The sequence below is a fragment of the Enhydrobacter aerosaccus genome, from assembly GCF_900167455.1.
GTDB lineage: Bacteria > Pseudomonadota > Alphaproteobacteria > Reyranellales > Reyranellaceae > Reyranella > Reyranella aerosaccus.
Window position 1 is genome coordinate 114,923 of sequence record NZ_FUWJ01000010.1, and the last position, 107,894, is coordinate 222,816.

Here is a 107,894-nt window from a genome sequence, read left to right on the forward strand (position 1 = left end):
GGACCAGCGACTTGGCGATGACGATCTTCTGCTGGTTGCCGCCGGACAGCTCGACCACCTTCACATCCTGGCCGATGGCGCGGACATTGAGCGCCTGCACCCATTGCTTGCCGACCGCTTCGGCCTCCTTGTTGAAGACGAGCGGACGCTTGGCGCCGAGCTTGGCCAGCAGTCCGATGTAGATGTTGCGCGCGATCGACATGGTCTCGAAGAAGCCCTCGACCTTGCGATCCTCGGTGATGTAGGCGATGCCGTCCCGCACCGCCGGCGCTGGCGTCAGATAGCGTACCGGACGGCCGTTGAGGACGATCTCCCCGCCATGGAAGAAATCGCGCTTCAGGATGCCGGACACGATCTTGAAGGTCTCGGTGCGGCCCGAGCCCACCAGCCCGAACACGCCGGTCACCTGCCCGGCGAAGACAGACAGCGAATTGTTCTTCACCATCGGCGCCATGCGCAGGTTCTCGACCGTGAGCACTCGCTCCTTCGGCGGCCGGACGCTCGACTTGCGCTCGGCATAGAGGGTTTTGGAGAGGTCGCGCCCGACCATGGCCTGGATGATGCGGGCGCGATCGAAGTTCTTCGTCTCGTCCGTGACGACATGCTTGCCGTCGCGCAGCACGGTGATGCGATCGGAGATCTGCAGCGCCTCCTCGAGCGCGTGCGAGATGAAGATGATCGACACGCCCCGCCGCTTGAGCTCGCGCATGAGGTCGAAGAAGTATTTCTTCTCCTCCGGCGTCAGCGTCGCCGTCGGCTCGTCGAAGATGATGACCTTGGCCTCGTGCAGGACGGCGCGGGCGATCTCGACCATCTGCTTCTTCGCGGCGCCGAGCTGGGCGACGGTTGCCGTCGGCGTGACGTCGAAGTTGAGCGACTGGAGGAACTGCTGGGCGGCGATATAGATGCCACGCAGGCGATTGTAGAACTTCTCCTGCCCGAGGAAGAGGTTCTGCGCCACCGTCATGGAGGGCACCAGGCTGTTCTCCTGGAACACCATGGCGATACCGAGCTGGCGGGCCTCCAGAGGCGTACGCGGCGATACCTCCTTGCCGTTGACCGACATCGTGCCCGAGGTGAGGGTCACGACCCCCGCCATGACCTTGGTCAGCGTCGATTTGCCGGCGCCGTTCTCGCCCACCAGAGCGTGGATCTCTCCATTCGCCAGGCTGAAATCGACGCCGTCGATCGCCGGCACGCCGCCATAGAGCTTCGTCGCCTGGCGCAGTTCGAGGATCGGTGCGGTCATGCCCGGGCCTCCTTCTCGAGAGCGGCCAGGGGCAGGCGCAGCACACGGCCTGGCCCCTTGGCCAGGAGATAGAGAAAATCACCGACTTCCGTCGCGGCCACGACGCCATGGTTGATGCCGTCGACGCGGCTATGCAGCGAATAGCGCGGCAGCCCCTCGGCCGACAGGCGGATCACCAGACCGTAGGAGCGTGGCGGCGCCCACGGCTTCAGCACGCCCATGGTGCGAAGATGTGCCCCCTGCATCGGCTCGAGATAGCTCTCGCCCGAGCGCAGGCGTGGCGCGATCCAGTGTTCGGGCGCGATCTCCTTCATCATGCGCCTTCGGAAGGTCGTCTCGCGCAGCACGAATTCCACCAGCTGAGTCCGCGCGGCAAAGGCGGTGAGCCAGAAACCTCCTCCCGCCGCCGCCACCACCCGCGACGGATAGACCGGCAGGCGATCGAGGACGACGCGTCGTCTGCCGTCGGGCGCAATCGCAAGAAGGCGATGCCGCCAGCTTTCGGAGACGACGATGTCGGCTCCGGCAGGACAGACGCCAAAGGCATATTCGAGCCGGCGAGCGAGTTCCTGCCCCTGACCTGTGCCGCGGTCGAGGCGGACGACACGGCCGGTCGCTCCCCGATCCATCAGATCGTGTGCCCAGCGTTCCGTGTCGTAGCGTTGCGATCCGTCGGTCACGACAAGGGCGCCATCCGGCGCACAGGCGATCGCATTCACGGCATGAAAGGGAATGCCGGCCGCCCCCGTCCAGTGACCGCCAGCGCTCGTCCCGCCTTCGACGCGAACCTCGACACCGTCCAGGGCCACCGCGACACCACCGTCAGGCAGGGCACAGAGGGCGGTCACGGTACGGTCGAAACGTACCCGTTCCGTGCCATCTCCGTTGCCCGCCAGTGCCACGATCCGCATGCCATCGGCGACAAGCAGCCGCTTGCCGTCGCTCGCCAGATCGTTGGCGCCCTCGATCTGGGCAACGACCTCGGCTTCCTCGAGCAACTGGTTGGGCTTCAGCGCGCCGTCGAAGATCGGCACCGTGATCGCGGCCTCGCCGCGACCGAGGACATGATCGCCAAGTCTCTTCAGGGCGGCGATCATGGCTTCTTGCCCCAGCGGTAGTCGTACTGCACGAAGCCGGGATCGGCGCCTTCGAGCTTCAGACGACCGATGCGGTTGTTCATGATGCCGCCGAGATAGAGATGGCCTCTGTGCTCGCGCATCGAGGTGATCATGGGATGGTTGACCCCGGCCAGATCCCAGTAGGTATCCAGCACCTCGCCCGTCTCGCTGAACTTGATCACGCAGCCCGTATTGATGTTGGGGAACAGCCACTCGTCGAGCGGCACGCGCTTGGCCATGCGCCGCCGGAAGCCGGGCATGCGCCAGGCGAGGTCGAGCGCGGGCGAGCGCATGCCGACCATGGCGAGCCAGTAATTGCCGTCCGACGACAGGTTGATGTTGTCGGGAAAGCCGGGAAGATTATCCATCACCATCTCGACCTGGCCTTTCTTGGGCCCGTCGAACCAGTAACGCTTGACGCAGCAGCCCCAGGTCTCGGCGAAGAGGATCGACTGGCCGTTGCGCGAGACGCAGATCCCGTTGGGGAACTTGAGCCCGCGCAGCACCGTGCGCGTCGTATTGGTGGCCGGGTCGTAGCAGATGATCCGGCCGTTGCCGCGTGCCTCCAGCCCGTCGACCGGCCATTCGTGCATCTCGTAGCGGACCGTCGCCTCGGAAAAGAAGATGCGGCCATCGTCGGTGATGTCGAGATCGTCGGCCAGGCGCAGGCGGCTGTCGTCGTTGACCGAGGAGAAGCTGCGATTGGTCTCGTCGGTCGCCTTTTCGACCTTGCGATCCGGCGTGATGCGATAGAGTCCCATGCCGCCGATGCAGACATAGAGATTGTCGTTGCGGTCGAATGCCATGCCGAGCGGCTGCCCGCCGATATGGGCATAGACTTCCATCTTCTCGTAGTCGGGCGGAAAGAATCGGATGATGTCGCCGTGTCGCGAGCCGGCATAGAGATTGTCGTGGCGATCGAGGATCACATCCTCCGGCGCCTCGATGCGGCCGAGCCCGATCAGCGTTACATCCTTCAGCCTGTCGTTCTGGGCGAAGCGCGTACCTTCGCCGATACGCGCGCCGGGGAGCGCCGGCATGTCATGATAGGTCGGGCTGACATAGACCTTGGCGATGATGCGGGTGCGGTTCTTGAGCCAGCGGATGTCGATGGTGGCCGCGACGAGAAGGATACCGGCCAGCACCATGCGATTGACGCCGCCCTTCACCGACAGCGTGGTGAGGCCGTTGGTGATCAGCAGCACGATCAGCGTGCCGACCAGAGCGCGTGTCACCGAGCCGCGACCGCCGCCCAGGCTGATGCCGCCCAGCACCGCCGCCGTCAGCACCGTCACCTCCAGCCCGACGCCGACATCGCCGCCGACCGTGCCGAGTCGCGCCGCGAAGAACAGCGCCCCCACCGCCGTCAGCGCGCCACTCGCGGCATAGCAGCGGGCGATGGTGCCGCGCACGGCGATGCCGGAATTGTAGGCCGAACGCCGCGACCCGCCGATCGCCGTGATGTGCCAACCCGGCCGCAGGCGGGTCATGAAGATGTGGCCGAAGATGGCGACGGCGGCGTAGAGCAGCGCCACGCTCGGGATGCCGAACACGCCACCGCCGCCCATGAAGTCCCACAGCGCATCGTCGGGAAAGGCGGCCGCGATGGTGTTGGAATAGTCGAACAGCAGAAGATCGTAGGCGGAGCGATAGATGATCAGGGTGATCAGCGTCGTGATGAAAGCGCGCAGGCGCAGATAGCCGATCAGGAAGCCGTTCACCGCGCCCAGCGCCGCCCCGAATGCAACGGTGATCGCCACCACCGCCGGCACCGGCAGGTTCAGCACGTCGAGGCAGAACAGAGCGCAGAAGTCCGTCAGCGCGAACATAGACCCGACCGACAGGTCGATGCCGCCGACCACGATCACCAGCGCCATGCCGAGAACGACGAAGCCGATCTCGGCGGCCTGGCGCGCCGTGTCGGCGAGGCTGTTGGGAGATAGAAAGCCCGGGATGGCCTGCGAGAAGGCGATCGCCACCAGCAACAGGACGATCACCGGAATCGCGGTCTCGGTCCACCGCTTGGACAGGATCTCGCCGAGGAGATGATCCGGCCAGAACCGATAACGCAGACGCAGTACGGCTTCTCTCATCGTACGACCCGCTGACGCAACAACGCCAAATTCCACACCGACGAACGATCGGGACCGACTTCGAGTCGGTCCCGATCTCGGAGGTCCGCTACTGCTTCAGCCGCTCGAGCTTCCAGCAGGTGCCGTCGATGTCGGCGTTGGCCTTGGTGACGGGAATGAGGGTCGTATAGTCCGACCCCTTCACCGAGCCAGGCTTGATGTCGGACGACAGCAGCCACTTGATCAGCGCCGCCATGTCGCTGCCTTGCGTCGGCACGTCGTAGCTGAGGTCGAGGTCGAAGGCGCCGGACTTCACGAGATCGCAGGCGCCCTTCTGCTCGCCGCCGCCCGAGGTGGCGACGAAGACCTTGCCGGTGAGACCGGCCTCCTTCACCGCCGCCGCGGTGCCGATATCCATGCCGTCCCAGAAGCCGACGATGCCGCACAGATCGGGATTCTGCTTCAGCACCGTCTGGGCGATCGCCTTGGCCTTGGCCGCGTCCCAGTCGGCCGCCTGGCTCGAGACCACCTTGATCTCCGGATGCTTGGCCAGCACGTTCTCCACGCCCTTCAGCGTATAGGCACTGGCCGCGGCGGACAGCGCGCCCTGGATGATCGCGATCTTGTTCGACTTGCCCTTGCAGAAGTCGACCACCGCCTCGGTGTCGCGCTCGCCGATCTCGATCCAGTTCGCGCCCACGAAACCGGTCGTCCGGTAGGCCGAACCCATGTTGATCTGGATGACGAAGATGCCTTCCTTCTCCGCCCGCTGCAGGAGCTTGGCGTAGGTCTGCACGTCGGGATTATGCACGACGATCGCCGCCGGCTTCTCCGAGATCAGCGTCGTCACGGCCTGCGCACCGGCATTGGTACTCCAGTTCGGATCGCGCACCACCACCTTCATGCCGTAGGGCTCGAGCTGGCGCTTGAGCACGGCGAACCAGCCCTCGGTGAGATCGAAATTCATCGCCACCGGCACGTAGCCCACGGTCTTGCCCTCAAGCGCCTTCTTGAACGGCGCCTGGAACGGCTCGTCGAGCCCCTTCTGGGCAAAAGCCGGCGCAAGCGAGACGCCCAAGACGGTCGCAGCGGCAGCGGCTCGAGCCAGCCATCGCCTCGCGTTCAACGTGATCATGACTTTGTTTCCTCCAGTTTTATGATTTTCGAGACGAGATTCGGGCAGGTCAGATATCTCCCTGCTGCGCCGTCTCCTCATTGCGCGGATTGAGAAACGAATCGGTGATGACGGCCGCCAGCAGCACGACGCCTTTCACCAGGTTTTGTGCGGAATAAGACATGTTCATGATCGTCATGCCGTTCAGCATGGTTCCGATCAGCAACGTGCCGATGACCACGTTGAGAACACCGCCGCGACCGCCCGCGAGCCCGATGCCGCCCAGCACGACCACCAGGATCACGTCATAGATCATGGTCGAGTTGTAGATGCGGGTCGGCATGCTGTTGACGGAAGCCGCGAGAACCAGCCCGGCCAGCAGGCCGATCAACGACGCCAGCACGTATTGCAGCACGATCAGCGGCCGCGTCGGCAGGCCCGAGGCCCGCGCGGCGAACGGATTATCGCCGATGGCATAGATGAACGCGCCGTAGCGCGTGCGCCGCAGGAAGGCGGCGACCACGAAGCAGGCGCCGGCGAACATCACGATCGGCATCGGGATGCCGAAGAGATTGCCCTGGCCCAGCTTCTCGAAGCCGGCGAGGCCCGGGCTCCATTGCACGACGTCGAGCTTGAACAGCGCGGTCTGGCCCAGACCGGCGAGAAACAGGCCGGTGGCGAGGGTGGCGAAGATCGACGGCACCTCGGCATAGGCGATCAGCCAGCCATTGAAGAGCCCGAAGGCAAGCGTGAGCAGGGCTGCCATCAGCAAGGCATGGGAGAACGAATCGCCGTCCTGGACGAGCTGCAACAGCAGACCGGAGGGAACCGCGAGGGCGGCGATCAGCGATAGATCGATCCCGCGGCCGATGACCACCAGCGCCATGGCCAGCCCCAGGATCCCCAGCACCGCGACGTTCTGCAGGAGCGTCAGCATGTTGTCGGTGGTCGGGAAGCCCGGCAGGAAGATCGAAAAGCCGGCAAACAGCAGAACGAAGATGGCGAAGACGATCCCTTGCTGCGTGAGTCGGACTGTCTTCATGCCGCAAAGCACCTCATGCCCGATTGCGACGTCGCGCAATCATTTTGATGCAATTGATGCTCATCAAGATCACGAGCGGTGTCAATCCACACCGCGCGCACAACCGCTACACGCTGCGGACTCTTCGCACAGCGTTCTGCCAGCCGGTATAGCGGCGATCGCGCGACGCGGCGTCTTCATACGGTCTGAACGCTCGGTCGAGCGCCCAGCTCTTCGAGAGCGCGTCGAGCGATGGCCACAGGCCGGCCTGCAGGCCAGCCAGGAAAGCCGCACCCAGCGCTGTAGTTTCGATCACCTTGGGCCGCTCCACCGGCGTGCCGACCGTATCGGCTAGGCGCTGCATCAGCCCGTCGTTCACGACCATGCCGCCATCGACGCGCAATTCGTCGATCTGCGCGCCGTCGCCGCGCATCGCCTCGATCAGGTCGCGAGTCTGGTAGCAGACCGAGTCGAGCGTGGCGGCCGCGATCTCGGCCGGACCGGTGTCGCGCGTGAGGCCGAGCAGCGCGCCGCGGGCATCGGCATCCCAGTAAGGCGCCCCGAGGCCGACGAAGGCCGGCACCATATAGACACCATGGCCGTCGCGCGCCTGCCGGGCCATCGCCTCGATCTCGGCAGACTCCCGGATGAGCTTGAGGCCGTCACGCAGCCATTGCACGGCGGCGCCGGCGATGAAGATGCTGCCTTCCAGCGCGTAGGTACGACGGCCGTCGAGCTGATAGGCGATGGTGCTGAGCAGCCGATGGCTGGAATGAAGCGCGAGCGTACCGGTATTGAGGAGCGCGAAGCATCCCGTGCCGTAGGTCGCCTTCACCATGCCGGGCTTGGTGCAGGCCTGGCCGACTGTCGCCGCCTGTTGATCGCCGGCCATGCCCAGGATCGGCACCGGTGCACCCAGGATCTCGCGGTCCGCGACCCCGAACTCGCCGGCGCAGTCCACGACCGTCGGCAGCATCGACAACGGCACGCCCAGCAGCCGGGCAAGATCGCTGTCCCACGTTCCCTTGCGAATATCGAGCAGCAGCGTGCGGCTGGCGTTGGTGGCGTCGCTCGCATGCACCTTGCCGCCGGTGAAGCGCCACAGCAGGAAGCTTTCGATCGTACCGGCCGCCAGCGCGCCCTTCTCCGCCGCATTCCGTGCCCCAGGCACGTTGTTCAGGATCCAGGCGATCTTGGTGCCGCAGAAATAGGGATCGAGCAGCAGCCCGGTGCGCCGGGAGACCATCTCCTCATGGCCGGCCTTCTTGAGGGCGGCGCAGAAATCGGCGGTTCGCCGGTCCTGCCAGACGATGGCGTTGTGCACGGGCTTGCCGGTGGCGCGATCCCAGACCACCGTCGTCTCGCGCTGGTTGGTGATGCCGATGCCCGCCAGGTCCCGGGCCTCGAGCTTCGCCCGCTCGATCGCGCCGCGACAGACCTCGACCGTAGCGCGCCAGATCTCCTCGGGATCGTGCTCGACCCAACCCGGCTTGGGAAAGATCTGCGGCAGTTCCTTCTGCGCCGAGGCCACCGGACGGCCGGTCGCGTCGAACACGATCGCGCGGGTACTGGTGGTGCCCTGGTCGATGGCGAGGACGTGCTGCGCGGCCATGTCGGCCGCGATTAGTGCGCCCGGTCGATGGCGAAGTCTACTGCCTCGAGCATGGCCGCCTTGAGCGGCGAATCGACGAACAGCCCCAGCGCATCCCGCGCCATCGCGCCGTAATGGCGAGCCCGTTCGAAGGTATCGGCCACAGCGTTATGCCGCTCGATCAGGCTCTGGGCCTGCTCCAGATCCTCGGGCCGCTGATCGAGCTTCTCGATCGTCCGCTTCCAGAATTCCCGCTCGGTGGCGCGGCCGCGCAGGAAGGCCAGGATCACCGGCAGCGTGATCTTGCCCTCGCGGAAATCGTCGCCGACGGTCTTGCCCAGCTTGGCTTCGCGGCCGGCGTAGTCGAGCGCATCGTCGACGAGCTGGAACGCGATGCCGAGATTCATGCCGAAGCTCTCGAGCGCCACGCGCTCGGCCGGCTTGCAGCCCGCGACCATGGCTCCGACCTCGGCAGCGGCGGCGAACAGGCGCGCGGTCTTGGCCTTGATCACTTCGAGATAGGTCGCTTCGGGCGTGCTGATGTCACGCTGCGTCACCAGCTGCAGCACCTCGCCCTCGGCGATGGTCGAGGAGGCGTTGCACAGGATGCGGAGGATCTCGAGTTCGCCCACATCGACCATCAGCTCGAAGGAACGAGTGAACAGGAAGTCGCCCACCAGCACCGAGGCCTTGTCGCCCCAGACGGAATTTGCCGTCGGCTTGCCGCGACGCAGCGCGCTGACGTCGACCACGTCGTCATGCAGGAGCGTCGCCGAATGGATGAATTCGACACAGGTCGCGAGCTTGACGTGACGATCGTCGTCGACGTCGTAGCCGCACAGCCGCGCCGCCGCGATGGTCAGCAGGGGTCGCATGCGCTTACCGCCGGCCCCGACCAGGTGGTTGGCGAGTTGCGGAATGAGCGCCACGGGAGAGCGCATGCGCACCAGGATCTCGCGATCGACGCGGGCCATATCCTCGGCACAAAGCGAGAGCAAGGGTTCGAGGCTTGGTGCCTTGCGTTTTCCTTCAAGGGAGACGACGGTTGCCATAACGTGAAGATAGTCCTGCCCACTGTGACCAAGTTGCGACACGATGTCGTGAGAGAATGCAATCCCCTCCTGGAAACGTCCACCACAGAAGACTCGCTGCTGGGCGGCCGGGTCCGGCTTCTGCAGCCCCGACGCGGATACCGTGTTGCGGTCGATGCCGTGCTGCTCGCCGCGGCGACGGACGCGAAAGCCGATGAACGGGTGCTGGACCTCGGCGCCGGGGTTGGCGCGGTCGGTCTTTGCGTGGCCGTGCGTGTTCCGGATTGCCGGATCACCTGCCTCGAACTGCAGCCCGGACTCGCGGCGCTGGCCGCGCGCAACATTGCCGCCAACGGCCTGGCCGGGCGCGTGCAAATGCTCGTTCACGATATCGCTGCGCCATTGCCGCCGACGCTCGGTCTGTTCGATCATGTCGCGACCAATCCGCCCTATCTTGCCGCCGCCGTCGCCGATCCCTCGCCCGATCCGAGCAAGGCGCTGGCCACGGTCGAGTCAAGCGCCGATCTGGAACGCTGGCTGCGCGTGGCGACCGGGGCGCTGAAGCCTGGCGGCACGCTCACTCTGGTCCATCGCAGCGACCGGCTCGAAGAGATCGCCGATCGGCTGGCCGAACTTGGTTGGGGCGACGTGACCGTCAAACGCCTGCCGCCGGCGCGGCGCGTGCTGGTGCGGGCCCGTCGGTCGGCCGCACGTTCCCTGCACGAAACGACCCCTCTGCGCTTGCACAAGATGGAGGGTGGTTACACGGATGAAGCCGAGGCCGTGCTGCGCCATGCGGCGGCACTGACCTTCTGAGCGATCGTCCTCAAATTGGCCGACGGTCACCAGATCGCTTGCCATCCCGCTTGCCTTCCCGATCAACCACCGCGAGAGTGCCGGCCATGCTGGAATGGTTCAAAGAGCGTCTGCGCCGCGGACCGGTGGTGCCCGTCGTACGGCTAAGCGGTGTCATCGCGTCGGGCAGCCTGCTGGGCGCACGCGGCCTGTCGATCGAGACAGCGGCGCCTCTGCTGATGCGGGCGTTCAACATGCATGGCGCGAAGGCCGTCGCGCTGGCGATCAACTCACCGGGCGGATCGCCGGTTCAATCGGCCCTGATCGCCCAGCGCATCCGACTGCTGGCACGGGAAAAGAACCTGCCCGTCATCGCCTTCGTCGAGGATGTGGCCGCATCGGGCGGCTATTGGCTGGCCTGCGCCGCCGACGAGATCGTCGTCGATCCGGCGTCGATCGTCGGCTCGATCGGCGTCATCTCTTCCGGCTTCGGCTTCAAGGACCTGATCTCCAGGATCGGCATCGAACGGCGCGTGCATACGTCGGGCGAACGCAAATCCATGCTCGATCCTTTTCGCGAGGAGAAGCCGGAAGACGTCGAACGGCTGAAGCGCCTGCAGGCCGAGATCCATGACGGCTTCAAGGACTGGGTGCGCGAACGGCGTGGCAGCCGTCTGAAGGGCGACGATGCGCTTCTCTTTTCCGGTGAATTCTGGACCGGCCGGCGCGGCCTCGAACTCGGCCTGGCGGATCGTTTCGGCGAGTTGCGCGCCGTCCTGCAGGAGCGCTATGGCGCCAAGGTCCATCTGCCCCTGATCGCGGCCCGCAGGAGCCTGCTGTCGCGCCTGGGCCTCGGTGGCAGCATCGAACAGATTGGCCCAACCGCGCTGGCTGCGATCGAAGAGCGCCTGCACTGGCAACGTTTCGGACTCTAGGAAGGCCTCATGAAGCTCATTCAGCCCGTCGCTCCCGAGGACCTGGCCGCCGTGCGGACCTGGTTCGATACGCTCGCGCGCCATTGCCGCGCAGTCGACTACGAGGGCGCGCGCCCCATCTTCGCCGACGACATGATCGCCTTCGGCACCTTCACCGACTTCATGCATGGCCGCGACCATGCCGAGCAGAAGCAGTGGCGCAATGTCTGGGGCACCATCCGCAACTTCCGCTACGACCTCGAAAAGGTCGAGGCCATCGTCTCCGCCGATCGCCTCACCGCCGTCGGCATGGCGGTGTGGGACTCGGACGGCTTCCATCCCAACGGCGACCGCTTCGATCGCCCCGGCAGGACCACTGTCGTGCTGGGGCGCAAGAAGATCGGCGATCCCTTCGTTGCCACCCACACCCACATGTCCCTGTTCCGCGGCACGCCCGACCGCAGCTACGGCACATTCACGAGCTGAGTTCTTTCCCCGCGGCCGATAAGGCAATCGCACAGGAACTCATCTCGTCACCTCCGAGCGAAGCCGCCTGAAGGGCGGCGCAGTCGAGGGGCCTATTTTCACCGTTCCGTCCAAACGCAACGCCTGAAGATGGGCCCCTCGACTGCGCCTCGCGAAGCTCGGCTTCGCTCGGCGTGACGGAGAATTCTTTGCCTGTACGCGAGTACGCGGTCAGGTCACACCGGATCCAGGGCGCCCTTGCGCTCGACGATCAGGCGGTATTGTTCGGGCTGGCGGTGGACGGCGAAGTTGAAGGTCGTCGTCTTGTAGCTCTTGCCGGCGTCGAGGTCGCAGCGATGCACGATCAGCTCGTCGCCGTCGCCTGCGGCACGAGCCACGACCTTGCCGGATGGCGCCACGATCATGCTGTCGGCGATCGACGGCACGCCTTCCTCGGCCCCGCCCTTGGCGACGCCGACCACCCAGGTCCCGTTCTGGTAGGCGCCAGCCTGCATGGAAAGCTGGTTGTGGAACCAGGAATGCTCGTCGTGATCGGGCGACGGCGCATTGTGGATCGGGGTGTTGTAGCCCAGCATCACCATCTCGACATTCTGCAGGCCCATCACGCGGTAGGTCTCGGGCCAGCGGCGGTCGTTGCAGATGCACATGCCCATGTTGCCGCCGAAGGCCTTGACCACCGGGAAGCCGAGATTGCCGACTTCGAAGTAGCGCTTCTCCAGATGCTGGAACGGCCGTTGCGGCTCGTGCTCGGCATGGCCGGGCAGATGGATCTTGCGGTACTTGCCGACGATGCGCCCGTCGCGCTCGACCAGGATCGAGGTATTGAAGCGCCGCACCCGGCCATCTTCATTGGCCAGCTCAGCATAGCCCAGGGAGAAACCGAGCCCCAGGCGCTTGGCTTCGGTGAAGAGCGGCGCGGTCTCGTTCGAGGGCATCTCCTTCTCGAAGAAGGAGTCGATCTCCGCCTGATCCGTCATCCACCAGCGCGGGAAGAAGGTCGTGAGCGTGAGTTCCGGAAACACCACGAGATCGCAGCCCATACGGCTGCCCTCGCGCAGATGCGCGATCAGGCGCTCCACGACATCGCGCCGCGTGTGGCTACGCTGGATCGGCCCCATCTGCGCGGCTCCGACAGTCAGAAATCTGCTCATGCTCACCCTCCGGCGTCGATTATCGTCGAGCGCCGGCAAACAACAAGCGTGCCACATCGCGATGCCGTTTCGCGACGCGCATCCACAATCCTCAGGGGCCGGCGCGCCTTGCGTCGTTCGTAAACTCAGCCGAGCAGAAGGTCCCACCCTGGAACAGATCGCCGACCGGATCCGGTCCGATTTTGGCCTGTTCCGCTTCGGCATGGGCGCGATGGTCTTCGGCCTTGCCGGTCGGGCGATAGCCGAGCTTGTAGGCGCGCGAATTGTCCCACCAGCTCGCGGCGTTGTCCGATGCGCCATAGAAGATCTCATAGCGGATATCGGGATGCTCGAGGCCGATGCGGATGAGCTGCACGATGTCCTCGGGCGAGATCCAGATCGACAGCCGCCGCACGTCGAGCGGCCGCGGACCGACATTGCCGATGCGCAGGCAGGTCACGGCGATGCCGTGCTTATCGGCATAAAGCGCGCCCAGCGCCTCGCCAAACGCCTTGCTGACGCCATAGCGGCTGTCCGGCCGCACCGTGACGTCGGTGCCGATCTTCTTCTTGCGCCGATAGAAGCCGACAGCGTGATTGGACGAGGCAAAGACGATGCGCTTCACGCCTGCCTGCCGGGCCGCCTCGAACAGATTGTAGCAGCCGACGATATTGGCCTGCAGGATCGAGTCCCACGGGCCTTCGACCGAGTAACCGCCGAAATGGATGATGCTATGAGCGCCCTTCACGGCGGCGGCGACCTGTTCGGCGTCGGTGAGATCGGCGGCGACGAAGGTTTCGCTGGCCTCCAGCCTCGCCGGCGCGACACGATCGCTCAGCACGAGCCCTGGATAGAGTTTGGCCAGCAAGGGACGAGTCATGGTGCCGATGCCACCCGCCGCGCCGGTGAACACAATGCGTCGCGATCGATCCAGGGGCTGGCGCATCGTTCCTCCTCTTGATGTGCGGCTGTGCGTTGTAGCCCGCACCGAGCACACGGACGATGCCGTTCATCGCATGTCTGAGAGTCCTTCTGAACCAGCACAGCACAACAGAGGAGACCGAGACGTCGATAGTTTCGCAGCGACAGAAGATTTGCTGCACCGCTCCATCGTCCCGAAGGAGCAGTGCAGCACGACAGCGATCACGGTTTGATCACCGTGAAGCGGAATGGTCCCGCATTGGCCGCGGCGTGTGTCACCGCCTCGTTCACCGCGTCGAGACCGAACGACGTCACTTGGAAATCCGCCAGATCGATCAGCCCCGCGCGAACGAGTCCGATCATGCGCGTACTGGCTTCACGGGCATACATCCACTGGCCGCGGACTGTGATGCAGTTCCGCATCAGCCACGGATAGGGCAATTCCAGCCCGGCCCCGCCGGCCATGCCGACCCCGCCCATCAGCACCACGCGTCCGTAGGGGCGCACGGCCATCACGGCGGTGCGTACCTGGCTCGGGCTGGCGGCCGGCGGCAGCAGGTCGAGCACGCAGTCGATGGGACCGCTGGCCGCCTCCAGGATCCTGCCGCGATCGCTCTCTTCATTGCCCAGCATGCGCACGGCGCGAACACGTCGCCCGTAGCGGCGTTCCAGATCGGCAAGCGCCGTTTCGTTGCGTCCAGTCGCCACCACGAGCTTCGCCCCCATCGCCATGGCGACGGCAACGCCCGCACTGCCGAAGGCCCCGGTCGCGCCATTGACGACGACGGTCTCTCCCGGCGTCAGATTGGCCGCAGCAAACCCGCCATACGGCACCAACAGCGTGCCCAAGGCGCACCACGCCGCCGCCTCCGCTTCGTCGAGCGCGCCGATACGAACGACGTTCTCGGTCGGCACGCGCATCTGCTCGGCAAACGAGCCATCGTGAAAATACCTCTGCAGGCGCAAAGCCGGCTGGCTACCGGCAACCAAGCCTTGCAGGATGATTTCCGGCATCAGCGCATCGTCCCGCGACCGCACCGTCGGGTCGCAATAGACCCAGTCGCCCACCGACAGATGCGTGGCATCCGGCCCGAGAGCACGAACGCGGCCGACGGCACCCGACCCCGGGATCATCGGCAACTCCATCAGATAATTCCGGGCACCACTGAAGACTTCGTTGGCGTAGGCGAGGACACGTGTTGCCACGACATCGACAATGACTTCGCCCGTGCCCAGGACGGGATCGGGCACCGTCTCCAGCGTGAGCGGTGAACCGAACGCTTTCAGGATGGCTGCTCTCATGATGGTCCCATTGGTTGAGGCACCCAGGATCGCAGTTCCATGGTTGGCTATTCAGGCCTAGTATTATCCTAGGACTGGAACTCCCTCCCTGGAGGAATGGCAATCGCATATGAAGTCGTCTCGTCATCCCGAGCGGAGCCGCCTGCAGGGCGCTGCGCTCGGCTTCGCTCGGGATGACGAAAAATCCTTGCATATGCCCCGGAGGCACCATGGCGGACCAGCGGCACCGTGAACTTGGCAACTTCCTGCGCTCGCGCCGCGAGAGGCTGAGCCCGAAAGCGATCGGCCTGCCGAGCGGCCGGCGCCGGCGCACCGTGGGATTGCGGCGGGAAGAGGTGGCCGAACTCGCCGGGATCGGCGTCGACTGGTATGTGCGGCTCGAGCAGGGCCGCACCGTCAATCCCTCCGTCACCACGATCGACGCCCTCGCTCGGGCGCTCCGTCTCAGCAAGGTCGAGCACGCGCATCTGCGCGCACTGGCCCGCGATGCCGATCGCCGCCCGTTCGTGCGGGAGCAGGTGCCGGAGGCGATGCGCCGCGTGGTCGAGAGCCTGAACCAGCCGGCCTACGTGACCGGCCGACGCTGGGACGTCCTGGCGTGGAACAAGGCAGCCGCGGAGATTTTCGCCTTCGACCGCATGCCGGAGGAGGAGCGCAACATCCTGCTGTGCGTCCTGACGAACCCCTACACCCGACGCCTGTTCGGATCGTCCTGGAAGGCCCAGGCGCGGCGCGTCGTGGCTCAGTTCCGCGCCACACACGATCTGTGGGCCGGCGATCCCGCCTTTCGCGACCTGCTGGAGCGCCTGCGCAACGGCTGTCCTGAGTTCGAGGCCTGGTGGGAAGAGCACGACGTGGGCGACGCCATAGCCGGGCAGAAGCTCCTGAAGCATCCGCGCAAGGGCGCGCTGCGCCTGGAGCATGCGAGTTTCCAGGCCAACGACGATCCGGGCTTGCGGCTGGTGATCTATGCCCCGGCAACAGGGTCAGACGCGCGCTGATCCGCGCACGCCGTTGAGGACCGGAATCGTCGTTGGCGTGGGCCACGCCTTAAGGTGCTGGCTCGATGCAAAGGAACGCCGATGATCTCCTCGACTGCCTCGATATCCGACTATTTGACTCAGTTATTTCGTGGTTCTGCTTTTTCAGCCATTTATTTAATGGAAATCACGGGGGTTCCGGCCTCGGGCGCTATATAGCTGCAGCATGACTGCTGCCGATCCTGCTGTTCACCGTCCCGTACGCTGGGGCCTCGCGACCAAGCTATTCGTCATCCTGATCCTGCTGGGCGCGATTGCGGTGCTGTTCACCAGCATCCTGGGCTATGTCCGGGCGCGCCAGGCACTGGAAGAGACGATCTTCAACCAGCTCACGGCAGCGCGAGAGACCAAGGCGAAGCAGGTTGAAGCCTACTTCCGGACGGTTCGTCACGATCTGCGGCTTCTGGCCAGCTCGAAGATGGTCGTCGAGGCCATGCATCGTTTCCAGGACGGCTTCGAGGAGCTGGATCACAAGACACCCGAGCCTGATCTCCGCGCCGCGGTCGAGCGCTGGTACGAGAAGAACTTCGTTCCGGAGGTCGGCCATCTGCTCGGCAAGGAGGCCAAGCTGGCCGACTACATGCCGATGGGCTGGGCAGCCACCTACCTCCAGTACTATTACATCGTGAACAATCCGCAGCCGATGGCGCGCCGGAAGCTGCTCGACAATCCAGGCGACGGCAGTGCCTACAGCGCCGCGCATGCCATCTATCATCCTCTTCTGCGCAACGCGGCGACCACGGTCGGCTTCTTCGATTTCATGCTGGCCGATCCCAAGTCTGGACGCCTGGTCTATGGCACGGCGAAGGAGGTCGACTTCGCGACCTCGCTACATCTCGGGCCCTACCGCGACACCAATGCCGCCGCCGCCGTCGCGCGCTGTGCCGCCCTCCCCGATCCATCCGCGACATGCCTGGAGGACTTCAAACCCTACCTTCCATCCGATGGCCTGCCCGCTGCCTTCATGGCTGCGCCCGTGATCGACCAGGGCGCCGTGATCGGCGTGCTGATCGCACAACTGTCGATCGACGAGATCGACCGCGTCGTGACCGGCGATCGACGCTGGCGCCAGGAAGGCTTCGGGGCCACGGGCGAGGCCTATCTGGTCGGACCGGACTACCTGATCAGATCGGGCAACCGGCTGTTCTACGAAGATCGCGATCGCTACTTCGAGGAGCTCCGGCAGTCAGGTGCGCCGCCGGAGGAGATCGAGGCCATCCAGCGCTATGGCTCTCCGGTCCTGCATCAGCTGGTCGATACCGTAGCGACGCGTGCCGCCTTGGCCGGCATCGAGGGCACCGGTCAGATCGTCGGCAATCTCGGCAAGGAAACGCTGTCTTCGTGGGGTCCTGTCACAATCCCCGGCGTGAAGTGGGCCCTGATCGCCAAGATCGAGACTGCGGAAGCCTTCGCACCGATCTATCGACTGCAGCGGGAATTGATCGCTGTCGGTATCATTGCCCTGCTCGTGGTGCTGCTCGCCGGAGCCTGGCTGGCCCGTTCGCTGCTCGAGCCCCTGCGGGAGTTGACGGCGGGTGTGAGGCGCTTCGCCGCCGGCGATCACTCCGCCAAGGTTGCCGTGCGGACCAGCGACGAGATCGGGCAGCTTTGTGCTGCCTTCAACGGCATGGTCGACGAACTCAGCGCCAAGAACGCCGTGATCGCAACCAAGAACCGGGAGAACGAGGAGCTGCTGCTCAACGTGCTGCCGGCGCCGATCGCAAACCGCCTGCGCGGCGGCGAGCAGAGCATCGCCGACGGCTTTGCCGAAGTGAGCGTCGCCTTCGCCGACCTTGTCGGCTTCACGGCTCTCAGTTCCGAGATGCCGCCGCAGGAAGTGGTGACGTTGCTGAACGGTCTCTTCACCCGCTTCGACATGGCCGCGCAGGAACTCGGCATCGAGAAGATCAAGACGGTCGGCGATGCCTACATGGCGGTCTGCGGTCTGCCGGTGCCGATGGAGGACCATGCCGAGCGGATCCTGCGCATGGCGATCCGCATGGTCCATATCACCCGCGAGCATGCCCTCGAAAACAAGGTGACGATGAAGGTGCGCGTCGGCGTCAACACCGGCCCGGTGGTGGCCGGCGTGATCGGCCGCAGCAAGTACATCTACGATCTCTGGGGCGACACGGTGAATCTCGCCAGCCGCATGGAGTCCGGCGGCCTTCCCGACACCATCCAGGTCACGCGACCGGTCTACGAGAAATTGAAGGACAAGTTCTCGTTCGAGCCGCGCGGCATGATCGAGGTCAAGGGCAAGGGAAGCGTCGAGGCCTGGCTGCTGCGGCTTTGACCTGGTCCCGATCAGGAACGCTCCGCGAGATCCACCATCAGGTTCAGCAGGAGCTGCGCGCCGGCGACCAGATCGTGCGGCTCGGTATGCTCGCCGACATTGTGGCTGAGCCCGCCAACCGAAGGCACGAAGATCATCGCGGTCGGACAGATCCGCTGCATCATCTGCGCGTCGTGCCCGGCGCCGGACGGCATGCGGCGGGTCGATAGCGACAGCGCCTTGGCGTGATGCTCGACATGATCGACGAGTCCGCTGTCGAAGATCACGGGCTCGAAGCGTGCCAGCACCCGGGTCTCGACGTCGAGGCGCTCCTCGGCCGCCACCTCGGCGACATGCGCCGCGACCTTGGCTTCGGCCTCTTTCAGCCTGGCCTCGTCGGTATTGCGCAGATCGACCGTGAAGACCGCGCGATTGGGCACCACGTTGATCAGATTGGGCCGCAGCGTGAGGGCCCCGACGGTAGCCACCTGATCGCCGCCCATCTCCCGGGCGAGCGCGCGCGCGAAGACATTGACCGAGGCCGCCAGATAGCCCGCGTCACGGCGCAGCCGCATCGGCGTGGTGCCGGCATGGTTGGACACGCCGGTGACCGTGTACTCGGTCCAGGAGATGCCCTGCACGCCCTCGACCACGCCGATCTGCACCTTCTCCTCGTCGAGGATCGGCCCCTGCTCGATATGCAGCTCGAGGAAAGCCTGCGGCCGGATCGCCCCGGGCTTCATCGGGCCGAGATAGCCGATGCGACGCAGCTCGTCGCCAACCGACAGACCGTCCTTGTCGGCGGCGACATAGGCTTCGTTCAGACCGAGACCGCCGGCATAGACCAGGCTGCCCAGCATGTCGGGCTGGAAACGCGCGCCCTCCTCATTGGTGAAGAAGGCAACGACGATGGGTCGTCGGGTCGTGACGTTGGCGGCATTGAGCGCGCGCACCACCTCGAGGCCGGCCAGCACGCCGTAATTGCCGTCATAGCGACCTCCGGTCCGCACCGTATCGATGTGGCTGCCGGTCATGATCGGTGCCAGCCGTTCGCGGCCGGGACGCATGCCGAACACGTTGCCGATGGCATCGACCTGCACCTCGAGCCCGAGCGCTCTCATCCGGGCCACGACGAGGTCGCGACCCGCCTTGTCGTCGTCGCTCAGCGCCAGGCGGGCGCATCCCCCACCCTCGATCGCACCGATTTGCGCCAGTTCATCGAGCGCCCCGAGAAGGCTTCTGCCGTCGACCTTGAGTTCCATGATTTCTCCAGTAGAACCAACAACTTAGACCAAGGGCTGGGCCGGGGCAAAATCTCACGGGCACTTGATCCAGATTGCCTTGCCAGGGCCGTGGTCCGGGCTCACTTAATGTCGACCATGTCGCGCGTTCTCGCCCTGTTGCTGTCGCTTCTCCTCGCCCTGCCGGCCTTCGCGCAGTCCGTGGTGAAGACGGACAATGTGCGCGCCGAACTGATCTCCGATGTCGCCCAGGCGCAACCGGGCCAATCCTTCTGGGTGGCGCTGCGCCAGACCATCCGCCCGCATTGGCATACCTACTGGAAGAATCCGGGTGATGCCGGACAGGCCACCGACATCAGCTGGACGCTGCCCGAAGGTGTTACGGCCGGACCGATCGTCTGGCCGACCCCGAGCAGGATCGATGTCAGCGGCATCATCAATTACGGCTTCGAAGGCGACATCCTGCTGCTGACGAAGATCACGCTGCCGGCGAACTTTGCCGGTTCGACCCTGGCCTTGGCCGCCGATGCGAACTGGCTCGTCTGCGATGACGTCTGCATCCCCGAAGAAGGTAAGTTCAGTCTGACCTTGCCGGTCGGCACAGCGGCAACGGCGGCCAATGCCGCTACGCTGGCGCTGTTCGATCAGGCACGCCGTAAGGTGCCGACCGAAAGCCCATGGCCGGCGCGCTTCGGCGTCGCCGCGTCGGGCGATCCGACCCTGATCGTCGAGGCCAAGGGTCTGAAGCCCGAGACCATCCGCGACGTCTACTTCTTCCCCGCCGAATGGGGCGCCGTCGCCAACATGGCGAAGCAGACCGCCAAGGTCACCGCCGACGGGATCCGCATTCCGCTCAAGAAGGGGGATGCCAAGGCCGCGGCGCCCCAGCAGATCGCGGGCGTTCTGGCCCTGACCGAGAAGACCGCCGACGGCGAGCATCGCCAGGCCTTCGACGTCGTGGCAAAGCTCGATCCTTCCTTCGTGCCGCAGGCGGCGGCGTCGGCAGGGACCGTCGAGGGCGAGACCTTGTCTCTGTGGCAGGCGCTGGCCTTTGCCCTGCTCGGCGGCCTGATCCTCAACCTGATGCCGTGCGTCTTTCCCGTCCTGGCGATGAAGGCCGCCGCCTTCGTCGATCTGGTCGGCCACTCGCGCGGCGAGATCCGGCGCGACGGCGTGGCCTACACGGCGGGCGTTCTCGTCTCCTTCGCCGCAATGGCAACGGTCGTCGTCGCGCTTCGGTCGAGCCTGGGCGACGTGAGCTGGGGCTTCCAGTTCCAGTCGCCGATCTTCTCGCTGCTGATCGCCTATCTCTTCTTCATCGTCGGGCTCAACCTGTCGGGCCTGTTCGAAATCGGCGGACGCTTCGCCGGATTGGGCCAGGAATTGGCCGGCCGCCACGGCATGACGGGCGCCTTCTTCACCGGTGTGCTCGCGGTCGTAGTGGCAACGCCCTGCACGGCGCCCTTCATGGCCGCGGCGCTCGGCTTCGCGCTCAGCCAGCCGGCGCCGCAGACCGTGGCCGTGCTGCTGGCGATGGGCCTCGGCCTGGCGCTGCCCTACCTTGCCCTGGCCATGACGCCGGCGCTGCAACGGCTGCTGCCGAAGCCCGGTTCGTGGATGGTGCGCCTGCGCCAGTTGCTGGCCTTTCCGATGTACGCCTCCGCCGTCTGGATGGTGTGGGTGCTGACGCAGCAGACCGGCGCCGACGGTGTGCTCTATGCGCTGGGCGGCATGATCCTGATCGCCTTCGCCATCTGGCTGTTGCGCATCGGCGCTCCCGCCTCCCCCACGCGATGGGCGCGACGTGCCCTTGCGGCGCTGGCCGTCCTGCTGGCCTTCGCCGCCGCCCTCAAGGTCGAAGAGCGGCCAGCCACTGCGGCGACCACCGCCGGCGGGCCCTCGAGCGCGGTAAGCTTCGACGGCTGGACTCCCTTCTCGCGAGCCCGCGTCGATGAAGCCGTCGCTGCCGGCAAGCCGGTGTTCGTCGATTTCACCGCCGCCTGGTGCATCACCTGTCTGGTCAATGAACGGGTCGCGCTCGAAACCAGTGCGACGCGACGCGCCTTCGACCAGACCGGCACCGTGAAGCTCAAGGGCGACTGGACGAACCGCGATCCCGAGATCACGGCGATGCTGAAGCAAATGGGCCGCGCCGGCGTGCCGCTCTATCTCTACTGGGCGCCGGGCGCCTCTCGCCCCAAGATCCTGCCGCAAATCCTGACCGAGGCATCGGTCGTTTCGGACCTCACGTCTCGATAGCAGCCAAGCGATAGGAGGAGGCAGCATGCCGCAGCTCACTGTTCCTCGTCGTTCGTTCCTGGTTGGCAGTGCGGCCCTGGCATTCGCGCCGCTGGCGGCTCGTGCCGCTGCCGACATCGGCAGTCCTGCCCCGACCTTCGTCGGCACCGACAGCAACGGCAAGAGCTGGGACCTTGCCCAGCTGCGCGGAAAGATCGTCGTCCTCGAGACCACCAATCACGACTGCCCCTATGTCGGAAAGCAATATCGATCCGGCAACATGCAGGCATTGCAGCGCGACGCTGCCGCCAAGGGCGTGGTCTGGCTTACCGTCGCCGCTTCGGCGCCCGGCGAACAGGGCTATGTGACGGCGGCCGAGGCCAACGAAATCGTGCGTCAGAACAAGGCCGCGCCGGCCGCCGTGCTGCTCGATCCGCAGAGCCGGATCGCGCATGCCTACGGCGCCACGGTGACGCCGCACATGTTCATCATCAGCACTGCCGGCATTCTGGTCTACAAGGGCGGCATCGACTCGATCGCCTCGACCAACGTCGATGATGTGCCGCGCGCCAGGCAATATGTGCGCCTGGCCCTCGACGAGGTTCTGGCCGGCAAGCCGGTCAGCGACGCTTCAACCCGGCCTTACGGCTGCAGCCTGAAATACGCACCGAGCTGAGCGACGTTCCTGCGCGCAGAGGCAAGCGCCCGCGATGCAAGTCAGATCACCACGTCATGCGGACGCCGGCGGTAAAGGCGTGGCTGTTGTCCTGCCCGGACACGATACCTTCGTAGCGGGCGTAGAGCGAAGTGGCGTCGGCGATCGCGGTGCCGACGGCGAAGCCCAGCAGCATGCCGTCGCGTTGCGGTGACACGCCGTAGGTCGTGAACGACTGGCCCGCCGCTCCGGCCAAGGTCGCCGACACAGGCAACGACGTGCTGGCATATTCGTGGCTCCAGCCCAACCGGATCTGCAGCCCGAGTTTCTCGCGCCAGCCGAGGTCCACGGCGCCGTTCACCTGCGCGCCCAGCACCGAGCGCAGCGAATTGCTCGTCTGCGACGCCACGCTGAGATTGAGCGACTGCGCGCCCGTCTCGCTGAAGCCGTTCTGCGTGCCCGTATAGGCCTGCAGCCGCGCGAACGGCGCTACCGTGTTCTCGCCCTTGGTGCCGAGCGCAAAGCGGTAGCCGCCCTCGACCTGGCCGAACACCTGGTTGGCGCCCGTCGAGGCCTGCGCCGTCCGCACCGCCAGACCCGGGATGGCGATGGTGCGCCACATCTGGTTGGCGCTGTAGGCGTAGCCCGCCAGGCCGTCGACATAGACTGGCCCGTCCGTGTACTCGCCGTACAAGGCGGCCTGGTACGTGTTCGACATGCCGGTGCCGCTGAAACCGCCCACCCACTGTTGGCCGCTCGTGTAGCCCACCGCCACGCCAGCGAGGAAATTCTCGTTCAGCCGTCGATCGAGACCGGCCGCGAAGCCGCCGAGGTTGTAGGTGACCGTCCCTGTGCCGGCACCGGCGCCGACCGTGCCGAAGCCGCCGACACCGCCGCCCCAGGCGCCCCACTTCGCCGGTTCCGTCACGTCACAGGCAATGTCGCAGGCTTCGGCCAGCGCCACCTTGCCGCCGCCGCGGCTCGAGCCACCGGCCTGTGACTGGAAGTTGTCCATGAACAGCCGCGCGCCCTGCATCATCGAGCTGGAGAAGGCGGCATAGTTCTGGCCGCTGAGCGAGGTCAGCGCTGCCGAGACCTGGGCCGGGCTCAGTGAGGTCAGCACGCCGATCACATTGGCGAAGTCGCCGCTGGCTGTCGCGGCACTGGCATTCAGGACTGCCGCCACCGCCGCCTGGGTCGGTGTCTGCGCTGCAATGCCGAAGTTGCCGGCCTGCAGCGTCAGATAGACGTCGTTGGCATCATAGCTGAGGCTCGGAACCAGGAACGGCGAGCTGCTGAACGCCGAGGAGAAGGCGCCAGTCACGCCGCCGGTGGCCTTCAGGATGGTGTAGGTGGTCCGCGGCGCATAAGAGCCCGGTGTCGCGCCGACCAGCACCGTCCCGCCCTGAAGGTTGGCCGTGCCGCCGACCGCGAGCTGGCTGCTCTGGCCGGCCGCATTCACCACTGTGTAGTACACGCCTCCCGCCGCCTGCGTGTAGCTGCCCTGCACGGTCAGCGGGCTGGAGAGAGTGCCGGGCGAGACGATGCCCGCATTGAACAGATCCCGGCCGATGGTGCCGGTGCCGCTCAGCGCGCCGGCCGTGCCGACGAAGACATCGCGCGCGACGCTGCCGTTCAGCACCAGCTGGCCGCCGCTCACGGTGGTAAGCCCGGTATAGGTGTTGGTGCCGCTCAGCGTCTGCACGCCGCCGGCGATCGTCACACTGCCGCCAGTGCCGGGAAAAGAGCCGAGATCGGGGACATCGCCGAGAGCCGCATTGCCGACGGGAAAGGAGTCGCTGATGGTGCCCGAGAAGGTTCCGTTGGCCGCATTGATCGTCAGGTTCTGGCCGCCCAGCGCGACCCAACCCGCTCCCGACAGGGCCTGGATGCCGACAGGCGCCCAGGCGCGCGAGATGTCGAGGACGCCGTTGTTAACGATGCCGGAGGAACTGCCGATACTGCCAGGCCCGGCAACGTAAAGCAGGCCGGCCGGTGTGCTGCCGCTCTTTCCGGCGATGGTGGTGACGCCCATATAGGTGTTGGTAGCGCTTAGCTGCAGCGCGCCGCCGCTGCCGACCGACACGCCACCGGGTCCGGAGATCACGCCAGCCACGCCGATCGGTATGTTGCTTCCGTCGACGACGAGCGGCCCGCTGGCCGTCGTCGTCAGATTGGTATCGGTGACGAAGAAGGGCGTGTAGCCGACCGCCTGGTTGCCGAGATCGAACAACACCGAGTTCTGCAGGAAGAACGAAATCCCGATCGTGTTCGTCGAGGCAGTCGAGACCGTCGCGTTATAGGTGATCGGAGAAGAGGTATTGAGAACCATCGACGTGGTCGTAAGGCCGGAGACCGCTGTTCCGCTGGTCGTGGCGCCGAGCACGGTAAGCGTGCCGCTGCTGGTATTTCCTCCGTTGAGCGAATTGGCCAGCGTCAGGTCGAGCGTTCCGGTATCGAGCAGCCCGCGCGTCGCCGACGCGGTCTGAGCATTCGTCAGGTTGACGATGTAGTTGGCACCGAACTCCTTCGAGGAATTGTTTCCTGTGGCACCCCCATACGGATTCGGAAAGGCATAGGTCGCGGCGCCGGTGGCCCAGGGAACGAGGCCGGTCGGGTTTGTCGAACTGCCGGGATTGATCGGGGCGAACTGGCCCAGCATCTGCGGCGTCAGGCCGACCGTGACGCAAGGGCTGCAGGTCGTGACCTTCTGCTGGATCCCGGCCAGCATGACGTTCTGGCCATTCGCTTGTTGGGGAGCGTTCCCGCTTCCTGTGACCGGATTGGTCTGCCCGTTGGCCGAGACGACGTAGCCTTGCGTCACGTTATCCACGATCGTCTGCCCGAGTACGCCGCCGGGATGATAGTTCGCGCTTTGCTGGTCGGCGAAGTCGGAGGCGCCGAAAGTTCCATAGAAGGTATCGCGGATCGGTGGAGACGTGGCCCCGGCGACCAACGTGGCGGTGCCACTATCATAATGATTGTAGACAGCGTTGATCTGGTAGCCCGGCGATGCACTGAGGGTTGCCGCCAGGGTTTGCACCGCGCCGAGAGTCGGTGGCGTGTAGAAATTGAGCGTTGTCGCCTGGACGATATTGCCCTGATATCCGGTGCAACTGTTCGGGTTGGCTCCATAGCAATACTTGAACGCGCTGCCGCCGGCGACGGTCGAGGCTGGTGTGTTGCCCGTACTGGGGCTGTTGGTCGGCGTGAAGCCGGGCCACCAGCTCTGGTTGTAGACGGCATTGAACAGTGACGAGCCGGTATCGAACAGATAGAGCTGTGGTGCCCCGCCGTTGATGCCGACATTGATACCGAGCGCCCAATTCGAGTCGGTGTTCTGCTGCAGCAGCTGCAGGGGAATGCTCTGCGGCTGCGATGTCTGACCATGAGCCACAAGAGGAACGCCACAAAACAGCACCAGCGCCGCCACCGCTGGCGCACGCTCGACCCTCGCTCGCAAGCGATCTCCCCATCCGCACTCGAACATGTCGCCCCAATCCCCAACGCTGTTGCGACGTCGACGCCAGAGCCGTTCATTGCGGTCTTGGCGGTGACGACGCAGCTGCCGCGTTCCCATCCCCGTTGCTCGGCGAAAACCACCGTCGACCCGATGCGGGTCAAAAGCGTTTTCATGTCGCCTGCAGTATTTCTTCCGGCAACCGCCCACGGCGAGGGTGTGGGTGCCCATTATGGGCAATCAGCCCCAACCGCGCGTCTGCCGACGAGGCTTGCTGCAACAATAGTCACGCCATAGCGATCGCGTGACGACACTAAAAAAACGCGAGCGCGAGCGCGGTTCGTCAACGACCGCCTGGAGCAGGACGTCATCAGCCTGACAACGGGATAGAATGCCACTCCCAACGCCATCGAGGACAGCCCAATCAAGCTGGCCTTTTCGGCAAGCCGGTACGCTGCTCTTACTTGGTCAGGGCGACCACGCCGCCGGCGAACGCCGCGCTGCGGTACAGGGACGAGAGGACCTTGTCGTACTCGCGCAAGGGCGCGTTCGCTACAAAGACCACATCTCTCGGCTGAACAGGAAATTGCTGGGCCACGAGCACCGACGACGGCTGCATGAAGTCGAGTCGGAAGATGCGGGCGCGGGCACTCGGATTGGTTTCGAGGTCGCCCATCCGGAAGACATAGAGGCCGGTCTTGTTGCTGCGCAGATCGACTAGGCCACCGACGGCGCCGAGGGTCTCGGCCAGGGACATGTTCGGCTTCTTGATCTGGACGTTACCGGCCTTCGCGACGGCCCCCAGGATCGTGACCACTTGCTCATTCGGACGGAGAACGATCTCGTCGCCCTTCTCGATCCCGATATCGCCCCCCTGCATCAACTCGGAAAGCTGCTTGTCCAAGATCAGGCGTCCCTGCCGGCGCACGATGACTTCGAGCTGCCAGGGACCGGTGATCTGAACCTTCGGTTCATCGAAGAGAGGATTGGCGCTGCTGGGCACCGGGCCGCCGCCCGAACTACCGGCAGCAGCGCTCTTGCTGGAGGCCGCCGCAGCATCCTCTTCCTCTTCCATCTGCTTCTTGGTCTTGGCCGGTGGAAGCTTCGGCTCGACGGGGCCGCCAGCGCGATTGATGGCATCCATCACGGTGCGCAGCCCTTCACTGAGGGAGACGCGTCCGGGATTTTTGACGTCGCCGGACACCATCACCGTGTTGGTGCGGTCGGCCACGAAGTCGACCAGCACCTGGGGTTCCTTCGCCTTGTTGGCGATGCGGGCAGTGATCTCGGCTTCGATTTCCCGCGGCCGCAGGCCCGCCACCTTGACCGTACCGACATAGGGCACCTCGATCGTGCCTTCGGGCGTCACGATCTTGTTGCCGAGATCGGACGCGGCGTCGTTCTGGATCGTCGGAAAGGTAGCCCCTTCGTAGCGCTCGAAGATGCGCACGCTCAGTACGTCACCAGGCGCCGCTGTCAGCGCCCTGCCCGCCGATGGCTCGACCGTGGGCGGCCGGGCGGGAGCAGGCGAAGCCTGATAGGCCACGATCGTGGTCGGGGTGAGATCGATCACATCGAACGGCATGGCTTCGGTGCTGCCGGCCTTGGCGCCATTCATCCAGGGACCATCGCCCGGTACCGCCTGGCACCCAGCGACTCCTATTCCCAGGCCAAGGACAAGGGCGAAAGGTCGTCCAATGCCGCCCAGCCAGGCTCGGATCGTCAATTTCAAGCTCCGTACAGACCGGCCTTCAACCCGCTCGCTCCCAGGGCGATCGCCTGCCGGTGATTGCGCCCAACTCTTAGCGCCACCCGACAGGGTCGACGAGTCCTTTATGCGCCGCCAGGGACGGGCTCGCTCAGGCGTCGGGCCCGCTCAGGCGTCGGCGATGCGTCGGCCCGTCTGGGAGTCGAATAGATGCAGGCAGTCCGCATCGATGGCGAACCGGCGATGCTCCCCAGGGGCGGCCCGCACGTGGCCGCTCTGGCGCACCGTCACCAGCTCGCGGGCTGCCCCGAAGCGGCCATGCAGAAGCGTATCCGCGCCCAGCGGCTCGGCCAGCTCGATTTCGAACTCCAGCGGCCCATCGTCGGCCGGTCGCAGATGCTCCGGTCGCAGACCGACAGCCACCGGGGTTCCGGCGGCGGCCGAGGATCGACGCCCCAGCGGCAAGGCCACGCGCCCCGCCCCTGTCGCCGCAAGCTCGACCAGGCGGCCCTCTTCGCCGACCTTGGCGGCGAGAAAATTCATGGCCGGCGAGCCGATGAAGCCTGCCACGAACACCGAGGCCGGCTTGTCGTACACATCCATCGGCGTGCCGATCTGGTCGGCGACACCGGCATTCATCACGATCAAGCGGTCGGCCAGCGTCATCGCCTCGACCTGGTCGTGCGTGACATAGATCGAGGTCACGCCAAGCTCCCGCTGCAGCCGCTTGATCTCGAGCCGCATCTGCACGCGCAGCTTGGCGTCGAGGTTCGACAACGGCTCGTCGAACAGGAAGACCGCCGGCTCACGCACGATGGCGCGGCCCATGGCGACGCGCTGGCGCTGTCCGCCCGAGAGCTGGCGCGGCCGCCGGTCGAGCAGCTTGTCGAGTTCCAGCGTCTTGGCCGCCTTGCGCACCCGTGCGTCGATATCCTCCTTGGACAGCTTCCGGATCTTCAGGCCGTAAGCCATGTTCTCGTACACGCTCATGTGCGGATAGAGCGCATAGTTCTGGAACACCATGGCGATGTCCCGATCCTTTGGCTCGAGCTGGTTGACCACCCGATCGCCGATCGCGACCTCGCCGCCGGTGATCTTCTCCAGTCCCGCGACCATGCGCAGCAAGGTGGACTTGCCGCAGCCCGACGGACCGACGATGACGATGAACTCGCCGTCGGCGATTTCCATGTCGATGCCGTGGATGACCTCGAGCTTCTCGTAGCTCTTCTTCACGCCGCGCAGATGAACTTGCGCCATGACCTATTTCTCCGTCTCGACCAGGCCGCGCACGAACTGTCGCTGCATGAAGATCACCACCAGCACCGGCGGCAGCATGGCGAGCATCGCCATGGCCATCAGCAGGTTCCATTGCGGCGCCGCATCGGCGACGTTGGCCTGCCGGGAGACGTTCATCACGATGGTGTAGAAGCTTTCCTTGGTCGTGATCAGCAGCGGCCAAAGATACTGGTTCCAGCCATAGATGAACTGGATGACGAACAGCGCCGCGATCGAGGTCCGGCTCATGGGCAACAGGATGTCCCAGAAGAACCGCATCGGCGAGGCGCCATCGACGCGCGAGGCTTCGGTCAGCTCGTCCGGCACGCTCAGGAAGAACTGGCGGAACAGGAAGGTCGCCGTGGCCGAAGCGATGATGGGAATGATCAGTCCGGCATAGGAATTGAGCATGCCGAGCGCCGCGACCACACCGTAGGTGGGCACGATGCGCACTTCGACGGGCAGCATCAGCGTCACGAAGATCGCCCAGAAGAACACCATGCGCAGCGGGAAGCGGAAATAGACGACTGCGAAGGCGGCGATGATGGAGATGGCGATCTTTCCGATCGCCACGCCCAGCGCCATGATCAGGCTGTTCATCAGCGTCGTCAGGATCGGGATGCCGCCATTGCCCTGGTTGTAGCCGGCAGTCAGCACCTGCCGGTAGTTTTCGATCAGGTGCGTGCCGGGCAGCAGGGGAATCGGCGCGCGCAGCATGGTCGCCTGATCGTGGGTGGAGGCCACGAACGTCATCCATACCGGGAAGGCCACGATCACCACGCCCAGGATCATGACCAGATGGCTCAGCACCGTCAGGAAGGGCCGGTTCTCCACCATCAGTAATGCACCCGCCGCTCGATGAAGCGGAACTGGACGATGGTGAGCAGGATGACCACGACCATCAGGATGACGGATTGCGCCGACGATCCGCCGAGATCCTGTCCGCGGAAGCCGTCATTGTAGACCTTGAACACCAGGATCTCCGTCGCCTTGGCCGGGCCGCCCTTGGTCAGGGCATCGACCACGCCGAAGGTGCCGAAGAAGGCGTAGATGATGTTCACCACCAGCAGGAAGAAGCCGGTCGGCGACAGCAGCGGGAAGATGATGTCCCAGAAGCGCCGGCTCGGACCGGCCCCGTCAATGGCGGCGGCCTCGATCAGGGAGCGCGGAATGGACTGCAGGCCGGCGAGGAAGAACAGGAAGTTGTAGCTGACCTGGTTCCACACCGCGGCAATCACGATCAGCAGCAGCGCCTGATTGCCGTTCGTCACGTAATTGAAGTCGATGCCGACATTGTGCAGCAGCCAGGCCACGGTGCCGACGGACGGATTGAACAGGAAGCCCCACAGTACGCCAGCCACAGCCGGCGCGACGGCATAGGGCCAAACCAGGAAGGTCTTGTAGATCGTGGCGCCCCGGATCACGCGGTCGGCCATCACGGCCAGCAGAAGCGAGACGGCCAGCCCGATCGCGGCGACCAGGAAGCTGAAGGTGATCGTCAGGCGCGCCGAGGCGAAATAGGCGCTGTCGTTGAACAGGCTGACGAAATTGTCGAACCCAACGAACTTGGTATTGCCGCCGAAGGCATCCTCCAGCAGCGTCGACTGCCAGATCATCTGCGCCGACGGCCAGAAGAAGAAGACCAGCGTGACGACGATCTGCGGCGCCACCAGGAGGTATGGCAGCCAGCGTTCGTTGAAGGTGACCCGTTTTTCCATCGTCGAGAAAGGCCCCCGCGCCGGAGTGCGAGGGCCTGTCCATCAGCCTACTTGTTGGCCGCTTCGAACTTGCGGAGCAGCTCGTTGCCGCGCTTCACGGCATCATCGAGCGCCGTCTTGGCGTCCTTCTTGCCGGTCCACACCGCCTCGAGCTCCTCGTCCTCGGCGTCACGGATCTGCACGAAGTTGCCCAGCCGCAGGCCCTTGGAGTTCTCGGTCGGCGGATTGAGCGTCAGTTCCTTCACGGCAACATCGCGGCCGGGGTTCTTCTTGTAGAAGCCCGACTCCTCGGTGAGCTTGGCCGCCGCGAAGGTGATCGGCACGTAGCCCGTGGTCTGATGCCACTTGGCCGCCACTTCGGGGCTCGAAACGAAGTTCAGGAACTTGGCGACGCCCTTGTATTCCTCCTTCGGATGCCCCTGCAGCACCCACAGCGTGGCGCCGCCGATGATCGAGTTCTGAGGCTCGGCCCTGACCTCGGGCGAATAGGGCATCATGCCGATGCCGAGTTTGTCCGGACCGAGCGACGCCAGTAGCGTCGAGGCCGAACCGGACGAGGTCAGCTCCATGCCGCAATCGCCGCTGGCCATCAACGGCGTCGGCTTGTCCTCACGGCCGCCATAGACGAAGCGCTTGTCCTTGGTCCAGTCGGCCAGCATCGAAATCAGCTTGATGCGCGGTTCATCGTTGAACTTGAGCTCGGTGCCGAGACCACCGAAGCCATTCTGCAGCGTGGCGAAGGGCAGGTTGTGCCAGGCGCCGTAATTCTCGAGCAGCACCCAGGTCTGCCAGGCCGATGTCAGCCCGCACTTGGCGCCCGAGGCGACCAGCTTGGCGGCCGCGTCACCCACTTCCTTCCAGGTCTTGGGCGGCGTGTTGGGATCGAGGCCCGCCTTCTGGAACATTTCCTTGTTCCAGTAGAAGACCGGCGTCGAGGAATTGAACGGCATGGAGAGCAGCTTGCCGTCGGTCGTCGAATAGTAGCCATAGACCGGCCCAAGGAACGCCTTGGGGTCGAACGGCTCCTTGGTGTCGGCCATCAGCTGATAAACTGGATAGACCGCGCCCTTGGCGGCCATCATGTTGGCCGTGCCGACCTCGAACACCTGCACGATGTGCGGGCCCTGCTTGGCGCGGAAGGCCGCGACCGCCGCGGTCAAGGTCTCCGTATAGGTACCCTTGAAGACCGGCACGACCTTGTATTCGCTTTGCGACTTGTTGAACTCGTCGGTCATCGCGTTGACCGCCTCGCCCAGCTTGCCACCCATCGCATGCCACCACTGGATTTCGGTCTGCGCGGCAGCGCCGTGTGCGCTCGCCAGCGCGACAATCGCCGCAACGGACGACAGCAAGGTGCGTGACATGGTGTGAAATACCTCCCCATTGAGACCGGTCCCTATATCGAGGTCCGGCGAGACCGTGATGTGTCAGTATTGTTTCAGTCTCGTTACAGTCCACCAAGACTGCACATCGAAGGCAACCGAAAAATACGCTAATTCAGGGCGCTAAGGATCACGTCCGGCGCATCGCTGATAACGCATTGCACGCCCAATCCCATCAACAGCCGGGCGACCTCGCCGTCGTTGATCGTGTACACGCTCAAGAGATAGCCGGCCTTGCGGATCTCGACAGCGCGCGGGACGGTCAGCCGCTTGCCGTTGGTATTCACCCCGACCGCGCCGACCGCCTCGGCGCGAGCGCGCCAGTCATTGGCGATTTCGTCGATCAGGATCGCACGGGCAAACTCGGGGGCAGCGTCGCGGGCCGCCGAGAGAGACGTGTCCTTGAAGCTCGACAGCAGGGGGGCCGGCAGGGTCGCTGGCCACTGCCGCCGCAAGGTCTCGACAGCGACGCGCGCCGTCTCGACTTCCCGACCTTCACAGGGCTTGATCTCGACATTGCAGCCGAGGCCCAGCTCGCGAAAGCAGTCGATCGCCGCCTCGAAGGTCGGGACTTCCCGGGGCAGGTCGGCGGCCCGGGTTTCGGCCACCAGGCGGTCGATCCCCATCGTCCGCTTGAGCGAGGCATCGTGCATCAGGATCGGCACATTGTCGGCGGTCAGCTTGACGTCGATCTCGACCCAGGTCGCACCTCGCCGCCGGGCCTCGCGAAAGGACTCGAGGGTGTTTTCGAGCGCATAGGCGGCCGCGCCTCGATGACCGATCACTTTGGGCAGTTGCAGCATTTGGCAATCCGACGCTAATTCGGGTGGGGCAATAGACGAAGAATGTGTCCGATGTCGATCTTTCCCGATCAATTCAAGCTCACCGGCCGCACCGCCCTGGTCACGGGCTCCGGCCGTGGCCTGGGATGGCAGATGGCGCGCGGGCTGGCCGAGGCCGGAGCCCGCGTCCTTCTGCACGGCCGCTCGGCCGAGCGCCTGAAGCCGCAGGTGGCGCAACTGCGCGATGCCGGCTTTGCGGCCGACGCCATCGGCTTCGATATGGCCGACCGACAGGCCATGCAGGCCGCCGTCATCGAAGCTGGCCCCATCGATGTGCTGATCCACAATGTCGGCGAACGCGACCGCCGTCCCTTCGCCGACATCAGCCCCGAGGACTTTGCCCGTCTCATCGATGTCGACCTTGCGGCCGCGCACGCGCTGGTGAAGCTGATCGTGCCCGGCATGATCGAGCGCGGCTGGGGCCGCCTCATCCTGGTCTCGTCGATCGTCGCCGACCTCGCCGTGCCCGGCGCGATCTCCTACGTCGCCGCCAAAGGTGGGCTTAGCGCCCTGGCCCGCGGCCTTGCCGCCGAGTTGGGCGCCAAGGGCATCACCACCAACGCCCTCTCGCCTGGCTTCTTCGCCACCGAGACGAACGCCCAGTTGATGGCATCGCCCCAGGGAGAAAAGCAGCGGGACCGGTGTCCGGCCAAACGCTGGGCCGATCCAACCGAGATCGCCGGCGCCGCCATCTTCCTCGCCTCGCCAGCCGCTTCCTACGTCAACGGGCACACGCTGGTCGTCGATGGCGGCGTATCCGCCACCTATCTCGCCTGATGCATGGCTTCGACTCCACACGCGACGCCTTGAGCCAGGGGCTCGTCAGCTTCATTCTCGTCATCGTGTTCGCCGGTCTGGCGGCTGACCGCGTCCACCGCGTGCTGGTGCCGATCGGCGCGGTGGCGCTGGTCTGGACGATCTCCTACTTCACGCCATACCGGCTGATCTCCTTCGACGCCTCGATGCAGGCGATCGATCTCAACGTCATCCTGCTGCTGGCGTCGATGATGGCGCTGGTCGGCGTCCTGAAGACCACCAACGTCTTCCCCTGGGCGGTCGACCGTCTCCTCGAGCGTTCGCGCGGCAATCCAAGCCGTGCCGCCACGCTCATCATCTGGTTCACCGGCATCCTGTCGGCTCTGCTCGACAATGTGACGACCGTGATTTTCGCCTATCCGATGGCCTCGGAGATGGCGCGCCGTTTGCGCATCAACGGCTCGGCCTTCTTCCTGCCCATGGTCATGGCCGCCAATATCGGCGGCACGGCCACGCTGATCGGCGACCCGCCCAACGTGCTGATCGGTGCCGACCCGCGCAGCGGCCTGTCCTTCATGGACTTCATCTACAATCTCGCAGTGCCCTGCACGGTGATGATGCTGCTGCTGGTCCTGTTCAGCCGCCGCTACTACGCAGCAGACATCGGGCCGGCCGCCGACCGCGATCACGATGGCGTCGCCACCCCGACTGGCGCTCGCCTGCAGAACGTCCCGCTGCTTCGCACCACCTGCTGGATCACGGTCGGAATCTTTGCCGGCTTCATGACCCACACGCTGACGGGCATGCCGGTCAGCGTGCCGGCGGTCATCGGTATCGCCGTGATCCTGTTCGCTCAGGATTTCTACTATCTCCGGAAGCACAGACCGACGCCCGAGGAGCGCCAGCACGGCGTGCTGTCGATCCTGGAGAAGGATATCGAGTGGCCGACCCTCGCCTTCTTCCTGTTCCTGTTCGTGCTGGTGGGAGCCGCGGTCTCGACCGGACTGATCGATTCCCTGGCCCAGGGCCTCGGATGGGCGATCGACGGCGTCGGCGCGGCCCTCAGTCTATCGCCACGGGCCACGCTGCTCGTGGCTGCGCTGCTGGTGCTATGGGCCTCCGGCCTTCTGTCGGCAGTGATCGACAATATTCCCTACACCGCTGTCACCATTCCCCTGGTCGCGTCGCTGCTGCATCGGCTCGATGCCGGCCCCGAAGGTCAGGTCCTGTGGTGGGCCCTGGCGCTCGGCGCCTGCCTGGGCGGCAACGGCACGCTGATCGGCGCCTCCGCCAACGTCACCGTGACCGGTCTGGCCGAGAAGGACGGCAAGCGGATCTCCTTCAACGAGTTCACCGCGTTCGGCGCGCGCGTGACGGCGATCACGCTCCTGGTCTCTTCCGTCTATCTCGCGCTGTGGCTCTATGTCGGCTCGGTCACGGTGAATGTCGCCGGAGCGATCGTTCTGGCGGCGCTGCTGGCCACGACGCTTGTGCGTCGGAGGAGCACGCCAAGGGCATGAGCCCCAGCAAGCCATAGAGCGATATACCAGGAACCATGCCGGCCCCTACTTGGGGCGCTCGCACCAGTTCAGCGCATCCACCGGAACCTTGCGCAGATCGGCAATCGCCGATGCCGTCTCTTTGTCGATGCAGCTCGCATCGCCGATCCGATATTGTCCGCTCAGAAGCTCCATATGCGTGGCATGGCGCAGCCCGACCACGTGGCCGAGCTCGACCATCATGACATCCCTGAGGTCGAGAGGATGATCATGGAAGTACTTGATCGCCTCGTCGAAAATGAGCAGCACGCCCCCGCCATGGGGCATGGCCTGGACTGTCCCGAAGCTCATCTCCGCCCGTCCCTGCTCACGAATACCTTCCTTGCTCGGACCTCTCCTGATGATCCAGGCATGGGCATCGCGGCCGTCAGCCGGTGGCAGGGCAGACGCCTCGAGGACGAGCACCCCATTCAGGGCGCGATTCCATTCCTTGATCGCGCTTACGATCTCGGCGTTGTCGGACGTACTGAAGCTGGGATCGATGTAGATCGAGATCGTTTGCGACGGACCGCCATAGGGTGGATGTCTCGTATAGACACTCTCCGCCACGACCTCATTCGCCGTTCCGATGGCGAGGATGACACACAAGAAAGAGAAGAGGCGGTACAGCGGGCGGAGCATAAGTTGATCTTTGATCTGGAGATTAAGAACGCTGCGCCACGCGACGTCTGTCATTATCGAAGTTCATTAGCCTTTGCACAACACGAACGGATTCATCGCTACTGACGCCGGGAAGACGATGGGCCACGCCATGTGCTCGTCCACGACGCCCTGCCGTGCTCTTCCCGAAAGCGGAAGAGCACCGTCCGATGCCGGTGCCTGAGGCGGCTGACTACAGGTGTTTGAGAACGTTCTCGGCAGCGGAGGCCTCGAAGGCGCCCGGCTTCTCGACCAGCAGATCCTTGATCACGCCGTCGTCGACGACCATGGCGTAACGTTGGCTGCGGGTCCCCAGGCCGTTCCTGGAAGCATCCAGGGTGAGACCCATTGCGTGGGTGAATTCGGCATTGCCGTCGGCGAGCATCAGGATCTTGTCGCCCACCTTCTGGTCCTTGCCCCAGGCCCCCATGACGAAGGCATCATTGACGGAAATGCAGGCTACCGTGTCCACGCCCTTGGCTTTGATCGCATCGATATTGGCCAGAAAACCTGGCACATGCTTGGCGCTTCAAGTAGGCGTGAAGGCGCCGGGCAGAGCGAAGGCGACGACCTTCTTGCCCGGAGCGAAGAGTTCTTCTGTCGATAGCGGCTTTGGTCCTTCCGGACTCATCACACGCAAGGTTGCCTGGGGAACCTTGTCACCAACTTTGACCATTCATCTGCTCCCTGGTTGGAACGGGGAACTCTAGGAAGGCGCCAGCAGCCTGTCCATCCGACCATCGCGGTCGGAGGCAGTGGAACGCCTGAACAGGCCAAGCCGTTGCATCCGGTTGTCGTCCAGGAGGCGGCGCCGCGCACGCTATCGCACACGGCGCCGAATCCCGGCCGCGATTATGCGGCTTCCGCCACGTCGCGTACGCGGTCCAGGGCCGCTGCGGTGCTCACGCACGCCGCAGCCGCTTCGATTCCCTTCACCCGGAAATGATCGTGGAAGAATTTCCGGTGTTCCTCGTGATCGTGGAAATCGCGTGGGGTCAGAACCGCGGAGATCACGGGGACCTCGATCTCCAGCTGCACGGACATGAGACCGCTGATAACCGCCTCGGCGACGAATTCATGCCGATAGATGCCGCCATTGACGACGAAGCCGCAGGCGACCACGGCCGCATACCGACCGCTTCGGCCCAGCACCTTCGCGTGCAGGGGAAGTTCGAAGGCACCGGGCACCTCGTAGAGGTCGATACGGGACGCGGCAATGCCGCGCCGGCGCATCTCGCTCAGGAAAGAATCCCGGCCCTGATCGACGATTTCGCGATGCCAGCAGGACTGGACGAACGCAAACCTCGCTTCGTCGTTGGCCGATCCATCCCGGCCTGACTTTGTGGCTACTGCAGTGATGTTCTGATTCATGAGACCCTCACACACGTCGTTGAGGCTAGAATCAGGGTGCACGAGCACATCCTCGCGACGCACGCAGGGCGTGTCGCCGATCCTCTGTGCTACGCTCTCTTTCATCCGGACTGTGACCGTCGGCTTCGGAATTGCACCGAATCTGCTGTCCTCGCTCCCGACGGAGCGAGCGCTCGCGGGCTGATGCGATGTCTCGCAATTACCGCCGGTGGGGAATTACACCCCGCCCTGAGAACGCCTGCCTTGGGATCATCCCAAGGCACGACAGCAATCCACGGTATCTCGAGGCTTGGCAACCAGCATGATGAAGGGCAGTGGCTTCGGGGACGTCGCGTCGCCGCTTTCTTCTACGCTGCAGAATGAAAGCGCGTGCCGTTTCAGCGGACGGAACGGTAGCGCGTCTAGGTCGTGGAATCGGCGGTCGTCGGCTTGGCTTTCGCCTCGTTGGCCTTCTCCGCCAGCCATGCCCGCGCCCGGGCCTCGGTCCTGAAAAAAGCCGCCGGTCGGGTCGACGGCGATATGTTCACGAAGCGCTTGAACGTCGCGCGGATCGTGTCGTCCTTGCCGACGACGGCCAACGGCCCGCTGCCGAGCGTGGCTGTATAAGCGCTGAGCCGCGCGCCCATCGTCATGACGTCGTTGTCGTCATAGACCGGCTGGCCCCGCGTGGCGTCGAACAGCTTGGCATAGGACATCGCGTTGGCCAGGAAGATCGTATCGAAATGGTCTTCCATTTCCTTCAGCGTGACAGGCCCCTCGGCGACGATATGCACGAACTTTTGTGGATGAAGGATTTCCACGCGTAGCGGCATTACCGGTACTCCCCCAGACATTACTTGGACGCAAGTCTAGCCGCGACCGCGCCACGGCACGAGCCCCAGGGCAAAACCGAGAGCCCTGGAACATCCCGCCAGGGATTCGCAACAATATCATGATGCTTTTGAGATGCTGCTCGTGATCAGCGCGCCCTATAATCATCAATATATTGACATAAAATTCGACTCACCCTAGAACGCCGTTCGAAGACAGCGGCAGCGACGGAGGAAACATGCGGGGCTTGGCGGGACGCGTTGCCATCGTCACCGGGGGCGGAGGCGCCATCGGCGGCGCCACATGCCGGCGCCTGGCGGCCGAAGGCGCCAAGGTGGCCGTATTCGACGTCAATCGCGACGCCGCCGTCAGGACGGCAACGGCGATCCTCGACCACGGCGGCAAGGCCGAAGCCTTCGCCTGCGATATTTCAAGTCACGACTCGGTCCGCGAAGCCGTCGCCCAGGTGGCTTCGGGGCTGGGCCCCGTCGATATCCTGGTGAACAATGCCGGCTGGGATGTCTTCCGGCCGTTCCTGCAGACCGCGCCCGAGGACTGGCAGAAGCTGATCGCCATCAACCTGACCGGAGCACTCAACATGCATCACGCCGTGCTTCCGCAAATGGTCCAGCGGCGATCCGGCCGCATCGTCAACATCGCCTCGGATGCCGCGCGCGTCGGCTCGTCGGGCGAAGCCGTCTATGCCGCCTGCAAGGCGGGCCTCGTTGCCCTGTCCAAGACGCTGGCGCGCGAGCATGCACGCGACGGCATCACCTTCAACGTCGTCTGCCCGGGGCCCACCGACAGCCCGCTGCTTGGCAGCGTCGTGAATGCCGCCGGCAATCCGGAGAAGCTGCGCGAAGCCTTCCGCCGCGCCATTCCTCTCGGACGGATCGGCCAGCCGGACGATCTGACGGGCGCCATCTGCTTCTTCGCCAGCGACGATGCGAGCTTCGTGACCGGCCAGGTCCTGAGCGTTTCGGGCGGCCTGACCATGGCCGGTTGACGAAGCGCTGCCATGACTGGTTTCAGCGAGGAACAGAACGCTTTCCGGCAGACCGCCGAGCGCTTCGCGCGCGACAGAGTGGCACCGGACTACCAGAAACGCGAACAGGCCGGGCATGTCGATCGTGCGCTCGTTCGCGAGATGGGCCAGCTCGGGCTGATCGCCCCGGAGCTGCCCGAGGCGCTGGGCGGTCTCGGCGCCTCGAGCGTGACCAGCGGGTTGATCGCCGAGGCGATCGGCTACGCCGACCTCAACGTCGCCTATATCCAGATCCTGGGCTCGCTGAACGGCAAGATCGTCGCCACGCACGGTTCGCCGGAGCTGCGGTCGATCTGGATCCCGCGCCTGGTGTCGGGCGAGGCCATCCTGGCGCTCGGCCTCACGGAACCGCGCGGCGGCTCCGACGCCGCCAATCTCGCCCTGTCCGCCCGACGCGATGGCGACCGCTATATCCTGAAGGGCGAGAAGTCGTCGATCAGCATGGCCGACCAGGCCGACGCCCTGGTCGTCTTTGCCCGCACCGGCTCCGTGCAGGACAAGGCCCGCGGCGTCAGCGCCTTCCTGGTGCCGATGGATGCGCCCGGCATCACCACGCTGCGCTTCAACGATCTCGGCAGCAAGGCGATCGGCCGCAGCTCGATCTTCTTCGACGACGTGATCGTTCCGGCAAGCCATCGTCTGGCCGACGAGGGCGCTGGCTTCGTCCAGGTCATGCAGGGTTTCGACTTCAGCCGGGCGCTGATCGGGCTGCAGGTCCTAGGTGCGGCGCAGGCCTCGCTCGATGAAAGCTGGGCGTATATCCAGCAGCGCCAGGCCTTCGGCGCGCCGCTCTCCGTCAACCAGGGTGTGACCTTCCCGCTGGCGGAAGGCGAGACGATGATCGCCGCCGCCCGTCAGCTCTGTTACCACACGCTGGCCCTCAAGGATGCCGACAAGCCACACACGGCCGAGGCTGCCATGTGCAAATGGCTGGCGCCGAAGACCGCGGTCGACGTTATCCATCAGTGCCTGCTCACCCACGGCCATTACGGCTGGTCGCTCGACCTGCCGCATCAGCAGCGGCTGCGCGACGTGATGGGCCTCGAGATCGGCGACGGCACCGCGCAAATCATGAAGATGATCATTGCCCGAGAGAAGCTGAGACAACGAAAGGCCTGAATTGGCCAGACTAGGGAGGAGCCCGTGCAATTCGATGCGATTCTCTTTCCGCCGCGTCGAGCGGCGATGGTCGAAAAGGGATTCTGGCGGGACCGCACCATCAACGACGATCTCGATGCCTGCCTGAAGCAGCGACCTGACAAGGAAGCCCTGACCGCGGTCTCGATCGAACGCGGCGAGGTCAAGCGCCTGACCTATCGCGAGCTTGGTGACCTCACGGATCGATTGGCGATCGGCCTGTCGCGGCTGGGCGTCGGCCGCAACGATGTCGTGTCGGCCCAATTGCCCAACTGGTGGGAATTCACGCTGATCTATCTGGCCTGCGCCCGCATCGGCGCGGTCTTCAATCCCCTGATGCCGATCTTCCGCGAGCGCGAGCTGTCCTTCATGCTCAAGCACGGCGAAAGCAAGGTCGCCATCGTGCCCAAGCGCTTTCGCGGTCACGACTACGAAAAGATGCTCGCGGATCTGCGACCCGCCTTGCCCGCGCTACGCCATGTGCGGGTGATCGGCGGAAGCGGAGAGGACGATTTCGCGACCTTGCTCGCGACCGAGCGCTCTCCCTCCGATACGGCCCTTCTGACTAGCCATCGGCCGGCACCGGACGATGTCACGCAGCTCATCTATACATCAGGCACGACCGGCGAGCCCAAGGGCGTCATGCACTCGTCCAACTCGATGACGGCGAATATTCATGCCTATGCCGAGCGCCTTGGGCTGGGCGTCGACGACGTGATCCTGATGGCTTCGCCGATGGCCCATCAGACCGGCTTCATGTACGGGCTGATGATGCCGATCATGCTCGGCGCACGGGCGGTGCTGCAGGATATCTGGGATCCGCGCAAGGCACTGGACGTGATCCGCAGTGAAGGCGCGACCTTCACGATGGCCTCGACGCCGTTCCTCACCGATCTCACCAATGCCGTCGCCGACACAGCCCTCGGCGTGCCGACGCTGCGCAGCTTCCTGTGCGCCGGCGCGCCGATCCCCGGACCGCTGGTCGAGCGGGCACGCAAGGTGCTCGGAACCAAGATCGTCTCCGCCTGGGGCATGACCGAGAACGGTGCCGCAACCCTGATCAAGCTCGACGACGACGACGAGCGCGCCTTCAATACCTGCGGCTGTCCGCTGCCCGGTGTCGAGCTGCGCATTGTCGACAACGACGGCAAGCCCCTGCCGACTGGCACGAGCGGCAGGCTTCTGATCCGCGCCTGCTCCAATTTCGGCGGTTATCTCCACCGGCCGCATCTCAACGGCACGGACAAGGAGGACTGGTTCGACACCGGCGATCTCGCCCAGCTCGACGAGCGCGGCTACGTCAAGATCGACGGCCGCTCGAAGGACGTCATCATCCGCGGTGGCGAGAATATTCCCGTGGTCGAGATCGAGGCGCTGCTCTACAGGCATCCCGCCATCGCCCAGGTGGCAATCGTTGCCTATCCGGACGAACGTCTGGGCGAACGCGCCTGCGCCGCAGTCGTCACCAAGCCCGGCCAGTCGATCGATCTGGCGACCCTGGTCGAGTTCCTGAAGTCGAACAAGGTGGCGCTGCAATATATCCCGGAGCGTCTGCTGGTCCTCGATCAGATGCCGGCCACCCCGTCCGGGAAGATCCAGAAGTTCAAGCTGCGCGAGATCGTGAAGGCGGCCCTTCCCCAGACCGCCCCTGCCGCCCGCGCCTGATCAGGAGAAAGCAAGGATGGATTATCAGGACATCGTCTACGAGGAGCGGCCGCGCGGCGTCGCCCGCATCACCATCAACCGACCGGCGAGCTACAACGCCTTCCGCGGACAGACCGTCGAGGAACTGATCCACGCCTTCCTCAAGGCGGGATGGGATCGTTCCATCGCCGTCATCGTCCTGACGGGCGCGGGCGACAAGGCCTTCTGCACCGGCGGCGACCAGGGCGCGCACGAGGGACAGTATGACGGACGCGGCACCATCGGCCTGCCGATCGACGAATTGCAGAGCCTGATCCGCGATGTGCCCAAGCCGGTCATTGCCCGCGTCAACGGCTTTGCGATCGGCGGCGGCAACGTCCTGGCGACCTTGTGCGATCTGACGATCGCGTCGGACAAGGCGCAGTTCGGCCAGGTCGGCCCCAAGGTCGGCTCGGTCGATCCGGGATTCGGCACCGCTTATCTGGCGCGGGTGATCGGCGAGAAAAAGGCGCGCGAACTCTGGTATCTGTGCCGGCGCTACACGGCCCAGCAGGCCGTCGAGATGGGCCTGGCCAATGTCGTGGTGCCGCACGCCGAGCTCGATGCCGAGGTCGATCGCTGGTGTCAGGAGCTGCTCGAGCGCAGCCCGACCGCCCTTGCCCTGGCCAAGCGTTCCTTCAACGCCGACACCGAATCCATTCGCGGCATCTCCAGCATGGGCATGCAGGCCCTCAGCCTCTACTACGAGACCGAGGAATCGAAGGAAGGCGGCCGGGCGTTCCGCGAAAAGCGGAAGCCGAACTTCCGACCGGAGGTTGCGGCTAAGCCTTAGCCAGACCGGTCTTGAGCCGATCCAGCAGCCTGTAGAGCATCACCTGCTCGTCGATGCTGAGGTCCGCAAGCGCCGCGCCGTAGAAGGCCTCGATCGGCGCTTGCATGGCCGCCCAAACCGATTTGCCGACCGCCGTCAGCCGGATACGGCGGCTTCGACCGTCGGCCTTGTCCTTGATGCGCTCGATCCACTGGCGCTCATCGAGCCGGTTGAGCAGGATCGCCAGATTCTGCCGGCTGACCCCCAGGAACTCGATGAGGCTCTTCACCGTCACGCCGGCATCCAGCACCGCCGGCCGCGCCAGAGCGCCGATCACGGCCCATTGCTGCGTGGTGGCGCCGAACGCATCGACATAACGCGTGCCCTGCTTGTGCATCAGGTTGGAGGCCTGATACAGGCGGAAGAACAGCCGGTTCGCGACATCATACTGCTGAGCAGCCCGCGCTTTGGTCGGTGCCTGCGCCATTCAAAGCCTCATTCGAACCCGGCGTGCGTTATGTCAACTGATTGACACAAAGCAAGCCCGGTTTCAAATCGCCGTCACCGCTCCTACGACGGCTGCGGAGACAACCGCCGCGCAAGCCAAAGCAGGATTGCCCCGGCGGCGGCAAAGACGGGACAGGCCGGCGCCATCAGCACCGGCTTCAACACGAAATGCCACAACCGGCCGGAGAGATGATTGGCAACGCCATCCTGGATCGCCCGCAGCGACGGATAATCGATGCGGGACCAGATAATGCCCAGGGTTTGCAGCCTGAACGGACCAGATCGCGTGGCCAGGCAATCATCGACCAGGATCGCGACCGCGATCGCCAGGAACGTCCAGGCCACGAACCGGACAGTCATCCTGATCCGCAGCCGGACGGGTCGCACGTCAGCTTGTCCTCAGCCGTCCCTGTCCTCGATCGGGACGGTACGGCACGAGGACATCCCTCAGCCTGATCGCCGTGCTCTCGGCCAGACTGTAGTAGCCGTAGGTCGCGCCCACGATCAGGGCCAGGCCGAGGACCCAGTACAGGAGATCTGCTCCGCCGAGCTGGCCGACAATGGTCTTGGTGAGATGAATGGCCAGCGGATGCACGAGGTAGGCCGAGTAGGAACTTATCGCCACGGCGCGGACCAGCGCTCGAAGCCGCTGGCGATCCGGCCATGCGGACTCCACCGAGCGCGGCCGCATCACGGCCAATAGACAAAACACCGTCGCCAGCACGGTGGGGAATAGGACGTAGTGGACCCTCTCACCAGCGATCGCCTCGACCGTAACGGCCGCGGCAACCGCAGCGAGAACAGCGATCCAGAGGCCCTTGGATCCGATCGCCTTCGCGAATATCGAAGGCCATCGGAAGGACGCGAAGCTCGCGGCAAATCCGAAGGCGATGCCGTCGAGATGGAGATGGGTTGCGGTCACGGCGTAGCCGAACTCGTTCCGGGGGACCGAATCGAATTCCAGCGCCCGGGCGACGGGCGACAGCAACGCGAGCCCGATCAACGCCAACGGCAGCAGCCAGCGTGTGCCATAGCGGGCGATCGCGGCGGCCAGGATCGGGATGACCAGGTAAAAATGCTCCTCGATGCAGAGCGACCAGCTCACCAGGAAAAAGGGAATGCGATCCTGGTAATTCTGAAGAAAGACGAGGTAGGAAAAGTCGAAGGGCTCGTGGCGCGCCACCGCGACCGCGGCCCACGATACCGCAAGGATGCCGAAATAGGGTGGGATGGTCCGCAAGGCGCGGCGCAGCCAGAATCGGCCGAGAGCGACATCACCTGTGGACCAGAGTTCGCGCCAGAACAGCGTACCGACCAGCCAGCCGCTCAGCACGAAGAACAGATCCACGCCGTACTGGCCGTAATAGGTGACTCGCGACAACCAGCTGCCGTTGAGGGCCGAGCTCTGCACCAGATGATAGGCGATCACGGCCACCACGGCGCCGCCCCGCAACGTATCGAGCCAGGCAACCCGCTTGTTCATGCTCCTTTGATGGTCCCCATCCCAGTCATCCCACACACCGACCTTGCGGCTCGCCCCGCGACAGAGCGTCCCTCTTCCCCAAGCCGTCCGGGCCATGCTGCCCCAATGCCGTCGAAGAAGCGAATTGAAGTTGGCCGGCCCGCGCCGCTCCGACGCTTGCGGCAACCATTCCCGGCGTGTAGAGCGCTCGCTCTCAAGCGCCAGAGCACAGGAAGCGAGACGAGAATGGCCGAGCCCGATGACGAATATGTCTATGACGAAGCCACGGGCGAGTGGATTCCGGCCGCGGAAGCCAAGGCCAAGCAAACGGCTGCCCAGGCCGTAGAGGTGCGGGATTCGGTCGGCAATCTCCTTGCCGACGGCGACAGTGTGGTTCTCACCAAGGACCTGAAGGTCAAGGGCGCCAACCAGACGCTGCGGCGGGGAACGGTGATCCGGTCGATCCGCCTGACCGGCGACCCCCAGGAGATCGATTGCCGCTTCGAGGGCATCAAGGGCCTGGTGCTGCGCGCGGAGTTCGTCCGCAAGCGTTGAGGGCTGCACTACCGACCGGCCGCTGCCGCCTTCCGGTACAAGGAGACCGATCAGCTCCCTTGGAAGGCCGGCTCTCGCGGCAGGAGAGAACGCGCAGAGACAATGATGCGTAGGCAAAATCCTACGCACCGTGGATCCGGTGTCTCGAACACCGCGATCTTACGTCATGGAATCACACCACGCGGAAGTTCTTGAACTGCCACGGGTCGGACTTGTCGAGGTCCTCGGGGAAGAGGACGCCGCGATCCTGCAGCGGGGTCCAGTCGCTGTACTTGCCGACGACCGGGCCGAGATAGGGCATGCAGATCTCGAGGTTGCGGGCAAAATCCATCTCATCCGCTTCGACGATGCCGCGGTTGGGGTTTTCGAGCGCCCAGATGATGCCTGACAGCACCGGTGCCACCACCTGGATAGAGGTGGCATTGTTGTAAGGCACCAGGCTGCGCGCTTCCTTGATGTCGATCTGCGAGCCGTACCAGTAGGCGCCTTTCTTGTGTCCCATCAGCAGCACACCCAGCTCGTCGCGGCCGGAGACGACCTCGTCGACGATCAGGCGCTGGCGCTTTTGCTGCTTCAGGTTCTTTCCGGCGATCTCGTGCATCGACATGATCGCCTGGTCGCACGGATGATAGGCGTAATGCACGGTCGGCCGGTAGGTGACCTTCTTGCCGTCACGCACGGTAAGGTAGTCGGCGATCGAGATGGACTCGTTGTGGGTGATGATGAAACCGTGGAACGGCCCCTCGATCGGCGTCCAGGTGCGCGTCTGCGTCAGCAGGCCCGGACGATTGAGGTAGATCGCCGCGTCGCAGCCAAACGTATGACGCTTGCCGTCGGGCGGCAGCGCCTTCTCGTGTGTACCCCAGCCCATCTCGGCGGGCTGCCCGCCCTCGGAGACGAAGCCGTCGATCGACCAGGTGTTGACGAACTCGCCGACTTCCTTCGGCTTTTTCGAGACCTGCGTGTCGCGCTCGGCGATGTGGATCACCTTGATGCCGAGACGCTGGGCGAGTTTGCCCCAGCCTTCGCGCGTGGTCGGCGCGGCCGTCTTCACGCCGGTGTCATGCGCGATATTCATCAGCGCCTGCTTCACGAAATGCGAGACCAGTCCGGGGTTGGCGCCATGGGCGACCACCGCCGTCGGACCACCTTCGTAGCGCGGCTTCAGCTTCAGCATGGTGTCGCGCAGCGCATAGTTCGAGCGACGCGAGACCGACAGGTTGGGGTCGGTATAGCCGCCCGGCCAAGGCTCGATGCAGGTATCGAGGTAACGCACACCCTTCTTCTGGCAAAGCTCGATCAGCGCCGTCGAAGCGACCTCGACCGAAAGATTGACCAGGAAGTCGCCCTCGCCCAGCCGGTTGTCCAGCGTGGCGCGGACGTTGGATTCGGTCAGGCGCTTTTCGACGAACTCGACGCCGTAGCGCTCCGCCTCGGCCTCACCGCCGCGCATTTCGTCGGTGATGATGACGATCTGCTCGGGCTTGATGTTGATATGACGCAGGATCAGCGGCAGCACGCCCTGACCGATCGAGCCGAAGCCGATCATGACCATGCGGCCCTTGAAGGTCAGATACTTCTTGTTCGGAACCTTGCGCGCGACTCTCTTCGCCATTTCAGCATCCCCGCTGTATCGTTAAATGCTCGATAAACGGCAACGGGGCCTTTCTCAAGGCCCCGTCCCGTCACCCCGATGTAACGTCGCTGCCTAGATGCAGATCGCCTTGAGCGGCGCGAAGCCGTTGAAGGCCACTGACGAGTAGGTCGTCGTATAGGCGCCGGTCGACAGGATCTCGACCTTGTCGCCGGGCTTCAGCGACAGAGGCAGCTTGTACTCGGTCTTCTCGTACAGGATGTCGGCGGAATCGCAGGTGGGACCCGCCAGCACCACCGGGCCGACGCGCGTGCCGTCACGAGCCGTCCGCAGGCGATACTTGATGCTCTCGTCCATCGTCTCGGCCAGGCCCGAGAACTTGCCAATATCGAGATAGATCCAGCGCTTGCGGTCGTTGGCGGCCTTGCGCGAGACCAGCACGACCTCGCTCTGGATCACGCCGGCATCGCCCACCATGGAGCGGCCGGGCTCGATGATGACCTCCGGCATGCGATTGCCGAAGTGGCGCACCAGGGCGCGGCCGACCGCCTCGCAATAGGATTCGATGCTGTTGACCTCAGCGCGGTAACGGGCCGGGAAGCCGCCACCCAGGTTGACCATGCGCAGATCGACGCCTTCCTCGGCGAGAGCGAAGAACATCTGCGAGACCTGGGCCAGCGCCTTGTCCCACTGATCGAGATCGGTCTGCTGGCTGCCGACATGGAAGGAGATGCCGTAGGGATCGAGGCCCCATTCCCTGGCCTTGCGCAGCAGGTCCTTGGCCATCTCCGGCGCGCAGCCGAACTTCTTGCTGAGCGGCCACTCGGCGCCGCCGCAATCGACCAGCACGCGGCAGAAGACCCGGGCACCGGGCGCCACGCGCGCGAGCTTCTGCAGCTCCGCCTCGCTGTCGAAGGCGAACAGGCGGACACCCTGCTGGTAGGCCCAGGCGATGTCCTTCTCCTTCTTGATGGTGTTGCCGAAGGAGATGCGGTCCATGCTGATGCCGGTGGCCTGCACCATCTCGATCTCGCCGCGCGACGCCGTGTCGAACTTCGAGCCGAGCCCCGCGAGCCGGGACAGGATCTGGGCTGCCGGGTTGGCTTTCACGGCGTAGAAGATGTGAGCGGCCGGCAGCAGCTCGCGCATGCGCCGAAAGTTGTGCTCGACCAAGTCGAGGTCGATCACCAGGCACGGCGTCTCGGGCTGCTGTTCGCGGAGATAACGGAAAATACGCTCGGTCATCGCTGGGGGGTTCCCCGTCTAGAATGTCTGCAGGTTCGATGGGAGTAACGCAGTGACGAACGGCGCCCTTCGCGGGCGGCGTCGTCAGCGAATACTCGACGGAGCGGTTTTCCGCCGGAGCGGAAGTTCGAACGATGTGGCCCGGCCAGAACTCGCCGGGCATGCGACACGATAGCGGGGATCGCGCCCCGCACAGCAAGCAACCATCTCAGAAGCTCCTTCCCGGACCCGGCGCGAAGCCAGCACTGCCAAAAAGGACGCTTTCCGTCGTTGCGTAACCACTATGGGCCAGCGGCACGTGCGTGGGCGTCTTCGTTTGCTATCTACAACTAATGTGCGCCGTTACAAGAGGATTCTGACTCCACGGCGAAATTTTTGGGGGTCTTGTGGTGTCGCCATCACATCGCCGTCGCGACAGTTGCTCGTCAGAGCCGTCGCATCGACGAGCGCGGCAGGCGAATCGATGCCGCGACCATCGTCAGCGGGATCAGCGATAGAGCCGACAGGATGAGCGAGGCCTTCACGCCCCACTGATCAGCGATCTTTCCCCATAACAGCGAGCCCACCACCATGGCGCCGAAGAAAACCATCTGGTGGACGGCCATGCCGCGCGCCCGCATGAAGTTGGGCAGGATCATCTGGACGGCGGCGCCATTGTTGGCGATCACCATGATCCAGCAGCCGCCGGCGATGGTGATGCACAGGCCGAAGATCAGCGGCTTCATCTCGAGCGCGGCGACCAGCGTCGAGAGGGCGTGCAGCCCCATTGCCCAAATGTTGGCACGATCGGAGCCGAGCAGGCGGTTCAGGGCCGGCATCATCATGGCGCCAGCCACTGCACCTGCACCGAAGGCGGCGTAGAGGATGCCGAAGGAGAACTCGTCGAGCTTGAGCGCGAACCGGCCGATCACGGGCAGCAAGGTTCCCATGGCGATTCCGGGCACGAAGAAGCAGAGGCCACGGGCGAAGACGGCCTGCAGCTCGGCCGAGTTCCGGACGTAGGCGATGCCGGCCCGCGCCGCCTCGAAAAAGCCTTCCCGCCGCTGCTCGGCATGGGCCTCTGGCGGCCGCTTCCAGGCCTGCATGGCGAAGATAACACCGATGTAGGTGACGGAATTGATGAAGAAGAGAAGGAAGACGCCGACCAGGCCCAGCAGCATCTGGCCGATCACCGGGCCGATGGTCCGGGCGAGATTGAAGCCGGCGCTGTTGAGCGCGATCGCCGGCCGCAGCAGCGGGCCGCTGACGATCTCCGGCACGACGGCGTGCCACGCCGGCGCGTTCATGGCGTTGCCCAGTCCCATCAGGAAGCTCAACACCAGCAGGTTCCAGGCGCTGAGCTGGCCCAGGAAGGCCAGTACCGCGAGGACCGCCGCCACCCCCATCATCCACCACTGGCAGAGGATGATGTAGCGCCGCCGCTCGAAGCGGTCGGCGAGGATGCCGGCGAAGAAGCAGAACAGGAACATCGGCAGCGTGCCGGCCGCGGCCAGCGCCGCGACATAGATCGGCTCACTGGTCAGGCTGGTCATTTCCCAGGCGGCTCCCGTGGTCTGCATCCAGCCGCCGACATTGGACAGCAGGTTGGCGATCCACAGGCCGAGAAAGGCGCGGTTGGCGAGCGGAGCGAAGGCCGAGGGAGGTCGCTTGGCGCCGGGCGCCGGCACCGTCACGCCAGCGCCTTCTCGTAGATGCGATGCGTCTTGTAGTGCACGCCGCCAACCAAGCGGATGATGTTGTTCATCGCCTTGTTGTCCTCGAGGATCCAGCCCAGCTCGGCCGTCTTCTTGCCGAGCCGCTTGCCGTTCTGGCGCAGCACGTCGATCGCCATCATGGCCAGGCCGGCTCCCATCAGCGGATGGTTGCGGTATTTCTTGCGCACGCCCATGAGCGGCACGCGCGTGCTCCCGACGCCGGCGATCTTGAGCCGCCACAGCAGCTTGGCGAGGTTCAGCGGGTTGAGGCTGCCGTTGAACTCCGTGATGGCCTCGTTGAGGTTGGTCAGGGCGACGATGAAGGCCACCGCCTCGTCGTCGACTTCCACGAACACCGCGAGATCCGGCACGATGACCGGTCCGAACGCCTTGGACGCATGGTCGATCTCGGCCTGGGTGAAGGGCACGAAGCCCCAATTGTCGCTCCAGGCGTCGTTGAAGATTCCGACCAGGGTGCGGACCTCGGCATCGAACATCTTCATGTTCGCGGTCCGCACCTTCACGCGATCTGCAAGGCCTGCCCGGGCCAGCAGCTTCTTCCCCAGCGTCTCCGGCGCATTCTGGACGTCGTAGTCGTACGACAGCATGTCCTTGATCTTGGTGTAGCCGCAGCCTTCGACGCGCGGGCCGGAGTAAGGCGGATCGTAAGGCACCATCAGCATCGGCCGGCTGTCGAAGCCCCAGACCATGAGACCGACTTCCTCGTTGACGGAAAGGCTGAATGGACCCGTCGCCCGCTTCATGCCCTTCTGCCGCAGCCAGTCCTCGGCGGCGGCGAACAGAGCCGCGAAGATGGCCGGATCGTCCTCGGCGGCAAGGCAGCCGAAATGCCCGGTGCTGTCGCCGTAGCGTTCGAGATAGGCGTGGTCGATCTGTGCGGCGATGCGACCGACCACTCTGCCGTCGCGCCGCGCCAGGAAGAACTGCACCTCGACATGCTTGAAGAGCGGATTCTTGTCCGGCGAGAAGGCTTCGCGACGCTCGACATCGAGATGGGGAACGTACCCCTTGTGGCCGGCGAACAGGCGCTTGGGCAAGTCGATGAAGGCCTTGAGATCTGCCTTGCCGACAACCGGGGAGACGACGATTTCAGAGGATGCCATACCTGCCTCAATTGACCGTGGATGCGTGAGCACCCGACTGGAAAACCAACTTGCCGTCCGGCTCGCAGCCGCGACCATCGGCGGACAGAGCACGCAATTCGACGTCGAGACGCCAGCCCCCCTCGTGACGGTCGATCCGGATAAGATGATAGCGGGCACGGCCGTATTTGCTGTCGGGAGCGGCCGAGGCCGACGTCACGCCCAGGACGGGGACCGGACCAGTAGGGCCGGCAATGCGGGCGATCTCGCTGAGATGATTGTGGCCGTGCAGGACGGCCTCGCAGCCGACCCGGCGGATCATGGCCTGGAAGGCCGCCGTATCGGTCAGGCGCTTGAAGCGCGACTGGCCGAACAGCGGCGGATGATGGATCAGCACGATCCGGCACAGCCCTTCCCGCCCCGTCTCCGCCAGCAGCCGCTCGGCCCGCGCGATCTGGGAGGAGCCGAGATCGCCGGTGGCAAAGAAGGGCGGCTTGGGCACGCCGGTCGACAGGCCAATCAGGACGACGGGCCCACGGCGGCGGACGATCGGGAAAGCATCCAGGCCCGGCGCCGACGATTCGCCATCGCCCGCCATATAGGCGCCCCACAGACCCAGGCTCTCGTCCCAGGGAACGGAGACGTAGACATCGTGATTGCCCGGCACGATCGTAAGACGGTCCGGCGGTTCGAAGCCAGCAAGCCAATCCGCGGCGCGCCGGAACTCCTGCGGCAGCGCGACATTCACCAGATCGCCCGTCAGCGCGATGTGGTCGGGCGCGCGCGCCTTGATGTCGGCGACGATGCCGGCCAGCGCCTCCGGCACATGAACATGCACGCGGTGACGCCACCAGTTGTAATAGCCCGTGGCCCGCTTGTTCAGGAGCTGGCCCAGCGGGGCGCGCGGCATCGGCAGGTGCGGATCTGAGAGATGCGCCAAGGTGAACATGGCCGTTGTCCGTCAGCTATCGGCAGCGGGAGACGGAACGAGACGACCAGTTCGGCCGCGCCGCCCTGTCCGCTGGTTCCAGTGGCCAGCGACGGCGCACGGCACGTACTTCCTTAGCGGTTGCCGGCGACGGCGCGCAGCTGGGGACCGAGTAGCCCCATCTGTCGGCCGATCCCCGTCATGACCTCGATCATGTGCGCGAGCTGTTCCTTGCTGTGCGCCGCCGATACCGAGCAGCGCAGCAGCGACACGCCGTTGGGCGTGGCCGGCGGCACGGCAACGTTCACATAGACGCCCGCATCCAGCATGGCGCGCCAGAAGCCGATGGCAGTGCTCCGATCGGGCAGATGCACGCCGACCACCGGGCCATGTTCCGGCCCCAGCTTGAAGCCCCGCGCCGCCAGCCCGTCATAGAGGGTGGCGACATTCTCCCACAGCTTGGTGCGCAGCTCGGGCCGCGCCTTGACCACGCGCAGTGCCTGGCGCACCGACGCGACGATCGACGGCGGCAGCGAGGCGGTGAACATGTAGGACCGCACGGTCACACGCAGGATGTCGAAGTCGGGATCGTTGGAGACGCAGTAGCCGCCGATTGCGCCCAGCGTCTTGGAGAAAGTCCCGACGATGAAATGGCAGTCGTCCAGCACGCCCGTGGACTCGCACAGGCCGCGGCCATGTTCGCCCAGCGCGCCCAGCGAATGGGCCTCGTCGACCAGCACATAGGCGCCGTACTTCTTGCTGACGTCGATGAATTCCTTGAGCGGCGCGCTGTCGCCCAGCATCGAGTAGATGCCTTCGAGCACCACCAGCCGGTTACCCGGCCGGTCGCCCAGCCGGCGCAGGCGGGCTTCGAGGCTCGACGGATCGTTGTGCTTGAAGCGCACCACCTCGGCCTGCGTCATCTTGCAGGCGTCGTAGATGGAGGCATGGCTGTCGGCATCGATCAGCAGGAAATCGCCCTGGGCCACCAGGGTCGAGATCACGCCGAGATTGGCCTGATAGCCGGTCGTGAAGACCATGCAGTGCTTCTTGCCGTAGAACTCGGCGATCTCCTGCTCGAGTGCCACATGCTCGCTGTAGCTGCCATTGGCGATGCGCGAGCCCGTAGTCCCGGTGCCCTCGGCGCGGATCGCCTCGATCGCGGCCTCCATGCAGGACGGGTCGAAGGTCAGGCCGAAGTAGTTGTTCGTCCCGACCAGCAGCGTCTTGCGGCCGTTGATGACCGCTTCGGTCGCGGAAAGAACCCGCTCCATGCGAATCTGGAACGGGTCAGCGCCGGTCGTGCGGACGTCGCGGTAGGCGTCCAGCAGACCCGCATGGCGGTCAAACAGCCCCATGGGATTAACAGTGTGGGATTAGCGCCGCGCGCTCAGCGACAGAATCGTGTCGGCGAGCTCATCGACCGTGTGAATTTCCGCCACGACGTTCATCGGGATCGACACGTCGAACTGGTCCTCGAGATCCATGACCATGTCCATGACCGCGAGGGAGTCGATCGAGAGATCCTTGGAAATGACCGTCGCGCCCGTGATCGCCGCGCCATCGTCGGTCTGGAACGGCTCGAGCTGGCGGCAGATCTCGGCCATGACTTCGCCACGCGACGGGGGGCGTCGAGCAACGAGGGTATCGGCGAAGTCGTCGTTCTCGACGATCATGTTCTGGGCAGTGCGCAAGGGGAGGCTCCCGGTCTGGACATCAGACATGGTGACTTGTGCAGAAATCGCGATTCTTTGTGAAATAACAAATTGTTACGGTGTGTTTCACAGCCTTTAGAGCCATTTGTGGGCCCGGTACCACAAGATCGTGTCCCGGAAACCGGCCCCCAGATCATAACGAGGAGAGAAGCGGACGGCTGCCGCGAAGCGATGGTCGTGGGCCGTCCAATCCGGATGGAACAGCTCATTGACCTTGTTGGGCGTCAGGATTTGGACGGGGCCACCCAGGGCTTGGCCGATACCGTGAGCGCGGGCAATAACCTCAATCAGCATACGGGGAATCCGGAACAACCGTTCTCTCCGCCCGAGGGCCAATCCGGCTGCACGGGCCATGTCGGCATAGCTGTACCCGCCGTCCCGGCCATCATCGACTTCATATACGGCAGCCGGTAGCGGCTGCTCGAGGGCCATCGCCAGGGCCTCGGCCAGGTCGGCGACATGGATCAGGGCCAGGCGGGCCCCCGGAATGGCCGGCTGAGGCGCAATTCCCCGCGCCACGCTGCGGAAATAGGTCAGGGTTTCGCGATCGCCGGGTCCGTAGACCGCGGGCGCCCGCAGGGCGATCCACCGTCCCGCCCGTTCGGCCAGGACCTGTTCCGCCGCCCGCTTGCTGGCCGCGTAAGGCGACAGTTGCGGCTCACGGGCCGCCAAGGACGACAGCAGGACCAGCGGCACGTCCGGCGCGAGGGCCGAGAGCCGCGCCGTGCCGTCGCGGTTGACGGTGAAGAAGTCCTGCTCGCGGCGGGCCTTGATCAGGCCGGCGGCGTGAACCACGCCATCGACCCCGGCAACGAGCTGCCTTAGAGCCGCCTCGTCCGCCAAGTCGCCCCACACGATCTCGGCATCGACGGCGGCCAGCGACGGCAAGGGCGACCAGCGCCGGACCAGCAGGCGCAGGGTCCAGCCGCGCCGCGCCAGGGCGGCCACGAGATGCGGCCCGACGAAGCCCGTGGCGCCGGTGACCGCGATCCGCTTCGCCACGGCCGCGCGCCTCAGGCTGCCGCGGGCTTGGTCGATGACGGCGGCGGCGCGTACAGGCCCGCGAGGTAGTTGGCCCTGGCGCGTGCACGGGAGAGCTTGCCGGAGGACGTCATGGGCAGGCCGAGCGCCGGCGGCACCAGCACGACCTCGCAATCGACCACGACCGCCTCTCGCACGGCGCCGGCGACATCGCGGGCCAGTTCGGCCCGGGCTTCATCGCCCGAGACGCGGGCCACCACGGCGACGACCACGCGCTCGCCTTCGCCGCTATCGACCGAGAAGGCGGCCGAATCGCCGGTCTTCACCAGGCGCCGCCCCTCGATCGCCCACTCGATGTCCTGCGGCCAGACGTTGCGGCCATGGACGATGATCAGATCCTTGGCGCGGCCGGTCACCACGATCTCGCCGTCGAGCAGATAGCCGAGGTCGCCGGTATCGAGCCAGCCATCCTTCGACAGGACCGCATGCGAGGCCTCCGGCTCGTTGAAGTAGCCGGGCATGATGCTGGGCCCCTTCACGAAGATGCGGCCGACCTGCCGATCGCCCAGCACCGTGCCGCTCTCGTCGCGGACCTCGAGCTGATGACCGGGTAGCACGCGGCCGCAGACCACGAAGCGCCGCGCTGTCTGCGCGTCGGCCGAATCGGCGGCAGGCACGGCGCGTTGCTCGTTGCCGAGCGCGGCGCGATCGACCGTGTCGGTGCGGAAGCCGGTGCCGTGCGGACAGAAGGTGATGGCGAGGCAGACCTCGGCCATGCCGTAGCTCGGGATGAAGGCCGAGCGATTGAATCCCTTGGGTTCGAAGGCGGCGGCGAAACGCTCGAGCACTTCGGCGCGCACCATGTCACCGCCGATGCCGGCCACGCGCCAGGTCGACAGGTCGAGGTCGTCCGGCACCTGCATGGCGCCGCGGCGGGTGGCGAGGTCGTAGCCGAAGCTCGGGCTGTAGGCGATGGAGGCGCGGTTGCGCGAGATGAGGTTCAGCCACTGCATGGGGCGGCGGGCGAAGTCGCGCGGTGTCAGATAGTCGATCGAAAGCTGGCTCGACAGCGGCGCCATCAGGAAGCCGATCAGGCCCATGTCGTGATAAAGCGGCAGCCAGCTCACGGCGCGGTCGCCGATCACGACATCGAGCCCGGCCGGTCCGGTGATGCCAGCCAGATTCGCCATCAAGGCGCTCTGCTGAATGCGCACACCGTGCGGATGACGCGTGCTGCCGGAAGAGAACTGGATGTAGCAATCGTCGTCCGGACCGAGCGGCCGCAGATCGACCGGCTTCTCGGGCAGCGAATCGATCGCGCCGACGCCACCATGGAGACGCAGGTCCGGGAACTCGGCCGCCGCCTCGGCCAGGAAGCCGGCCAGGTCGTCGATGCCGACTGCCGCGACCGCGCCCGAGGCCGCGAACTGCCGCCGCAGCTGCTCGAGATAGGCTTCCTTGCCGCCGATGCCGACCGGGATCGATACCGGAACCGGCAGCATCCCTGCATATTGAGCGCCGAAGAAGGTGTCGAAGAAACCGGGCCAAGTGTCGGCAGTGATCAGGAGTCGGTCGCCGCGCGCGAATCCCGCCCCGATCAGCTTGCGGGCCACGACATGGGCCCGGTCGCGGATCTCGCACCAGGTCAGGGCCGCCAGCCGCTCGCCGCGCGCCGTATAAAAGGTGACGCCGGTTTCTCCCCGGGCGGCATAATCCAGCATCTCGGGCACCGACCGGAAGGTGGCGCGGCTGAAGGCGAGCTGGCTGTTGCGAGTAGGAAGAAGGGTCATGCCATGATCTTGGGGGAGGCGGTCTCCTAGCAGACGGGTCCCAGCCCCTCAAGGCGCGCGACTTCCGCCGCCCAAGTTGACACCTCCCGGGCGCGGTCCGATAGTGCCGAGCCCTCGTCATCAACCGGCATTTCCCATTCGGGACTTGCCGGCGTGGCGAGGCTTTTTTGCTTTCAAGGAGGATTACGCTGTGATTACGGCTGTGATGCCGACGTACGGTCGCAAGGACGTCGTGTTCGAACGCGGAGAGGGCAACTATCTCTACGCGACGGATGGCCGACGTTATGTCGACTTTACCTCCGGCATCGCCGTGAACGCGCTGGGCCACTGCCATCCCTACCTGGTCAAGGCCCTGACCGAGCAGGGATCGAAGCTCTGGCACACCTCCAACATCTATCGCATCGGCAATGGCGAGAAGCTGGCCAAGCGGCTGGTGGACCTCACCTTCGCCGACACGATGTTCTTCTGCAATTCCGGCGCCGAGGCGATCGAAGGCGGCATCAAGCTGATCCGCAAGTACCAGTACGTGAACGGCAAGCCGGGCCGGTACAAGATCATCTGCTTCCAGGCTGCCTTCCATGGCCGCCTGCTGAACGCGCTCGCCGCCACCGGTAACGAGAAGTACCTGGAGGGCTTCGGCCCGCCCGCGCCGGGCTATCGCCATGCGCCGCTGAACAACGCCAACGTCGTGCGCGACATGATCGACGATGAGACCGCCGGCATCCTGGTCGAGCCGATCCAGGGCGAGGGCGGCATCCGCGAGACGACGCCGGAGTTCCTCAAGGCGCTGCGCGCGATGTGCGACGAGTACGGCCTGCTGCTGTTCTACGACGAGATCCACACGGGTTTCGGCCGCACCGGCAAGCTGTTCGCCTACGAATGGTCGGGCGTCGCGCCCGACGTGATGGCGGTCGCCAAGGGCATGGGCGGCGGCTTCCCCATCGGCGCCTTCATGGCGACCGAGAAGGCAGCCGTCGGCATGGTGCCGGGCACGCACGGCTCGACCTATGGCGGCAATCCGCTTGCCACTGGCGTGGCCAACGCGGTGCTCGACGTGCTGACGCAGCCGGGCTTCATCGACGGCGTGCACGAGCGCGGCAAGTACCTCAAGGCCCAGCTCGAGGGCCTGGTGAAGAAGCATCCGGCGGTATTCGCCGAGGCGCGCGGCACCGGCTTCCTCCAGGGGCTGCGCTGCGTCGTCCCGGCCGGCGAGATGGTCGACCGCCTGCTGTCGCTCGGCCTGCTGGTGCCGATCGCGGGCGAGAACGTGATCCGCATCTTCCCGGCGCTGATCGCCGACAAGGCGGCGCTCGACGAGGGCCTCGCCCTGCTGGAGAAGGCCGCCCTGTCGTTCGAGGCCGATGCCGCCAAGGCCGCCGAGTAGCGCACCATGGCGACACCCAAGCATTTCCTCGACCTCGACCAGGTCGATCCCCGGACGCTTCGCCAGATCCTCGATCACGGCAAGGCGATGAAGAAGGCGCGGGCGAACGGCGGCCACGACAAGCCGCTCGCCGGCAAGACGCTCGCCATGATCTTCGAGAAGCCCTCGACCCGCACGCGCGTGTCGTTCGAGGTCGGCATGCGCGAGCTGGGCGGCCAGACCATCATGCTGGGCCGCACCGACACCCAGCTCGGCCGCGGCGAGACCATCGCCGACACCGCCCGGGTGCTGTCGCGCTATGTCGACATCATCATGATGCGCACCACCGTCGAGGAGAAGCTCCTCGAGATGGCCAAGTATGCGACCGTGCCGGTGATCAACGGCCTCACCGACAAGACGCATCCCTGCCAGCTCATGGCCGACGTCATGACCTACGAGGAGCATCGCGGCACCATTCGGGGCAAGTCGATCGCCTGGTCCGGCGATGGCAACAACATGGCGACGTCGTGGATCCACGCCGCGGTGCAGTTCGACTTCGAACTGCGCATCGCCTGCCCGCCGGAGCTCAAGCCGCCGGCGGACGTGGTGCAGTGGGCCGAGAAATCGCAGGGCCGCATCACCATCGGCCACGACCCCGAGACCATCGTGCGCAATGCCGATTGCGTCGTCACCGACACCTGGGTGTCGATGGGCGACGAGGATCCGCAAAGCCCGAGCGCGGCACGCCGGCACAACCTGCTGCGCGCCTACCAGGTCGACCAGCGCCTGATGAAACAGGCAAAGCCGGATGCCATCTTCATGCATTGCCTGCCCGCCCATCGCGGCGAGGAAGTGACCGCCGACGTGATCGACGGCCCGCAGTCCGTCGTGTTCGACGAAGCGGAGAACCGCCTGCACGCGCAGAAGAGCATCCTCGCCTGGTGCCTGTCGTGAGGGTGACCCGATAATGGGGACGTCGGAAGGCGGCCTCTGGACTTCCGACGACCAAGCCCTGCCGTTCCAGCTCGACGCGCTGGGCGTGCGCGGTCGCCTGGTGCGGCTGGGCCCGACCCTCGATGCGGTCATCGAGCGCCACGGCTATCCGCTTGCCGTGGCGCGGCCGCTCGCCGAGGCCATGGTGCTGTGCGCAGCGCTCGCCACCTCGCTCAAGTACGACGGCATCTTCACCCTGCAGATCACCGGCGACGGCCCGATCCGCCTGCTGGTCACCGACCTCACCACCGACGGCGCGCTGCGCGGCTATGCGCAGTTCGATTCGTGGAAGCTCGCCGTGGCGCTCGGTGCCGGCAACAGCGAGGCGCCCGACGGTTACGTGCCGAAGCTGTTCGGCAGCGGCCGTCTCGCCTTCACGGTCGATCAGGGCCAGTACACCGAGCGCTACCAGGGCGTGGTGCCCCTGGAGGGACCGACGCTGGCCGACTGCGCCCACACCTACTTCCGCCAGTCCGAGCAATTGCCGACCGGCATCAAGATCGCGGCCCGCCGCACCGTCACCGACGGCACGCCGCACTGGCGCGCCGCGGCGCTGATGGTGCAGCAGATGCCCGAGTTCGACGCCGGCCGCCTCGACATCGACGCCGAGCAGCGCGAGGACGACTGGCGCAAGGCGGTGATCCTGATGGCCTCGGCGACCGAGGCCGAGATGCTCGACCCCAACCTGCCGGCGAGCCACCTGCTCTACCGCCTGTTCCACCAGGAGCAGCCGCGCGTGTTCGAGACACGGCCCTTCATCGCGCGCTGCCGCTGCAGCCGCGCCCGCATCGACCGCGTGTTGCGCTCGATCAAGCGCGAGGAACTCGACGACATGCGCGATGCCACCGGCCGCGTATCGGTGAAGTGCGAGTTCTGCTCCACCGAGTACGCCTACGACGACAACGACCTCGACCGCATCTACGCCTCGGCGGCGTAATCCCACCCTCGCCGCGCCGGAAAAAAGCAGTTTTCCCGAAATCGCGGCGGCAGCGGCAAAAAACTTTTGCCCTCAAGGCGTTATGGCGTTTATCGCAATCTCTTTCCCGAACTTTCGGGAATTCCCGAAATCATTCCCGTCCACCCCTCCCCAGTCGACGTTCAAAAAGACAAAAAAGCGCGCCTCGCGAGGATCGCCATAAAACGCTGATTTGCCTGCACTTTGAGTCATTCCTCGCGAGAGTCGCGAGTCTCGCGAGCTTCGCGAGACCCGCACCGGCCCGGCGCGCAGACACGACGGCGCCGCCACTCCGATGCGAAAGGCACCATAGCAGATTATTGCTAAATACGCAATCACACCTTCTAGATGGCTAACCACCGATTCGCGTGTCCCTGAGAATTCACGCAGCGGCACGAATCAAAACCCCCGCCTTGCGACGGGGGGAAAGACCGGCAGGTGACCTTGGGATGCCGAGCCCTCACGAAGGGTCGTTTTGCTTGCGGAAAGCGACCGCAATCCGCAGCCGCGATAGCGGGGCATGGGGAACGATGAAGAGTTCGCCGAATAAGGCCTCTGGAGCGCTCAGCCTCGCGGACTTCCATCTTGTCCGAGGACACATTCCCCAAACGGAGATGATCCTCCCTGCGTCATCGACTTCCAAGTTGAGATCATCCAGCAAGACAGAGGTGAAGCTCCTGCTGCGAGAAGGCTCAACATCAAAAGAGTGCTCATCGGGACGATAAACCAAGATGCTGTTTGGTGCCCGCGACGTGGCGCGGTTTATTCGGAAGTGCATCTACGGCAAGCCCGCCGAAGTGCCGTACCTATACCCACGCCTCACTCCCGCACGACCACAAACCCATCGAACAACATTGACTGCATGTGGAGGTGATAGAAGCGGCGCCCAGGCCGACCACTAATTATCGGAGTCGAGAGCGGAAAAGTCTATCCGCCACGAGAAAGACGATCACAATCGCTAAAGCATAGATAAAAACCCACATAAGGTCATCTACGGCGAACTCATGCTTAGCAAGGTCCTTTATAAATTCCATTGCGTTGCTAATAACCGCAATTACAAGAAATGCTATAAAAAGCCTTCTATATATCAACCCAAGATGACATCGGAAAAACAAAGAAAGATAGCGTGAATAATGTGGCCATCGCACCAGCCACACTGTGCAAAGGATCGCTGCAGAAGCTTCAACACCTAACTTTAGGTTCTGGAATTCGTCTCCCATCATTGATTTCGCTCTACCGTTATTTTGGCGGCCGCACTGCCGCTGGGGATACTGCCATATTTGATCCCCTATTATCGCTTGAGCCTCCCCACCTGTAGGTGAGGTTCAGACCTCCGTATGCGCCACCACCTGCTCCCCACGATATACAGTAGCAAAGCGAGAGACGGCCGAAATCCGCAACTGCGATTTACCGATAAGCTCGTGCTGCTCCGCGATACCGAACCTGCCCACCAAATAGCCTCGCACCAACTCTGCTAGACTGCTCACGGAGGACGCACGGCGATGACCAGGTTGCGATCATATTCGGGGCCGTCGATGGCAATCGCCTCGGCCATGCTGTTCGGGGCGAGCACGCCGCTGGCCAAGCTCCTCCTCGGCAGCGGCATCGATCCGTGGCTGCTCGCCGGCCTCCTCTATCTCGGCTCCGGCATCGGGCTCGGCATCTTCTACCTCGTGCGACGGGCCCGCGGTAATCCTCCGGCAGAAGCGTCGCTCCGACGCAGCGACCTGTCCTGGCTAGGCCTCGTCGTCCTCTTCGGCGGCGTCGTCGGACCGCTGCTGCTCATGATCGGCCTGTCGCACACGGCGGCTTCCGCCGCCACCCTTCTGCTCAACATCGAAGGTCTCGCGACCATGGGCATCGCCTGGGTCGTGTTCAAGGAGAACGTCGACCGCTGGCTCCTCCTGGGGGCGCTGGCGATCCTCGCCGGCGCGGCGCTCCTGTCATGGCAGGGCGGCGGCACGGCCATCGGTCCGGGGGCGATCGCCATCATCGGCGCCTGCATCGCCTGGGGCATCGACAACAACCTCACGCGCAAGCTCTCGTCGGCCGACCCGGTTCAGATCGCCATGATCAAGGGGCTGGTTGCCGGGGCGACGAATCTGATCCTCGCCCTGTCCGGGGGCGCGAGCTTGCCGTCTCCCACCGCCGTTGCGGCGGCGGGCGCAGTCGGTTTCCTGGGCTACGGCGTCAGCCTTGTTCTGTTCGTCCTCGCCCTACGCCACGTCGGGACGGCGCGGACCGGCGCCTATTTCTCGACCGCGCCGTTCATCGGTGCGGTCCTGGCGGTGGGCCTGTTCGGCGAACCGTTGACGGTTCGGCTCGTGGTGGCGGCGCTGCTCATGGCGGTCGGCCTCTATCTCCACCTGGCCGAGCGGCACGCGCACGAACATCGCCACGAGGCGATCGAGCACAGCCATCGTCACGTTCACGACGAGCATCACCTGCACGAACACGGCCCAGCGGATCTGGCGGGAGAGCCGCACACGCATGTTCATCGTCATTCGGCCCTGACGCACCACCATCCTCACTATCCCGACCTGCACCATCGTCACGGTCACGCCCATTGAGGCCGCCGCCCTCCCGTCCGGCGCCAATGACCGGCCTGGAGGCGACGGCGCATCAATTGACGGCCTGCGCGTCATGGCACGGTGCATGCACGGCATGACGGCGTCTTCTGCGATCGCGTCCGATGGAGGAACCATGAGACAGCCAGGTCGTCGCGCCGCCGTCCTACTCGCCTGCTGGGCAGTGCTGCTGTCGATGTCCGGCGTCGCCCTGGCACAATCCACCCTGCGCATCGGGTTGGGCGACGATCCGGACGTGCTCGACCCCACCTTCTCGCGCACCTACACGGCGCGCATCGTCTTCTCGTCGATCTGCGACAAGCTGTTCGACATCGACGAGAAGCTGAACATCGTGCCGCAGCTCGCGCTCAGTCATGAGACCTCGGAGGACGGCAAGACCGTCACCATCAAGCTGCGCCCGGGCGTGAAGTTCCATGACGGCGAGGACTTCGACGCCGCCGCCGCCAAGTACAGCCTCGAACGTCACCTCAACATGAAAGGCTCGTTCCGCAAGCCCGAGATCTCGGCCATCGACTCCGTCGAGGTGGTCGATCCCCTGACCATCAAGCTGCATCTCAAGGCGCCCTTCTCGCCGCTGCTGGCCCAGCTCACCGACCGCGCCGGCATGATGGTGGCGCCCAAGGCCGCCGAGGCGGCGGGCGACAAGTTCGGCCTGCATCCGGTCTGTGCCGGCCCCTACAAGTTCGTCGAGCGCGTGCAGCAGGACCGCATCGTGGTCGAGAAGTTCGCCGACTACTGGAACAAGGACAACGTCTTCATCGACAAGATCACCTACCTGCCGATCGTCGATGCGACGGTGCGCCTGGCCAACCTGCGCTCGGGCGGGCTCGACCTGATCGAGCGTGTGCTCGCCACCGACATCAAGACCGTGCGCGAGGACAAGAAGCTCAGCCTCAGCAAGGCCGTATCGCTGGGCTGGTTCGGTCTGCTCATCAACGTCGCCAACGGCCCCAAGGCGGACAATCCATTAGGCAAGGACCCGCGCGTGCGTCGCGCCTTCGAGCTGTCGCTCGATCGCGAGGCCCTCAACCAGGTCGTGTTCAACGGCGAATTCGTGCCGGGCAATCAATGGGTCAGCCCGCAGAACCCGTACTATCAGCAGAAGTTCCCGATTCCCAAGCGGGACATCGCCAAGGCCAAGGCGCTGCTCAAGGAAGCCGGCGTCAATGGGCGGATACCGATCGACTTCATGGTCAACAACACGCCCGAAACGCGGGCCGTGGCCGAGGTCGTGCAGTCGATGGCGGCGGAGGCGGGTTTCGATCTCAAGATCCGCGTCACCGAGGTCGCGACGGCCCTGAAGACCGCGGAGGACGGCGATTTCCAGCTCTACGAGAACACCTGGAGCGGCCGCAGCGACCCCGACGGCAATTCGATCATCTACCAGGCCTGCGGCGCGCCGCAGAACATGGGCCATTACTGCGACAAGGAGGTCGATGCCTTGCACCAGCAGGCGCGGGCCGCCAGCGACGTCGCCGCGCGCAAGGCCATCTACGAAAAGCTCACCGAGCGTTTCCTGGCCAACGGCTGGATCATCTATCTCTACCACCCGCAGGTGCTGATCGCGCACACCGACCGGCTGCAGGGCTACACGCAACGCCCCGATGGATTGGTGCGGGTGGTCGGCCTCAAGCTGAAATAGCCGGTCCGTCCCGGCGGGCGCGGGCGTTACCCGAAGAGCGCCTGCAGTGGCATCAGCGTATCGGCGATCATCTTGGCGGCAAAGAACGTGATGCCGGCCTTGAGGGCGACAATACCCAGTCTTTCGGGAATTCGATCTCGAAAGAATCCGCCGACATAGGAGCCGGCGGCCGAGGCCACGATCATCAGTCCCGCCAGCTGCCAATAGCGCAGGAAGGGAAAACCCGCGGCGACGAACGCCGCGACCTTGAGACCGTGCAGCACGCTCATCTGCATGGCATGGGTCACGATCACCCGATTCTTGGGCAGGCCCTGTTTGATCAGAACCGGCTGGGAGAGCAGTCCGACGCTCGCCACGAACAGCGACAGGAACGTCTGCACGAAGGCGATCGAGAAGAAGCTGGTGAGGACGCGGCCCAACCTGTTCACCAGAGTGGTCCACGTGCAGAGCAGGATGAAGCCGCCGAGCAGGGCGGACAGGAAGAGATCCGGCAGTTTGCCGATGAAGAAGTAGCCGAGCGCTCCGCCGAGACAGGCGCCTGCCAGATAGGCCGGCAACAGCCGGGTATCGGCGTTGCGGTAATCAAAGACGAACCGGCTGCCATTGCTGACGAGCTGGGTCAGCCCGTGCAACGGGACCACGGCCGCCATCGGCATGAAGGACGGCATGACGGAGAGCAATCCCAGCCCGCCGCCGATGCCGACGGCCGCCGTCAGCAGCGACGTCAGGAAGCTTGCCGCCGACAGGCTGGCGATCGCTTCCATTCCCGGCCCCGCCATTACGCCGACGCCGTGCCGGGCACGGCGACGTCTGCCTTCACGCGCTCGCCCGGATGCCGATCGAGCGCGGAGGCGCCATCCGCGCTGCAATCGCCGGAGGCCGAATGTCATAGGCCTCGAAGCGCTTGAGCGCCCGTCGCTCGCGATGCTGGTCCGCCGCGTTTCTCAGCACCGGCAGACGATCATAAGCCAGCCAGACGCGCCGCAACTTGCGCTCCTTGCCCTCGCCGCCATCGCTGAACGAATCCCGGCCGTGCAGCATGCGATAGTTGTCGATCACCACGATCTGGCCCTTCGCGAGCGCGAGCCGGACCTGGTATCTCGGGTTCGAGAAATAGTTGCGCTGAAGATTGTGGAAGGCCTCGCTGGCCCAGTCCGCAATGTAGGCCGTTGAATCGTAGCGGAAGCGCAGCATGATCGCGCCGTCGTCGAGACATTCGAACACCGCCCGATCCAGCGCGATCTGGTCGTCCCGGCAATAGCTGACGCAGCCCTTGGTCGACAGGATCTTCAGATCGCCGGGATTTTCCCGCGCCAGGTCGTCGTACACCTGTTGAACATCGATGAGGATGCTGTCCCCGCCTGCCGCCGCGCTTTGCCAGCATTGCAGAACCAGCATCTTCGGCGGCAGGAGCTGGATATACTTTCCGTCGCGATGCACCAACCCATGCAGATACGAACCGTCCGTGTGCGGCATGAATTCATCGGAGGTTATGCCGGAATATTCCGAGCGAAACTTTTCCCAATCGCGGTTCACGATGGTTTCGGTGCTGATGCCGACAAGTCCATTGGCGTCGGCGCGAATATGCGTCTGAACATTGCCGAAATGCTCGGCGATCTCCTGCAGCGTCGACGTTTCGGCGTCCCAGGCATCGATGATGGCATAACCGCACGAGGCGACATGGTCGGCGATATGGCCGTAACGGTCGGCGAAGCTTTCGCGCGTGGAGCAGAAGAAAACCATCAATGCCGTCTCCAACGATAGATCATCGTTGCGAGGGATAGAGCGCCATCGCTGACGCAACGCTGACCGCCCAGTGACATTCTTTGGACCCGAGTTCACTCAGGATGCGATTGCAGTTGTTGCGCAAGGCAGCGTGCGTTCGTGACTCCATTTCCGCAGCGGCTATAGTCGAACGCATGCGATTGCTTGTCGTCGAAGACAATCAGAAGCTCGCCGGACTGATGGCGAAGCGACTGGTCGAGAATCTCTATTCGGTCGATGTCGTGGAGACGGTCGACGATGCGCGCGCCGCGGTTCAGCTGGTGGACTACGACCTCATCCTGCTCGACCTCTCCCTGCCCGACGGGGACGGCGTCGAGATCCTGCGATCGCTGCGCCGCTCCGGCCGCACGACGCGCGTCTTCGTTTCGACCGCGCGCGCCGATGTCGTGCAGCGTATCGAGATGCTCGACGAGGGCGCCGACGATTATCTCGTCAAGCCATTCGCCCTGGACGAGCTGCTGGCGCGCATTCGCGCCCTGCTGCGGCGATCGAGCGAGGCCCGACACCCTGTCCTGGAGGCCGGCCGGCTGTCCCTGGATGTCGGGTCACTGACCTTGCGCGTGGGCGGACAGATTACGTCCCTGCCGCGCCGGGAGCTCGGCGTTCTCATGGCTCTCCTTCTCAACCAGGGCCGGCTGGTGCCGCGGCGCAAGCTCGAAGAGGCGATCTATTCCTTCGACGCCGACGTCACCCCAAATGCGATCGAAGCCGTCGTGTCCAGACTTCGCCGCCGCCTCGAGGCGCTCGACGCGGGCGTGGCGATCACGGCGATGCGCGGGCTGGGCTATATCCTCGCACAAAGCGGCACGGCATGATCCGGGGGCGTCTCCGGAAGCTCTCCCACCAGTTGGCCTTTGAAATGGTGGTCGTGACCCTCGCGGTCTTCACCGTTCTGGTCATCGTTACCATCGGCTACTACTTCCTGGACAAGCCGGAGCTGCGCCGGCTGACGCTCGAGATGCAGGTCCGTCATATCGTCGACGCCATGCGTCGAGGCGACGATCCGACGGCATGGGAGCCTTACAGGCGCTATCCGAAGTCCTACGGCTTCCGCGTCTTCAATCACCGACAGGCGTTCCAGCGCAGCATCATCGCCCAGGCAAACCCCGAGTTGCTGCAGTCGCTCGAAACGGACGCCAAGGGACCGGCCGTGAATGCCGCCGCCGGTCGCGACCTCCTGAGCGGCGTCACCTCGATCACAACGGCGGACATCGACGGGGATGGCGAATCGGAGAATGTCTGGCTGATGACGGGTCGCAGCGAAGTCGGCGGTCACATCTACTGGGTGCAGGCGGCGATGGTGGACGATCCGGCCTGGCAGTGGAGGAGCGTCCTGGCCGGAGAGCTGATCGATCATGCCGTCGTGCCGACACTCTTCATCGTCCCGGCGCTCATGCTGGCCGTGTACTTCGCCGCCCGCCGAGCATTGCGGCCACTCAATCGCGTGGCCAGCCAGGCCAGCGAGCTGGGCGATGCGCTCACCTCCGGCCGGCCTTTCACACGTCTCTCCGGGGAAGGCCTGCCGCTCGAGTTCGACGGGGTGGTGTCGGGCATCAACGCGATGCTGACCAAGCTCGACCGCTCCCTGGCGCTGCAAAAGGAGTTCACCTCCGACGTCGCCCATCAGCTCAGGACACCCCTCGCTGTTCTGCTGCTGGAGGTCTCCGAGCTGCCGCCGGGAGAGGTCCGCGATCGCATCAGCCAGGAACTGGGGGACCTCGCGCATCTGGTCAACGAGCTGCTGAATTTCGCCCAGGCCGAAGATGCGATGGCACGCCAGCGTTACGACGTCGATATTGGCGGTGTCGCCAGAAAGGTATGCGAGGATCTCGCCGACGCGGCCTTCCGCTCCGGCAAGCAGATCGAACTGGACGAGCCGTTAACGAATGTCGTGGTGTCCGGCCATCCTGTCCTCATCGACGTGGCGATCCGCAACGTCGTGGAGAATGCGATCAAGCTGGCACCGCCGCGCTCGACCATCTCGATAAGGGTCGATGCGGACCGCACTGTCATTGTCGAGGACCGCGGACCGGGCGTCCCGGATACCCAGAAGGAGCTGATCTTCCGACGCTTCTGGCGAGGCGACAAACCGCGCACGCTCGGGAGCGGCGTCGGCTTGGCGCTGGTCAGGCGCATCGCCTTCCTGCACGGAGGAGATATCCATGTCGAAGACCGGCCGGGCGGCGGCGCCCGTTTCGTCATCGCGCTCGGCCTCGCGGCCTGACCGACAACGGCGCCGACGTCAGAGCCTGGCCGCTTGCCGCCAGACTAGTCCTGGCTGGCCCACTCGATCATGCGCCGCATGAAGCCCTCGCAGGCCTCGATCTGCGAGGCGAGGATGAATTCGTTGGGCTGGTGCGCCTGGGCGATGTCACCCGGGCCGCACACCACGGTCGGAACGCCCAACGTCTTGCGGAAGATGCCGGCCTCGGTGGCATAGACCACGCTACCGGCCGTGTTCGAGCCCGACCAGCGGGCGGCCAAGGCCTTGGCTTCGTCGTTGCCCTCGGCCGAGAAGGCCGGAGTCGAGGAGCGCAGCACCGTCTCGATGGTGGCCGCCGGATGCTTGGCCTTCATCTTCGGCAGCAGGTATTCCTTCAGCCACTTCTGCGCCCGCTCGCCGAGCTCCTCGATCGGCTGGGTCGGCAGTTCGCGATAGCCCCACAGCACCTCGCATTCGCGCGCCAGGATATTGCCGGCCGTGCCGCCCACGATGGTGCCGACATTGAAGGTCGCCGCCGCCGGCATGAATTCGCTGTTCTTGGGCGCCGCGGCCTCGAGCTCCTCCTGCACCTGGTTGAGGTAGTGGACGAACTCAGCGGCGAAATGGATGGCGCTGACGCCGAGATGGGTCATCGAGGAATGCGCCTCGAACCCGGTGAACTTGGTGATGTAGATCTGCGTGCCCTTGTGCGCGTGCACGACCGTCATCATGGTCGGCTCGCCGATGATGACGGCGCGCGGCTTGGGAACCTCGGCCGCCATCCGTGCCGCCAGCGAATGCGCACCGAAGCAGCCCACTTCCTCGTCATAGGACAGGGCGAAGTGGACCGGCTTCTTCAGCTTGGCCTTGAGGAATTCCGGCAGCATGGCGAGGCCGATGGCGGAGAACGCCTTCATGTCGCAGGTACCGCGGCCGTGATACTTGCCGTCCTTGAGCGTCAGTGTCCACGGATCCGTCACCCAGGGCTGGCCATCGACGGGCACCACGTCGGTATGGCCCGACAGCACCACGCCGCCCGCGACCTTGGGCCCAACGGTGGCGAACAGGTTGGCCTTGGAGCCGTCCTCGTTGGGCACCAGCTTTGAGTCGACGCCATGGCCCTTGAGGTAGCCCTGCACGTACTCGATCAGCGCCAGGTTGGAATTGCGCGAGGTGGTGTCGAATGCCACGAGACGACGCAGCATTTCGACCGAATCGACGGTCTCTCCAGCCATGATGGATCAGATGCTCTTTCGAAAATCAGAGGGATGAGCGGCCGATCATAGTCAGGAATTCGCGCCGGGTCTCGCCATTGTTGCGGAAGGCCCCCAGCATGCGGCTGGTCACCATCGCCACATCGGACTTGTGGACTCCACGGGTCGTCATGCACTGGTGGGCGGCCTCGATGACGACCGCCACGCCGCGCGGCTGCAGCACGTCCTGCAGCGTGTTGGCGATCTGGGCCGTGAGCTTCTCCTGAATCTGCAGCCGGCGGGCATAGGCATCGACCACGCGTGCGAGCTTGCTAATCCCGACCACGCGCCGGTCTGGCAGATAGCCGATGTGAACCTTGCCGATGATCGGCACCATATGATGCTCGCAATGCGATTCGAGGCGGATGTCGCGCAGCATCACGACCTCGTCGTAGCCCTCGACCTCCTCGAACGTCCGCTGCAGCATCTCGCGCGGATCCTCGTCGTAGCCGGCGAAGAACTCCTCGTAGGAGCGCACGACGCGATCGGGCGTTCCGACCAGCCCTTCGCGGTCGGGATCGTCGCCGGCCCAGAGGATCAGCGTACGCACCGCCGCCTCCGCTTCCTCGCGCGAAGGACGGGAAACGCCGGTGGCCATCGAGACCATGGCACTCTTCTTCAGGATCCTGTTCATTGATCTCTCTCCGCTCCGTCTGGACGGGTCAATTAAGCTGTCGCGACTCGCCTGGCGTGTCGAGTGAGAATGTCGGGATCTCGATATCGAAATTCTCTCCCGACTCGCTCACCATCTGATACGTGCCGCCCATGAAGCCGGATGAAGTCGAGAGCGGCGTTCCCGACGTATACTCGAACATCTCGCCGGGACGCAGCCGTGGCGTCTTGCCGACGACGCCCGGGCCCTTGACCTCCTGGCGCCGACCGAGACCGTCCGTGATCTTCCAATGCCGGCTGCGCAACTGCACCGTTTCATCACCCCTATTTTCTATGCGGACTTGGTAGGCCCACACATATTGCGACTTCGCCGGATCGGACTGATCCGGCAGATATTGCGGCCGCACGGTGACGCATATGGCACGGGTGGTAGCGGTGTACATCGGCAACGAAATCCCTCAACCCAGTCGAGATGGGAGTTTCCCGCCAAAAGGTCAAATGGCGCAAGCCGACGCAGCCCGCTACAGCCACTCCGGATCGGCGGTGAAATCGATGGTCAGCCAGCGTTCCGGCCCCTCTTCGCCGATCGCTTCGGAGATCTCGCGCCGAATGGCGTCGGCCACGCCGATGCTGGTGAAGGACCAATCCGGCGCCACCGCAATATGGATCTCGATGAACTGCGCGCGCCCGACCTTGGCCACGTAGCTCGTGAAGGAGCGAAAGCCGTGCTTGGCCACGATGCGCTGCATGACACTGCGGACGTGCTCGTCGAGATCGGGCGGCGTGATCAGCAGGATCTCGGTCAGCGCCTGGCGCACGGTGCGGATCGGCACGAAGACGAGGCAGAGCGACAGCACCGCCAGCACGACGGGATCGACATAGGGCAACCACGGATCGAAGCGCGAGCCTTCGGCCACCAGGGCGAGCAGGAAGGCGACCAGCAGCGCCGAGGTGATCAGCGCCGACATCAGCCAACTCTGCGCATCGAGCTGGACGAAGTCCGACCCGATCTGTTGGTTGGCGCGGCGTTGATAGAAGTACATGCCGAAGCAGCCGATGCAGACGACCACCGAGTAGGCGATGGCCCAGTCGAAGGCGAGCTGCCGGCCGCCGGCCAGGAAACTGCCGGCGGCATTCACGAAGGCATAGAAGCACAACAGCATCAGCGTGCCGCCGTTGAAGGCCAGCACCATGGGCTCGATGTGCCAGAAGCCGTACTGGAAGCGCCGGTTCTCGGTCTCGCGCGTCACCAGGCGCGAAACGAAGAGCGCCAAGCCCGACATCGCGGCATCGATCACCGAGAAGACGCCGTCGAACACGATCGACAGCGAGCCCGAGACCAGCCCGAAGGCGAGGCCGAACAGCGCCAGCGCCACGGTCATGGCGATGGAAATCTTCAGGATACGTTGTTCCGCGGCTGCCTCGAGCATGCCGCAGCCTAGCTCATTTCCGTGTCAGATCGGAAAGATCAGGCAGGTCGTCGTGCCGTGCGCCAGCAATCGTCCGGTGGAATCGGTCAGCCGTCCTTCCGCCGTGGCAATGCGGGAGCCGACATTGATGATCTTGCCCTCGGCCCGCACCTTGCCGGTGTTGGGCGTCATCGCCCGCACATAATTGATCTTGATCTCGACGGTCGTGTAGCTCGAGCCGGCCTTCAGGGTCGTATGCACGCTGAAGCCCATCACCGAGTCGAGCAGCGTGGCGGCGATGCCGCCATGGATGCTGCCGAGCGGATTGTAGTGGTCGGCGACGGGTTCGTAGCCGAACACCACGCGCCCGGCCTCGACCTCGGATATCCCGAAGCCGAGCGTGCGGGCGATCGGCGGCGCCGGCAGACGGCCTTCCATGATTCCGCGCGCCAGGGTCAAGCCATCCATCGTGCGCGCCTGTTCGATCGGCATCACGCCGAATCCCGCCTCCGGCATATCCATCTCGTTGCTCCCGCTATTTAGGTGTATATACACTTTTGTTCTTGGCCACGGCAAGCGGCGGCGCTAGGGTGGTGCCATGTCTTCGCCGGCTCCCCGCCTGTCCCCGATCGACTGCACATGCTTTCGGGTCAGGCGCGCGGCGCGGCGCATGACGGCGATCTATGGCCGCCATCTCGCGCCGACGGGCCTCAAGATCTCGCAATTCTCCGTGCTGGGCTTCATCATCGCCGAAGGGCCAGTGTCGATCGGCCGGCTGTCCGAGCTGGCGGCCACCGACCGCACCACCCTCAGCCGCAATCTGCGACCGCTGATCGATGACGGCCTCGTCGAGCAGGTCGCTTCGGGCGACAAGCGGCGCCGGGAGCTTCTGGCCACTGCCGCGGGGCGTGCCCTGTTCAAGCGCGCGCTGCCCTTGTGGGCCGAGGCTGAGCAGGAGGTACGCGCAGCGATGGGGCCGAGCCTTGCCGGCGAACTGCGCCAGGTCCTCGATCAATCCATGGAGAGACTTGCGCCGCTGCGGTCCGCCTAGCCGCCGAACAGCAGCCGCAGGCGCTGACGTCCCGCCTTCTCGATGCCGTTATGCCCTAGGCTGGCGCAGAACAGCGAGGCGCCGAGCATGAAGCTCATAAGCAGGAAGGAAGCTTCGGCCGATAGCCGATCGCGATCCCGAACGCCGACGGCCTCGAGCAGATTGGTGGTGATGAATTCCACCAGGCCGTGGAAGAGATAGAGCGCATAGGAAACTTCCCCCAGCCAGACGAGCGGCGCCACATTCAGCAGGCTCGAGATGCGGCCGTTGTTGCCGACAGCGGCGAGGATCAACGCGGGGAAGAGCAGGATCACGGCCAGATCGCTGGCGCCGAAATGCAGCAGCAGAAGCAGAACGATGACCAGAGTGATCAGAACGCCGTCGCGTCCCGACACGGTCGACCACGCTCCTCGGGCAAAGGCGGCATAGAGCAACGTGCCGATCAGGAACTCGGGCACACACCGCAACAGGGCAAGCGGGCCGTCCCATTGATCGAAGTCGTCGCCGGTGACCAGAGCGAACCAGGTCAGCAGAGCGACGAGGACAAGCGCCAGCAGGATCTTCGAGCGGCAGCGCGAGCGCCAGATCCACGGCAGGGCAAAGGGAAAGCCGAGATAGGCGACGAACTCGACGCTGATGGACCAGGCCGGATAGTTCCAGCTGAGCTGGCCGGCGTTCAGCCCCTGAAGCATGAAGAGGTTGGCCAGGAGTGCAGTGAAGGAGCGCGTGCCCTGCAGTGCAATCGCCTCGAAGGTGCCAGTGGCCGCATATTCCACCGCGCGCGATGCCAGCGCCGTGGCCAGGAACAGAGACAGGACGAACAGATGCAGCGGATAGAGCCGCGCGATCCGCGCCATCAGGAACTTCCAATATGATCCCCGCACCGGCTCGGTGAAGGTGCGCCAGTACACATGCGTGAGCACGAAGCCGCTCAGCATGAAGAACAGGTCGACGGCGAGATAGCCCTTGTCGAGCAGATGCGTATAGCGATCGGTATGCAATCCCGGCAAATAACGCGCCGCGTAGTGATAGAGCACCACCCACAAGGCGGCGAGGCCCCTCATGGGCGTCAGGGAATGCAGTTGAGCCGAACGTCCATTGCTCATCGCGTTGCCGGTGCTTCTGGGAGATGCACGGAAACGCATCACCCCACGCGGTGTTCCAAGGACGGCCGAGAAAGGTCGAACGATGGCAGCTTTAGGAAAGGCAGGCCGCGAAGAAGTCGTATTCCAGTTCCATCGCGCGACGATAATTCGCGCGAACAGGCTCGCTATCGACGGCATGCGTATCGAGCAGTCTCTCGAGCTGCGACGCCAGGGTTTCGAAACCGGGATCGGCGTATGTCTTCACCCAGTCGGCATAGAGCGGCGCCACCTCGCCGCGCGACAGCGTCTGGCCGAGAAAGGCATAGAGCCGCATGCAGGGCGTCATTGCCGCGATGGTCTCGCCCAACTCACCGGTGCGGGCGGTTTCCAGCAGGAAGTCGACATAGGCCCGCGTGGCCGTCCCGGGAACGACGTGGGCAAGATCGACCGACCAGCGTTCGGCATAGGCGGCGTGCAGCTTGAGTTCGTCGAGTACGCCGACGATCAGCTGCGCGAAGTCGTAGAGGTCCTGCCGCGACCGGCTGTGCGCGAGGCAGAAGGCATAGGCGCGCGCGAACGCTTCGAGAAAATAGGCATCCTGCGCAACGTACCGCTTGAAACACGACACCGGCAGAGAACCGTCGCCCAATCCGCGCACGAAGGGATGCGCGAGCGTCCGCTGCGCCCCATCCAAGTTCGATTTCCAGAGCGCCTGGGCAAGCGACACCATCGACCTCGAGGATGTTCAGAGATGGCCTTTCTCGAACTCCTCGCACGAACATCCGAATTCCGCCAGCCCGTCTTCGAGATGATCGGCCAGCATCGGCTTGCCGAGAAGATAGGCCGCCGTACGCTTGTTGCGGGCCCGTCGGGCCTCGCGACGCAGGTCCGGCCAATCGGAAATGTCGCCGTCGCCGCGGCCGAGCCATGTCAGCGCCACCAGATCGACCTGCTCCTCTTCGGTGAGGCCGTCGATGAAGGCGACCAGCTCATCGTAGGTGGGATCGTCGCCGTGAGCTTCCAGGACCGAGGCCATGGCGTCGTCGCTGGCGTTCGAGCCCGAGTCCGGATCCGTCTCGACATCCTGGACGTCGAACTCGCGCGCCTTGACGACGATGAAGCAAACCTTCTCCGGCGAAATCGACAATGCAGGCTCGGCCATCACATTCTCCCTCACGAGTGATGGCACCCTACGGCGACGCCGGAAAGATCACTTGAGGCAGATCAAGAGCGCGGCAACTCCCGTGGGCGGGCCGGCGGGCGGCTCTTGGGGTGCCGCCCGTTCACCCTGCTCCTATCCTTCGAGCGCCTGAAGCAGATCGGCAATCAGGTCGTCGGCATCCTCGAGGCCGACGGACAGACGCACCGTGCCGTCGGTGATGCCGAGCCTCGCCCGCTCCTCGGCGCCGATGCGCATGTGCGTGGTCGTGGCCGGATGCGTCACCAGGCTCTTGGCATCGCCGAGATTGTTGGAGATGTCGACGATCTGCAGGCGGTTGAGCGTATCGAAGGCTGCGCGCTTGCCGCCCTTGAGATCGAAGGTGACGACGCCGCCGCCGCCCGACATCTGCGCCATCGCAAGCTTGTGCTTGGGATGGTCGGCGCGTGCCGGATAGAGGACGCGAGCGATGGCCGGGTGCGCGGCGAGCGCGTCGGCGACACGGGCCGCATTGGCGCAATGGCGATCGATGCGCAGGCCCAGCGTCTCCAGCCCCTTGACCAGTACCCAGGCATTGAAGGGGCTGAGCGACGGTCCGGTGTTGCGGATGATGGGCTGCAGCTTGTCGATGATGAAGTCCTTCGATCCCAGCACCGCGCCGCCCAGGGTGCGCCCCTGGCCGTCGATGTACTTGGTGGCCGAATGGACCACGACATCGGCGCCCCATTCGAGCGGGCGTTGCAGGATCGGCGTCGCGAAGGCATTGTCGAGCACGACCTTGGCGCCGGCCTTGTGGGCGAGATCGCACACCGCCTTGATGTCGACGATGTCGAGCATGGGGTTGGAGGGCGATTCGAACAGCACGGCCTGGGTCGGCTTGCTCAGCGCCTTCTCCCAGGCATTGAGATCGCCACCGTCGACCAGCTCGCCCTGGATGCCGTATTTGGGCAGGAGATCGGCAACGATGTAGTGGCAGGAACCGAACAGCTGGCGCGCGGCGACAATGCGGTCACCGGCCTTGAGCAGCGCCAGCAGCGCGAAGAACACCGCCGACATGCCGGTCGAGGTAGCGCGACAGGCCTCGGCGCCTTCGAGCGCCGCCAGCCGGTTCTCGAACATCGTGACGGTCGGGTTGCCGAAGCGCGAATACTGGTAGTGGTCGACCTCGCCCTTGAAGGTGGCCTCGGCCTGCTCCGCGCTCGAATAGGCGTAGCCCGACGTCAGGAACAACGCTTCCGACGTCTCCTCGAAATTGGTGCGGATCTGTCCGCCGCGCACCGCGCGCGTCTGCGGCCGCCACTTGCTGGTGTCCGCCGTCCGCTTCGTCCTGTTCGGGGTCGAGCCGTCCATCGTCATTCTCCTCACCGCAACGGCGCCCGCCTTCAGAGGCGCGCGCAACGAAAAAGCCCCCGACCGGAAAGGACGGGGGCTTTTTCGAGCGCTCCGACCTTTTAGCGAGGATTAACGTGGCCGCAAGCCGGTCGGCTCAAATTCCACGAGGACGCCTCTATAGGCTCGATGCCTGGCAGGCGCAAGCGCTTTTGCGGCCGCCGCCGATCCCGACGGCGGGCCGCAATGCTCCTAGTGCTTCTGTTTTGCCAGCGACTGCTCGCGCAACTTGCTGAGCGTGATGCGCGAGGTGAGCGCCTCCGGATCGGTCTTCACATGGATGATGGCGGGCTTGCCCGCCGCCAGCGCGCGCTCGAAGGCCGCCTCGAAGTCGGCGGTACGTTCCACCGTCTCCCCATGACCGCCGAAGGCGCGGGCATAGGCGGCGAAATCGGGATTCTTGAGTTCGGTGCCATGCACGCGGGTCGGATACTCGCGCTCCTGATGCATGCGGATCGTGCCATACATGCCGTTGTCCACGACGACGATCACGACATTGGCGCCGTGCTGAACCGCTGTCGCGAACTCCTGCCCGTTCATCAGGAAGCAACCGTCGCCTGCGAAGGACACGACCATGCGATCGGGCTGCGCGATCTTGGCCGCCACCGCCGCCGGCACGCCGTAGCCCATCGCGCCACTGGTCGGCGCGAGCTGGGTGCGGAAGCCGCGATACTGGAAGAAGCGGTGGACGAAGGCGGCATAGTTGCCGGCGCCATTGGTGACGATCACGTCGTCCGGCAGGCGCTTGTTCAGCCAAGCGATCACTTCCGTCATGTTGACGGCGCCGGGCTGCTCGTTGGGTTCGATGTTCTTGAGATAGGCCGCGCGTCCGGCCTCGACATGCGCCTTCCAGCGCGAACCGTCGACCGGCTTCATGGTCCTGGCGGCACGGGCGAAGTGCGCCATGCCGCTGTTGATCGGCAGCGTCGCCTCGAACACCCGGCCGAGTTCCTCGGCGCCGGCATGAACATGCACCAGCTTCTGCCTGGGCACCGGAATGTCGAACAGCGTGTATCCCGCCGTGGTCGCTTCGCCGAGCCGCGGCCCGATCGCCACGATGAGATCGCAGCCCTTGATCCGCTCGGCCAGCGGCGGGCTGGCGCCGACACCGAGATCGCCGACAAAGTTGGGATGGCGATTGTCGAGCAGATCCTGGTTGCGGAAAGCAGTCGTGACCGGAAGGTTGTTGGCCTCGATGAAGGCCCGAATGTCGGCGCAGGCCTGCGCCGTCCAGCCGCCGCCGCCGAGGATCACCATCGGCTGGCGCGCTTCCTCGAGGAGCGCACGGAGCGTCGCCATGTCCTCCGGTGACGGCGCACCGCGGGCGATCTTGTAGGGAATCGCGTCGGCGACTTCGACCTCGTCGGTCAGCATGTCTTCGGGCAAGGCCAGGACAACAGGTCCGGGCCGGCCATTGACGGCACGATGGAAGGCCTGGCTCACCAATTCCGGAATGCGACGGGCATCCTCGATCTGAGCTACCCATTTCGCCATCTGCCCGAACATGCGGCGATAATCGATTTCCTGGAACGCCTCGCGCTCGGCCTGCTCCCGCGCCACCTGCCCGACCAGCAGGATCATGGGCGTCGAATCCTGGAAGCCGGTATGCAATCCAATGCTGGCATTGGTCGCGCCCGGTCCGCGGGTGACAAAGCAGATGCCGGGCTTGCCCGTGAGCTTGCCGTAGGCTTCGGCCATGTTCGCAGCACCGCCTTCCTGCCGGCAGATCACGTACCGTATCGAATTGCGCTGCGCATAAAGCGCATCCAGCGCGGCGAGATAACTTTCTCCGGGAACGCCGAAGATCGTTTCGGCGCCATGAATACGCAGTTGATCGATCAAGACCTGCGCGCCGCTGCGGCGGGCGTGTGTCGTCTGCATGTTATTCCCTTAGTTCGTAGGTGAGAGCGACCTTGGCACCAATATCTTGTTGGTCGTCATCGTCAATAATCTCGGCGCTTCTGCAAAAAGATCCGCCATTGCCGTGTCGCCATCGTGATCGACGCCACGTCGGATCGGCAATCTCCTTAATCCTTCTTGGCCCGAATATGTACGATTTCGTTCATCGTGCGATGCAGAGCGGACGGAAACACTCGGCAGCCGGAAGCTTTGTCACCGTCGACATGAACGCATTCACGGCGACGGCCGGCCGACGACTGCAGAAGCGAATCGTGCGATCGCGAGCGGGCGATTCTCTCTTCCTCGATGTCCTCTCCATCCCACAATTTTCCGTGGTGATTATGTGACTTGCAGACATGCAGATCGACCCTTGTAGACTCGGGCGCAGAATCAGCGCATAAGTGCGGCATAGCGACACTGGCCGAGGAGTATCTTCGAGGAGTCCTCGGCAAAGACGCAAGAGCGCGATCTTGGTCAACGTCTTCCCGTGAGCTTCTTGGTCTTCAATCGTCAAAGGTCTACGTATCGCTCGGACGTCACGTCCAGCAAGCGCGTGCCGGATTCCGCTCTCTCCTTCCTCCAGCCCAGAGCCTTGAATGAGTCGTAAATTGTTTGTGGGCAATCTGCCCTACTCGGTTACGTCCGAGCGTCTACAAGAAGCTTTCTCCCAGTTCGGGACCGTTGCCTCTTCGAAAGTGATCGTGGATCGTGAAACAGGCCGCAGCCGCGGCTTTGCCTTCCTCGAGATGGAAACAGATGAACAGGGTGCTGCAGCGATGCAGGCCATGAACGGTGCGCTGCTTGATGGTCGTTCGATCGCTGTCCGGGAAGCCGTCGAGCGGCAGCCTGGCGGTGGTGGCGGCGGCGGCTTTGGCGGCGGCGGCGGTGGTGGCGGCGGATTCCGTCCGCGCGGCCCGCGTCCGCCCTACGGCGGCGGCGGCGGTGGTGGCGGCTACGGCGGCGGCGGTGGCGGTGGCTATCGCGGCGGCGGCGGTGGTGGCTACGGCGGCGGCGGTGGCGGCGGTGGATACCGCGGCGCCGGCGACGGTGGCCCGATGCGTGATCGGCGCGCCGATTTCTCCGGCGGTCCCCCAGCCCCTGGTGGCTACGATGCTGGCGGCGGGGGCGGTGGCGAAGTGGCCCGCCCGCAGCGTCGCCGCGATGGCGGTGGCCCGCGCCGGGAGCGCGATTACGAGCCGCGCAAGCGTGGCTTCGACGACGATCAATAGGTCGTCGCGCAATAGTGAACATAGACGCCGGGGCACCACCCCGGCGTTTTTTGTTGAGCCCTGCCGGCCGATGCTATGCTGGTTGCCAGCAGAGAGGCGGCGGCATGAGGCGACGAACGGCGCTCCTTGGTTCGCTGGCGGCACTGGCGTCGCCTCTGCCCGCTCGCGCCGACACACCGGTGGATCTCGAGCTGGTGCTTGCCGTCGACGTGTCCCGCTCCATCGACGAGATCGAAGCCGACCTGCAGCGGCGCGGCTATGTCGAGGCTTTGACCGACGAGCGGATCATCACCGCCATCCTCTCGGGCGAGAACAAGTGCATTGCGCTCAGTTATGTCGAATGGGCGGGTACGCAGTATCAGTCCGTCGTCATCGACTGGACCGTGATCGACAGCGCGCCGGCGGCACGCCGAATCGCGGACAGGCTCGCCGAGGCGCCGCGCACCTCGCAGAGCTGGACCGCCATCGGCGCGGCACTTGCCTTCGCCGGCTCGCACTTCGACCGCTCGGGCACCCAGTCACGCCGGCGCGTCATCGATATCTCCGGCGACGGACGTACCAACGAAGGGCCGCCGGCCGAGTTGGTCCGCGACATGCTGGTCGCGCAGGGCATCGTCATCAACGGCCTGCCCGTCATGATGAACCGCAGCAATTTCGGCCGCCCGCCCGATTTCGAGCTCGACAAATACTACGAGCAGAACGTGATCGGCGGCCCCGGCGCCTTCATCATTCCCGCCGCCAATTTCAACGATTTCGGCCGCGCGGTTCGGAGCAAGCTGGTGCGTGAGATATCGCAGCGGCCATCGAGGCGAATGCCGGCCTGACGGGAAATTTCGCTTCCCCCCCAACGGTCAAACCAGCATCATCCGCGCCGACGCAAAGGGAATGAAGGAATGCTGGCAAACAACCCGGTGACGCAAGCACGTCACGACCTGACCGCGGCCCTCCGGTCCGCCGCACGCCATGGCCTGAACGAAGGGGTCTGCAATCATTTCAGCATGACCGTTCCGGGCCGCGAAGATCTGTTCCTGGTCAATCCGCAGGGCCTGCACTGGTCGGAGGTCAGGCCGTCGGACCTGGTGATGGCCGATGGAGCCGGCAACATCATCGAGGGCCGCTATCCCGTCGAACCGACGGCCTTTTACATCCATGCCCGCCTTCATGCCGGCAACCCCAAGGCAGCCGTCGTCCTGCACACCCACATGCCCTATGCGACGGCGATTACCTCCCTGCGCGACGGACGGATCGAGATGTGCACCCAGAATGCACTGCGGTACTGGAACCGTATCGCCTATGACGACGATTATGCCGGCCTTGCCCTGTCGCCCCAAGAGGGCGACCGCATGACGCGCGCGATGGGCGACAAGGAAATCCTGTTCCTGCGCAACCATGGCGTCATCGTCTGCGGGCCGACCGTCGCCCAGGCCTATGACGACCTCTATTATCTGGAGCGCGCGGCGATGGTTCAGGTGCTGGCCATGCAGACCGGGCGGCCATTGCACATTGTCGACGAGAGCTGCGCACGGCATACCGCTGAACAGGTCGCAGGCGAGGCGCAGCAGGCCTTCCTGCATTTCGACTCGCTCAAGCGCCTGCTCGACCGGGACGAGCCGGGCTGGCACGAGTCGAGTGACTAGGGACTTTGGGGGAGAACGATGCGGACAATGACGATAGTGATGCTGGCCTCGGCTCTGGCCGCTGGCACGGCAGTGGCGCAGGCGCCGCCGAAGCTCGGCCAGCTCGAGATCAAGGCCTATGAGAAGATCCCCAAGACCAAGACGGCCGTCCAGCTCACCAACGATACGGCACTGGGCCGCCACTTGCGCGGGCAGGTGATGCAGGAGCTTGCCAATCGCGGCAACGACGTGGGTTTCAGCGGCGGCAACGTCATGCGCATGGACGTGACCTTTCTCGATCTGCTGGGCCAGGGCGGTTCTGGTGGCCAGGAAATGATCGGCGGTCAGCCGAGCTACGCCGAGAGCGGCGCCAACCCGCGGCCGCAGACGCCGGCCAACCGCGTCCAGCGCCGCGACCTGATCGATATTCCCAAGTCCGGCTCGTCGCTGCGCATCGGCCTCACCCTCTACAACGTGACGACCGGCAAGGTCATGTGGGCCGCGACGTCGTCGTGTCCCGCGGACGGCGGCACCGTACAGCGCGTGGGAGACGCCATGGTGGACGCGATCTTCAGGGCCGCCGACCGCTCCCAGGTTGCCGATGCCGGCTGCCCGCTCTGAAAACCAAACAGACAAATAAAGGAGGAAGGTGACATGCCGCGCCTGGCACCGCTCGATATCGACAAGCTGACACCGGAACAGAAGAAAGTGGCGGACGCCATCGTATCCGGGCCGCGCGGCGGCCTGCGCGGCCCGTTCGAACCCTGGCTGCGCAGCCCGGTTCTCGCCGACCGCGCCCAGAAGCTCGGCGAATATTGCCGCTTCAACAATTCCCTGCCGCGTGACCTGTCGGAACTGGCCATCTGCCTGGTCGGTCGGCATTTCAAGGCGCAGTTCGAATTCTACGCGCATGCCCGCATCGCCAAGGAGGCCGGCCTGGCGCCCGAGATCATCGAGGCCGTGCGCACACGCCAGACCCCGCCTTTCACGCGCGAGGTCGAAAAGGTCATCTACGACTTCGTTACAGAATATCTCGCCACCAACCGCGTCGCCGCGACCAACTACAAGCGAGCGGTCGATGCGTTCGGAGAGCAGGGTGTCGTCGATCTCGTCGGCGTATGCGGCTACTACATGCTGGTCTCGATGACGCTCAATGTCTTCGAGATGCCGCTCCCGCCCGGCGAGCCCGAGCCGCTCGCCTAGCGCCAGCCTACCGCCTACTCCTCGAAGATCGCCACAGCGCGCGTCCAGCCAGCGGACGCGCCGCGGATCTTGTGCGGAAAGCAGGAGATGGTGAAGCCATCGGGCGGCAAAGCCTCGAGATTGTGCAGCTTCTCGAGATGGCAGTAGCCGATGTCGCGACCGGCCTTGTGCCCCTCCCAGATGATCGACGGATCATGGTTCTTGGCCCACTTCTGGGCCGTGAAGTAGAACGGCGCATCCCAGCTCCACGCATCGGTGCCGGTCAGCCGGATGCCACGTTCCAGCAGATAGATCGTGGCGTCATAGCCCATCCCGCAGCCGGCGTTCACATAGTCGTTGTTGCCGTAGCGTGAGCCCGCCCGCGTGTTCACGACAACGATCTCGAGCGGCTTCAACTCGTGACCGATACGCTTCAGCTCGCCCTCGACTTCTGTCGCGGTGATGACATGGCCATCAGGCTTGTCGCGGAAATCGAGCTTCACGCCCGGCTGGAAACACCATTCGAGCGGGACCTCGTCGATGGTGATCGCACGCTCGCCTTTGTTCATCGTCGGATGGAAATGATAGGGCGCGTCGAGATGCGTACCGTTGTGGGTCGAGAGGTTCACGTTCTCGACCGCCCAGCCGGCACCGTCCGGCAGATCTTCCTTCTTCAGTCCTGGGAAGAAGCCGGCGATCTGCCCTGCTGTCTCGTCATGCCTGTGGTAGGCGATTTTCGGACCGAACGGCACAGGATCGGACACGACATCGTTCTCCAGATAGATCGACAGATCGACGAACCGGCGCTTCTTCATTCGATTTCCTCCCGGCAGGCTTGCTGTCCGCCTAGTTTCCGGCTTTGCGCCCGCACGTCAATCGCCGGCACTCCCGGCATGGGCTAAGGTCACGATCGGAGGATCCGATGACCAAGACGCCGTTGTTGCTCGTGCCGGGCCTGTTGTGCTCGCCCCGGCTGTTTGCCCCGCAAGTGGCCGCCCTATCCGACATCGCCGATATCGTCGTGCCCGACTGGCGCAAGGCGCCGCTGTCGATCTTCGACTCCTGGGGGGCCACGGCGCGCTGGATCCTCGACCAGATGCCGCCCGGTCGCTTCGCGCTCGCCGGTCTTTCCCTGGGTGGCATGATCAGCGTCGAGATCATGCAGATCGCCGCCGAGCGCGTAAGCAAGCTCGCTCTTCTCGACACCGGCATGCGGGCACAGAACGACACGGAGAAGGCCATCCGCCGCGCCCGCGTGCGTCTCGCCGACGACGGAAACTTCGAGCTCGTACTGGGCCTGCAACTGGCGCGCTTCCTGCCGGCCTACCGCTTGCCGGACAAGGCGCTGGTCGACGAGGTCATGATGATGTGCCGCGAAACCGGCGTGGAGATCTACAAGCGCCAGGAAGAGCTGGCGGCGGTTCGGGTCGACCGGCGGCCAGACCTGCCGAAGATCACGTGTCCGACCGTCGTCGTCTGCGGCCGCGACGACGTGACGACGCCGCTCGCCTTCTCCGAGGAGATCGCCGCCGGCATCACGGGCAGCGAGTTGGCCGTGATCGAGCAGTGCGGACATCTCGTGACGATGGAGAAGCCCGCGGAAACCAACGCCATCCTGCGGCGCTGGCTCAGCCGATGATCTTCTTGTCCCGCAGCGCCTGGATCTCCGCCTCGCCGAGGCCGGCAACATGGCGCAGCACCTCGCCGGTGTGCTCACCCAGCGACGGCGGGGGCCGCGTGTCGTCCACCGGCGTGTCGGAGAAATGATAATTGGAGCCGATGATCGGTACTTCGCCGACTCGTGAGTGCTTGTAGGTCTTGAGCATGCCGCGGCGGCGCACCTCCGGCTCGTCGAGCGCTTCCTTCATGGTGCGGATCGGCCCCGCCGGCAGGTGGCGGAACTTCTGGGTCCAGTTTTCCTTGGTATCGGTCTTCAGCACGTCTTCCATCAGCTTGGTCAACGCGGCCTTGTTGGCGACACGATTGGCGATGGTGGCGAAGCGCGGGTCCTCGACCCATTCCGGATGGCCCATCGCCTTGCAGGTGTCCACGAACAGCTTCTGGTTGGCGACCGCCATGTAGATCTTGCCGTTCTTGGTATCGAACGAGCTGTTGGGCACCGATGCAAAGTGGCCGTTGCCGGCCCGCTTCGGCTGATCGCCGCCGATGAGATAGTAGGCGCCGAGATTGCCAAGCGAAGCGAGCGCCGTGTCGTAGAGCGCCAGGTCGATGTACTGGCCCTTGCCGGTATCGCGACGCGCGAACAGAGCGGCATTGATGGCCGCGACCGAGTGGATGCCGGTCATGGTGTCGACGATCGCGATCGCATGGCGCAGCCCCTCGCCATTCGCCTCGCCATTGACGCTCATCATGCCCGATTCGGCCTGTAGCACCGGATCGTAGCCCGGCCGGTCGGACAGCGGCCCGGTCTGCCCGTAAGCGGAGATCGAGAGATAGATCAGCCTCGGATACTTCGCCTGCAGGCTCGCATGATCGAGCCCGTATTTCTTCAACACACCCGGCCGGAAGTTCTCGACCAGCACGTCCGCCTTCTCGAGCAGCTTGTGGACGATGGCCTGCCCTTCCGGCTTGGTGAAGTCGAGCGCGATGCTCTTCTTGCCGCGATTGTAGGTCATGAAGAAGTGGCTCTCGCCCTTCTCGCCGCCGGCGCGCGGACCCGCGCCCTTGCGCGTATCATCGCCGCCATCCGGGTTCTCGATCTTGAGCACTTCCGCGCCCATGTCGGCCAGCATCTGCGTGCAGAGGGGACCGGCAATGACTCGCGAGAAATCGACGACACGTATTCCGCTCAGCGGTGGACGACCTGATTCTGCCATTCCGAAACCGTACGGCGACCGACTAATGACTGTCCATCCGTGACGAATTCAATTGGCTGGCTGAACATGGGCTCGTTTCGCACATCGCTCTCTCGCCGCTCGCTTCTGGCACTCCCTCTCCTCGCCGCGCTCCCCGCCCGCGCCGACAGCTGGCCGACGAAGCCCGTGCATATCATCGTCCCTTTCGCGCCGGGCGGATCCGGCGACATCACGGCCCGGCTTGTCGGCAAGTACATGGAGGAGAAGACGGGCCAGCCTTTCGTGATCGAGAACAAGGCCGGCGCCAACGGCATCGTCGGTGTGCTGGCCGTGAAGTCGTCGCCCGCCGATGGCTACACGCTGATGCTGGCCACGACATCGACCAACGCCGCCAACATCCACATGTACAAGAACCCAGGCTACGATCCGGAGAAGGACTTCTCGGTCGTGGGCATCATCGGTGAAAGCGGCGCCTTTCTCGTCGTACCCGCCAACAGCCCCTACAAGACGCTGGCCGACCTGATGGCCTATGCCAAGGCCAACCCCGGCAAGCTCAACTTCGGCTATTTCAATGCCAGTTCTCAGGTTCCGTCCGAAGTGCTGGGCAAGAAGGCCGGCGTCGAATGGCAAGGCGTCGCCTACAAGGCGATCGGCAATGCCTGGAGCGATCTCTATGCCGGCGCCATCCAGTTCATGTGCGTGGATCTCACCGCCGCGCGCGGTCAGGTCGTTTCGGACAAGGCCCGTCCGCTCGCCATCACCCTTGCCGAGCGCAGCCCGCTCTATCCCGATGTACCGACGTTCGCCGAGACCTTTCCTGGCTTCGTCAGCACTGGCTTCCTCGCCATCGCCGTCCCGAAAGCCGTTCCCGAGGACATCAAGCAGCGTCTCAATGAGCTGATCAACGAGGCGATCCTGTCACCCGAGATCAACAAGCGCCTGACACAGGAATTCGCGCTGACGCCGCACAAGCTCGATCTCGCGCAATGCGCCGAGCAGGATCGGAGCGAGCGCGCCAAGTGGGCCGAGTACGTGAAGATCGCCCGCATCGAGCCGCAATAGCGTCCAGCAAACGCGACGGCGCGCTCAGTGCGCGTCCACCGCCACGGCAACACCCGGTTGCGGCCGGCGCAGGATCAGGAGGGTCAGCAGGCTGACCAGGATGCCGACGCCCAGGATCCAGAAGCTGTCGGCATAGGCCATCACCGAGGCGTTCAGGCGGACCTGCTGGGCCAGCACCTGCAGACCGCGCTGCGTCGCCGTATCGAGAGCGGCCCCCTTGCCGACGAAGATCGCGGTCAGGGCCTGCAAGCGCTCCTGCAGCCTGAGACTGTTGGTCGTCATCGCCTCGGCGATCGTCGAGAAATGCACCTCTTCGCGGATCTGCACCATCGTCGACAGCATGGCGATGCCCACCGAGGCACCGAGGTTGCGCATGACGCTGGTGATGCCGGCCGAGTCGGCGGTGTCCCGCCGCGACAGGCCGACGACCGAGAGCTGAGTCAAGGGAATCGTTGCCAGCGGCTGTCCGGCCGCGCGCAGGAGCTGCGGCAGGATGAGCTGATCCATCGCCGTGTTCGGCGACATGTCGACATTGATGAAGCAGCTCCCGGCGAACATCAGCAGCCCAAGGCCGACCAAGAGGCGCAGGTCGACCTTGCGCATGAGGAAGGGCATCAGCGGCAGGAGGAACAGCTGCGGGATGCCGCTCCACATCACCACTTCGCCGATTTGCTGGGCGTTGTAGCCCTGGATCTGCGCCAGGTAGGACGGAATCAGATAGAGGCTGCCGAAGGCGGTCGCGCCGAACACCGCCATCAGGATGCCGGAGCCTCCGACCGACGGATTGGCGAACAGGCGCAGGTTGATGAAGGGCTTGTCTGTCGTGAGTTCGGCGATGATGAAGATCGCCGTGCCCAGGACTGCAGCGATCGTGCCGACGACGATCATCTGCGAATCGAACCATTCTTCGCGTTGCCCTTCCTCCAACACGAAGATCAGCGAGCTGAGTCCGATCGCCATCGAGACAATGCCGAGCCAGTCGCCCTGCCTCAGTTCGCCCAGCCGCATCGGCTCACGATCGAGGGCATAGAGCTGCAAGGCGATGGCGAGCAGGGCCGGCGCCACGTTCAAATAGAAGATGTACTGCCAGCTGAGATTCTCGGTCAGCCATCCGCCCACAGTCGGACCGATCGCCGGCGCGAACGTCGCCACCATGCCGAACAGCGCGACACCGACCGGCTGTTTGGCCGGTGGCAGGCGCGACCGCACGATGGTGATCGCGGTCGGGATCAGGACGCCGCCGGTGAGGCCCTGTCCGGCCCGGAACAGGATCATCTCGGTGAGCGACGTCGACATCGCGCACAGGATCGAGAAGACGACGAACAAGGCCGAGAAGGCGCTCAGGAACACACGCAAGCTGAAGGCACGCGACAACCAGCCGCTCAGCGGGATGATGATGATCTCGGCCATGAGATAGCCGGTCGAAATCCAGCTTCCTTCCGCTGGCGTGGCGCCGATGGCGCCGCCGATCTCAGCCAGGGAGGCATTGGTGATCTGGATATCGAGAATCGCCATGAAGGCGCCCAGGATGCCGCCGCCCACGGCGATCCAGTCGCGTAGTGACGCCTCAGGGGTCGCGCCCTTCATGGAGCCGCCCTTCATTGCGCGGCCTGAACGCGGCCTCGGCTCGAAGTCGGTTCACGCGCCACGGCCCTTGCCGCCGCAGTCGGGCGAATGTCGACAGTGGCGGTCGCGGACAAGCCGGGCCTGATCTTCGCGACCAAGGGATTCTTGGGATCGAGCAGGATCTTCACCGGAACGCGTTGCACGATCTTGGTAAAGTTGCCCGTGGCGTTTTCGGGGGGCAGCAGAGCGAACTGGGCGCCGGTGCCCGGAGCCAGGCTCTCGACCGTGCCGTCGATGGTCTGGCCCGGGAACGTGTCGAGCTCGATACTCACGGGCTGGCCGCGAGTCATATGGCCCGTCTGCGTCTCCTTGAAGTTTGCGACCAGGTAGACGCGGTCAGTAGGCACCACGCTCATGAGCTTCGCACCAGCCTGGACAAGCTGCCCCTGCCGCACGCTGCGGTCGCCGACGACACCGTCGACCGGAGCGACGATCGTCGTGTATTCGAGATTGATCCGCGCCTGCGTAAGCGTGGCGTTCTTGGCGGCTATGGTGGCGTCGGCCTGGCGACGCTGGGTCTGCAGCACCGCGGTATGCGCTTCGGCCGCCCGGACGGCGGCCAGATCGCGCTCCAGCACGGCCTTCTTCTGCGCCAGATCAGCCTCCGCCTGCTGGTTACGCTGGGCGCTGCCCACGCCAATGCGGGCAAGATCGCCGTAGCGGCGCGACTCCTGTTCGGAGAAGGTGATCGCCGCCCTGTCGGCTTCGACTGCGGCCTTCATCTGGGCGATGGTCGATTGCTGTTCGGCCAGCAAGGCATCGATATTGGCCGCGGTCGCCTCCGCGTTCTGCAGGTCTGCCGCGGCGCTGTCGACGGCGGTCTGATAGTCGCGAGGATCGATACGCGCCAGCACGTCGCCCTTCGCGACGCGCTGATTGTCCTCGACATTCAGCTCGATGACATAGCCCGCCACCTTAGGCGCGACGGTCACGTTATCGGCGCCCAGATAGGCGTCGTTGGTGGTCTCGTAGAAGCGGCCGATCAGGAACCAGTAGGTGCCATAGCCGCCGCCCAGGACGAGAACGACGGCTGCCAGTGCGCCCAGCCAGCGGCGACGTCGGCTGCGGTTTTCGGTAGCCCGGCGTGCTTCGGGCGCCACGGGCGGCATCGAATAGGAAGCGTTGTCCAGCTTCACCTCGGGCGGCATCGACGAACCGTCCACGAATCTGCTCCTTTACACACGGTCTCTGCATTAAGGCCGCTTCCGGCCAGCTTGATGTATCTCGCGTGTTAAGTCGCTTTATCAAGTAGGGTTGATGATCAGACAAAGTCTTCTATATGATACCTACATCAAACGTCGATTTCCCCGGAGGAGCCCATGACCCTCAACCTCGATGACATTCCCAAGGATCCGGCCGTCGTCAAAGCCGCCCAAACCGAATTCCGACGTGCTGTCGGGATGATCAATGGCCGCTGGAAACTCGAGATCCTTTGGCTGCTCAGCCAGGGTGTGCATCGCTTCGGCGAACTGAAGCGCGGGCTGCCGGGCATCACTCAGCACATGCTGACGGCCCAGCTCCGCGGCCTGGAAAAGGACGGATTGGTGAAGCGCACCGTCTATGCCGAGGTGCCGCCGCGGGTGGAGTACGAAATCACGCCCGCCGCCCGGAAACTGCGGCCGATCTTCATCGAGATCGTGAAATGGGCAGAGGAGCGCAAGGCCGAGCGGCCGGAGGAGCGCAGCCCGGAGACGACCGATCAACCCAAGGCCGAAGAGCAACAGCAGGGCGTCTAGGCGCGGGTCGCGTTAATCCCCCCATGCCGGATCGTCCGTCCGACCGACTGCGCCGTCTCTAGCGACGGCGGTCGAGCACTTCCATCAACTCATCGATCTTGGTCTGCCGGTCGCGCTCGGATCCGGCGTGGAAGGCATGCGCCACGCAATGCTGCAGGTGGTCGTGCAGGATCTCCTGCTCGACTTTGTCGAGCGCTGCCCGCACCGCACGGACCTGGTTGATGACATCGATGCAGTAGCGGTCTTCCTCGACCATGCGCGCCACGCCTCTGACCTGACCCTCGATCCGGCTCAGCCGCGCGAGCTGCGTCTTCTTTACACGTTCATCCATGCCTTGAACCATACCCCTGTAGGGTATAGCTTGGCAAGCATGACCAAGAATTGCTGCCATCACGACCATCATCACGATCACGCCCCCTCCGATACGGCGATCGATCCCGTCTGCGGCATGAAGGTGAAGATCGCCGGCGCGAAGAGCACCACGGTTCACGGCGGCCAGACGTATTACTTCTGCAATCCCAAATGCCTGGCCAAGTTCACCGCCGAGCCGCAGCGCTACCTGAAGGCGTCGGAAGAGCAGCTGGCTGCGGCGGCATCGTCGGAGAATGCGATCGATCCCGTCTGCGGGATGAAGGTCAAGATTGCCGGCGCGAAGAACACCACGGTTCATGGCGGCCAGACCTATTACTTCTGCAATCCCAAGTGCCTGGCGAAATTCACGGCCGAGCCTGAGCGCTACTTGAAGCCAGCGGAGGAACGGCCGGCACCGCCGCCGACTACGCCGGGCGCAATCTACACCTGCCCGATGCATCCGGAGATTCGTCAGGTCGGTCCAGGCAGCTGCCCGATCTGCGGCATGGCGCTCGAGCCGGCCGAGATCACCCTCGACCAGGGACCGAACGAAGAGTTGATCGACATGACGCGCCGTCTGTGGATCGGCGGTGCGCTGGCCGTTCCGCTCGTCGTGCTCGACATGGGCGGCCACATTGTCGACCTCCATGCGGTGTTGCCGCACGGCTCGTTGAACTGGATCGAGCTCGTTCTCGCGACGCCGGTCGTGCTGTGGGCCGGCTGGCCGTTCTTCGTCCGTGGCGTCGAGTCGGTTGCGCGCCGTGCCTTCAACATGTTCACCCTGATCGCGCTCGGCACTGGCGCCGCTTGGCTCTACAGCCTCGTGGCGACCCTGGCTCCGGGCCTGTTTCCAGCCTCGTTCCGCGAAGGTGACGGATCGGTGCCAGTCTACTTCGAGGCTGCGGCCGTCATTGTCGTTCTGGTCCTGGTCGGGCAGGTGCTGGAACTGCGGGCGCGTGATGCGACATCTGGCGCGATCAAGGCCCTGCTGGGGCTCGCCCCCCGCACGGCCTTGCGGGTCGGCCCGCAGGACCGGGACGAAGAGGTACCGCTCGAGGCCATCGCCGTGGGCGATCTGCTGCGGGTCCGGCCCGGCGAGAAAGTGCCGGTCGACGGCACGGTGCGCGACGGTCGCGGCTCGGTCGATGAATCGACCATTACCGGCGAGCCGATGCCCGTCACCAAGGAGCCTGGCGCGAAGGTGGTGGGCGGCACCGTCAATCGCAGCGGCGCTTTCGTGATGATGGCCGAGCATGTCGGTGCCGACACGGTGCTGGCGCGCATCGTCAAGCTGGTCGCCGAGGCGCAACGCAGCCGGGCTCCCATCCAGCGTCTCGCCGACGTCGTGGCCGGCTGGTTCGTACCCGCCGTCGTGGTCACTGCCGTCATCGCCGCCGCGGCATGGGCAATCTGGGGGCCGGCACCCGTCTTCAGCCACGCGCTGCTTGCGGCCGTGTCGGTCCTCATCATCGCCTGCCCCTGCGCCCTGGGCCTGGCGACGCCCATGTCGATCATGGTCGGCGTCGGCCGCGGCGCGTCCGTCGGCGTGTTGATCCGCAATGCCGAGGCGCTGGAGCGACTGGAGAAAGTCGACACGCTCGTGTTCGACAAGACCGGTACCCTGACGCTCGGAAAGCCGTCGGTGTCAGCAGTCACGGGAACGACGATGTCGGAAGCGGAAGTTCTGCGGCTCGCGGCTAGCCTCGAACGGGGCAGCGAACACCCGATCGCGACGGCGATCCTCGAAGCGGCCCGCGCCAGGAATGTTCCGCTCGCCGATGTCTCGGACTTCGAGTCTCCTGCCGGCCGCGGCGTCGCCGGGACGACCGAGGGCAAGCACGTGGTCCTCGGCAATGCCCGCTTCCTGGCCGAGCGCGGCATTACGGTCGCGGCCCAACCCGATACCGAAGCGACCACCGTGCTACTTGGCGTCGACGGCACGCATGCAGGCTCGATCTCGGTCAGCGATCCGATCAAGGAGACGGCGCCCACCGCCCTCGCCACCTTGCGCGGCGATGGCCTGCGCCTGGTCATGCTGACCGGCGACAATCGGCGCACCGCCGAGGCCGTCGCCCGTCAGCTCGGCCTCACCGAGATCGAGGCTGAGGTCCTGCCCGAGGACAAGGCCCGCATCGTCCAGCGGCTGCGCAGTGAGGGCCGAATTGTCGCCATGGCCGGCGATGGTATCAATGACGCCCCTGCCTTGGCGGCGGCGGATGTCGGGATCGCGATGGGAAGCGGTACCGATATCGCCATTGAAAGTGCGGGAATTACCCTGGCCAAGGGAGAACTTTCCGGGATCGTGCGCGCCCGCAGGTTGTCACAAGCAACCATGCGCAATATTCGGCAAAATCTGGTGTTCGCGTTCATCTACAACGTAGCCGGCGTTCCCGTCGCGGCTGGCTTGCTCTACCCCGTCTTTGGCCTGCTGCTCAGCCCGGTGATGGCGGCGGCGGCAATGTCGCTGAGTTCTGTCAGCGTCATCGGCAATGCCCTGCGGCTGCGGCGGCTCCGGCTCTGACGGACCGGAAGGTAAGGACCGTAATAGGGAGAACACCACGACACTGTCACAATGCCGTCCTGTCTTTGGCTCCTGATCGCGGGCTTGGGAAAGATGGTCACAGGAAAGTTCGATTATCTCGTCAACGTGTCCGAAGCGGCTTTCCAGAGCATGGTCATCGCCACGATCGAAAGCTTTCTGGTCCCCGGCCGGGCTGGCAAATCGGGACGGCTCACGCGGCAGCGAGAGACGTTTGGATTGTTGTGGGGCTACGAGACCACGACTGCGAGCAAGGGGCGCTGCTTCAATGTCGACGTGGCGATCGTCGACGCCAATGCCGAGCGCGGCCATAGCTCCGTGATCCCCTCGCGCGGCCTCGAGACCATCAACAAGGCCCTGCCGACCTACTGGCCGAATCTGAGGTTCCTGGGCGACTTCCACAGCCATCCCTGGACGGCGCGCGAGCAATGGCCGAACCGCCCGTTCCTGTCGGAAGAAGATCGCAGCAGCATCGAAAACAATCCGAGCTACGCCAAGCTCGGCTTGCGCGTCGCGCTGCTGCTCAATGTGCAGAAGCTCGCCAAGAAAGGCCGTATGATGCCGGTGTTCTCCCACGACAACACGCTCGAGTTCCGCCTCAACGACCTCAGGATGAGCCTCGCTGCCTGGGTCGCCTGCCCCGTCCGCAACGGATCGCGCGAGGAAGCGCTCTATGTCATTCCGCGACCCGGGCGCACCGCCCACGACAAATGGAAGCGCGAGCCCTGGCATGTGAAATATCGCTTCCTCGACAAGAAGCGCGTCTGGCTGAACGCGCCCGTGCACAATTTCCTGACGCCGCTTGGCGACTGATTACTGCGCGGCGGCCTCGATCAGCTTGTCGTCGTTGGACACCATGCTCCTCTTCTCGGCGCCCCACAGCTTGCGGGTGGCCTTGAAGCGCGACAGCAGGAATTCACCGGACTGCACCGGCGGATACTGAACCTCGGACTCCGGTACGCCGAGATCGCGAGGATCGACGATGGTGCGGAAGTTGGGATTGCAGAATAGCGGCATGGAATAGCGCGGCATGTCGCGCAGATGCACCACCCGATGCACCGTCGCCTTGAAGCGACCGTTGGTCCAGCGCTTCATCAGCTCGCCGATATTGATCACGAAGCTGCCACGCAAGGGAGCGGCCTGCATCCAGTTGCCATCCTTGCCCATGACCTCGAGACCGCCCAGGCTGTCCTGCCACAGGATCGTGACGATGCCATGGTCGGTGTGCGGCCCCGACGCCTGATCGGAGATGTGCAGGCCGGCATTGCCGAGATAATGATTGATGACCATGTCGGCCACCGGCTTGGTGAAATGGCGGGTGAAGAAGTCGACCGGCTGGCCCAGGTAGAGCGCGAAGCCTTCGAGGATCTTCATGCCGAGCTTGTAGGTCTCCCCATAGTAGGTCTCGATGGCCTCCCGGAATCCCGGCAGCTCCGGCCAGTTGTTGGGCGCATAGAGCGGCGTGCCCGCTTTCACTTCGGGATCGTCCTCGGTTACCGGGAAGCCGAGATCGAAGCTGTCGCGTGCGTTGGTCTTGCCGTTGCGATGCACGCTGTCCCATACGTCGCGATAGCCGCGATTGTTGCTGTCGGCCTTGACCTTGAGGCGCTCCTGCTCGGGCAGATGGAAGAACGTATCGGCCATGGCCACGGCACGGTCGATGATCTCGACCGGGACGTTGTGGTTCACGGCATAGAAGAAGCCGATATCATCGCAGGCAGCGCCAATCCTGGCTGCCGCCGCCTTCTGCGCCACCGGATCCGATGAGTAGAGTCCCGCCACGTCGACTACGGGGATCCCGGCGGGAACCGACTGTTGTAGGGCCGAAAGACCTGCTGCCACTCCTGCCTCCATCGTCATGATGTCTAACTGCGTCGAGAATCACCGGTCCGCCAATCGAGCCGCCGTCCCAGCCAGTGGACGAAGGTGTAGATCACGAAGGACAGGCCGGTCGCCAGAAGGGCGACGGCATAGACCTCGTCGCCCCTGTAGTTCTGCATGGCGTGGTTGATGACGTAGCCGAGGCCCGTCGATGAAATCATCCATTCCGCCGCGATCGCCACGATGATCGAGCCCGAACCGGTGATCTCCTGCGCCGAGATGATCGACGGTATGGCATAGGGCAACCTGACCTGACTGAAAGTCTGCCACCAGCTGGCGTTCAGGATGCGCATGCGATCGAGCTGGACCTCATCGGCCGACCGCAGCCCCTGCAGCGTGTTCACCAGCACCGGGAAGAACCCGGATAGCGCCACGATGGCCGTCTTGCTGAGGATCGAGTCGCCGAAGGCCAGCATCAATACCGAGATCAAGGCGATATAGGGCACATTGCGCAGCGTGATCGCCGCCGGCAGCAGCATGTGGCGCGTCGGCGGCAGAACATCGAAAAGGACCGCGAGGCCGATGCCGGCAATATTCGCCCAAATGAATCCAATCGCCGACACTTCCAGTGTGGCGAGGAGATTCTCGAAGATGAAGCTGTGCTCCACCCACAGCACGTCCAGCACCCGCTCCGGACGCGGGATGACGAAGGCCGGCAGACCGGAAAACCAGATCGCGAGGTACCAGAGCAGCAGCACGGACCCGATCGGCGCGATGACACGCAGCGTCACCAGGCCGAGCCTCGACACGAGCCGTGAAGCCTTCGCTTCCGACATGGTCGGTGTCTCTGCAAGAGCCATATCGGAAGGCATCAGGCGGCCCGTCCTTCCGGGACCCGGTGCATCAGCAGATTACGCACATGCCCGGTGATGGCGACGAAGCGGGGATCCTGCCGGAATGACGGATCGCGCGGCCGCGGCACTGGCACGGACACCACCTCCAGCACACGCCCCGGCGCCGGCGAGAATACCAGCAGCCGGTCGGCCAACATCACCGCCTCATCGATATGATGCGTGACGAACAGCACAGTCTTTGGCCGCAGGCTGAGCTCACGGTCGAACCATTCGCCGATCTCCTCCCGCTTCATTTCGTCGAGCGCCGAAAAAGGCTCGTCCATCAGCAGCACGGACGGATCGTGGGCCATGGCACTGGCGATGTTCACGCGCTGCAGCATCCCGCCGGAAAGCTGCCGCGCCCGTTTGTTTTCGTGGCCGGCCAATCCGAATTCGCCCAGCACCTTGGCCGGATCGAAGCCGACGCGGCCAGCGATCTTCTGTGTGAAGCGCACGTCGTCGATCGCACGTTTCCACGGCAGCACAGCCGGTCGCTGCGACACGAGGCCGAGCAGGCGCTTGCGGCGCGCTTCGGCGGCCGTGTCCGCACCGATGCGCACCTCGCCGGTCGATGGTGCCTGCAGATCGGCGACGATGCGCAGCAAGGTGGTCTTGCCGCAGCCCGATGGTCCGACCAGGGCGATGAACTCGCCGGCCGCGATCTCCAGATCCACAGGACGCAAGGCCCAGGTCTCGCCGAAGCGACGCGACACGTTGCGGATGGAGATCGCCGCGGCCATCAGGGCAGGCTCGGCTTGGCGATGTAGGCGTCCGTCATCACCTCGGCTGCGGGGATGATCCTGGGAATCTGATCGCCCTCCTTGAGGAAGCCGATCATCTGATCCCAGATCGCCGGACTCATCCACAGCAAGCCGTTCTTCTTCGTGTCATCGCTCTGGAACAACGGGTTCTGCAGCTTGAAGCGCCATTTGAGCTTGTTCACATCCTCGATCTGGCCGGGGAATTTGGCCAGCAGCTCGGCCGATTCGTCGGGATGATCGATGACGTACTGCATTCCCTTGGCGACGGCGCTCAGATAGTGCCGCACCAGTTCGGGATTCTTCTTCAGGAGATCGGTGGAGGTGAAGATGACGTCGGTATAGGCGGGGATGCCATAGTCGGCGAAGCGCATGGCCTTCCAGCTCTTGCCCTTCACCGTCGGCGGCGCGTCGGGCTTCGCGGCTTCCTGCTCGATCTGGTAGGTCTGGTTCACGACCCAGCCGGAGAAGAAGTCGATCTTGCCGACCATCAACGGTTCGACGGTCGCATTGACCTGCACCAGCTTCACCTTGCTCTCGTCGACGCCGTTCTTCTTGGTGAAGGCATGGAACATGAACTCGGAACCGGCTTGCACGCCGACCGTCTTGCCTTCCATGTCCTTGGGCTTCGGGGCCGGCGCGTCGGGCGCTGCGATGCTGAGATAGGCCGAGGGAGCCTGCTGGAACAGAGTGCCGACCGCGACCACGTCGACAGGATCCTTGGCGAGCCGCGCTGACACCAGCATCATGCCGTTGGTCGCCAACCCGAACTGGGCCTGGCCGACGGCGACGATGGGGATCGGATTCTTGCCCGGACCGCCATCGACGGTCTTGTGGTCGATCCCCTCTTCCTTGAAGAAGCCCTTGGCCTCGGCGATCAGGATCGGCGCATATTCGCCAATGCGCAGCCAGCCAAGTTGCGTGACCACAGGCTGCTGGGCATTGGCTTCGAAGGTCCAAAGGCCGGCGACGGCCGCCGCAACGACAGATAAACGACTCGCGAGTCCCATTGCGTCTTCCCCACGCGACTTCCACAACGATTCGCAAACGCAGTCGCGATATCGCTGCAAATGTCGTGCCGGACGAAGGCAGCCTATGTCCGCACTGCGGTCTGGGAAGCGCCCTCCCGTCCGTTACGTCGCGGCCTGACGCCGCTCAGGCTAACCCGAGGGCGTCGCCCGTCAGCCGCCGATAAGCCTCCAGGTATCGTTTGCTCGTGGCATCGACCACTTCCGGAGGCAATTTCGGCGCCGGCGCATCCCCGTTCCAGCGTCCGGCATGGCGCTCTACATCGAGCCAGTCGCGCAGCGGCTGCTTGTCGAAGCTCGGTTGCGGCCTGCCCGGCTGGTAGCCGTCAGCCGGCCAGAAGCGCGAGCTGTCGGGCGTCATGACTTCATCGATCAGAATGATCTCGCCCGCCTTCGTGCGCCCGAATTCGAACTTGGTATCGGCGATGATGATGCCCCGTGCCGCGGCGACATCCCGCCCCTTGGTGTAGACGAGGCGGGTCAGCCGCTCGAGCTCCGCGGTCACGTCGGCTCCCAGGATCTCGCGCATCCGCCCCACGGTGATGTTCTCGTCGTGGCCGCTTTCGGCCTTGGTCGCGGGACTGAAGATCGGCGGATCGAGGCGTCCACTTTCCTGCAGGCCGGCGGGCAGCTTCTCGCCGGCAAGCGTCCCGCTCGTGGCGTATTCCCGCCACGCCGAGCCCGACAGGTAGCCGCGGATCACGCATTCGATCGGGAATACCGTGCCCCGGCGGCACAGCATGGCACGACCGAGCAACGCCTCGCGGTGCCCGGCAAGGGCCGGCACCCGGGCGATGATGTCGTCGGCTTCGGCCGAGATCATGTGATGACGGACGAGCCCCTCGAGCTGGCGAAACCACCAGGCGCTGACCTGCGTGAGAACGGCCCCCTTCATGGGGATCGGTTCCGCCATCACCACGTCGTAGGCGCTTACGCGGTCGGTCGCCACCAGCAGGAGCCGGTCGGCATCGACTTCGTAGACGTCCCGCACCTTGCCTCGGGCGATCCGCTTGAGCGGCAGATCGCTCGTCGTCATCAGCATCATGTTATTTCTCGTTCCTCATCTCGTGGAACACTTCCTTGGCCGTGAGCATTGCCTCACGCACCGACGGAAGACCGATATAGCCGCACAAATGCATCAGCGCCTCGGACAATTCGTCCTCGGTCCAGCCGGTATTGCGCGCCATGCGCAGGTGGATCGCCAGCTCCGGCCAGCGCGCCTGCGCGGTATCTGAGATGACGCAGATCAGCGCTTTCGTCTTGAGATCGAGGCCGGGTCGTGACCAGAGCATGCCGAACACGGCTTCCCGCGCATAGTCGCCGAACTTCTGCATCATCGGATCGTCGTAGACCGTCTTGGCCATCTTGTCGGCCGTAGCCGACCCCATGAGCTGACGGCGGATCTCGGTACCCTTCTTGTAGTACTCGCTCTCGGCCATGTTTCCTCCTTGTGCCCTTCCTCGATGGAAGGCGCTTGCCGCGAAATCGGCAAACCTATGAAAAGCCGCCGATTCCCTATGAGAGGCCTACACCCGCCGGCCGCCGCCTGTCTCGAATTCATATGGCCCGAAGCTCTAATTGTCCGGCGTCGGCGGAGATTTCTCCATGACGTATGTGACATTGCTGGTGCAGACGGCGCTGATCGCGTCCGTCTTTCTGGCTGGCCTCGCCACATCGGCGGATCACCGAATCGAATCCCGATCCGTACCGTGGATTGCGGTGTCCAGCCCTGTCCCTTCGGCCTCCCACCAAGCCAGCAGGCTGCACTGCCGGCTTTACTTCGGCTGCGCGCCCGAAGCCCGGTCCCTCGGAGAGTCGCCCGCCCTGCAAAAGGAGTAATCCGTGTCTCTCACCCTCGTTCTGGAAGCTCAACCTCCGTCTCCCTCGGCGCTCGCAAGACGCGTCAGCGTCACCGCCGTGGATCGCGTGATAGCCGTGACCCACTTGCCCGCGCGCGCCCGTGCGGCGGTCATCGGGCGCCATACCTTGCCATTCGTGATCGCGCTTATGGATCGCGGCTGCGCCTGCGTGCGCAGCCTGCGCCCCGACGTCGCGATGCCGGACTGCGAAGCGGTCGACCTCGCCTGGATCGTCGATGTCGCAAGCGAACCGGAACTCGACTGGGCCCTCGAAGCAGCCCGGCGTCGCACCGGCGGCAAGGGCCGCGTCGTCGTGGAAGGCTCGGGTTGCCTCAGCTGTCGCGCCATCGAGCGCCGCGCTCGAACGGCCAGGCTCGATGTCATCTCGTTCGACCATCGGGCGCAACGTGTCGTTCTCGCAGCCACGACACCTCTGGCCATGGCGGCCTGAATGCGCGTGTCTTCGACCCTCCAGCCGGTCGGCCTCCAGAGATTTCCCGCCCTCGTCCGGACGATCGCGCACGCGATCGTTCTCCTGACCTGTGGCGTGATCGCGATAACCTCGGTCGTGGCGATCCGCCACGGCGTGTTCGAGTATTTCCACGGCAATGCCGACATCGTCCGGCAGCTGGCCAGCCCGCTCGTCGCTGACGAGGATCACACCAGCCGGTAGCCGATGCCGGGTTCCGTCAGCACGTGCCGCGGTGCTGACGGATCGGCCTCGATTTTCTGACGCAGCTGGCGGACATAGACCCGCAGATATTGCGGATCGACCGATTCGTCATGCCACACCTCCCGCAGCAGGTGCTTGTGCGTCAGCACTTTGCCGGCATGGATCACGAGCTGTTCGAGGATGTCGTATTCCTTGGGCGAGAGTTTCACATCCTCGCCACTGCGCTTCACCAGGCGGCGCACCAGATCGACACTGAGATCGTCGCTGGCGAAGCTGCGCTCCGCTCCCTGCTGCTGCAGACGATGGCGCAGCGCCGCCCGGATGCGGGCCATGAGCTCGTCCGCTCCGAACGGCTTGGTCACATAGTCGTCCGCCCCGGCATCGAGAGCGGTCACCTTGGCGGCCTCGTCACCACGGCTCGAGAGCACCACGATCGGCACCGGTGCAACGGCGCGGATCTTGCCCAGAAGCTCGAGCCCGTCGATGTCGGGCAGGCCGAGATCGAGCAGCACGAGATCGGGGCGATAGTGACGGAGCGCCGTCAAGGCCTCGCCCCCGGTCGCAGCTTCCTGCGTGCGGTAGTCGTGGGCGCCGAGCGTCGTGCGCAGCAGCCGCCGGATCGGCGGCTCGTCCTCGACGATGAGGATCACCGCGGCGTCGCCGGTCATGTCGATAACGGATAGGTCACGATGAACTCCGCCCCCGTGCGGTCAGTCCGGTTGCGCACCGCGACCGCGCCGCCTTGAACTTCGACGAAGCCCTTGGCTATGGCCAGGCCCAGGCCGGTGCCAGCGCGGCGCCGATCGCCGTCGTCGGCGCGATAGAATTTGTCGAAGAGACGGTCAAGAGCCCCCTCGGCGATGCCCGGACCTTCGTCCCGCACGACGATCTCGACCACGCCGCCAATCCGCTTGGCGGATATCTCGATGCGACCACCGGCGGGAGAGTATTTCCCGGCATTGTCCAGGATGTTGAAAAGCGCCTGCTCCGCCAGCACGAAATCCAGCGACAGGGACGGCAGGCCCGCTTCGACCGACGAGGCGACGACCCGATCCTTGAGCAGCGGCATGGCGCGCCGCAACGTCGTCGAGACGAGATCTCCCACCTCCACCGGTTCGCGCTTGGGCACGATCACGCCGGCATCGAGCCGCGTCATGTCGAGCAGATTGCCGACGAACCGATCGAGACGCTCGGCCTCGGTCAGGGCGGTCGACAGCAATTCGTCCCGGGTCGCCTCGTCATAACGCTCGCGAAAGCTTCTGAGGCTCGACAGCGATCCGATGATCGAGGCCAGGGGTGTGCGAAGGTCGTGCGAGACAGAGGTGAGCATCGCGGAGCGCAACCGCTCGCGCTCGGCGCCGATCCGGGCCTGGTCGATGTCGGCGGCGAGAACGACGCGTTCGATCGCGACGGCAGCCTGATTGCCGACGGCCTCGAGCAGCCGACGCTCCGAGGCGCTCAACTCGCGGGCGTCGCCGGTCGGCAGGATGCCCACGACGCCGATCGGCGCGCGGCTGGTGCGAATGGGCACGAACAGCCAGCGACCGCCGGGCAGCGTGTCGGTGCCCTTTCCGGTAGGCCGATCCGAATCCCAGCACCAGCGGGCTGCGGCAAGGTCCGCATCCGTGAATTCACTGTCGGGCGGGAAAGCCGCCCGCAGCGTCAGCCGGCCACCTTCCTTGGGGCTGCGGTCCGGCATCAGGATCGCGACCTCGGCATTGAGCAACCGGGCCAGGTGCGTCACGACGATCCACAGCAGGTCGTCGAGATCGATGACGCCCGCGATCTTGCGGCTGAAGGCATAAAGGTCGGCGGTCGTCCGGGCCTCGCGCCGCGCCGCCTGCGCCTGGGCGCGCGTGCGCGTACCGAGGGCGCTTGCCGCCACCGCGACGAACATGAAGAAGAACAGGGCAACGACATTGGCCGGATCGGCGATCGTCAGGCGATAGAGCGGCGGCAGGAAGAAGAAATTGTAGGAAAGCACCGACAACGCCGCGACCCACAACGACGGCACCAGCCCGTGTCGCGCGGCTGCGACCAGCACGGGCACGACGTAGACGAGCGAGATGTTCGGGAGATTGATGTATGTATCGATGAGGACTCCGACGGCGGTCGCGAGCGCCATCGTCAACAGCCCCTCGAAATACGGACCAATCGAGCGCGGCGCGCCCAGCAGCCAGTCGATCGGAGCGGCCACCTCGGGCTTGTCCGACGACGGCGCCACCTCAACGACCAAGCCCGAGCCGCTGCGCACCAGCTCGTCCACGACCGAGCCGTGGCGCAATTCGAACCAGCGCGAGCGGCGCGACTTGCTAACCACGACGCGTGTCGCATTGCGCGAACGGGCGAAGGCGACGATCTCCTCCACCACGGTCCGGCCCGGCACGGTGACGATCTCGGCATTGAGCTGGGCGGCGAGCTGCATGGCTTCGCCGAGGCGGGCCTGCTCGGCCTCGGTCAGCAGGCTGTGGCGCTGCGTCTCGACATAGAGGGCGATGAGTTCGGCATCGAGGCTGTCGGCGGTGCGCTTGGCGGCACGGACCGTATTGACGGCATCAGGGCTGGGATCGAGACAGACGATCACCCGCTCGCCCGCAGCCCACGGGCCAGTGATCGCATGTTCGCGCATGTAGCTGCGCATCTGCTCGTCGACCCGCTCGGCCGTGCGTCGCAACGCAAGTTCGCGCAGGGCCGTGAGGTTGCCCGGCGAGAAATAGTGCTTGAGGGCACGCTGTGCCTGTTCGCGGACATAGACCTTGCCGGCACCCAATCGCGCAATCAGATCGGTCGGCGTGGTGTCCACCAATTCGACCTCGTCCGCTGCGTCGACGACCGAGTCCGGCACGGTCTCGCGCACGCGAATGCGGGTGATGCGTGCCACCACGTCGTTCAGACTCTCGACGTGCTGCACGTTCATGGTCGAGTAGACGTCGATGCCGGCCGCCAGCAGCTCTTCGACATCGAGATAGCGTTTGGGATGACGACTGCCGGGTGCGTTGGTATGGGCAAGTTCGTCGACCAGCACCAGGGACGGGCGACGCCGCAGGATGGCATCGAGATCCATTTCCTCGAGCGTGCGGCCCTTGTACTCGACCTCGCGTCGCGGGATCACCTCGAGATCGGCCAGCTTGGCCTCGGTCTCAGCCCGGCCATGCGTCTCGACGACGCCCACCACCACATCCACGCCCTCGGTCTTGCGTCGATGGGCATCGGTCAGCATCTCGTAGGTCTTTCCGACGCCGGGCGCGGCGCCGAAGAAGATCTTGAACTTGCCGCGCGACTCCTTCTGCGCCGCCTTCAGCAGAGCGTCAGGCGACGGACGTGTGTCATCGGGAATGCCAGCCGCCATCGGGAAACAAAGATGTCATCGCCCCGCCAGAGCGTCGAGCGCCATGTTCAGCCGAAGCACGTTCACGCTGGGCTCACCGATCACCCCCAGGAAGCGGCCTTCGGTCTGCGCCGCCACCAGCTCGCGCAGCCGCTGCTGCGGAAGACCGCGCTCCTTGGCGACGCGTGGCACTTGGAACAGCGCCGCTGCCGGTGAGATATCCGGATCGAGGCCGCTCGCGGACGTCGTCACCAGATCGACCGGGATCGGGGCGCCGGGATTCTCGGCCTTCAACTTCTCGACGTCGCCCTGGACGCGCTCCATCAGCGCCTTGGATGTCGGCCCGGCATTGCTGCCGGCAGAGTTGGCGGCATTGTAGGGTGCGGCAATGGTCTTGGTCGGATCCTTGGGATCGGTGTCGGTGGTGGCCGACGGCCGGCCATGGAAATAGCCCGGCTTCTCGAAGTTCTGACCGATCAGCTCCGAGCCGATCACCTTGCCGCCCTTCTCGATCAGGCTGCCATTGGCCTGACGCGGAAACAGCGCCTGGGCGATGCCCGTCATGGCGAGCGGATAGGCAAGGCCGGTCAGGACCGTGAACAGCACGATCATGACGATGGCGGGTCGAAGTTCTTTCAACATGGATCGATCCTCACGCAAGCCCGATGGCGGTAACGAGCACGTCGATCAGCTTGATGCCGACGAAGGGCACGATCACGCCGCCGAGGCCATAGACGAACAGGTTGCGCAGCAGCACGGCGGAGGCGCCAAGCGGACGATACCGCACGCCGCGCAGTGCCAGCGGAATCAGGGCGATGATGACCAGCGCATTGAAGATGATCGCCGACAGGATCGCGCTTTGAGGCGTCTTGAGCTGCATGACGTTGAGCGCCTGGAGCTGCGGGTAGAAGGCCAGGAACATCGCCGGGATGATGGCGAAGTACTTGGCGACGTCGTTGGCGATCGAGAAGGTCGTCAGCGCGCCGCGGGTCATGAGCAGCTGCTTGCCGATCTCGACGATCTCGATGAGCTTGGCGGGATCGCTGTCGAGATCGACCATGTTGCCCGCCTCGCGCGCCGCCATGGTACCGGTATTCATGGCCACGCCGACATCGGCCTGCGCCAGCGCCGGCGCATCGTTCGTGCCGTCGCCGCACATCGCCACCAGCTTGCCCTGCGCCTGCTCGTCCCGAATCAGCTTGAGCTTGGTCTCGGGCGTGGCCTGCGCCAGGAAGTCGTCGACGCCAGCTTCGGCGGCAATGGCGGCAGCGGTCAACGGATTGTCGCCGGTGATCATGACGGTGCGGATTCCCATCCGCCGCAACGTCGCGAAGCGGTCGCGGATGCCGCCCTTCACGATGTCCTTGAGGTGAATGACGCCCAGCAGCTTGCCGTCCTTGGCGACGGCCAGCGGCGTGCCGCCGGCCTTGGCGATCTTCTCGGCGATCGCTTCGATCTCGCGCGCCGCCTGCGGCAGCGCCCGGACGTCGGCGATGACCGCATCCACGGCGCCCTTGCGGATCGAGGCGCCATCGACGTCGATGCCGCTGATCCGGGTATGGGCCGAGAAGGGAATGAACTTGGCATGCAGCGGCGCCATCTCGCGGCCGCGGATGCCGTACTTATCCTTGGCCAGCACGACGATCGAGCGACCTTCAGGCGTCTCGTCAGCCAGTGACGACAGCTGGCTGGCGTCGGCCAGGTCGCGCTCGGTCACGCCGGCCACCGGCAGGAACTCCGTGGCCTGGCGATTGCCCAGCGTGATGGTGCCGGTCTTGTCGAGCAGCAGCGTATCGACGTCGCCCGCCGCCTCGACGGCGCGGCCGGACATGGCGAGCACGTTGAACCGCACCAGCCGGTCCATGCCGGCGATGCCGATCGCCGACAGCAGGGCGCCGATCGTGGTGGGGATCAGCGTCACGAACAGCGCCACCAGCACAAGCACGCCCATCGTCCCGCCGGCATAGGTGGCGAAGCTCGGGATGCTGGCGACGGAGAAGACGAAGATGATCGTCATGCCCGCCAGCAGGATGTTGAGTGCGATCTCGTTCGGCGTCTTCTGGCGCTCGGCACCCTCGACCAGCGAGATCATGCGATCGAGGAAGGTCGAGCCCGGCTCCGCCGTGATGCGCACCTTGATCCAGTCCGAGATCACCTGCGTGCCGCCGGTGACGGCCGACCGGTCGCCGCCGCTCTCGCGGATGACAGGCGCCGATTCACCGGTGATGGCAGCCTCGTTGACGGATGCCACGCCCTCGACGACTTCGCCGTCCGACGGGATCAGGTCGCCGGTCTGCACCAGGACGATGTCACCCTTCCGGAGCTGAGGCGCGGGCACCTCGGTCCATTTGGTGGCGGAAACATCCGCCAGCCGCTTGGCCACCGTCTCGGTCTTGGCGCGGCGCAAGGTGGCGGCCTGCGCCTTGCCGCGGCCCTCGGCGACGGCTTCGGCAAAATTCGCGAACAGCACCGTGAACCACAGCCAGATATTGATCTGCAGCGCGAAGCCCAGCCCGCCATTTCCGACGACGATGTCGCGAACGAACAGGATCGTCGTCAGGGTGGCCACGACCTCGACCGTGAACATGACCGGGTTGCGGATCATCACGCGCGGATCGAGCTTCTTGAAGGCGTCGAGGGCGGCAGGGCCCAGAATCTTCGGATCGGTCATGGTGGTGACCGCCATCCGTTTCCGCATATGGGCGGGAATTTCGATTGTCATGTCAGTGCCTCGGCTCAGAAGAGTGTTCCGGCAGTCATCGCGAAGTGTTCGACCAGGGGCCCGAGTGCCAGGGCCGGGAAGAAGGTCAGGCCGCCCACGATCAGGATCACGCCAATGACCAGGCCGACGAACAGCGGGCCATCGGTCGGGAAGGTGCCCGCCGAGGCCGGCACGATCTTCTTGGCCGCGAGCGAGCCCGCGATTGCGACCATCGGCACGATCATCAGGAAGCGTCCGATGAACATCGCGAAGCCGATGGTGGTGTTGTAGAAGAGCGTGTTGGCGCTGATGCCGGCGAAGGCCGAGCCATTGTTGCCCGTACCGGAGGTATAAGCGTACAGGATCTCGCTGAAGCCATGCGGACCCTGGTTGGCAGGACCGGCGAGGCCGGCATCGACCACCGTCGCGAGGGCCGTGAAACCCAGGATCGACAACGGCAGGATCAGGATGGCGAGCATCGCCATCTTCACTTCCTTGGCTTCGATCTTCTTGCCGAGATATTCCGGCGTACGACCGACCATGAGGCCTGCCACGAACACCGAGATGATGGCGAACAGCAGCATGCCGTAGAGGCCCGACCCTACGCCGCCGAAGATGATCTCGCCGAGCTGGATGTTGAACAGCGGCACCAGCCCGCCAAGCGGCGTGTAGCTGTCGTGCATCGAGTTCACGGCGCCGCAGGAGGCGTCGGTCGTCACGGTGGCGAACAGGGCCGAGTTGGCGATGCCGAACCGGATCTCTTTGCCCTCCATGTTGCCGCCCGCTTGAAGGGCGGACGCGTCGGTGTCGACCCCAAGCTTGGCGATCTGCGGATTGCCAGCCGCCTCCGCCCAATAGGCAATGGCGGTTCCGCCCAGCATCAGGATACCCATGACGGCGAAGACCGCCCAACCCTGGCGCTGGTCGCCGACCATGCGGCCGAACACGTTGGTCAACGCAGCGCCGATCGACAGCAGCAGCACCATCTGGACGAAGTTGGTGATCGCGTTCGGATTCTCGAACGGATGGGCCGAGTTGGCGTTGAAGAAGCCGCCGCCATTCGTGCCCAGCATCTTGATGACCTCCTGCGAAGCCACCGGGCCCTGGGCGATCACCTGCTTGCCGCCTTCGAGCGTCGTCACCTCGGTATAGGCGGACAGGTTCTGGGGCATGCCCTGCCAGACGAAGAACAGGCCGACGACGATCGAGAGCGGCAGCAGGATGTAGAGCGTGCAACGGGTCAGATCGACCCAGAAATTGCCGATGCCCTTGGCCGAGCGGCGGGCGAAGCCGCGGATCAGCGCGACCGCGAGGGCAATGCCGGTCGCCGCCGAGACGAAATTGTGCACCGTGAGCCCGGCCATCTGCACCAGGTAGCTCAGGGTGGTCTCGGGCACGTAGGACTGCCAGTTGGTGTTGGTGTCGAAGCTCATCGCCGTATTGAAGGCGAGCCCCTCCTCCACCGCGGACTGGCCGGCGGGATTGAACGGCAGCAGCGCCTGGAAGCGCTGCAGTGCATACAAGGTGAGAAAGCCCACGAGGCTGAACAGCAACATGGCCACCGCGTAGGTGACCCAATTCTGGTCCTTGCGTTCGTCGACGCCGCTCAGGCGATAGAACAGCCGCTCGACGGGCCTCAATGCCGGCGACAGGATCGTGCGCTCGCCCGCGAAGACGCGCGTCATGTAACCGCCGAGCGGTTTGACGAGCAGAACGATGACCACGCAGTAAAGCGCGATCTGGAACCAACCGTTGAAGGTCATGGCAGGTCTTCCCCTAGAAGCGTTCGGGGCGCAGCAGCGCGTAGGTCAGGTAGACGAGCAGGGCCAGCGTCACCGCGCCGCCGAGGATGTAGTCGATCACCATGACGGTCTCCTCAAAGCCTGTCGCAGGCATAGGCGTAGGCGATGGCCACCAGGAAAAGGCCGCTGCCGATCGCAATCAGGATGACATCCAACATCGGTTTGCTCTCAATCGTGACGGCGGTTTCTCGCGCCAGTGACCATAGGGAATCGAGAGGGCAGGAATGGCGCGCCCATAGGAATTTCATATATGCGCTGGCCTGAAGAGCCGATTTCAACTGTAGGCTGTGACTGTTGCGGTTAATTGATCTGGCTCAATCGCCCCCATCAACGAATGCCGAACGACTGCAACAGCAGCAGCACCGCGGCGACCAGGACGAGATGGGCTGCCACGACGAGCCCGATAGCGCGCAAGACCTGGCCGGGGCGCGGCGGCTCGGGCGCATCGTGGTCATGGCGGCAGCGGCGCTCTACGTCCGGATGCTCCTGCACGGTTACCGCCCAGATCTCGGGAGAGAGGTTTTCCATCAAGCTCTGGGTTATGTGGACCCGCGGCACATAGGAAATCGATGGCAGGGCAGTCGCCGGTCGATAGGAAGATCATAGGAATTGACGCCGGCCGCGATGTTATCGGAGCGTCTAGTCGATGCGCTTCACCATGTAGACGCCATCAGCCACGATCTCGACGACGGTGGCGGTGCGATCGTCGTTGCGGACAAAGGCGACCGCATCGTCGAGAGAATTGAAGCCGTGCGACAGGGAGGCGTTGGGCCGTGTCACGTGCCAGCCATGCCCCATCTGCACGATACGGAAATAAGCTCTCTTCGGGGTAACGTTGCTAAGGTCCATCTCCAGCTCCGGAACGCAGCTCTGCTGTCGGTGAGCTCGGGCGCAGAAGGAGATGTGCCCGCCTGATCGTATGAATTCGAGAGGAGGAAGCGACCACGGTTATAGGAAATGCATATCATTCCAGGCGTAGGCCCAGGAATCATTATGGGATTCCTATATTGGTATGGACGGGAGGGCATGGACTTCCTAAGGGCTGAACGGGCTTCTTCGACGTCATGCAAAGGGGAGTACCAATGACGAAGAATGCTCTTGCCGCACTGGTCGGAGTGATGATCCTCGCGGCTTCCGGGTCGATTGCCCAAGCGCAGACACAGGCTCCTGCACAGCCGGCGCCGCCGGCCCAACAAACACAGCCACCAGCAGCAGCACCGGCGGAGAAGGAGACGTGGAAGGGTCCGTTCGGCGGGACCTTCAACGCCAACTTCGCCATCACGACCGACTATTCCTATCGCGGCATCTCGCAGACCCAGCGCAACCCCGCCTTCCAGATGGGCTTCGGCTACGAGACCCCGCAGGTCAGCGAGAAGGTGCCGCTATCGGCCTATGCCAGCCTGTGGGGCAGTAATGTCAGCTTCCCCGGCACCGGCGCCTCCGTCGAGATCGACACCGTCGCCGGCCTGCGCCTCAAGGCCCTCAACGAGAAGCTCCTCGTCGACCTCAGCTGGATGCGATACAATTATCCAGGCTCCACGCCCGACATCGGCTTCATCGAGTA

Annotated in this window: 102 protein-coding genes and 2 riboswitches (1 of these 104 cut by a window edge); of the genes, 35 read left to right on the top strand and 67 right to left on the bottom strand. The window is 64.8% G+C overall.

What is annotated here, in order from left to right; genetic code table 11:
* The 7 genes from B5D62_RS25815 to B5D62_RS25845 all read right to left on the bottom strand — a co-directional run.
* A protein-coding gene (locus B5D62_RS25815; protein WP_085936931.1) for a sugar ABC transporter ATP-binding protein crosses the window boundary here: on the bottom strand, window positions 1-1,249 show its 5' portion. The gene continues 248 nt to the left of window position 1, outside the view; only the first 1,249 of its 1,497 coding nucleotides appear in the window; the start codon lies at window positions 1,247-1,249; its stop codon lies beyond the left edge, outside the window.
* On the bottom strand, window positions 1,246-2,346 hold the full coding sequence (locus B5D62_RS25820; protein ID WP_085936932.1) for an SMP-30/gluconolactonase/LRE family protein: 1,101 nt from the start codon (window positions 2,344-2,346) through the stop codon (window positions 1,246-1,248). The genes B5D62_RS25815 and B5D62_RS25820 overlap by 4 nt, the downstream gene beginning before the upstream one ends.
* On the bottom strand, window positions 2,343-4,460 hold the full coding sequence (locus tag B5D62_RS25825; protein WP_085936933.1) for an ABC transporter permease: 2,118 nt from the start codon (window positions 4,458-4,460) through the stop codon (window positions 2,343-2,345). The genes B5D62_RS25820 and B5D62_RS25825 overlap by 4 nt, the downstream gene beginning before the upstream one ends.
* An 88-nt stretch (window positions 4,461-4,548) precedes the next feature.
* Entirely contained in the window at window positions 4,549-5,574 is a 1,026-nt protein-coding gene (locus tag B5D62_RS25830) for a sugar ABC transporter substrate-binding protein (RefSeq protein WP_085936934.1), read from the bottom strand.
* 49 nt (window positions 5,575-5,623) lie between these two features.
* Window positions 5,624-6,595, bottom strand: a complete 972-nt coding sequence (locus B5D62_RS25835; RefSeq protein ID WP_085936935.1) for an ABC transporter permease — start codon at window positions 6,593-6,595, stop codon at window positions 5,624-5,626.
* Between the two features lie 106 nt (window positions 6,596-6,701).
* Window positions 6,702-8,186 (bottom strand): glycerol kinase GlpK, encoded by a 1,485-nt coding sequence (gene glpK, locus B5D62_RS25840; RefSeq protein WP_139374095.1) that lies wholly within the window; start codon window positions 8,184-8,186, stop codon window positions 6,702-6,704.
* A gap of 11 nt (window positions 8,187-8,197) precedes the next feature.
* Complete coding sequence (locus B5D62_RS25845; protein WP_085936937.1) at window positions 8,198-9,217, bottom strand: polyprenyl synthetase family protein; 1,020 nt, start codon at window positions 9,215-9,217, stop codon at window positions 8,198-8,200.
* 159 nt (window positions 9,218-9,376) lie between these two features.
* On the opposite strand from B5D62_RS25845, the gene B5D62_RS25850 reads away from it, so the two are divergent.
* From B5D62_RS25850 to B5D62_RS25860, 3 genes are all read left to right on the top strand, one after another.
* Window positions 9,377-10,012 (top strand): tRNA1(Val) (adenine(37)-N6)-methyltransferase, encoded by a 636-nt coding sequence (locus tag B5D62_RS25850; protein ID WP_419188818.1) that lies wholly within the window; start codon window positions 9,377-9,379, stop codon window positions 10,010-10,012.
* 86 nt (window positions 10,013-10,098) lie between these two features.
* Window positions 10,099-10,926, top strand: a complete 828-nt coding sequence (locus B5D62_RS25855) for a S49 family peptidase (RefSeq protein ID WP_085936938.1) — start codon at window positions 10,099-10,101, stop codon at window positions 10,924-10,926.
* A gap of 9 nt (window positions 10,927-10,935) precedes the next feature.
* Window positions 10,936-11,391 carry a YybH family protein gene (locus B5D62_RS25860; RefSeq protein ID WP_085936939.1) on the top strand — a complete coding sequence of 152 codons (456 nt, stop codon included), beginning with the start codon at window positions 10,936-10,938 and terminating at the stop codon, window positions 11,389-11,391.
* Window positions 11,392-11,606: 215 nt separating this feature from the next.
* Here B5D62_RS25860 and B5D62_RS25865 read toward each other — a convergent pair whose 3' ends face one another.
* From B5D62_RS25865 to B5D62_RS25875, 3 genes are all read right to left on the bottom strand, one after another.
* Window positions 11,607-12,542 carry an N-carbamoyl-D-amino-acid hydrolase gene (locus B5D62_RS25865; protein WP_085936940.1) on the bottom strand — a complete coding sequence of 312 codons (936 nt, stop codon included), beginning with the start codon at window positions 12,540-12,542 and terminating at the stop codon, window positions 11,607-11,609.
* A 91-nt stretch (window positions 12,543-12,633) separates the two neighbouring features.
* Window positions 12,634-13,467 (bottom strand): NAD-dependent epimerase/dehydratase family protein, encoded by an 834-nt coding sequence (locus B5D62_RS25870; RefSeq protein ID WP_085936941.1) that lies wholly within the window; start codon window positions 13,465-13,467, stop codon window positions 12,634-12,636.
* Window positions 13,468-13,664: 197 nt separating this feature from the next.
* On the bottom strand, window positions 13,665-14,744 hold the full coding sequence (locus B5D62_RS25875) for an alcohol dehydrogenase catalytic domain-containing protein (RefSeq protein ID WP_085936942.1): 1,080 nt from the start codon (window positions 14,742-14,744) through the stop codon (window positions 13,665-13,667).
* Window positions 14,745-14,953: 209 nt separating this feature from the next.
* On the opposite strand from B5D62_RS25875, the gene B5D62_RS25880 reads away from it, so the two are divergent.
* The gene (locus tag B5D62_RS25880; protein WP_085936943.1) at window positions 14,954-15,745 is read left to right on the top strand and encodes a helix-turn-helix transcriptional regulator; all 792 of its coding nucleotides are present in this window, start codon (window positions 14,954-14,956) and stop codon (window positions 15,743-15,745) included.
* Between the two features lie 205 nt (window positions 15,746-15,950).
* Entirely contained in the window at window positions 15,951-18,080 is a 2,130-nt protein-coding gene (locus tag B5D62_RS25885) for an adenylate/guanylate cyclase domain-containing protein (RefSeq protein WP_085936944.1), read from the top strand.
* 11 nt (window positions 18,081-18,091) lie between these two features.
* Here the strand turns inward: B5D62_RS25885 and B5D62_RS25890 are convergent, their stop codons facing one another.
* Complete coding sequence (locus B5D62_RS25890; protein ID WP_085936945.1) at window positions 18,092-19,321, bottom strand: Zn-dependent hydrolase; 1,230 nt, start codon at window positions 19,319-19,321, stop codon at window positions 18,092-18,094.
* Window positions 19,322-19,429: 108 nt separating this feature from the next.
* Here B5D62_RS25890 and B5D62_RS25895 point away from each other — a divergent pair, with 108 nt between their 5' ends.
* The gene (locus B5D62_RS25895; RefSeq protein ID WP_085936946.1) at window positions 19,430-21,559 is read left to right on the top strand and encodes a protein-disulfide reductase DsbD family protein; all 2,130 of its coding nucleotides are present in this window, start codon (window positions 19,430-19,432) and stop codon (window positions 21,557-21,559) included.
* A gap of 25 nt (window positions 21,560-21,584) precedes the next feature.
* Window positions 21,585-22,214 carry a redoxin domain-containing protein gene (locus B5D62_RS25900; protein ID WP_085936947.1) on the top strand — a complete coding sequence of 210 codons (630 nt, stop codon included), beginning with the start codon at window positions 21,585-21,587 and terminating at the stop codon, window positions 22,212-22,214.
* 46 nt (window positions 22,215-22,260) lie between these two features.
* On the opposite strand, the gene B5D62_RS25905 is transcribed toward B5D62_RS25900, so the two are convergent.
* From B5D62_RS25905 to B5D62_RS25935, 7 genes are all read right to left on the bottom strand, one after another.
* A complete protein-coding gene (locus B5D62_RS25905; protein WP_170921137.1) occupies window positions 22,261-25,656 on the bottom strand; it encodes an autotransporter outer membrane beta-barrel domain-containing protein in 3,396 nt (1,131 codons plus the stop codon).
* 457 nt (window positions 25,657-26,113) lie between these two features.
* Window positions 26,114-27,379, bottom strand: coding sequence for a polysaccharide biosynthesis/export family protein (locus B5D62_RS25910; RefSeq protein WP_139374096.1), 1,266 nt, complete (start codon window positions 27,377-27,379; stop codon window positions 26,114-26,116).
* A gap of 150 nt (window positions 27,380-27,529) precedes the next feature.
* On the bottom strand, window positions 27,530-28,618 hold the full coding sequence (locus tag B5D62_RS25915; RefSeq protein WP_085936950.1) for a sn-glycerol-3-phosphate import ATP-binding protein UgpC: 1,089 nt from the start codon (window positions 28,616-28,618) through the stop codon (window positions 27,530-27,532).
* A gap of 3 nt (window positions 28,619-28,621) precedes the next feature.
* Window positions 28,622-29,473, bottom strand: a complete 852-nt coding sequence (gene ugpE / locus B5D62_RS25920; RefSeq protein ID WP_085936951.1) for a sn-glycerol-3-phosphate ABC transporter permease UgpE — start codon at window positions 29,471-29,473, stop codon at window positions 28,622-28,624.
* The gene (gene ugpA, locus B5D62_RS25925; RefSeq protein WP_085936952.1) at window positions 29,473-30,354 is read right to left on the bottom strand and encodes a sn-glycerol-3-phosphate ABC transporter permease UgpA; all 882 of its coding nucleotides are present in this window, start codon (window positions 30,352-30,354) and stop codon (window positions 29,473-29,475) included. The genes ugpE and ugpA overlap by 1 nt, the downstream gene beginning before the upstream one ends.
* 47 nt (window positions 30,355-30,401) lie before the next feature.
* Window positions 30,402-31,718 carry a sn-glycerol-3-phosphate ABC transporter substrate-binding protein UgpB gene (gene ugpB / locus B5D62_RS25930; RefSeq protein WP_085936953.1) on the bottom strand — a complete coding sequence of 439 codons (1,317 nt, stop codon included), beginning with the start codon at window positions 31,716-31,718 and terminating at the stop codon, window positions 30,402-30,404.
* 128 nt (window positions 31,719-31,846) lie between these two features.
* The gene (locus B5D62_RS25935) at window positions 31,847-32,539 is read right to left on the bottom strand and encodes a glycerophosphodiester phosphodiesterase family protein (RefSeq protein WP_085936954.1); all 693 of its coding nucleotides are present in this window, start codon (window positions 32,537-32,539) and stop codon (window positions 31,847-31,849) included.
* Window positions 32,540-32,590: 51 nt separating this feature from the next.
* Here B5D62_RS25935 and B5D62_RS25940 point away from each other — a divergent pair, with 51 nt between their 5' ends.
* Window positions 32,591-33,355, top strand: a complete 765-nt coding sequence (locus B5D62_RS25940) for an SDR family oxidoreductase (RefSeq protein ID WP_085936955.1) — start codon at window positions 32,591-32,593, stop codon at window positions 33,353-33,355.
* A gap of 29 nt (window positions 33,356-33,384) precedes the next feature.
* The gene (locus tag B5D62_RS25945; RefSeq protein WP_170921138.1) at window positions 33,385-34,854 is read left to right on the top strand and encodes an ArsB/NhaD family transporter; all 1,470 of its coding nucleotides are present in this window, start codon (window positions 33,385-33,387) and stop codon (window positions 34,852-34,854) included.
* Window positions 34,855-34,899: 45 nt separating this feature from the next.
* Here the strand turns inward: B5D62_RS25945 and B5D62_RS25950 are convergent, their stop codons facing one another.
* From B5D62_RS25950 to B5D62_RS25965, 5 genes are all read right to left on the bottom strand, one after another.
* A complete protein-coding gene (locus tag B5D62_RS25950) occupies window positions 34,900-35,514 on the bottom strand; it encodes a zinc metalloprotease (RefSeq protein ID WP_085936957.1) in 615 nt (204 codons plus the stop codon).
* A gap of 211 nt (window positions 35,515-35,725) precedes the next feature.
* Window positions 35,726-36,049 carry a peroxiredoxin family protein gene (locus tag B5D62_RS25955; RefSeq protein ID WP_419188816.1) on the bottom strand — a complete coding sequence of 108 codons (324 nt, stop codon included), beginning with the start codon at window positions 36,047-36,049 and terminating at the stop codon, window positions 35,726-35,728.
* A gap of 12 nt (window positions 36,050-36,061) precedes the next feature.
* Complete coding sequence (locus B5D62_RS34420) at window positions 36,062-36,208, bottom strand: hypothetical protein (RefSeq protein WP_419188817.1); 147 nt, start codon at window positions 36,206-36,208, stop codon at window positions 36,062-36,064.
* 176 nt (window positions 36,209-36,384) lie between these two features.
* Window positions 36,385-36,966 (bottom strand): 6,7-dimethyl-8-ribityllumazine synthase, encoded by a 582-nt coding sequence (locus B5D62_RS25960; RefSeq protein ID WP_231714941.1) that lies wholly within the window; start codon window positions 36,964-36,966, stop codon window positions 36,385-36,387.
* 26 nt (window positions 36,967-36,992) lie between these two features.
* Window positions 36,993-37,143, bottom strand: a riboswitch (FMN riboswitch).
* A 161-nt stretch (window positions 37,144-37,304) separates the two neighbouring features.
* On the bottom strand, window positions 37,305-37,715 hold the full coding sequence (locus tag B5D62_RS25965) for a hypothetical protein (RefSeq protein WP_085936959.1): 411 nt from the start codon (window positions 37,713-37,715) through the stop codon (window positions 37,305-37,307).
* 236 nt (window positions 37,716-37,951) lie between these two features.
* On the opposite strand from B5D62_RS25965, the gene badH reads away from it, so the two are divergent.
* From badH to B5D62_RS25985, 4 genes are read left to right on the top strand one after another with little or no spacing between them, the layout of a single operon-like run.
* A complete protein-coding gene (badH, locus tag B5D62_RS25970; RefSeq protein ID WP_085936960.1) occupies window positions 37,952-38,719 on the top strand; it encodes a 2-hydroxycyclohexanecarboxyl-CoA dehydrogenase in 768 nt (255 codons plus the stop codon).
* 12 nt (window positions 38,720-38,731) lie between these two features.
* Window positions 38,732-39,877, top strand: a complete 1,146-nt coding sequence (gene aliB / locus B5D62_RS25975) for a cyclohexanecarboxyl-CoA dehydrogenase (protein ID WP_085936961.1) — start codon at window positions 38,732-38,734, stop codon at window positions 39,875-39,877.
* A 24-nt stretch (window positions 39,878-39,901) separates the two neighbouring features.
* Window positions 39,902-41,560 (top strand): cyclohexanecarboxylate-CoA ligase, encoded by a 1,659-nt coding sequence (gene aliA / locus B5D62_RS25980; RefSeq protein WP_085936962.1) that lies wholly within the window; start codon window positions 39,902-39,904, stop codon window positions 41,558-41,560.
* A gap of 16 nt (window positions 41,561-41,576) precedes the next feature.
* Window positions 41,577-42,371 carry an enoyl-CoA hydratase-related protein gene (locus B5D62_RS25985; protein ID WP_085936963.1) on the top strand — a complete coding sequence of 265 codons (795 nt, stop codon included), beginning with the start codon at window positions 41,577-41,579 and terminating at the stop codon, window positions 42,369-42,371.
* Here the strand turns inward: B5D62_RS25985 and B5D62_RS25990 are convergent.
* The 3 genes from B5D62_RS25990 to B5D62_RS26000 all read right to left on the bottom strand — a co-directional run bounded on the left by B5D62_RS25990 (window position 42,361) and on the right by B5D62_RS26000 (window position 44,340).
* A complete protein-coding gene (locus tag B5D62_RS25990) occupies window positions 42,361-42,837 on the bottom strand; it encodes a MarR family winged helix-turn-helix transcriptional regulator (protein WP_085936964.1) in 477 nt (158 codons plus the stop codon). The two genes, B5D62_RS25985 and B5D62_RS25990, sit on opposite strands and share 11 nt — an antisense overlap.
* Window positions 42,838-42,920: 83 nt before the next feature.
* Window positions 42,921-43,217, bottom strand: coding sequence for a hypothetical protein (locus tag B5D62_RS25995; RefSeq protein ID WP_139374097.1), 297 nt, complete (start codon window positions 43,215-43,217; stop codon window positions 42,921-42,923).
* A 28-nt stretch (window positions 43,218-43,245) separates the two neighbouring features.
* Window positions 43,246-44,340: an acyltransferase family protein gene (locus tag B5D62_RS26000; RefSeq protein ID WP_170921139.1), complete on the bottom strand. Its 1,095-nt coding sequence runs from the start codon at window positions 44,338-44,340 to the stop codon at window positions 43,246-43,248.
* Between the two features lie 225 nt (window positions 44,341-44,565).
* On the opposite strand from B5D62_RS26000, the gene B5D62_RS26005 reads away from it, so the two are divergent.
* Window positions 44,566-44,874, top strand: a complete 309-nt coding sequence (locus tag B5D62_RS26005; protein WP_085936967.1) for an alkylphosphonate utilization protein — start codon at window positions 44,566-44,568, stop codon at window positions 44,872-44,874.
* Between the two features lie 172 nt (window positions 44,875-45,046).
* Here B5D62_RS26005 and B5D62_RS26010 read toward each other — a convergent pair whose 3' ends face one another.
* The 9 genes from B5D62_RS26010 to B5D62_RS26050 form a co-directional block, all read right to left on the bottom strand.
* On the bottom strand, window positions 45,047-46,489 hold the full coding sequence (locus B5D62_RS26010; RefSeq protein WP_085936968.1) for a homospermidine synthase: 1,443 nt from the start codon (window positions 46,487-46,489) through the stop codon (window positions 45,047-45,049).
* A 93-nt stretch (window positions 46,490-46,582) separates the two neighbouring features.
* A complete protein-coding gene (locus tag B5D62_RS26015) occupies window positions 46,583-47,713 on the bottom strand; it encodes a type III PLP-dependent enzyme (RefSeq protein ID WP_085936969.1) in 1,131 nt (376 codons plus the stop codon).
* A 425-nt stretch (window positions 47,714-48,138) separates the two neighbouring features.
* Complete coding sequence (locus tag B5D62_RS26020; protein WP_170921140.1) at window positions 48,139-49,386, bottom strand: MFS transporter; 1,248 nt, start codon at window positions 49,384-49,386, stop codon at window positions 48,139-48,141.
* Window positions 49,383-50,531, bottom strand: coding sequence for a hypothetical protein (locus B5D62_RS26025; protein ID WP_085936971.1), 1,149 nt, complete (start codon window positions 50,529-50,531; stop codon window positions 49,383-49,385). The genes B5D62_RS26020 and B5D62_RS26025 overlap by 4 nt, the downstream gene beginning before the upstream one ends.
* Window positions 50,532-50,538: 7 nt before the next feature.
* On the bottom strand, window positions 50,539-51,459 hold the full coding sequence (locus B5D62_RS26030; RefSeq protein WP_085936972.1) for a metallophosphoesterase family protein: 921 nt from the start codon (window positions 51,457-51,459) through the stop codon (window positions 50,539-50,541).
* A 113-nt stretch (window positions 51,460-51,572) separates the two neighbouring features.
* Entirely contained in the window at window positions 51,573-52,796 is a 1,224-nt protein-coding gene (spt, locus tag B5D62_RS26035) for a serine palmitoyltransferase (RefSeq protein ID WP_085936973.1), read from the bottom strand.
* 18 nt (window positions 52,797-52,814) lie between these two features.
* Window positions 52,815-53,132: an acyl carrier protein gene (locus B5D62_RS26040; RefSeq protein WP_231714942.1), complete on the bottom strand. Its 318-nt coding sequence runs from the start codon at window positions 53,130-53,132 to the stop codon at window positions 52,815-52,817.
* A gap of 96 nt (window positions 53,133-53,228) precedes the next feature.
* Window positions 53,229-54,155, bottom strand: coding sequence for an NAD-dependent epimerase/dehydratase family protein (locus B5D62_RS26045; protein WP_170921141.1), 927 nt, complete (start codon window positions 54,153-54,155; stop codon window positions 53,229-53,231).
* Between the two features lie 11 nt (window positions 54,156-54,166).
* A complete protein-coding gene (locus B5D62_RS26050) occupies window positions 54,167-55,924 on the bottom strand; it encodes a fatty acyl-AMP ligase (RefSeq protein ID WP_085936976.1) in 1,758 nt (585 codons plus the stop codon).
* A 190-nt stretch (window positions 55,925-56,114) separates the two neighbouring features.
* Between B5D62_RS26050 and B5D62_RS26055 the strand changes: the two genes are divergently transcribed.
* From B5D62_RS26055 to B5D62_RS26075, 5 genes are all read left to right on the top strand, one after another.
* On the top strand, window positions 56,115-57,308 hold the full coding sequence (locus tag B5D62_RS26055; protein WP_218191313.1) for an aspartate aminotransferase family protein: 1,194 nt from the start codon (window positions 56,115-56,117) through the stop codon (window positions 57,306-57,308).
* A gap of 6 nt (window positions 57,309-57,314) precedes the next feature.
* The gene (gene argF / locus B5D62_RS26060) at window positions 57,315-58,241 is read left to right on the top strand and encodes an ornithine carbamoyltransferase (protein WP_085936978.1); all 927 of its coding nucleotides are present in this window, start codon (window positions 57,315-57,317) and stop codon (window positions 58,239-58,241) included.
* A gap of 13 nt (window positions 58,242-58,254) precedes the next feature.
* Window positions 58,255-59,217 carry an Hsp33 family molecular chaperone HslO gene (gene hslO / locus B5D62_RS26065; RefSeq protein WP_085936979.1) on the top strand — a complete coding sequence of 321 codons (963 nt, stop codon included), beginning with the start codon at window positions 58,255-58,257 and terminating at the stop codon, window positions 59,215-59,217.
* Between the two features lie 1,520 nt (window positions 59,218-60,737).
* Complete coding sequence (locus B5D62_RS26070) at window positions 60,738-61,805, top strand: DMT family transporter (RefSeq protein ID WP_085936980.1); 1,068 nt, start codon at window positions 60,738-60,740, stop codon at window positions 61,803-61,805.
* 133 nt (window positions 61,806-61,938) lie between these two features.
* Window positions 61,939-63,465, top strand: coding sequence for an ABC transporter substrate-binding protein (locus tag B5D62_RS26075; protein ID WP_085936981.1), 1,527 nt, complete (start codon window positions 61,939-61,941; stop codon window positions 63,463-63,465).
* Window positions 63,466-63,491: 26 nt separating this feature from the next.
* Here B5D62_RS26075 and B5D62_RS26080 read toward each other — a convergent pair whose 3' ends face one another.
* Window positions 63,492-64,229 carry a sulfite exporter TauE/SafE family protein gene (locus B5D62_RS26080; protein ID WP_085936982.1) on the bottom strand — a complete coding sequence of 246 codons (738 nt, stop codon included), beginning with the start codon at window positions 64,227-64,229 and terminating at the stop codon, window positions 63,492-63,494.
* A gap of 52 nt (window positions 64,230-64,281) precedes the next feature.
* Window positions 64,282-65,208, bottom strand: a complete 927-nt coding sequence (locus B5D62_RS26085; RefSeq protein WP_085936983.1) for a TauD/TfdA family dioxygenase — start codon at window positions 65,206-65,208, stop codon at window positions 64,282-64,284.
* 176 nt (window positions 65,209-65,384) lie between these two features.
* On the opposite strand from B5D62_RS26085, the gene B5D62_RS26090 reads away from it, so the two are divergent.
* Both B5D62_RS26090 and B5D62_RS26095 read left to right on the top strand, forming a co-directional pair.
* Window positions 65,385-66,065 carry a response regulator transcription factor gene (locus tag B5D62_RS26090; RefSeq protein ID WP_170921142.1) on the top strand — a complete coding sequence of 227 codons (681 nt, stop codon included), beginning with the start codon at window positions 65,385-65,387 and terminating at the stop codon, window positions 66,063-66,065.
* Window positions 66,062-67,474 (top strand): sensor histidine kinase, encoded by a 1,413-nt coding sequence (locus B5D62_RS26095; protein ID WP_085936985.1) that lies wholly within the window; start codon window positions 66,062-66,064, stop codon window positions 67,472-67,474. The genes B5D62_RS26090 and B5D62_RS26095 overlap by 4 nt, the downstream gene beginning before the upstream one ends.
* 44 nt (window positions 67,475-67,518) lie before the next feature.
* Here the strand turns inward: B5D62_RS26095 and argE are convergent, their stop codons facing one another.
* From argE to B5D62_RS26120, 5 genes are all read right to left on the bottom strand, one after another.
* The gene (argE, locus tag B5D62_RS26100) at window positions 67,519-68,688 is read right to left on the bottom strand and encodes an acetylornithine deacetylase (protein ID WP_085936986.1); all 1,170 of its coding nucleotides are present in this window, start codon (window positions 68,686-68,688) and stop codon (window positions 67,519-67,521) included.
* 25 nt (window positions 68,689-68,713) lie between these two features.
* Window positions 68,714-69,340 carry a GTP cyclohydrolase I FolE gene (gene folE, locus B5D62_RS26105; RefSeq protein ID WP_085936987.1) on the bottom strand — a complete coding sequence of 209 codons (627 nt, stop codon included), beginning with the start codon at window positions 69,338-69,340 and terminating at the stop codon, window positions 68,714-68,716.
* Window positions 69,341-69,368: 28 nt separating this feature from the next.
* Window positions 69,369-69,761 carry a Co2+/Mg2+ efflux protein ApaG gene (gene apaG / locus B5D62_RS26110; protein ID WP_085936988.1) on the bottom strand — a complete coding sequence of 131 codons (393 nt, stop codon included), beginning with the start codon at window positions 69,759-69,761 and terminating at the stop codon, window positions 69,369-69,371.
* A gap of 78 nt (window positions 69,762-69,839) precedes the next feature.
* A complete protein-coding gene (locus B5D62_RS26115; protein WP_085936989.1) occupies window positions 69,840-70,748 on the bottom strand; it encodes a cation diffusion facilitator family transporter in 909 nt (302 codons plus the stop codon).
* A gap of 24 nt (window positions 70,749-70,772) precedes the next feature.
* Window positions 70,773-71,249: a PaaI family thioesterase gene (locus B5D62_RS26120; protein WP_085936990.1), complete on the bottom strand. Its 477-nt coding sequence runs from the start codon at window positions 71,247-71,249 to the stop codon at window positions 70,773-70,775.
* 148 nt (window positions 71,250-71,397) lie between these two features.
* Here B5D62_RS26120 and B5D62_RS26125 point away from each other — a divergent pair, with 148 nt between their 5' ends.
* Window positions 71,398-71,778 (top strand): MarR family winged helix-turn-helix transcriptional regulator, encoded by a 381-nt coding sequence (locus B5D62_RS26125; protein WP_170921143.1) that lies wholly within the window; start codon window positions 71,398-71,400, stop codon window positions 71,776-71,778.
* Here B5D62_RS26125 and B5D62_RS26130 read toward each other — a convergent pair.
* The 5 genes from B5D62_RS26130 to B5D62_RS26150 form a co-directional block, all read right to left on the bottom strand.
* Window positions 71,775-72,842 (bottom strand): acyltransferase family protein, encoded by a 1,068-nt coding sequence (locus B5D62_RS26130; RefSeq protein ID WP_170921144.1) that lies wholly within the window; start codon window positions 72,840-72,842, stop codon window positions 71,775-71,777. The genes B5D62_RS26125 and B5D62_RS26130 overlap by 4 nt on opposite strands.
* 133 nt (window positions 72,843-72,975) lie before the next feature.
* The gene (locus tag B5D62_RS26135; protein WP_218191314.1) at window positions 72,976-73,557 is read right to left on the bottom strand and encodes a TenA family protein; all 582 of its coding nucleotides are present in this window, start codon (window positions 73,555-73,557) and stop codon (window positions 72,976-72,978) included.
* Between the two features lie 51 nt (window positions 73,558-73,608).
* Entirely contained in the window at window positions 73,609-74,025 is a 417-nt protein-coding gene (locus tag B5D62_RS26140; protein ID WP_085936993.1) for a DUF3775 domain-containing protein, read from the bottom strand.
* Between the two features lie 132 nt (window positions 74,026-74,157).
* Window positions 74,158-75,372: an O-succinylhomoserine sulfhydrylase gene (locus tag B5D62_RS26145; RefSeq protein WP_139374099.1), complete on the bottom strand. Its 1,215-nt coding sequence runs from the start codon at window positions 75,370-75,372 to the stop codon at window positions 74,158-74,160.
* Window positions 75,373-75,453: 81 nt separating this feature from the next.
* A riboswitch (SAM riboswitch) is annotated at window positions 75,454-75,529 on the bottom strand.
* A 74-nt stretch (window positions 75,530-75,603) separates the two neighbouring features.
* Window positions 75,604-77,292, bottom strand: a complete 1,689-nt coding sequence (locus tag B5D62_RS26150; protein ID WP_085936995.1) for a thiamine pyrophosphate-binding protein — start codon at window positions 77,290-77,292, stop codon at window positions 75,604-75,606.
* A gap of 614 nt (window positions 77,293-77,906) precedes the next feature.
* On the opposite strand from B5D62_RS26150, the gene B5D62_RS34220 reads away from it, so the two are divergent.
* The 5 genes from B5D62_RS34220 (at window position 77,907) to B5D62_RS26180 (ending at window position 81,358) form a co-directional block, all read left to right on the top strand.
* Window positions 77,907-78,539: an RNA recognition motif domain-containing protein gene (locus tag B5D62_RS34220; protein ID WP_085936997.1), complete on the top strand. Its 633-nt coding sequence runs from the start codon at window positions 77,907-77,909 to the stop codon at window positions 78,537-78,539.
* A gap of 104 nt (window positions 78,540-78,643) precedes the next feature.
* Window positions 78,644-79,363: a DUF1194 domain-containing protein gene (locus B5D62_RS26165; protein WP_085936998.1), complete on the top strand. Its 720-nt coding sequence runs from the start codon at window positions 78,644-78,646 to the stop codon at window positions 79,361-79,363.
* 69 nt (window positions 79,364-79,432) lie between these two features.
* Window positions 79,433-80,176: an aldolase gene (locus B5D62_RS26170; RefSeq protein ID WP_085936999.1), complete on the top strand. Its 744-nt coding sequence runs from the start codon at window positions 79,433-79,435 to the stop codon at window positions 80,174-80,176.
* 27 nt (window positions 80,177-80,203) lie between these two features.
* Window positions 80,204-80,776 (top strand): hypothetical protein, encoded by a 573-nt coding sequence (locus B5D62_RS26175; protein ID WP_139374100.1) that lies wholly within the window; start codon window positions 80,204-80,206, stop codon window positions 80,774-80,776.
* Between the two features lie 33 nt (window positions 80,777-80,809).
* The gene (locus B5D62_RS26180; RefSeq protein WP_085937001.1) at window positions 80,810-81,358 is read left to right on the top strand and encodes a carboxymuconolactone decarboxylase family protein; all 549 of its coding nucleotides are present in this window, start codon (window positions 80,810-80,812) and stop codon (window positions 81,356-81,358) included.
* Between the two features lie 14 nt (window positions 81,359-81,372).
* On the opposite strand, the gene B5D62_RS26185 is transcribed toward B5D62_RS26180, so the two are convergent.
* The gene (locus B5D62_RS26185; protein WP_085937002.1) at window positions 81,373-82,152 is read right to left on the bottom strand and encodes a cyclase family protein; all 780 of its coding nucleotides are present in this window, start codon (window positions 82,150-82,152) and stop codon (window positions 81,373-81,375) included.
* Window positions 82,153-82,259: 107 nt separating this feature from the next.
* Here B5D62_RS26185 and B5D62_RS26190 point away from each other — a divergent pair, with 107 nt between their 5' ends.
* On the top strand, window positions 82,260-82,976 hold the full coding sequence (locus B5D62_RS26190) for an alpha/beta fold hydrolase (protein ID WP_085937003.1): 717 nt from the start codon (window positions 82,260-82,262) through the stop codon (window positions 82,974-82,976).
* Here B5D62_RS26190 and B5D62_RS26195 read toward each other — a convergent pair.
* Window positions 82,966-84,174, bottom strand: coding sequence for a CaiB/BaiF CoA transferase family protein (locus tag B5D62_RS26195; protein ID WP_085937004.1), 1,209 nt, complete (start codon window positions 84,172-84,174; stop codon window positions 82,966-82,968). The two genes, B5D62_RS26190 and B5D62_RS26195, sit on opposite strands and share 11 nt — an antisense overlap.
* Window positions 84,175-84,213: 39 nt before the next feature.
* Here B5D62_RS26195 and B5D62_RS26200 point away from each other — a divergent pair, with 39 nt between their 5' ends.
* Window positions 84,214-85,215, top strand: coding sequence for a Bug family tripartite tricarboxylate transporter substrate binding protein (locus tag B5D62_RS26200; RefSeq protein WP_139374101.1), 1,002 nt, complete (start codon window positions 84,214-84,216; stop codon window positions 85,213-85,215).
* A gap of 24 nt (window positions 85,216-85,239) precedes the next feature.
* On the opposite strand, the gene B5D62_RS26205 is transcribed toward B5D62_RS26200, so the two are convergent.
* Together B5D62_RS26205 and B5D62_RS26210 are read right to left on the bottom strand one after the other, a co-directional pair.
* Window positions 85,240-86,802, bottom strand: a complete 1,563-nt coding sequence (locus B5D62_RS26205; protein WP_085937039.1) for a DHA2 family efflux MFS transporter permease subunit — start codon at window positions 86,800-86,802, stop codon at window positions 85,240-85,242.
* A gap of 11 nt (window positions 86,803-86,813) precedes the next feature.
* Window positions 86,814-88,004 carry an HlyD family secretion protein gene (locus B5D62_RS26210; RefSeq protein ID WP_231714943.1) on the bottom strand — a complete coding sequence of 397 codons (1,191 nt, stop codon included), beginning with the start codon at window positions 88,002-88,004 and terminating at the stop codon, window positions 86,814-86,816.
* 156 nt (window positions 88,005-88,160) lie between these two features.
* On the opposite strand from B5D62_RS26210, the gene B5D62_RS26215 reads away from it, so the two are divergent.
* On the top strand, window positions 88,161-88,577 hold the full coding sequence (locus B5D62_RS26215; protein WP_085937006.1) for a winged helix-turn-helix transcriptional regulator: 417 nt from the start codon (window positions 88,161-88,163) through the stop codon (window positions 88,575-88,577).
* A gap of 58 nt (window positions 88,578-88,635) precedes the next feature.
* Here the strand turns inward: B5D62_RS26215 and B5D62_RS26220 are convergent, their stop codons facing one another.
* Window positions 88,636-88,908 carry a metal-sensitive transcriptional regulator gene (locus B5D62_RS26220; protein WP_085937007.1) on the bottom strand — a complete coding sequence of 91 codons (273 nt, stop codon included), beginning with the start codon at window positions 88,906-88,908 and terminating at the stop codon, window positions 88,636-88,638.
* A gap of 39 nt (window positions 88,909-88,947) precedes the next feature.
* Here B5D62_RS26220 and B5D62_RS26225 point away from each other — a divergent pair, with 39 nt between their 5' ends.
* Both B5D62_RS26225 and B5D62_RS26230 read left to right on the top strand, forming a co-directional pair.
* Entirely contained in the window at window positions 88,948-91,449 is a 2,502-nt protein-coding gene (locus B5D62_RS26225) for a heavy metal translocating P-type ATPase (RefSeq protein ID WP_139374102.1), read from the top strand.
* A 51-nt stretch (window positions 91,450-91,500) separates the two neighbouring features.
* Window positions 91,501-92,280 (top strand): hypothetical protein, encoded by a 780-nt coding sequence (locus tag B5D62_RS26230; protein ID WP_085937008.1) that lies wholly within the window; start codon window positions 91,501-91,503, stop codon window positions 92,278-92,280.
* Here B5D62_RS26230 and B5D62_RS26235 read toward each other — a convergent pair whose 3' ends face one another.
* From B5D62_RS26235 to B5D62_RS26260, 6 genes are all read right to left on the bottom strand, one after another.
* Window positions 92,281-93,309 (bottom strand): isopenicillin N synthase family dioxygenase, encoded by a 1,029-nt coding sequence (locus tag B5D62_RS26235; protein ID WP_170921145.1) that lies wholly within the window; start codon window positions 93,307-93,309, stop codon window positions 92,281-92,283.
* Between the two features lie 23 nt (window positions 93,310-93,332).
* Window positions 93,333-94,124 carry an ABC transporter permease gene (locus B5D62_RS26240; RefSeq protein WP_170921146.1) on the bottom strand — a complete coding sequence of 264 codons (792 nt, stop codon included), beginning with the start codon at window positions 94,122-94,124 and terminating at the stop codon, window positions 93,333-93,335.
* A 35-nt stretch (window positions 94,125-94,159) separates the two neighbouring features.
* Complete coding sequence (locus B5D62_RS26245) at window positions 94,160-94,921, bottom strand: ABC transporter ATP-binding protein (RefSeq protein WP_085937011.1); 762 nt, start codon at window positions 94,919-94,921, stop codon at window positions 94,160-94,162.
* Window positions 94,921-95,949 carry an ABC transporter substrate-binding protein gene (locus B5D62_RS26250; protein WP_085937012.1) on the bottom strand — a complete coding sequence of 343 codons (1,029 nt, stop codon included), beginning with the start codon at window positions 95,947-95,949 and terminating at the stop codon, window positions 94,921-94,923. Before B5D62_RS26250 ends, B5D62_RS26245 begins: the two co-directional genes overlap by 1 nt.
* Before the next feature lie 145 nt (window positions 95,950-96,094).
* Window positions 96,095-97,012, bottom strand: coding sequence for a phosphoribosylaminoimidazolesuccinocarboxamide synthase (locus B5D62_RS26255; protein WP_085937013.1), 918 nt, complete (start codon window positions 97,010-97,012; stop codon window positions 96,095-96,097).
* 1 nt (window position 97,013) lies between these two features.
* On the bottom strand, window positions 97,014-97,406 hold the full coding sequence (locus B5D62_RS26260; protein WP_085937014.1) for a carboxymuconolactone decarboxylase family protein: 393 nt from the start codon (window positions 97,404-97,406) through the stop codon (window positions 97,014-97,016).
* A 403-nt stretch (window positions 97,407-97,809) separates the two neighbouring features.
* Here B5D62_RS26260 and B5D62_RS26270 point away from each other — a divergent pair, with 403 nt between their 5' ends.
* Window positions 97,810-98,277 carry a hypothetical protein gene (locus B5D62_RS26270; RefSeq protein WP_139374103.1) on the top strand — a complete coding sequence of 156 codons (468 nt, stop codon included), beginning with the start codon at window positions 97,810-97,812 and terminating at the stop codon, window positions 98,275-98,277.
* A complete protein-coding gene (locus tag B5D62_RS26275; protein WP_085937017.1) occupies window positions 98,278-98,499 on the top strand; it encodes a hypothetical protein in 222 nt (73 codons plus the stop codon).
* Here the strand turns inward: B5D62_RS26275 and B5D62_RS26280 are convergent.
* The 9 genes from B5D62_RS26280 to B5D62_RS33100 all read right to left on the bottom strand — a co-directional run bounded on the left by B5D62_RS26280 (window position 98,484) and on the right by B5D62_RS33100 (window position 107,179).
* A complete protein-coding gene (locus tag B5D62_RS26280) occupies window positions 98,484-99,167 on the bottom strand; it encodes a response regulator (RefSeq protein ID WP_085937018.1) in 684 nt (227 codons plus the stop codon). The two genes, B5D62_RS26275 and B5D62_RS26280, sit on opposite strands and share 16 nt — an antisense overlap.
* Window positions 99,164-101,848, bottom strand: coding sequence for a sensor histidine kinase (locus B5D62_RS26285; protein WP_085937019.1), 2,685 nt, complete (start codon window positions 101,846-101,848; stop codon window positions 99,164-99,166). Before B5D62_RS26285 ends, B5D62_RS26280 begins: the two co-directional genes overlap by 4 nt.
* 15 nt (window positions 101,849-101,863) lie before the next feature.
* Window positions 101,864-102,469: a K(+)-transporting ATPase subunit C gene (locus tag B5D62_RS26290; RefSeq protein ID WP_085937020.1), complete on the bottom strand. Its 606-nt coding sequence runs from the start codon at window positions 102,467-102,469 to the stop codon at window positions 101,864-101,866.
* Window positions 102,470-102,479: 10 nt separating this feature from the next.
* Complete coding sequence (kdpB, locus tag B5D62_RS26295; protein WP_419188819.1) at window positions 102,480-104,513, bottom strand: potassium-transporting ATPase subunit KdpB; 2,034 nt, start codon at window positions 104,511-104,513, stop codon at window positions 102,480-102,482.
* 50 nt (window positions 104,514-104,563) lie between these two features.
* On the bottom strand, window positions 104,564-106,291 hold the full coding sequence (kdpA, locus tag B5D62_RS26300; RefSeq protein ID WP_085937021.1) for a potassium-transporting ATPase subunit KdpA: 1,728 nt from the start codon (window positions 106,289-106,291) through the stop codon (window positions 104,564-104,566).
* A gap of 13 nt (window positions 106,292-106,304) precedes the next feature.
* Window positions 106,305-106,394: a K(+)-transporting ATPase subunit F gene (locus B5D62_RS26305; protein ID WP_085937022.1), complete on the bottom strand. Its 90-nt coding sequence runs from the start codon at window positions 106,392-106,394 to the stop codon at window positions 106,305-106,307.
* Window positions 106,395-106,404: 10 nt separating this feature from the next.
* Window positions 106,405-106,608, bottom strand: coding sequence for a hypothetical protein (locus tag B5D62_RS33095; protein WP_139374104.1), 204 nt, complete (start codon window positions 106,606-106,608; stop codon window positions 106,405-106,407).
* A gap of 49 nt (window positions 106,609-106,657) precedes the next feature.
* Window positions 106,658-106,858 carry a hypothetical protein gene (locus B5D62_RS26310; protein WP_085937023.1) on the bottom strand — a complete coding sequence of 67 codons (201 nt, stop codon included), beginning with the start codon at window positions 106,856-106,858 and terminating at the stop codon, window positions 106,658-106,660.
* A 111-nt stretch (window positions 106,859-106,969) separates the two neighbouring features.
* Window positions 106,970-107,179 (bottom strand): hypothetical protein, encoded by a 210-nt coding sequence (locus B5D62_RS33100; protein WP_139374105.1) that lies wholly within the window; start codon window positions 107,177-107,179, stop codon window positions 106,970-106,972.
* Window positions 107,180-107,412: 233 nt separating this feature from the next.
* On the opposite strand from B5D62_RS33100, the gene B5D62_RS26315 reads away from it, so the two are divergent.
* Window positions 107,413-107,894 (top strand): TorF family putative porin (locus B5D62_RS26315; protein WP_218191317.1); only part of this gene is annotated, 482 nt, incomplete at its 3' end.

Excerpts from the sequence above, each read along its gene's own strand:
- B5D62_RS25820 (WP_085936932.1), bottom strand. The coding sequence starts at position 2,346 with ATGATCGCCGCCCTGAAGAGACTTGGCGATCATGTCCTCGGTCGCGGC.
- B5D62_RS25825 (WP_085936933.1), bottom strand. The coding sequence starts at position 4,460 with ATGAGAGAAGCCGTACTGCGTCTGCGTTATCGGTTCTGGCCGGATCAT.
- B5D62_RS25830 (WP_085936934.1), bottom strand. The coding sequence starts at position 5,574 with ATGATCACGTTGAACGCGAGGCGATGGCTGGCTCGAGCCGCTGCCGCT.
- B5D62_RS25835 (WP_085936935.1), bottom strand. The coding sequence starts at position 6,595 with ATGAAGACAGTCCGACTCACGCAGCAAGGGATCGTCTTCGCCATCTTC.
- glpK (WP_139374095.1), bottom strand. The coding sequence starts at position 8,186 with ATGGCCGCGCAGCACGTCCTCGCCATCGACCAGGGCACCACCAGTACC.
- B5D62_RS25845 (WP_085936937.1), bottom strand. The coding sequence starts at position 9,217 with ATGGCAACCGTCGTCTCCCTTGAAGGAAAACGCAAGGCACCAAGCCTC.
- B5D62_RS25855 (WP_085936938.1), top strand. The coding sequence starts at position 10,099 with ATGCTGGAATGGTTCAAAGAGCGTCTGCGCCGCGGACCGGTGGTGCCC.
- B5D62_RS25860 (WP_085936939.1), top strand. The coding sequence starts at position 10,936 with ATGAAGCTCATTCAGCCCGTCGCTCCCGAGGACCTGGCCGCCGTGCGG.
- B5D62_RS25865 (WP_085936940.1), bottom strand. The coding sequence starts at position 12,542 with ATGAGCAGATTTCTGACTGTCGGAGCCGCGCAGATGGGGCCGATCCAG.
- B5D62_RS25870 (WP_085936941.1), bottom strand. The coding sequence starts at position 13,467 with ATGCGCCAGCCCCTGGATCGATCGCGACGCATTGTGTTCACCGGCGCG.
- B5D62_RS25875 (WP_085936942.1), bottom strand. The coding sequence starts at position 14,744 with ATGAGAGCAGCCATCCTGAAAGCGTTCGGTTCACCGCTCACGCTGGAG.
- B5D62_RS25880 (WP_085936943.1), top strand. The coding sequence starts at position 14,954 with ATGGCGGACCAGCGGCACCGTGAACTTGGCAACTTCCTGCGCTCGCGC.
- B5D62_RS25885 (WP_085936944.1), top strand. The coding sequence starts at position 15,951 with ATGACTGCTGCCGATCCTGCTGTTCACCGTCCCGTACGCTGGGGCCTC.
- B5D62_RS25890 (WP_085936945.1), bottom strand. The coding sequence starts at position 19,321 with ATGGAACTCAAGGTCGACGGCAGAAGCCTTCTCGGGGCGCTCGATGAA.
- B5D62_RS25895 (WP_085936946.1), top strand. The coding sequence starts at position 19,430 with ATGTCGACCATGTCGCGCGTTCTCGCCCTGTTGCTGTCGCTTCTCCTC.
- B5D62_RS25900 (WP_085936947.1), top strand. The coding sequence starts at position 21,585 with ATGCCGCAGCTCACTGTTCCTCGTCGTTCGTTCCTGGTTGGCAGTGCG.
- B5D62_RS25915 (WP_085936950.1), bottom strand. The coding sequence starts at position 28,618 with ATGGCGCAAGTTCATCTGCGCGGCGTGAAGAAGAGCTACGAGAAGCTC.
- ugpE (WP_085936951.1), bottom strand. The coding sequence starts at position 29,473 with ATGGTGGAGAACCGGCCCTTCCTGACGGTGCTGAGCCATCTGGTCATG.
- ugpA (WP_085936952.1), bottom strand. The coding sequence starts at position 30,354 with ATGGAAAAACGGGTCACCTTCAACGAACGCTGGCTGCCATACCTCCTG.
- ugpB (WP_085936953.1), bottom strand. The coding sequence starts at position 31,718 with ATGTCACGCACCTTGCTGTCGTCCGTTGCGGCGATTGTCGCGCTGGCG.
- B5D62_RS25935 (WP_085936954.1), bottom strand. The coding sequence starts at position 32,539 with ATGCTGCAACTGCCCAAAGTGATCGGTCATCGAGGCGCGGCCGCCTAT.
- B5D62_RS25940 (WP_085936955.1), top strand. The coding sequence starts at position 32,591 with ATGTCGATCTTTCCCGATCAATTCAAGCTCACCGGCCGCACCGCCCTG.
- B5D62_RS25950 (WP_085936957.1), bottom strand. The coding sequence starts at position 35,514 with ATGCTCCGCCCGCTGTACCGCCTCTTCTCTTTCTTGTGTGTCATCCTC.
- B5D62_RS34420 (WP_419188817.1), bottom strand. The coding sequence starts at position 36,208 with ATGGTCAAAGTTGGTGACAAGGTTCCCCAGGCAACCTTGCGTGTGATG.
- B5D62_RS25965 (WP_085936959.1), bottom strand. The coding sequence starts at position 37,715 with ATGCCGCTACGCGTGGAAATCCTTCATCCACAAAAGTTCGTGCATATC.
- badH (WP_085936960.1), top strand. The coding sequence starts at position 37,952 with ATGCGGGGCTTGGCGGGACGCGTTGCCATCGTCACCGGGGGCGGAGGC.
- aliB (WP_085936961.1), top strand. The coding sequence starts at position 38,732 with ATGACTGGTTTCAGCGAGGAACAGAACGCTTTCCGGCAGACCGCCGAG.
- B5D62_RS25985 (WP_085936963.1), top strand. The coding sequence starts at position 41,577 with ATGGATTATCAGGACATCGTCTACGAGGAGCGGCCGCGCGGCGTCGCC.
- B5D62_RS25990 (WP_085936964.1), bottom strand. The coding sequence starts at position 42,837 with ATGGCGCAGGCACCGACCAAAGCGCGGGCTGCTCAGCAGTATGATGTC.
- B5D62_RS25995 (WP_139374097.1), bottom strand. The coding sequence starts at position 43,217 with ATGACTGTCCGGTTCGTGGCCTGGACGTTCCTGGCGATCGCGGTCGCG.
- B5D62_RS26000 (WP_170921139.1), bottom strand. The coding sequence starts at position 44,340 with ATGAACAAGCGGGTTGCCTGGCTCGATACGTTGCGGGGCGGCGCCGTG.
- B5D62_RS26005 (WP_085936967.1), top strand. The coding sequence starts at position 44,566 with ATGGCCGAGCCCGATGACGAATATGTCTATGACGAAGCCACGGGCGAG.
- B5D62_RS26010 (WP_085936968.1), bottom strand. The coding sequence starts at position 46,489 with ATGGCGAAGAGAGTCGCGCGCAAGGTTCCGAACAAGAAGTATCTGACC.
- B5D62_RS26015 (WP_085936969.1), bottom strand. The coding sequence starts at position 47,713 with ATGACCGAGCGTATTTTCCGTTATCTCCGCGAACAGCAGCCCGAGACG.
- B5D62_RS26025 (WP_085936971.1), bottom strand. The coding sequence starts at position 50,531 with ATGGCATCCTCTGAAATCGTCGTCTCCCCGGTTGTCGGCAAGGCAGAT.
- B5D62_RS26030 (WP_085936972.1), bottom strand. The coding sequence starts at position 51,459 with ATGTTCACCTTGGCGCATCTCTCAGATCCGCACCTGCCGATGCCGCGC.
- spt (WP_085936973.1), bottom strand. The coding sequence starts at position 52,796 with ATGGGGCTGTTTGACCGCCATGCGGGTCTGCTGGACGCCTACCGCGAC.
- B5D62_RS26050 (WP_085936976.1), bottom strand. The coding sequence starts at position 55,924 with ATGACCCTTCTTCCTACTCGCAACAGCCAGCTCGCCTTCAGCCGCGCC.
- argF (WP_085936978.1), top strand. The coding sequence starts at position 57,315 with ATGGCGACACCCAAGCATTTCCTCGACCTCGACCAGGTCGATCCCCGG.
- hslO (WP_085936979.1), top strand. The coding sequence starts at position 58,255 with ATGGGGACGTCGGAAGGCGGCCTCTGGACTTCCGACGACCAAGCCCTG.
- B5D62_RS26070 (WP_085936980.1), top strand. The coding sequence starts at position 60,738 with ATGACCAGGTTGCGATCATATTCGGGGCCGTCGATGGCAATCGCCTCG.
- B5D62_RS26075 (WP_085936981.1), top strand. The coding sequence starts at position 61,939 with ATGAGACAGCCAGGTCGTCGCGCCGCCGTCCTACTCGCCTGCTGGGCA.
- B5D62_RS26080 (WP_085936982.1), bottom strand. The coding sequence starts at position 64,229 with ATGGAAGCGATCGCCAGCCTGTCGGCGGCAAGCTTCCTGACGTCGCTG.
- B5D62_RS26085 (WP_085936983.1), bottom strand. The coding sequence starts at position 65,208 with ATGGTTTTCTTCTGCTCCACGCGCGAAAGCTTCGCCGACCGTTACGGC.
- B5D62_RS26090 (WP_170921142.1), top strand. The coding sequence starts at position 65,385 with ATGCGATTGCTTGTCGTCGAAGACAATCAGAAGCTCGCCGGACTGATG.
- B5D62_RS26095 (WP_085936985.1), top strand. The coding sequence starts at position 66,062 with ATGATCCGGGGGCGTCTCCGGAAGCTCTCCCACCAGTTGGCCTTTGAA.
- argE (WP_085936986.1), bottom strand. The coding sequence starts at position 68,688 with ATGGCTGGAGAGACCGTCGATTCGGTCGAAATGCTGCGTCGTCTCGTG.
- folE (WP_085936987.1), bottom strand. The coding sequence starts at position 69,340 with ATGAACAGGATCCTGAAGAAGAGTGCCATGGTCTCGATGGCCACCGGC.
- apaG (WP_085936988.1), bottom strand. The coding sequence starts at position 69,761 with ATGTACACCGCTACCACCCGTGCCATATGCGTCACCGTGCGGCCGCAA.
- B5D62_RS26115 (WP_085936989.1), bottom strand. The coding sequence starts at position 70,748 with ATGCTCGAGGCAGCCGCGGAACAACGTATCCTGAAGATTTCCATCGCC.
- B5D62_RS26120 (WP_085936990.1), bottom strand. The coding sequence starts at position 71,249 with ATGGATATGCCGGAGGCGGGATTCGGCGTGATGCCGATCGAACAGGCG.
- B5D62_RS26125 (WP_170921143.1), top strand. The coding sequence starts at position 71,398 with ATGACGGCGATCTATGGCCGCCATCTCGCGCCGACGGGCCTCAAGATC.
- B5D62_RS26130 (WP_170921144.1), bottom strand. The coding sequence starts at position 72,842 with ATGAGGGGCCTCGCCGCCTTGTGGGTGGTGCTCTATCACTACGCGGCG.
- B5D62_RS26140 (WP_085936993.1), bottom strand. The coding sequence starts at position 74,025 with ATGGCCGAGCCTGCATTGTCGATTTCGCCGGAGAAGGTTTGCTTCATC.
- B5D62_RS26145 (WP_139374099.1), bottom strand. The coding sequence starts at position 75,372 with ATGGACGGCTCGACCCCGAACAGGACGAAGCGGACGGCGGACACCAGC.
- B5D62_RS26150 (WP_085936995.1), bottom strand. The coding sequence starts at position 77,292 with ATGCAGACGACACACGCCCGCCGCAGCGGCGCGCAGGTCTTGATCGAT.
- B5D62_RS34220 (WP_085936997.1), top strand. The coding sequence starts at position 77,907 with ATGAGTCGTAAATTGTTTGTGGGCAATCTGCCCTACTCGGTTACGTCC.
- B5D62_RS26165 (WP_085936998.1), top strand. The coding sequence starts at position 78,644 with ATGAGGCGACGAACGGCGCTCCTTGGTTCGCTGGCGGCACTGGCGTCG.
- B5D62_RS26170 (WP_085936999.1), top strand. The coding sequence starts at position 79,433 with ATGCTGGCAAACAACCCGGTGACGCAAGCACGTCACGACCTGACCGCG.
- B5D62_RS26175 (WP_139374100.1), top strand. The coding sequence starts at position 80,204 with ATGACGATAGTGATGCTGGCCTCGGCTCTGGCCGCTGGCACGGCAGTG.
- B5D62_RS26180 (WP_085937001.1), top strand. The coding sequence starts at position 80,810 with ATGCCGCGCCTGGCACCGCTCGATATCGACAAGCTGACACCGGAACAG.
- B5D62_RS26185 (WP_085937002.1), bottom strand. The coding sequence starts at position 82,152 with ATGAAGAAGCGCCGGTTCGTCGATCTGTCGATCTATCTGGAGAACGAT.
- B5D62_RS26190 (WP_085937003.1), top strand. The coding sequence starts at position 82,260 with ATGACCAAGACGCCGTTGTTGCTCGTGCCGGGCCTGTTGTGCTCGCCC.
- B5D62_RS26195 (WP_085937004.1), bottom strand. The coding sequence starts at position 84,174 with ATGGCAGAATCAGGTCGTCCACCGCTGAGCGGAATACGTGTCGTCGAT.
- B5D62_RS26205 (WP_085937039.1), bottom strand. The coding sequence starts at position 86,802 with ATGAAGGGCGCGACCCCTGAGGCGTCACTACGCGACTGGATCGCCGTG.
- B5D62_RS26215 (WP_085937006.1), top strand. The coding sequence starts at position 88,161 with ATGACCCTCAACCTCGATGACATTCCCAAGGATCCGGCCGTCGTCAAA.
- B5D62_RS26220 (WP_085937007.1), bottom strand. The coding sequence starts at position 88,908 with ATGGATGAACGTGTAAAGAAGACGCAGCTCGCGCGGCTGAGCCGGATC.
- B5D62_RS26225 (WP_139374102.1), top strand. The coding sequence starts at position 88,948 with ATGACCAAGAATTGCTGCCATCACGACCATCATCACGATCACGCCCCC.
- B5D62_RS26230 (WP_085937008.1), top strand. The coding sequence starts at position 91,501 with ATGCCGTCCTGTCTTTGGCTCCTGATCGCGGGCTTGGGAAAGATGGTC.
- B5D62_RS26240 (WP_170921146.1), bottom strand. The coding sequence starts at position 94,124 with ATGTCGGAAGCGAAGGCTTCACGGCTCGTGTCGAGGCTCGGCCTGGTG.
- B5D62_RS26245 (WP_085937011.1), bottom strand. The coding sequence starts at position 94,921 with ATGGCCGCGGCGATCTCCATCCGCAACGTGTCGCGTCGCTTCGGCGAG.
- B5D62_RS26250 (WP_085937012.1), bottom strand. The coding sequence starts at position 95,949 with ATGGGACTCGCGAGTCGTTTATCTGTCGTTGCGGCGGCCGTCGCCGGC.
- B5D62_RS26255 (WP_085937013.1), bottom strand. The coding sequence starts at position 97,012 with ATGATGCTGATGACGACGAGCGATCTGCCGCTCAAGCGGATCGCCCGA.
- B5D62_RS26260 (WP_085937014.1), bottom strand. The coding sequence starts at position 97,406 with ATGGCCGAGAGCGAGTACTACAAGAAGGGTACCGAGATCCGCCGTCAG.
- B5D62_RS26275 (WP_085937017.1), top strand. The coding sequence starts at position 98,278 with ATGCGCGTGTCTTCGACCCTCCAGCCGGTCGGCCTCCAGAGATTTCCC.
- B5D62_RS26280 (WP_085937018.1), bottom strand. The coding sequence starts at position 99,167 with ATGACCGGCGACGCCGCGGTGATCCTCATCGTCGAGGACGAGCCGCCG.
- B5D62_RS26285 (WP_085937019.1), bottom strand. The coding sequence starts at position 101,848 with ATGGCGGCTGGCATTCCCGATGACACACGTCCGTCGCCTGACGCTCTG.
- B5D62_RS26290 (WP_085937020.1), bottom strand. The coding sequence starts at position 102,469 with ATGTTGAAAGAACTTCGACCCGCCATCGTCATGATCGTGCTGTTCACG.
- kdpB (WP_419188819.1), bottom strand. The coding sequence starts at position 104,513 with ATGGCGGTCACCACCATGACCGATCCGAAGATTCTGGGCCCTGCCGCC.
- kdpA (WP_085937021.1), bottom strand. The coding sequence starts at position 106,291 with ATGACCTTCAACGGTTGGTTCCAGATCGCGCTTTACTGCGTGGTCATC.
- B5D62_RS26305 (WP_085937022.1), bottom strand. The coding sequence starts at position 106,394 with ATGGTGATCGACTACATCCTCGGCGGCGCGGTGACGCTGGCCCTGCTC.
- B5D62_RS26310 (WP_085937023.1), bottom strand. The coding sequence starts at position 106,858 with ATGGAAAACCTCTCTCCCGAGATCTGGGCGGTAACCGTGCAGGAGCAT.
- B5D62_RS33100 (WP_139374105.1), bottom strand. The coding sequence starts at position 107,179 with ATGGACCTTAGCAACGTTACCCCGAAGAGAGCTTATTTCCGTATCGTG.